Genomic DNA, 113936 nt, shown 5'->3' with positions numbered 1-113936 from the left:
CCGAACGCGACGAACAGCCGCCCGCCGAACGGGAGGCGGCGCTCTCGCGGCTGCTCGACTTCTATCTGTCGACCGCCACGAACGTGCACGCCCTGGAACGCCCCGGCGAACGCCTCGTCGAGCACCTGGAGCCGACCGACCACCCGGGCGTCTCCTTCGACGGCCAGAGTGATGCCGTCGACTGGCTGTTCGCCGAATCGGTCTGCTTCCTGGCCTGCGCACGGCAGCTGTCCGGCCCCGCCACCCTGCGGCGCGCCGTCGACCTGCTGATGGCCACCAGCGACCTCGCCGAGGCCGGCGTGAACATCCGGCAGTACGAGCAGGCGGCGCAGGCTCTGCAACGCGCCGCCCACAGTTACGAGGACACGCACGCGGAGGCCCGCGCCCGCTCCGTGCTCACCGGACTCCACCTCACCACGGGCAACTTCGACGAGGCCGACGAGCAGGCCAGGATGGCGGGAGTCCTCGGCACCGCGGCGGGCGACCCGATCTCCTCCTCGTACTCGCTCAACGACCGCGGCATCGTGGCCAATTACCAGAACCGGAACCAGGAGGGGCAGGACTATCTGACCCGCGCCCTGGAGACCTTCCGCTCCTACGACAACAAGCCCTCGGAGGCCAGCGCCCTCTGCAACCTCTCCCGGCTCTACCTCAACGTGGGCCGCAAGGACGAGGCCGTCTCCCTCGCCGAGCAGGCGCTGACGATCTACCGGCACCTCGACGTCTCGATGCGCCTGGCCAACGGGCTGTACGCGTACGGCGTCGCGCTGACCGCCGTGCACCGGCGGGGCGAGGCACTGGACCGGTTCAACGAGGCGCTGGAGATCTTCCGGCAGAGCCGCCAGCACCTCTGGGAGGGCATGACCCACTTCCGGCTCGCCGAGGTGCACCTGGCCGCCGACGCGCCGGCCTATGCCGCGTCCGAAGCGGAACGCGCCCTCACCAAACTCCGCGGCATCGGCGGATCCTGGCGGCACGCCAATGCGTTGACCGTCCTCGGCAGGGCACTCGACGCGGTGGGCCAGCCCCGCCGCGCCCACGCCTGCTGGCACGAAGCCCTCGGCGCATACGAGGAGTTGCGCTCCGAGAAGGAGGCGGAAGAGGTCCGCGGCCTGCTGAAACAGCCCGCCGCCTCCTGACCGGGACGCCCGCGGACCGGGCGTTCGGGACGCCCGCGCGAGGCCCGCTGTCGGCCGCCTCGGTGCCGACAAGCGGACGTTCATCAATCGTTTATCGCCGCCCGGCAAGCTCTATTCCATCGATCCGGCGCTTCGGGGGGCAGGCGGATCGACGGGGGAAGACCGCACGTACCACCTGAGGTCTGCGGTTCTGGAGCGCCCGTCCGGCGGCCCACGGGGGAGCCGCTGGGCGGGCCCTGCCAGTCAACGGGGGCCCATCGGTGCGCTCTGCCGACCAATCCACACTCCGAGGAGTTGGCCACCATGAGTACACACGAGAAGAAGACCGAGTCCGGTGAAGACCTGACGACGCAGGACCGGCACACGACCGACGAGCCCGTCGAGACCGCGCCGGAACCGCAGCCCGAGGAGCCCGAGGGCGGCACGAGCACCGGCACCGAGGACCGGCACACCACGGACGAGCCGGCCAAGTAGGCCCGCCCACCGGTCCGCTGTCACGGGGGACAGCAACGGGGGACAGCACGGGGGAACAGCAACGGGGGAAGGTACGGGGGAACAGCACGGGGGACAGTACGGGGGCCGCTGCCGACGGCGGGAGGGGGAGCTGTCGGCAGCGGCCCCCGTCGTCGCGCGCCCGGAACGTACCGCCGTTCAGCCGCCCGCGGGACTCAGGCGCACAGCGCTCAACTGCCCGTCGTCATCGTGGTGGTGACCGTCGTCGTCAGCACCGCCGCGATCAGCGCCGTCTGCACCGATTCGATGACCTTGCCGACCGCGGCACCCGCCCAGTGCCCCTCCGCGATGTCCTTCATCCGCTGCTGCCCCTGCTTCAGCTCCGCACCGGACGCGTCGGGGAAGGCGAGCCCGGCGAGCTTCGCGCCGTGCAGGACGCCGATGAGCGCCCCGAGCCGGTCGTCCGGCTCCCCGCCGCCGAGCACCACCGACGACAGAGATGCACGCAACTCCCGCTCCGCGGCGCCGTCGGCCTCCGGATAGCGCGTACCGGCGGGGATGACGCCGAGGAACTTCTTCCGCTCCTCGCGCACAAAGCCCTTGTCCACCAGGCTCGTCCGGGTCGCCTCGACGCACTTGCCCGCCGTCAGGAAGATCCAGTCCTTCGGCTTCTGCGGCTTGGAACCCTTGCCGTCCCGCTCCGCGACGCGCTCCAGTACGAGGTCGGCCGCGGCGTCCCCGACGGGCTCGGCGTCCCGCAGCAGGACCCGTCCTTCCCGGTCGCCCTCCTCGCCGACGGCGATCCGCCCGGCGAGCGCGAGCTCGGTGAGCACCGCGCCCGCGACGGCGTAGTGCACCGAGGACTGTTCCCTGGCCACCCCGCTCTCGTCGTCCAGCGACAGCAGCATGATCTGTTCACCCAGGGTGGCGGTCGTCTCCATGGAGCCGACCCTACGTGCGGGACCCGCCGCGGTCAGCCGGGCGGCACCGTTCCCGGCTCAGCCGGACAGCACCGTTCCCGCCTCGTGCGCCCGGCGCCGCGCGCGCAGTTCGGTCTTGAGCACCTTGCCGCTCGCGTTGCGCGGCAGCTCGGGGACGAACTCCACCTCGCGCGGCACCTTGTAGTTGGCCATCTCCCGCCGCGACCAGGCGATCACGTCGTCCGCCGTGAGGGCCGCCGCGTCCGGCCGCCGTACCGCGAAGGCCTTGCCGACCTCCCCGAGCCGCGGGTCCGGTACGCCGACGACCGCGACGTCGGCGATGTCCGGGTGCCGGCCCAGCAGTTGCTCTATCTCGGCCGGATAGGCGTTGAAGCCGCCCACGATGAACATGTCCTTGATCCGGTCCGTGATCCGCAGATTGCCGTCCGCGTCCAGCACGCCCACGTCGCCCGTACGCAGCCAGCCGTCCGGTGTGACGGCCCGCGCGGTCTCCTCCGGCTCCTCGAAGTAGCCGGACATCACGTGGTATCCGCGCACCAGCACCTCGCCCGGCTCCCCCGGCGGCAGGGCCCTCCCGTCCGTGTCCGCGACCCGGACCTCCGTGCCCGGGATCGCCCGCCCCGACGTACCGGCGATCACCTCAGGCGGGTCCCCGCGCCGGCACATCGTGACCGTTCCTGCGGCCTCCGTCAGCCCGTACGCGGTGAGCACCGTCCCCACCCGCAGCTCGGCGCGCAGCCGCGACACGAGCTCCAGCGGCACCACGGCTGCCCCCGTCACCACGAGCCGCAGCGCGGAGAGGTCGTGCCGGTCGCGGTGCGGGTGGTCCAGGACCGCCTGGTGCAGCGTGGGCGGGCCCGGCAGCACACTGACGCGTTCCTCTGCGATGTTGGCCAGCGCCGTGTCCACGTTGAACACCGGCTGCGGGATCATCGTCGCGCCGCGCGTGAGGCAGGCGATGATGCCGGCCTTGTAACCGAAGGTGTGGAAGAAGGGGTTGACGATCAGATAGCGGTCCCCCTCCTCCAGGCCCGCCAGTTCGGCCCACGTGTCGTACACCCGGAGCGTCTGCGCATGCGTGATCACCGCACCCTTGGGGTGGCCCGTCGTACCGGAGGTGAAGGTGATGTCCGAGGGGTCGCCCGGGCCGACGGAGGCGGCCCGTTCCCGTACCCGTTCGGGAGCCACCCCGTCCGCGCCGGCGAGGAACTCCCGCCAGGTGCGGAACCCTTCGGGCGCGTCGTCGGAGAGCACCACCGCCTCGCGCAGGTGCGGCAGCCCCGGCAGCGGCCCGTCCCCGTCGCCCTCCGCCGTGGCCCGGCGCAGCGACGCCACGTACGAGGTGCCGAGGAACGTGCCCGTCACGAACAGCAGCCGGGCCCGCGTACGGTCCAGCACGTAGGCCGCCTCGGCGCCCTTGAAGCGGGTGTTGACCGGCACCAGCACCCCGCCCGCCGTGACGGCGCCCAGCGCCGCGGTGATCCAGTCGGCGGTGTTGGGCGCCCAGACGGCGACCCGGTCGCCCGGTTCCAGACCGGCGGCGAGGCACGCGGCGGCGGCCCGCTCGACGCGGCGGCCGAGCTCCGCGTAGCTGATCCGGGTACGGCCCTCGACGACGGCCTCGCGGTCCGCGTACTGCTCGGCCGCCGTCCGTACGAGGTCCGGAATGCTGGTCACGGAGCCGTCCATCGTTGCCCTCCTGCCGAACGCCGCACGCTAGCTGACTATCCGTCAGATTAGCTGTAGCCTCCCGCACTGTCAGCAGTCCGGATACGCACGGAGGTGGCGATGGGGGCAACGGGACTCACCACAGGGCTCAAGGACGCGACAGCGATAGCCGGCATCGGACAGACGGCATTCGGCAAGAAACTCCCCGAACCGGAGAAGACCCTCGCCTGCCGGGCGATACTCGCCGCGCTCGACGACGCCGGCATCGCGCCCGCCGAGGTCGACGCCTTCGCCTCGTACACCATGGAGGAGACCGACGAGGTCGAGGTCGCCAAGTCCATCGGCGCCGGCGACGTCACCTTCTTCTCCAAGACCGGCTACGGCGGCGGCGGTTCGTGCGCCACCATCGCCCATCTCGCGGCCGCCGTCGCCACGGGCCAGGCCACCGTGGGCGTGGCCTGGCGCTCGCGCAAACGCGGCTCGGGCGCCCGGCCGTGGAAGAACACCGCCGTCCAACTGCCCACCCCCGCACAGTGGACCCGCCCCTACGGACTCCTGCGCCCCGCCGACGAGATCGGCATGCTGGCGCGCCGCTACATGCACGAGTACGGGGCGACGCGCGACCACTTCTTCAACGTGGCCCTCGCGTGCCGCAACCGCGCCAACCAGAACCCCGACGCGATGATGTACGAACGCCCGCTGACCCGCGAGATGTACATGAACGCGCGCATGATCAGCGAGCCGCTCTGCCTCTTCGACAACTGCCTGGAGACGGACGGCGCGCTGGCCTGCGTCATCGTCTCCGCGGAACGCGCCCGCGACTGCCGCCAACGGCCCGTCTACGTGCACGCCGCGGCCCAGGGCCTGCCGGCGCAGCACCACGGGATGGTCAACTACTGGAACGACGATCCGCTGACCGGCCCCGCCTGGACCGCCGCCCAACACCTCTGGAAATCCGCCGACTTCGGTCCACAGGATGTGGATGTCGCGCAGATCTACGACGCGTTCACCCCTCTCATCCCGCTCTCCCTGGAGGGCTACGGCTTCTGCGGCCGCGGCGAGGGCGCGGCCTTCACCGAGGGCGGGGCACTGGAACTCGGCGGACGGCTGCCGCTGAACACCTCGGGCGGCGGCCTCAGCGAGGCCTACGTACACGGCTTCAACCTGATCAACGAAGGCGTGAAACAACTGCGCGGCAACGCGACGGCCCAGGTCCCCGACGCCGGAACATGCCTGGTCACAGCAGGCGAAGGCGTCCCCACCTCAGCCCTCCTACTGCGCACCCCATAAGGGGCGCGGGGAACTGCGCAAACCCCAGCGGAACCGCAGCCGCACCGCGCAAACAGGGCCGCGAGCAACGGCGCAGATCAGGGGCGCGGGGAACGGCGCGAATAAGGGGCGCGGGGAACGGCGCACACCAGCCCGACCACGCGACAAACCGCAGCCCGCACAACGAAAGGCAACCACATGACGGAACCCGTCACCGAAATACTGTCCCCCGTCCAGGACGAAGACGGCGCCCCGTTCTGGCACTACACCGCCGAAGGCGAACTCCGCATACAGGCCTGCGCGGCACCAACGTGCCGAGCGCTCCGCTTCCCGCCCCGCCCCTGCTGCCCGCACTGCCAGTCCTTCGACAGCGAGTGGCGCCGGATGAGCGGCCGCGGCCGCATCTGGTCGTACGTGTTCCCGCACCCGCCCCTGCTCCCCTGGTACGCGGAGCAGGCCCCGTACAACGCCGTTCTCGTCGAACTGGCCGAGGCCCCGCACGTCCGGCTCGTCGGCAATCTCGTCGCGGCGCCGGACGCCCCGCTGAACTCCGTCTCCCCCGAGAAGCTGCGCATCGGCGCCCCGGTGAAGGTCACCTTCAGCCGCCTCCCGGACGGCACGCACCTCCCCCGCTGGCTGCTGGAGCGCCCGTGACCGCGGCGTCCGCCCAGGAGGGGGCGCGGGACGACGCGACGCCCGGCGTCCGTACGGAGATCGCGGACGGCGTCGCCACCGTCACCCTCGACCGCCCCGCGAAGCACAACGCCATCGACCTCGCCACGGCACGCGAACTCGCCTCCGTGTGGCGGAAGTTCCGCACCGATCCGGACGTCCGCGCCGCTGTGCTCACCGGCGCCGGCGGCAAGGCGTTCAGCACCGGCATCGACCGCGCGGCGGCCGAGGAAGCGGGCAAGGGGCAGCCGCACTCCCCCTACTCCCTCGACGACCCCCTGCTCACCATCGGCCCCAAGGCCAACGATCTGTGGATCCCCGTGATCGCCGCGGTCGAGGGCATGGCCTGCGGCGGCGCGTTCTATCTGCTGTCCGAGGCCGAGTTCGTCATCGCGTCGGAGAACTCCTCCTTCTTCGACCCGCACACCACATACGGCATGGTCAGCGCGTACGAGTCGATCAGCATGGCCCTGCGGATGCCGGCAGGGGAGGCGGCCCGGATGGCGCTGATGGGCACGGCGGAGCGGATCTCGGCCCGCCGCGCGTACGAGACGGGCCTGGTCTCCGAAGTGACGCCGGAGGGCGGCGCGTTGGCCGCGGCCCTGGACTGCGCCACCGTCCTGGCCTCCTACCCCCCGCAGGCCGTGCAGGGCACGGTGCGGGCCCTCTGGTCGGCACAGGAGGCCGCCCGTACGCAGGCGATGGCCCAGGCCCCCCATCTGATCGCCCTGGGCAACCTGCCCCCCTCGGATCAGTCCTCCCTGTTCACCGCGCGCGTCCCGCACGGCCACCGCCTCCGCTGAGCACCGGCCGGCCCGCGGCCGCACGGGGGCGGACCCGGCGCGGGGTCCCGCGTCCGGACCGCCCGCCACCGGCCAGCGGTGGCGGGCCCCAGGCCCCCGGCTTAGCGTCTGACGCAGGACGACGGCAGGAAACACCCCAGAAATGGGAGGTAACGGACATGATCCGGAACATCCTCGGGTCCCTGCTCGCCCTCATAGGAGCGGCGGCCGCCGTATTCAGCCCCTTCCGTCCTTGGTACGACGGCCGCCTCGGGCGCGACTACCGGCTGGAGCAGCTGTTCACGACTGACGGCTTCACCTCCGCCCAACCGCCGCTGTTCTACGGCCTGTTCCTCCCCATGGCCTTCGCGGCCCTGGTCACGCTGGTCGCCGTGGTGCTGCGCTCCCGCTGGCTCACCGTCCTCGCCGCCCTGATCGTGCTGGCCACGACCGTGCTGTGGTTCATCCAGCAGGAGCGGACCTCCAACGGCCTCTACATCGCACGCGGCGAGGGCGTCGGGGACGGCGCGGCGAGCGCGGCCGCCGGCGGTCTGGTGCTGCTCGTCGCCGCGGTCGTGATGCGCGGACGCCGCAAGGGCCGCCGCAGGGACCGCCGCCCGGAGGAGGGCGCCCCCGTGGACCGTCGCGAGGCACGGCACGACGACCCGTACGCCGGCACCGACGTGCCGCCGACGCAGCCCACCCTGGTACGCGCCCCGCACGCGGACGCGCCGCCGCCGGAGGAGCGCCTCTGGTACGGCACGGGCGCCATGCCCCAGGCCGGCGGCCCCGACCGGCCGGGTCAGCCCGCGCAGCCGCCGCAGCAGCCCGAGTTGTCGGAGACGGAACGTACGCAGTACATCCCGCCCATCGGCGGCGAACCGTGGCCACCCGACCCGCAGGACCGCGCGGGCGCCGCCCCGGCGGGCAACGGCGAGGCCCAGCCGTCCGAGCCGGAATCCGAGGACCGCACCCAGGTGATCCCCCGCATCGGCTCCTCCCCGGAAGACAACGACAAGGGCAACCACCGCAACGCAGCGTAAGACCCCGAGAAAAGGGGCGCGGGGAACTGCGCGATCTTTTAGGGGCGCGGGGAACGGCGCAGATCAGGGGCGCGGGGAACTGCGCAAACCCGGCCCGCCCGCGGCACCGCTACGCGCTACGGCTCTGTCCCGTCCCCTTCGCCGCATCCAGCGCGTACACACAGCGGTCCTTGCTGCACGCGTACACGACACCGTCGGCGACCACGGGCGAACCGGTGATCTCACCGCCCGTGGCCAGCTTCCACCGCATCTGACCACCCACCGCGTCCAGCGTGTACAGACAGTGGTCGGCGGAGCCGAAGTGCACGCGCCCGTCGGCGACCACGGGGGCGCCGACCACGTCGCCGCCCGCCGCGTAGCGCCAGCGGGGAGTGCCGCTGACCGCGTCGAGCGTGTACAGCGCGCCGCCGCTGCCGAGGTGGATGAGACCGTCGGCGACGATCACCGGCTCGGTGGAGTGCCGCGCCTCGGTGGCGATGCGCCAGCGGTCGTGGCCGTTGGCGGCGTCGATGGCGTAGACCGTGCCGAGGTAGTCGGCGAGGTAGATGCCGCCGCCGGTCACCGCGGGGCCGGGCGCGAACGCCGGGGCGCACAGGAACGCGGCGGGAGCGTCGAACCGCCACCGCTCCGCTCCGGTGGCGCCGTCCAGCGCGAACACCCTTGATCCGGCGCACACATAGACCACGCCGTCCGGCGCCGCCGTGACCCGCACGGGAACGCCGCCGGTCACGGAGACGTCCCCGACCGGATACGACCAGCGTTCCGTGCCGGTACGGACCTCGATGGCGTACAGCCGGCCGTCGCCCCAGGCGTAGACCGTGCCGTCCTGCAGGACGGGCGCCGCCTCCGGGGTCTCGAAGTCGGCCTGCGCGCCGGTGAGTTCCCACAGCTTGCCGCCGCTCGCGGCCTCCCACGCCTGGACGCCGCCGCCGCGGGTCGCGGTGACGACGGCGCCGTCCCCGGTCTTCAGCGCGTACACCCAGCCGTCGGTGGCCAGCCGCCAGTGCTCGGCGCCGTCCTTGGCGTCGAGCGCGTACAGGCTGGGACCGTCCGAGGCGTGCACCTTGCCGCCGTCGACAGCCATCGACCAGGCGACCTCGCGGGTCTTGAACTGCCGCCGCCCGCTGGCCACATCGAGCGCGTGCACCTCGAACGAGGTGACGTACAGCAGCTCGTCGGCGACGACGGGCGTGCCCCACACGTCGTTTGACATCCGGAACCGCCACGGCCGCCAGCGCTGCCGCTGCTCCGGTACGGCCTCCGCACCCTGCGCCGGACCCGGCGCCGGCGGGCTCGAAGGAGGCGGCCCGGCGGGCGGGTTGTGCGGCGCGGAGTGCGGATTGCTGTGCGGGGCCTGCCCGTTGGGCGGCCGCACCCAGCCGGTGCCGGGCCCGGCACCGGTGGCGCGCTGGTCGTCGGTACGGCGCGGGCCCGGGCCGATCGGCACGTGCGAGCCGGGCAGCCGTACGGGCCCGCCGTCGCCCGGCTCGGGCGGCGAGGCGGGCGGGGCCGTGGGCGGTGCGGCGACGGAGCCGGCGGGCGCGCCCGTGCCGGTCTGCGAGATCGCGGCGGGGCCGCCGGGCCCCCCGGGAATGCCGTGGCCCTGCTGCCCGTGCGCCGGGCCCTGGCCGTGGCCGTGCGGAGGCGCGTGCCCCTGCGCGGGCCCGTGGGTCTGCCCCTGGTGCTGGTGCTGCGCGGGCGACTGCTGCGGCGCCTCGGACGGCGGCGAGGGCGGCCGGGGCGGAGGCGCGGGCATCGCCGCCAGGTCGGGCCCGGCGGACGGTGCGGCGGCGGACGGTGCGGCGGCGGACGGTGCGGCGGCGGGGGCGGCCGCCGCGGCGGGCGCGGGGCGCTGCGCGGAGGGGCGTACGCCGCGTTTCCGCTCGATGAGCGCCACGGCGCCGCCCGGCAGCCAGGCGGAGGCCGTACCGCTGTCGTCGCCGCCGGACGAGAAGAGGTGCGGCGCGAGCTGCGTCTGCAGGTCCTCGGGGCTGGGCCGCTCCTCGGCCGCCATACGCATACAGGACTCGATGAGCGGACGCAGATCCTCCGGCATGCCCTCCAGATCGGGGCCCTCGCGCAGCAGCATGAAGACGGTCTCGACCGGATTCGCGCCGTGGAAGGGCGCGTGGGCCGTCGCCGCGAACACGAGGGTGGAGGCCAGCGAGAAGATGTCGCTGGCACCCGTCACGCTGCGCGAGTCCCTGGCCTGCTCGGGAGACATGTAGGCGGGCGTGCCGACGGCGACGTTCGTCATCGTCAGCCGGGTGTTGGAGACCCCCGACGCGATGCCGAAGTCGATGACGCGCGGCCCGTCCTCGACGACCAGCACGTTGGACGGCTTCAGATCGCGGTGGACGAGGCCCGCACCGTGGATGGACTGCAGCGCCTCGGCGACGCCGGCCGCGAGCCAGCGCACAGCCTGTGTGGGCAGCGGTCCGCACACATTGACTATCTCCTCGAGGGAGGGCGCGGGAACGTACGCGGTCGCCAGCCAGGGCACGGCAGCGCGCGGATCGGCGTCCACGACGGCCGCCGTGTAGAAGCCGCTGACGGCCCGCGCGGCCTCGACCTCGCGCGTGAACCGCACGCGGAACAGCTGGTCCTCGGCGAGTTCGGTACGCACCGTCTTGATCGCCACTCGCCGCCCGGACGCCGAGCGCGCGAGGTAGACCAGCCCCATGCCGCCGGCACCGAGTCGGCCGAGCACCTCGAACGGGCCGATCCGCCGCGGATCGTGCTGCGTCAGCTGCTCCACCACTTGCCTGCCACCTCCCCGTAGGGGCTCATCGACTTCCGCCCCGTGCAGCTTCTCACTGCCGTGCTGGATCCCGTGGTCCGAGGCCGATTCTTCCTGGCGAACCCGGCGGTTGCGAACCCGGGGGCGCCCCGGACGTGTCTTCGCCTCAGGGAACTGCACACCATCTCGGGATGAGTCCGGCATTCCCCCGTACGGCGCGGAATGCGCGGCGGTTCAGTGTCCCCGGAACGGGTTCTGACGGGCCGTCCGCCAGTGCCCCGCCTTCGCACCCCATTTGCATGCGTCGGATCGCGCCAGGATCACCCCTCGGTAAGCTGACGGCATGACAGGACAAGTTCGAACCGTCGACGGCAGAGTAGCCGGGCGCCGCGGGCAGGCGACGCGGCAGAAGCTGCTCGAGTGCCTCAGCGAAATGCTCAGCTCGTCGCCGTACCGCGACGTCAAGGTGATTGATGTCGCGCGGAAGGCGGGCACGTCACCGGCGACGTTCTATCAGTACTTCCCCGACGTCGAGGGTGCGGTGCTGGAACTCGCCGAGAACATGGCACAGGAGGGGGCGGGCCTCACCGAACTGGTCGAGGGGCGCTCCTGGTCGGGCAAGGCCGGCTGGCAGACGGCCGAAGAGCTGGTGGAGGGTTTCCTCTCCTTCTGGCGCAAGAACGACGCGATCCTGCGCGTGGTCGACCTGGGCGCGGCCGAGGGCGACAAGCGCTTCTACAAGATCCGCATGAAGGTCCTGAACTCGGTCAACAACTCGCTGACCGAGTCCATCAAGGACCTTCAGGCCAAGGGCAAGGTCGACAAGGACACGAACCCCGCGGCGATGGCGGGTTCTCTGGTGGCCATGCTCGCCTCGGTGGCGGGGCACCAGAAGGGCTTCCAGACCTGGGGAGTCAAGCAGTCGGAGCTGAAGCCGAGCCTCGCGCTGCTGGTGCACCTGGGCGTCACGGGCAAGAAACCCACCAAGTAGTACGCACGATCCCGGTAGCGCGTCAGCGCCGTTCCAGCCGGAAGAGCCGGATCCGGCGCTCGATGCGGGCCTGGTAGTTCGCCCACGGAGGCCAGAACGCCAGCGCCGCGCGCCACGCCTCCTCCCGTTCCGCGCCCTCCAACTCCCGTGCCCGCACGGGGATTCGGGCTCCACGCCAGCTGATCTCCGCCTCGGGGTGGTGGCGCAGGTTCGCGGTCCAGGCGGGGTGGTCGGGCTTGCCGAAGTTGCTGCCGACCAACAGCCAGGACTCCTCGTCCCGTTCGGGCACACACGCCAGCGGGGTACGGCGGGTCCTGCCGCTCTTGGCACCGGTCATGGTCAGGATGAGGCTCGGCAGCATCTGGTCGCTGAGCATCTTCCTGCCGCGTGTGACGCGGTGCACCGCGCGGTCCAGCGCGGGCACGACGTACGGGGCGACCCGTGCGAACCCCTTCGACGACGACACTTTCTGCACCATCCGCATGGTGTTCATCACGCCTCCTGCCGGGATTCCTGAAGGGGGCCGAACAGTCCTGCGCGGACTGCCGCACGGTCGCGCAGCCGGTGGGGCGGACCGAACAACAGGTCGTCGGCGGCGGCTCGTTTGAAGTAGAGATGCGCGTCGTGTTCCCAGGTGAAGCCGGTGCCGCCGTGCAGTTGCACGGCTTCGCCCGCGGCGAGCCGCTGTGCCTCCAGCGCCTGCGCGAGGGCCAGCGCGCCGCCGCCCTCCGGGTCCCACGCCGCGTAGTAGGCGGCGGAACGGGCGGACTGGAGCTGGACGTACACGTCGGCGAGACGGTGCTGGAGCGCCTGGAAGGTGCCGAGGGGTCGGCCGAACTGTTCGCGGTTGCGGACGTGTTCGAGGGTGCGCTCCAGGGCGCCCTCGGCCGCGCCGGCGGCTTCGGCGGCGAGCAGGGCCGCGGCACGCGCGCCGGTACGGGCGAGCGCGGTGCGTACGGGGTCCGGGGCGGTGGCGCCTTCCGCGTGCGGGGATTCCACGTCCGGGGATTCCGCGTCGGATTCCGCGTCGGGGCCGAGGAGTTCGGCGGGGGTGTCGCGGAGTTCGACGCGGGCGGCGGGGCGGGTCTCGTCGAGCGTGGTGTGGCGGGTGCGGGTGAGACCCGCGGCCTCTGCTGTACGGACGAGGAAGAGGCGGGCGCGGGGGCGGGTGTAGCCGCCGGTGTGCGCGGCGACGAGCAGCAGGTCCGCGCCGTGGCCGCCGAGGATCTGGTCGGCCTCGCCGAACAGGCGCCAGTGGCCGTCGGTTTGGCGGGCCTGGATGCCGCCGGCGCGGCCGCCGCCCGCCCAGTCGCCGCCGCCCACTGCCGTGTCCGCGTCGTCGGCGGTGAGGCCGAGCGCCGCGGTGAGAGCGGGGCCGGGGAGGGTGAGTGCGGCGGTCGTGGCGCCGGAGGCGAGCGGGGGCAGCAGCGCCGCCCGCTGCGCGGGGGTGCCGAGGGCGAGGAGGAGCGGGGCGCACAGGACGGCGGTACCCAGCAGGGGCGAGGGCAGCAGGGCGCGGCCCGCTTCCTCGCAGGCGAGGGCGAGTTCGACGGTGCCGCAGCCGGCACCCCCGTACTCCTCGGGCAGGGCGAGGCCCGGCAGGCCGAGCTGTTCGGCGAGGGCGAGCCACAGGGCCTCGTCGTAGCCGGACGGCGTGGCGGCGGCGGACTTGACGTCGTCGGGGCCGCACCGTTTGGCGAGCATGTCGCGCACGGTGCGCCGGATGTCGTCCTGTTCGTCGGTGAACGCGGTGTCCATCGGCACCTCCCCTTCATCTGACGGGCCGTCATGTTAGGGACAGGGAGGCGAGATGCACAGGGTCGCGGTCGCCGTGACGCAGTTTCCGGTCACAAGTATCTGATGTACCGTCAGATTTATGGCCGATACCGCTGTTCGCTCACGTGGGTCACGCAAGGTCGCCGTCGCCGGGGTCGCACTCTCCGACACGGGACGGGTGGACGAGGCGACGCCGTACGCGCTGCACGCACAGGCCGCACGGCGCGCGCTCGCCGACTCGGGGCTGGGCCGGGAGGTGATCGACGGCTTCGCGTCCGCGGGACTCGGCACGCTGGCACCCGTGGAGGTCGCCGAATACCTGGGGCTGCGGCCCACTTGGGTGGACTCCACCTCCGTGGGCGGGTCCACGTGGGAGGTCATGGCGGCGCACGCGGCCGACGCGATCGCCGCGGGGCACGCCAACGCGGTGCTGCTGGTCTACGGTTCGACGGCCCGCGCGGACCTGAAGGCCGGACGGCGCACCGGGGAGCTGTCCTTCGGGGGGCGCGGGCCGCTGCAGTTCGAAGTCCCTTACGGGCACACCCTGGTGTCCAAGTACGCGATGGCCGCACGGCGCCATATGCACCAGTACGGGACCACCCCGGAACAGCTCGCCCAGGTCGCGGTGCAGGCACGGGCGAACGCCGGGCCGAACCCGGACGCCATGTACCGGGAGCCGATCACGGTCGACGACGTACTGTCCGGACCGGTGATCGCCGACCCGTTCACCAAACTGCACTGCTGCATCCGTAGCGACGGGGGCTGTGCTGTGCTGCTCGTCGCGGAGGACCTCCTCGCCGACACGGCCAAGGAGCCGGTGTGGGTGCTCGGTTCGGGCACGGCGGTGTCGCATGCGGCCATGTCGGAGTGGGAGGACTTCACGGTCTCCCCCGCCGCCGAGTCGGGCCGGCAGGCCTTCGGGAGAGCCGGCGTCCGGCCCGACGAGATCGATGTCGCGGAGATCTACGACGCGTTCACCTATATGACGCTGGTGACGCTGGAGGACCTGGGCTTCTGCGGCAAGGGCGAGGGCGGCGAGTTCGTGGGCAAGGACCGGCTGACGGTGGGCGGCGCGCTGCCCGTGAACACCGACGGGGGTGGGCTCTCGGCTTGCCATCCCGGGATGCGGGGGCTGTTCCTGCTCGTGGAGGCGGTGCGGCAGGTGCGGGGGGAGGCGGGTGAGGGGCGTCAGGTGTCCGTACGGGGCGGCGGGGCGCCGCGGCTTGCGGTTGCCTCTGGGACGGGTGGGTGGTTCTGCTCGTCCGGGACGGTTGTCTTGGGTCGCGACTAGCGCTCCGTTGGGAGCGCCGCGCCGCTTCGTGTGGGTTGCGGGTGGGTTTTGCGGGTGCGGTTCCGCTGTGGGTTTGCGCCGTTCCCCGCGCCCCTTGTTCGCGCCGTTCCCCGCGCCCCTTGTTGCGCAGTTCCCCGCGCCCCCTACTGGGCCGATTCGTGTGCCCCTCGGGAGTGTCGAGCGGGTGCGGTTCCGCTGTGGGTTTGCGCAGTTCCCCGCGCCCCTTGTTCGCGCCCCTTGTCTGCGGCGTTTCCTGCTCCTCTTCGGTGTGGGCGGGGACACAGCAGTGAAATCGCTTCTTGTATCTGTGCTTGTATCTATGGCTGTTACGGTCGTTGTCATGTCTGGGGATAGTGGTGCCGGGGACGGTGGGGGTGCGATACCGGCGGCGGACCGGGTGTACGCGTTCGCCAAGGAACTGATCATCAGCGGGGAGCTGGCCGGCGGGAGCCTGATCAGCGAGGGCGAGATCGCCGAGCGGACCGGGCTGAGCCGGACCCCCGTACGGGAGGCGTTCCTGCGCCTGCAGAGCGAGGAACTGCTGCGGCTCTTCCCCAAACGGGGCGCCGTCGTCGTCCCGATGCCGCCGGACGAGGCCGAGAACGTCCTCGAACTGCGGGAGGCGCTGGAGTGCGCCGCCGCGCAGCGGATCCTGCGCACTGACGACGAGACGCTCGCGCAGCGCGTGGAGGCACTGCGCGCGGGGCTGCGGGAACAGTCGGAGCCGGCGCGGCAGGCGGACATCGCCGCGTTCGCGCGGGCCGACGAGATGTTCCACCGCTCGATCGTCACCGCGGCGGGCAACACGCTCGCCGAACGGTTCTACGCCTCACTCGGCGACCGGCAGCGCCGCATGGCGGCTCGTGCGCTGCCGCCCCGCGCACAGCAGTTGGACGTGCTGGTACGGGAGCACACGGCGCTGGTCGACGCCCTCGCGGCGCGGGACGCGGACGGGTTCGCGGAGACCCTGCGGGCCCATCTGACCGCCACCCACCGGGCGTTCGGCATGGCCGCACCGCCCTCCTGACAGGCGCGGCGGTCAGCACACAGGACAACAGGCATCAGCCGGCGGACCACCGCGCGGCGCCGCGAGGAGGCGGCCCGCCGCGGGGCGCGGCTGCGCGCACAAGCACGAGTACGAGCACAAGCACGAGCACGAGCACGGACAGGGAACTCATGAGTATCGGAGGGCGGGCCGTCGCGGGCCCGGCGCGGGGCTGGCCGCTCGCGGTGGCGGCGATGTTCTGCTGCGGCTGGGGCGGCAACCAGTTCACGCCGCTGCTGCTGATGTACCGGCAGCTGGGCGGCTATTCGGAGGTGACGGTCGACGCGTTCCTCGCGGCCTACGTCATCGGCCTGGTGCCGGGGCTGCTGGCCGGCGGGCCGCTGTCCGACCGGTACGGGCGGAAGCCGCTGATGATCGCGGGCACCGTGCTGTCCATCGTGGCGAGCGCCGTACTGTCCTGCACTCCGGCCGGCCAAGTCGCGCTGTACGCGGGCCGGTTCCTCACCGGGATCGCGGTCGGCATCGCCATGGCCGTGGGCACGAGCTGGGTGAAGGAGCTGTCCCAGCCGCCGTACGACGCGAAGGCCGACGCCGGTTCCGGCGCACGGCGCGCCTCGCTCGCGCTGACCGGCGGCTTCGGTCTCGGCGCCGGCGTGGCCGGTGCGCTGGCGCAGTGGGGGCCGTGGCCGATGGTGCTGCCGTACGCGGTGCACGTCCTCGTCACACTGCCCGCGCTCGTCGTGCTGCGGCGGGCGCCCGAGACCCGTACCCCCGCTCCCGTGCGCGGCGGCCTCCTCGGCGATCTGAGGGTGCCCGCCGCGGGCCACCGCCGTTTCCTGCGCGTGGTGCTGCCGATGGCGCCGTGGGTGTTCGGCGCCGCGGGCATCGCGTACGCCGTGATGCCGCAGCTCGTCGCCGACCGGGTCGGCCACTGGGGGCTGGCGTACGCGACGCTGCTCACCGTGCTCACGCTCGGCACCGGCGCCCTCGTGCAGCCGCTCGCGAAGCGGCTGGGGGCGCGGTCGACGGCGCACGCGATCCTCGTGGCGATGGGTCTGGTGGCCGTCGGCATGGCGGTGTGCGCCGCCAACGGCGCCGTCCTGTCCCCGTGGCTGGGCCTGGCGGGTGCGCTGATCCTCGGCGCGGGCTACGGAATCGCCGTGGTGTCCGGGCTGTTGGAGATCCAGCGCATCGCGACCCCCGACGACCTGGCCGGGCTCACCGGCGTCTACTACGCGGTGACCTACACCGGCTTCCTGGTGCCCGCGGTGCTGGCGGCGCTCTCCTCGTACGTGCCGTACTCCGTGATGCTCGGTGCCCTGTCGGTGCTGGCTCTGGGGTGCCTGTTGCTGATCGCCTTGTCTGTGCGGACGGTGCCCGTGCCGCCGCCTGCGGCGGGTGGGGTTGTCGCACGGTCTGCGGGTTCCTCGGAGGCCGACGGGGAGCGGGTCGGGCCGCGCGGGTAGCGCGTGGCTCGCGGGGCGCGTGTGCCTCTTCGGGTGCCCCCTGGGGTGGGGTCGGCGGGTGCGGCTCGCGCTGTGGTTTGCGCAGTTCCCCGCGCCCCTTGTTCGCGCCGTTCCCCGTGCCCCTTGTGTGCGCCGTTCCCCGCGCCCCTTACCGGGGCTTGAACACCGGTACGGAGAAGCCGTTTTCCGTGCGGAACGTGACGTGCAGCGGCATGCCGATGCGGAGGGCGTCCTCGGGGCACTCGACGACCTCCGTCATCATCCGGGGGCCCTCCGCGAGGTCGGCCACCGCGGCCACGTACGGCACCCGGTCGCCGAACGGCGGGAGGTCGTTGCGGTGCACGACGGACCATGTGTAGAGGACCGCGCGCCCGCTCGCCTCCTCCCACACCACGTCCTCGCTCCAGCAGCGCGGGCAGAACTCCCGCGGATAGTGGTGCGCGACGCCGCACCGCGGGGCACGGCAGCGGCGGATCAGGAGCCGGCCCTCCGCGGCCGCGTCCCAGTACGTACGGGTGAAGGCGTCGGCGACCGGCGTGGCCGGTGACTGCGGCGCCATCAGAAGAGCCCCAACGCGCCGTCGAGCGACCAGGTCTGCCAGCTCATGCCGAAGAGGGCGACGAGGGAGATGAGCGCCATCATGGCGTTCTGCCCCTGCTCGGCCCAGTCGTGGATCATCAGCACGAGGTAGAGGAGATTGAGCAGCAGCCCGCCGACGAGGGCGACGGGCGTGAGGAATCCGGCGATCAGGCCGAGACCGAGGGCCAGTTCGGCGTAGACCACCACGTACGCCATGGTGCGCGGGCGCGGCTTGACGACCGTGTCGAAGCCGCTGCGCACCGCTGTCCAGCGGTGTTCGGCCGCGACGCTCGCCGCCCAGGCGATGCCCGAACCCCGTTCGAACCAGGCCGACTTGTCCTTGTGCCGCCAGCTCTCCAGCCACCACAGGCCGAGGCCGACGCGCAGCACCGCGAGCCATTCGGCACCGCTGAGCCAGAGCGTCTGCACGGTCGCACCCGCCTTCCGCATCGATCTCCGTACCGACGAAACCTGACGGTACGTCAGTTCTACGGAAAGGGAAGGGGGTTTGCAAAGGGCGCTCGCGAACTAAGCTCCTTTCATGCCGATCTCTGACGAGGGAACACCGGTCCATGTCATAGGCGCGGGGCCGGGCGGCCTGGCGGTCGCCGCGGCGCTCCGGCGGCGCGGGGTGGAGGCGATCGTGCTGGAGAGGTCGGACGCGGTCGGCGCGTCCTGGCGTTCGCACTACGACCGGCTGCGCCTGCACACCACGCGCCGCTGGTCGGCGCTGCCCGGCATGCCGATCCCGCGCCGGTACGGGCGCTGGGTCGGCCGCGACGATCTCGTGCGCTACCTGGAGGCGTACGCCGAGCACCATCGCATCGAGGTGGCCGCCGGGGTGGAGGTGCACCGCATCGAGCGGACGGGCGACTCGTGGACGCTGCACGCCAACGGCGGGCGGCGGATGACCGCTCCGGCGGTCGTGGTCGCGACGGGCCACAACCACACCCCGTACATCCCGGACTGGCCGGGCCGGGACGACTACGGCGGCGAGCTGCTGCACGCCGCGCACTACCGGAACGCCGAACCGTTCGCGGGGCAGGACGTTCTGGTCGTCGGCGCGGGCAACACGGGTGCGGAGATAGCCGTCGACCTGGCGGAGGGCGGCGCGGAGCGCGTACGGCTCGCGGTGCGGACGCCCCCGCACATCGTGCGCCGGTCGACGCTGGGCTGGCCGGCGCAGGCCAGCGGGGTGCTGTGCAGACGGCTGCCCCGGCGGGTGGTGGACGTCGGGGCGCGGAGGGTGGCGAGGCTGGCGGTGCCGGACCTGACGCGGTACGGGCTGCCGCGGCCGGACAGCGGGCTGTACACGCGGGTACAGGAGGGCGCGATCCCGGTGCAGGACGTGGGGCTGATCCGGGCCGTGCAGCAGGGTGCGGTCGAACCGGTCGCGGGGGTCGAGTCGTTCGAGGGCGGCGGCAAGGTGCGGCTGCTGGACGGGACGGTGATCGGGCCGGACTGCGTGGTGGCCGCGACCGGGTACCGGCGCGGACTCGAGGACATGGTGGGGCACTTGGAGGTACTGGACGGGCAGGGCCGGCCGCGGGCGCACGGGGCGCGCACGCTTCCGGGGGCGCCGGGGCTGCACTTCACCGGGTTCACCAACCCGATCAGCGGGATGCTGCGGGAGCTGGCGCGGGACGCGGACAAGGTCGCGCGTGCGATCGCCCGGGCCTCGGGCTGAGCCGCCCGGGCCCGCGGACCGAGGGGGCGGGGACCGAGGGGGCGGTGACCGAGGGGGCGGTGACCGAGGGGCAGGGACCGAGGGGCAGGGACCGAGGAAGCGGGAGCCTCCTTCGCGCCGGAGGGGCCGGGGCTTCACCTCGGAGGGGACGGGGACTTCACGTCGGAGGGGCCGAGGGCTTCACGCCGGAGGGGCCGGGGGCTTCACGCCGGAGGGGCCGGGGGCCGGGGCCGGGCCCAGGATTTGAGGGGGCCGGGGCGGTTTCCCCGGTGCCGCACTCTTCCTGACGGTCCGTCAGCTCGCTAATCTGACAGAGCGTCAGCAATTGTTGCCGGCACTCAGGAGTGGGCGAGCACGATGCTTGGATCGACACACGGCACCCTCACCACCACCCCCCGCTCGGCCCGCGTCGTGGCATGCGGGGAGCACACCGCGCAGGCCGTGCACAGCACAACGGGCACGACGGGCACGACGAGCGCCGACGGCACGTCCGGCGCGTACGGCGATCCCGATGTCAGCGGGCGGCCGCTGCACGCGGACGTCCCCGACCTGGACCGCTTCTTCCGGCCCGAATCGGTGGCCGTCGTCGGCGCCTCCGACACCGAGGGCCGCCCCAACACCGGCATCACCCGGCAGCTGATCGGCTGGGCGGAACGCGTCGGGGCGCGGCTGCATCCGGTGCATCCCACACGCGAGACCGTGTTCGGGCGGCCCTGCGCCCCGTCCGTCGCCGACCTTCCGGAACCGGTCGACCTGGCCGTCCTGCTGGTCGCCGACCCGATCCCCGTCATCGAGCAGCTGGACGGCACCAAGACGCGGTTCGCCGTGGCCTTCGCCTCCGGCTTCGCCGAGACCGGCGAGGACGGGGCCACCGCGCAGGCCGAACTCGCCGCGGCCGCCGAGCAGTCCGGCGTACGGCTGCTGGGGCCGAACACCAACCTCAACGCCTTCGAGACCTTCCGCGATGACCTCGACGGGCCGGCCATCGCGCTCATCACCCAGTCCGGCCACCAGGGCAGGCCGGTGTTCACGATGCAGGAGCTCGGCGTACGGCTGTCGCACTGGGCACCCACCGGGAACGAGGCGGACCTGGAGACCTCCGACTTCCTGTCCTACTTCGCGTCCCGCCCCGAAGTCGGCGCCATCGCCGCGTATGTGGAGGGCCTCAAGGACGGGCGCAGCTTCCTGCTCGCCGCCGACCGGGCAGCGCGCAACGGCGTACCCGTCGTCGCGGTGAAGGTCGGGCGCACCGAGACCGGGGCCCGTACGGCCGCCAGCCACACCGGGAAACTCACCGGCAGCGACGCCACCGTGGACGCGGCCATGAAACAGTTCGGCGTGCTGCGGGTCGACGGGCTCGACGAACTCCAGGACACCGCGGCCCTGTTGGCGCGGGCGCGGCCCCCGCAGGCCGAAGGTGTCGCCGTGTACTCGATTTCCGGCGGGACCGGCGCGCACTTCGCCGACCTCGCCTCGGCGGCAGGACTGCCACTGGCCGAACTGTCCGCCGCCAAACAGGACGAGCTGCACCAGTGGATACCCGGCTATCTGAACGTCGCCAACCCGATCGACAACGGCGGTCATCCTGTGGGCGACTGGCGCGGCCGCAGAATCATCGACGCGATCCTCGACGACCCTGACGTGGGCATCCTCATCTGCCCCATCACCGGCCCCTTCCCGCCCATGAGCGACAAGCTCGCACAGGACCTCGTCGACGCCGCCGAACAGACCGACAAACTCGTGTGCGTGGTGTGGGGTTCGCCGGTGGGCGACGAGGACGCGTACCGCAAGACGCTGCTCGGCTCGTCGCGGGTCGCGACTTTCCGCACGTTCGCCAACTGCATCACGGCCGTACGGTCCTACCTGGAACACCACCGCTTCACCCGCGACTACCGCTCCCCCTTCCCCGACGCGCCCCGCACCCCCTCGCCCTCCGCGCGCAAGGCGCAGGCACTGCTGCGCGAGGGCCGGCAGCTGAGCGAGCACGCCGCGAAACAGCTGCTGCGCGCGTACGGGATCCGGGTGCCGCGCGAACAGCTCGTCACCAGCGCGGCCGGCGCCGTACGGGCTGCCGCGCAGGTCGGCTACCCGGTGGTGATGAAGGCGTCTGCGCCGCAGCTGGCCCACAAGTCCGAACTCGGCCTCGTCAAGATCCGGTTGACCTCGGCGAGCCAGGTGCGGGACGCGTACCGCGAGCTGACCGAGATCGCGCACCTCGAAGGCGTCGAACTGGACGGCGTGCTCGTGTGCCAAATGGTCGAGCAGGGCGTCGAAATGGTCGTCGGCATCAGCCACGACGAACTGTTCGGCCCCACGGTGACGGTCGGCCTCGGCGGCGTCCTCGTCGAAGTACTGGGGGATGTCGCGGTGGGCATCCCGCCCTTCGGCGAGGACCAGGTACGGGCCATGCTCTCGCGACTGCGCGGCCGCGCGCTCCTCGACGGCGTACGGGGCATGCCGGCGGCGGACACGGACGCGCTCGTCGAGGTCGTCCTCCGGGTCCAGCGGATGGCCCTCGAACTCGGGCCGGGAGTCGCGGAGTTGGACATCAATCCGCTGGTTGTGCTGCCGCGGGGGCAGGGGGCGGTGGCGCTTGATGCGTTGGTCGTGTGTGGGTGAGGGGCGGGGCCCCGCGGGGGTTCGGGGCGCAGCCCCGTGTTGTTCATCCCGCCCCCTGCGGGGGCGGGGCCCAGCCCCGGTTCTTCCGCGTGCAGCGCGGTGGGGTGCAGGGGCGCAGCCCCGCCGGGGTACGGGGCGGAGCCCCGAGCCCGCGCGCAGCGCGGCTGGGGTCCGGGGCGGGAGCCCCGGAAGAAACGGGTAGGGGCGGGTCCGGGGCCAACCCCTAACCGGCGCGTGCGTTGGGTGCGGGGCCCTGCGGAGCGGGCCCGTGGCGGGGTGCGCATGCGTTGGGTGCGAGCGGGACAGGCCTCGCGGCTGGCGGTCCGGTGTGCCCACCCGTTCCGCCCCCTGGGCGGACCAGCTGCCCACACCGGGGCGGGACGCCTGCCCACACCGAGGTGTGTCCGCCCCGCGCGGCGGAGGCGCACATCTAACGCAGCCGCTCCGCGGGCTGGGCGTCGGGGCGGCTCTCGGCGCGAGCTCGATCGTCTACTGGTTGGAGGTTGTGGTGGGTTCATGTGCTGGTGAGGTCGAGGACGTCGTGCGGTGGCGGGTTGGTGGGGGTGTTGCGTGGGTGACGCTCGTGCGGCCGGAGGTCATGAACGCTCTGGCCTGGGAGCACCGGGAGCGGCTCATCGGGTTGCTGGAGGACGCTTCGGGCGACCCCGGCGTACGGGCTGTCGTGCTGACCGGTACGGGCCGCGCGTTCTGCGCGGGCGCGGACCTACGGGGCGGGGGCGGGGGCGGGGGCGGCACGCAAGAGCGCGTATCCGGTGACGTCGCGCGGACCATCCGGCGCGGCGCGCAGCGGCTCGTCGCCGCCGTGCTGGACTGCGAGAAGCCCGTACTCGCCGCCGTGAACGGCGCCGCCGCCGGCATCGGCGCGCATCTCGCGCTCGCGTGCGACCTGGTCGTCGCCGCCGAAGAGGCCAAGTTCACCGAGGTGTTCGCGCGGCGCGGGCTGGTGCCGGACGGGGGCGGCAGCTATCTGCTGCCCCGGCTCGTCGGGCCGCAGAAGGCCAAGGAGCTGCTGTTCTTCGGCGACTCGCTGCCCGCGGCGGACGCGGAACGGCTCGGGCTGGTCAACAAGGTCGTGCCCGGCGAGGAGTTGGAGAAGACGGCGCGGGAGTGGGCCGAGCGGCTGGCGGACGGGCCGACGCGCGCGCTGGCGCTGACGAAGCGGCTGGTGAACGACTCGCTGGACGGCGGCAGGGCGGCCGCCTTCGAGGCCGAGGCTCAGGCGCAGGAGGTCAACATGACGACGGAGGACGCGCAGGAGGGCGTCGCCGCGTTCGTCGAACGGCGCGATGCCCGCTTCCGCGGGCGATGAGGCCGCCGCCGTCTCTGTCGTCGCACGGGTTCCTATCTGACGGCCCATCAGATTCAATGGGTTCATGATGGGACACGCCGGGATGGCAGCGGCAGCGGTGCGGTATCTCCGGACTTCCGGCGCGGCGACGGGGGCCGGCGGGGACGGGGTGTCCGCGCCGTACGCGGTGGCCGGGCGGCCGCCGCTGCGTGCCGTACGGGACGACGAGCGCGCGCCGCTCGATCCGGCGGAATTCCGCCGCGTTCTGGGGTCGTTCGCCTCCGGCGTCACCGTGATCACGGCCCCGGCGGCACCGGCGGCCCCGGCGGCGGCAGAAACGGCCGACACGCACAGCGCGGCCGGGGCGGAGCCGCGGCCCGCCGGGTTCGCGTGTCAGTCGTTCGCCTCGCTGTCGCTGGATCCGCCGCTGGTGGCGTTCATGGTCGCGAGGACGTCGACCAGTTGGCCGCACATCGCGCGCGCCGGAGTGTTCTGCGTGAACGTCCTGGGCACCGGTCAGGGCGAACTGTGCCGCGCTTTCGCGGTGAGCGGCGCCGACAAGTTCGCCGGAGTGGCGCACAGTCCGGCTCCGGTCACGGGTTCGCCGCGGCTGGACGGTGTGCCGGCGTGGATCGACTGCACGATCCACGCCGTGCACACGGGCGGGGACCATCTGATCGTGGTCGGACGGGTGCTGGCTCTGGACGCCGCACAGAGCGCCGGGGCGGAGGACGGGCCGCTGCTTTTCCACCGCGGACAGTTCGGACGGTTCGCCGGGGCGTGAGAGGCGGCCAACCGGCCGTGCGGGACAGTCACTCGGTCACGAGAGCGGACAGACAGGCCGCACAGGACGGCCGTTCGGTCGCGCGAAACGGTCATCGGGTCGCGTGGGCCAGGCCGTTCGGGCCTGCCAGGCGGTCATCCGGTGCGGTGTACGCCCAGTCCCGTGCGCCCGGGCGCGAGTTCGTCGCGGAGGACGAGCCCTTCGTCGTAGTCACCGCCGTCCTCCCTGCGGTACGGGACGGGCGTTTCGGTGGGCAGGTCCCGCAGCCGGTCCCGCAGGTCCTGCGCGTACTCCTTGTAGCCCGCTTCGGTCATCCTGTCCGCGCCGTACACGACGAACGGCCGCAGGGCGGCCATACCGGTGTAGAAGAACGTGCCATGCTGTACGGGGAACAGCACCTCGTCCACGTGTCCGTGGACGCCGCGCGGTCCGAAGGAGCTCTGCCGGGCGCCGACGGACGTGACGATCAGGCCGCGTTTGCCGTGCAGTCCGCCGTCCCCGTAGCGCAGGGTGCGTCCCTGTTCGTCCTCCAGGCCGAACGCGAAGCCCTGGACGAGCACGCGGTCGAACCAGCCCTTCAGGATGGCCGGCGGCCCGAACCACCAGAGCGGGAAGTGCAGGACGATCGCGTCCGCCCAGCTGATCTTCCGCTGTTCGGCGCTGATGTCGGGGCTCATGCCGTCCCGCGCGTAGGCCTGTTCCTGTGCGTCGCCGACGTACAGCCTGTCGTCCTGCGTGCGTCCGTCCTGCGTGTGTCCGTCCTGCGATGCGGCGAAGTCGGCTCTGTCGACGACGGGGTTCCAGCCCATGCCGTACAGGTCGGAGACCTGGACCTCGTGGCCCAGTTCGGTCAGGGCGCGCAGTCCGTCGTCGAGCAGTGAGCCGTTCAGCGAGCGGCGTTCGGGATGGGCGAATACCCAGAGAATCCTCATGTCTCCGATGCTCCGGCGCGGGGACGCGCGCGACGAGTGGCCGGATGGACGAGAGGTGAAAGAATCTGGCCATGGCCGTCTTCTCCCCGCGCTCCCCCGCCGACCGCCCGCCCGCCGCCGGAGCCGCCGACGCCGCTCCCCCACACGCCCCGCACCGGGTGGCCGTGCTGGTGCGGCACGGCGTGCTGCCGATGGAACTGGGCCTGGTGCACCAGCTGTTCGGCTCGGCGGTCTCCGCCGACGAGCGGCAGCAGCGGCTGTACGAGGTGGTGACCTGCGCGCCCGTACCGGGCCTCGTCCGTACGGACGCCGACTTCCCCGTCCACGTGGCGCACGGCCCGGAGGCCCTCGCGGAGGCCGACACCGTCGTCGTACCGGGCTCCCACGAGGAGGGCGCGCCGGAGACGGAGGGCCGGCTCACGCCGGAGCTCGAGGCGGCGCTCGCGTACGTCCGCAGGCCGGGGACGCGGATCGCGTCCATCTGCACGGGCTCGTTCGTGCTGGCGGCAGCCGGGCTGCTGGACGGCATGCGGGCCACGACGCACTGGAAGTCGGCCTCGGCCTTCCGGACCCTCTTCCCCGCCGTCACGGTCGATCCGGACGTGCTCTACACCGACGGGGGCGACGTGCTGACCTCCGCCGGGGAGGCCGCCGGCATCGACCTGTGTCTGCACATCATCCGCGGCGACCACGGCGCGGCCGTCGCCAACGACGTGGCCCGTTCCACGGTCGTACCGCCGCACCGGGACGGCGGGCAGGCCCAGTTCATCCCGCGGCCCGTGCCGGATCCGGGGGTGCGGTCCGGTACGGGTGCGGCGCGGGCGTGGGCGCTGCGGCATCTGGAGCGGCCGTTGTCGCTGCGCGAGCTGGCGGAGTGCGAGGCGATGAGCGTACGGACGTTCAGCCGCCGCTTCCGTGAGGAGACGGGCTCCACGCCGGGCCAGTGGCTGGCGCAGCAACGCCTGGCGCGGGCCCGGCAGTTGCTGGAGGAGACGGATCTGACGGTCGACCGGGTGGCGGCGGAGGCGGGCTTCGGTACGGGCGCGTCGCTGCGGCAGCACATGCAGGCGGCGCTCGGGGTGTCCCCGAGCGCCTACCGCGGCACGTTCCGCGTCACAGCCTGACCCCGTCCTGCGTCACAGTCTGACCAGGCTCCGCAGCACAGTCCCGCGCTGCCGCAGCACAGTCCGACCAAGCTCCGCAGCACCGTCCAGCCCAGTCGCGTCACAGCTTGACGCTCTCCGGTGCCTTCTCGCTGTCCCCGCGCGCGGGTCGTTTGCGGATGACGAGTGCCATGAGCGCCGCTGTCGCGCAGAGCGCGCCGGAGGCGGTCCAGGCCACGTCGTACGTGCCGAAGGTGTCACGGGCGAGGCCGGCGAGGAACGACACGATGGCGGCGCCCAGTTGGTGGGAGGCGAGCACCCAGCCGAACACGATGGCGCCGTCCGCGCCGAAGTGTTCGCGGCACAGTGCGATGGTGGGCGGCACGGTGGCGACCCAGTCGAGGCCGTAGAAGATGATGAAGAACAGCATGGACGGCTGCACGCTGTTGTCGAACAGCAGCGGCAGGAACAGCAGCGAGACGCCGCGCAGCGCGTAATACACGGCGAGCAGCCTGCGGGCGTCGACCCTGTCGGTGAGCCAGCCGGACGCGACCGTGCCGATGAGGTCGAAGATGCCGATGACCGCGAGCAGCGAGGCGGCCGCCGTCATGGGCATCCCGTGGTCGTGCGCGGCCGGTACGAAGTGCACGCCGACCAGCCCGTTGGTGGTCGCGCCGCACACGGCGAACGTGCCGGCGAGCAGCCAGAAGGTCCGCGTACGGGCCGCGTACGCAAGGGTCTTGAGGGTGCGCACCGCGGCGCCGGGGCCGGGGCGCGGCGGGGTGACGTAGTCGGGTCCCGCGCCGTACGGCAGCAGTCCGGCGTCCTCCGGGCGGTCGCGCATCACGAAGAGGACGAGCGGGACGACGGCCAGCGCGCAGAACGCGACCGTCAGGGAGGCGGCACGCCAGCCGGGGCCCTCCACGAGCAGGGCGACCAGCGGCAGGAACACCAGCTGGCCCGCGGCGCCGCCCGCGGTGAGGATGCCGGAGACGAGGCCGCGGCGCTGGATGAACCAGCGGTTGGTGACGGTCGCGGCGAAGGCGAGGGCCATGGACCCGGTGCCGAGTCCGACGAGGAAGCCCCAGCACAGGATGAGCTGCCAGGTGGCGTCCATGAACACCGTGAGGCCGCTGCCCGCGGCGATCAGTATCAGGGCGCCCGACACGATGCGGCGGATGCCGTACCGGTCCATGAGGGCGGCGGCGAAGGGTGAAGTGAGCCCGTACAGCAGCACGTTCACGGAGACGGCGCCGGAGATGGTGCTGTGCGACCAGCCGAACTCCTTGTGCAGCGGGTCGATGAAGACGCTCGGGGTGGCGCGGAATCCGGCCGCGCCGACGAGCGCGATGAACGAGACCGCGGCCACCCACCAGGCACGGTGGACGCGCGGCGCCCTGGCGGGCGGCGGAGGAGAGGTGGCCGGGGGTCTGGTGGTCTCGGTCATGGCGTTCAGCCTGCTGCCCGCGGTCCCGCGGAACGAGTGGCCCGGAGGCCATCATGTGCGAGGATCGGGCCATGGCTGCGTACCGTCATCCAGGACGTCACCGTGTCGCCGTGCTCGTCCGGCACGGCATGCTGCCGATGGAACTGGGCATCGCGCACCGCCTGCTGGGCCGTGCGAAACAGGAGGACGGCACCCTGCTGTACGAGGTGCTGACCTGTACGCCGGAGGGCCCTGGAGCGGTCCGTACGGATGCCGATTTCACGGTCAACGTGTCGCACGGCCCGGAGGCGCTGGACGAGGCGGACACCGTCATCGTCCCGGCGTCGCACGAGGCCGACGACGTGTGGGAGAGCGGCACGCTGGACGGTCCGCTGGCGGACGCCCTCGCCCGCGTCCGGCCGGACGCGCGGATCGCCTCCATCTGCACGGGCGCGTACGTGCTGGCGGCGGCCGGACTGCTGGACGGCAAACGGGCCACGACGCACTGGGCGTCCTGTGAACGGTTCCAGAAGATGTTCCCCGCCGTGCAGTTCGAGCCGGACGTGCTCTACACCGAGGAGGGCCGCATCCTCACGTCGGCGGGTGTCGCCTCCGGGATCGACCTGTGTCTGCACATGGTGCGCTCCGACTTCGGCTCCGCCGTGGCCAATTCGGTCGCCCGGCGCACCGTCGTGCCGCCCCACCGGGAGGGCGGGCAGGCGCAGTTCGTGGAGCGGCCCGTGCCGGAGCCCGGCATCGCCTCCACGGGCGCGGCCCGCGCCTGGGCCCTGGAGCATCTGCACCGGCCGTTGACGCTGCGCGATCTGGCGGACCGGGAGTCGATGAGCGTACGGACGTTCACGCGGCGGTTCCGCGAGGAGTCCGGCGTGAGCCCGCAGCAGTGGCTGACACGTCAACGTGTCGAACGGGTACGGCACTTGCTGGAATGCAGCGACCTGTCGGTCGACAGGATCGCCGCCGAGACGGGCTTCGGCTCGGCGGCGTCGCTGCGGGTGCACTTCCAGTCGGCGCTGGGGGTGTCGCCGAGCGCGTACCGGCGCACCTTCCGTACGGGAGAGGGCTCCCGTACGGACACCGTCGCCGCGTGAAGTCCGCGGGTCAGAAGGTGAGCACTCCGCGTGCCAGCCGGCCGTGTTCCGCGTCGGCCGCCGCCTTCTCGAAGTCCTCGACCGGATAGACCTCGGTGACCAGTTCGTCGAGCAGCAGCCGGCCGCTCCGGTACAGCTCCGCGTACAGGGCGATGTCGCGCTGCGGGCGGGACGAACCGTAGCGGCAGCCCAGGATCGACTTGTCCAGGTACATGGACGACACGAGGAACGACGCCTCCGCGTCGGCGGGCGGTACGCCCAGCAGCACGGCCTGGCCGTGCCGGTCGAGCAGGTCGACCGCCTGCCGGACGAGCCGCGTACTGCCCACGCACTCGAAGGTGTGCGCCGCGCCGTCCGGCAGGATCTCCCGTACGGCGGCCTCGGTCTCCGCGACGCCGCCCGCGGCCGACGCGTCGACGAAGTGGGTGGCACCGAAGCGGCGGGCCTGTGCCTCCTTGGCCGGGTTGGAGTCGACGGCGACGATCACCGAGGCGCCGGCGATGCGTGCGCCCTGCAGCACGTTGAGGCCGATGCCGCCCGTCCCGATGACGACGACGGTGTCGCCCTGTTCCACCTTCGCCCTGTTGAGCACGGCCCCGACGCCCGTGAGGACGCCGCAGCCGATGAGCGCGGCGGAGGTGAAGGGGATGCTGTCCGGGATGGGCACCGCCTGCACGGCCTTGACGACGGTGCGTTCGGCGAAGGCCGAATTGGACGCGAAGTTGTAGAGCGGTTCCCCGCCGCGGCTGAAGGGACGTCCGGGCCGGCCGATCGCCATCCGGCACATGGTGGGACGGCCGCGGTCGCACTCCGCGCAGGTACCGCAGTTGGCGAGCGTGGACAGTGCGACATGGTCGCCGGGTGCCACATGGGCGACGCCCTCGCCGACGGCCTCCACCACGCCGGCGCCCTCGTGGCCGAGCACCACGGGGACGGGGAAGGGGATCGTCCCGTCGATGACCGACAGGTCGCTGTGGCACAGTCCCGCGGCCCGGATGCCGACCAGCACTTCGCCAGGTTCCGGGTCGCGCACCTCGATGCCGTCGGCCGGCCGGGCGTGCTTCCCGTCGAAGATGACACCGCGCATGAGACCGACTCCTTCTGTCCGGGCTGTGGTGGTGCGGTACGGGGCGAACGGGTGCGGGTCGCCGGGGTGTTGCGCGTCGTTCGGCGCGAGGGTTCAGGACGGCCAGACGAGCGACTGGAGTTCGCTGTACGCCTCCAGCCCGAACGACCCGCCGTCGCGGCCCACTCCGGACTCCTTGAAGCCGCCGAACGGTGTCTCGGGGTTCCGCTGCACCGTGTTGATGCCGATGTTGCCGCTGCGCAGCCGGCCCGCGAACGCCCAGGCGCGGCCCGCGTCCGGGCTGAACACGTAGTCGGACAGGCCGTACGGGGTGCCGTTGGCGATGCGTACGGCCTCGTCCTCGTCGTCGAAGGGGAGCACCACGACCACGGGGCCGAAGATCTCCTCCTGCGCGACGGTCATCTCCGGGGTGACACCGGTCAGCAGGGTGGGCGCGGCGTAGAACCCCGGCTTGAGGTCCGGGCGTTCGCCCCCGGCGGCGACGCGCGCGCCCTGGGCGCGGGCGCCCGCGACGTACGCCTCCACACGGTCCCGCTGCGCCGCGGAGATCAACGGGCCCACCACGGTGGCCGGATCGTCGGGATCCCCCACTGTCAGTGCCGCCGCGTACTGTGCGAGTGCGGTGACGACGTCGTCGTGCAGCGTGCGGTGCACCAGGACCCGGGTGGGCGCCGTGCAGATCTGGCCGCTGTGGAAGGCCCAGGTCGAAGCGACGGCCGCCACCGCGGACTTGACCGTGCGCTCGTCCGCGCCGTCCAGGATGACCGCCGCGCCCTTGCCGCCGAGCTCCATGAGGGTGCGCTTCATCCCGCGGCCCGCGGACGCGGCGATCTGTTTGCCCACGGAGGTGGAGCCGGTGAAGCTGATCATGTCGACGGCCGGGTGTGCGACGAGGGCCTCCCCCGCCGCCGCGCCGGATCCGGCGACCACGTTGTAGAGCCCGTCGGGCAGCCCCGCCTCGCGCAGCAGCGGGCCCAGCTCCAGGCAGCTCAGCGGGTCCTGCGGCGCGGGCTTGCAGACCACGGCGTTGCCCATGGCGAGCGCGGGCGCGGCCTTCCCCGCCAGATTCACGACGGGGAAGTTGTACGAGGTGATGCAGCCGACCACGCCCACCGGGCGGCGTACGGCGGCGGCGCCGATCAGACCGCCGGGCGCCAGCGCGCTCGCCCCCACGGGCTGCGGCGGCAGCGGTACGGTCGACGGCTCCAGCGCGCCCCGCGCGTACCGGCGGAACCGGTCGGCGGCCGTGGGCAGTTGCATGCCGGATGCGACCTTGCGGGTGGAGCCCGTCTCGGCCTGGAGCAGGGGTACGAGTTCCGGGCCGCGTTCGGTGAGGACGTCGGCGATCCGGTCGAGCACGGCGGCCCGTTCGCGTGGTTCCGCGGCGGCCCATTCGCGCTGTGCGTTCTCCGCGGCGCGGACGGCCGCGTCCACGTCCGCCGTCGCCGACTCGGGGGCGTGCCCGACCGTCTCCTCGGTTGCCGGGTTGACGACCGGATAGTGCCCGGCGGCAGGTTCGCGCCAGGCGCCGTCTATCCAGTTCCGGTACGTGCGGGGGCTGTTGGCCGGCGTGCCTGCGCCGGGGGTGGATCCGCTGGTCATGCCCGTGGCTCCTTGGGGAGGCCCAGCACGCGCTGGGCGATGATGGTGCGCTGGATCTCGTCCGAGCCGCCGTAGATCGTGTCGGCCCGCGAGAAGAGGAACCGGCGCTGTGCGGCGTCCAGTTCGTACGGGCACTCCGGCGTCCAGTCGTACGGGCCGAGGGCCGCTGTGGCGCCCCGTACGCGCATCGCAAGCTCTCCGAGCCGCTGATGCCAGCCCGCCCACAGCAGTTTGGCGACGCTCGGCGCGCCCGGGTCGCCCTGTCCGCGGCCTTCCGCGCCCTCCCGGCCGTCCGTCGAACCGCCCAGCGTGCGCAGGGCGTTCCAGCGCATGGTGCGCAGTTCGGCCCAGGCGCGCACGAGCTGCTCGCGGAGCACCGGGTCACGGTCGGCCGCGCCTGTGCGCAGGGCGGTGCGGACCGCCTCGTCCAGTTCGGCCGCGAAGCCGATCTGCTGCACGAGTGTGGACACTCCGCGTTCCAGGGCGAGCAGGCTCATGGCCACCTTCCAGCCCTCCCCCTCCGCGCCCACGCGGTGCTCGGCGCGTGCCTCCGCGCCGTCGAAGAACACCTCGTTGAACTCGGCCCGCCCGTCCATCTGCCGGATCGGCCGTACGTCGATCCGGCCCGGCTGGTCCATGGGCACCAGCAGAAAGGACAGGCCGCGGTGGCGGGCCGAGCCCTCTTCCGTACGGACGAGGGCGAAGCACCAGTCGGCGTCCCGCGCGAGGGACGTCCAGATCTTCTGGCCGGTGATCCGGTAGACGCCGCCGTCCCGGGAGCCCGAACGGGCCGCGGCCGTACGGAGGTTCGCCAGGTCCGAGCCGGCGCCGGGTTCGCTGTAGCCCTGGCACCAGAACTCCTCGCCGCGTGCGACGGGCGGCAGGAACCGGGCCCGCTGCTCCTCCGTGCCGTGTGCGAGGAGGGTCGGCGCGAACAGGTTCTCGCCGATGTGGCCCGCGCGGGGCGGGGCGCCGGAGCGGGCGTACTCCTCGGCCCAGACGACCTGTTGGGTGAGGGTGGCGGTGCGGTTGCCGTAGGTGCCGTGAGTGCGGGGCCAGCCCATGCCGATCCATCCCGCGGCGCCGAGTACGCGCTCCCACGCGTGGGGGTCGTGCGTATCCGGGGGGTGCGCCTGCGTCTGCGTCTGCGCCTGCGTCTGCAGCCAGGTGCGGGCCTCGCGCCGGAAGGCGTCGTCCTCCGGGCCGAAGTGGAAGTCCACGTCTCCTCCTCGTCAGGTGATCATCGGCGTGTGGAGGTGTGGGCGGCGGTCGCCCAGAGGGCGGGACGGGCGGGCACACCGGACCGCACCCGCGAGGCTTGTCCCCCACGCACGCAACGACCGCGCCGCGGTGAGGGGTTGAGCCCCGGACCCGCCCCTTCCCATTTCTTCCAGGGCTCCGCCCCGGACCCCAGCCGCGCTCCGCGCGGAAAGAAACGGGGCTCCGACCCGGGCCCCACCACGCTCCGCGCGGAAAGAAACGGGGCTCCGACCCGGGCCCCACCACGCTCCGCGCGGAAAGAAACGGGGCTCCGACCCGGGCCCCACCACGCTCCGCGCGGAAAGAAACGGGGCTCCGACCCGGGCCCCACCACGCTCCGCGCGGAAGAAGCGGGGCTCCGACCCGGGCCCCACCACGCTCCGCGCGGAAGAAGCGGGGCTCCGACCCGGGCCCCACCGCGCGGAGCGCGGAAAGAACGGGGCTCCGACCCGGGCCCCACCGCGCGGAGCGCGGGAGGAGCGGGGCTCCGCCCCGGGCGCCGCGCGGAGGGCGCGGGCGGGGGCGTGGGCGGGGCGTGGTCTCGCGGCTTGCGGTCCGGTGTGCCCACCCTCCCCCAGCTACCGCTGGGAGGTGCCCCCTCCGCCCCAAGGGCGGACCAGCTGCCCACACCGCGGCGCGGCTTCACGCGTTGGGGCGGGTTTTGGCGGTCGCTGCTGCGGCCATTTCGCGGAGGCTGTCGAGCAGCGGCATCGGGTCCTTGCCGACCGTTCCGGGGAGGAAGTCCGCGAGGCGTTCCGGGGTCCAGGGGGTCTCCCCGTACGCCGCGCGGAGCTCCCTCGGCTGGGCCCACACGGCGATCTTGGGGCCGGCCACCGTGTAGACCTGCCCGGTGATGTCCTCCTCGCGGGCGCGGTCGCTGAGCAGGTAGACGACCAGGGGGGCGACGTCCTCCGGTTCGCCGATCTCCTTGAGTTCCATGGGGACGTTGGCCGACATCCGCGTACGGGCCACGGGCGCCACGCAGTTGGCGGTCACGCCGTACTTGTTGAGGCCCAGTGCCGCGCTGCGGACGAGGGAGATGATGCCGCCCTTCGCCGACGCGTAGTTGGCCTGTGCGACGGAGCCCTGGTGGTTTCCGCTGGTGAAGCCGATCAGCGTGCCGGACTGCTGTTTCCGCATGACCGCGCCGGCGGCCCGGAAGACGGTGAAGGTGCCCTTCAGGTGGGTGGCGACGACGGGGTCCCACTCCTCTTCGGACATGTTGAACAGCATGCGTTCGCGCAGGATTCCGGCGACGCACACGACGCCGTCGATCCGTCCGAACTCCGACAGCGCGGTGTCCACGATCCGCTGGCCGCCCTCCATCGTGGACACGTCGTCCGCGACGGCGACCGCCTGGCCGCCCGCTTCCGCGATCTCCTTGACCACGGTCTCGGCGACCTCGCTCTCCGGTTCGCCGCCCTCCATGGCGACGCCGTAGTCGTTGACGACGACCTTCGCGCCCTCCGCCGCGCAGGCCAGCGCCACGGCGCGGCCGATCCCGCGCCCCGCGCCGGTGACGGCGACCACCTTGCCGGCCAAGAAGTTCCCCACGTCGCACCCCTTCCCGCGGTTTCTGACGGACCGTTAGATTTTTGAGCACCGGGTGGGGGAACACAAGACCCCTACATGGACCAGGACGCCATGGAGGCCCTGATGCCGCTGCCGCCCGAGTTCCACGACATCGCGAAACGCGTCAACAACTGGGGGCGCTGGGGCGAGGACGACGAGCTGGGCACGCTGAATCTGGTCACCGACGCGGTCGTTCGGTCCGCCGTCGCGACCGTACGTACGGGCCGGCGCGTCCCGCTGGCGCTGCCTCTGCGGCAGGACGGTGTGCAGACCGGTGCGATTCCGGGGCGGATCAATCCGCTGCACACGATGACGTCCGTCAACCTGGAGATGTTCGGCCCGGACACCGTCGCGACGAGCGACGACATGGTGACAATGAGCCTGCAGACCGCCACCCACTGGGACGGCCTCGGCCACGTGTCACACGGCGGGCGGATCTACAACGGCCGCCGTGCCGACACGATCACGCCGCACCGCGGCGCCGCGTTCGGCGGCGTCGAGAAGGCGGGCCCCCTGCTGTCGCGGGGCGTCCTGCTGGACGTGGCGCGGGCGCACGGCACGGAACGGCTGCCGGGCGACCACGCGGTGACACCCGAAGACCTGGCGGCGGCAGAGGAGTTGGCGGGCGTACGGGTGGGCACGGGCGACATCGTGCTCGTACGGACCGGGCAGCTGTCGCTGTGGCTGGCCGGCGAGAAGGACGCGTACGCCTATCCGTCGCCGGGCCTCTCGCTGCGTACGCCCGAGTGGTTCCACGGCCGCGACGTGGCGGCCGTCGCCACCGACACACTCACCTTCGAGATCTTCCCGCCGGAGGTGGAGAACCTCTGGCTGGGCGTCCACGCGCTGCACCTCGTCGAGATGGGCATGCTGCAGGGGCAGAACTGGAACCTGGAGGAGCTGTCACAGGCGTGTGCGGAGGAGGGGCGCTACGGCTTTCTGCTGAGCGCGGCGCCGGAGCCGTTCACGGGCGGCACGGGGAGTCCTGTGGCGCCTGTCGCGGTCCTCTGACGCCCGTGCCCGTGCGGCGCATGCGCCGCTTCACGTCCGCCCCCGGGAGAGGCAGGCGGCTGCCCGTCGCGCTGTGGGTTTGCGCAGTTCCCCGCGCCCCTGATCGCCGTTGCCCCGGGCCCGGGTTGAGCGGCTCGGCTCCCGCTGTGGGTTTGCGCAGTTCCCCGCGCCCCTTGTTCGCGCCGTTCCCCGCGCCCCTTTTCTGCGCAGTCCCCGCTCGGGGCGTGGAGGGCATCGGGTGGCGGTGCGCTGATGCGCACCCCGAGCACGGCACAGCGGACCGCCACCCGCTCCGACGCTCGGGCCCTGCCTCCTGAAGGAGGCCGGCGCCGGAACGCGACCCGCACTCGCCGGGGATCACGCGGCACACCCCCAGTGCGCCACACAGTCCTCGACGTCCCCTCACGACGAATCGCTCAACCCAAGGGTGATCACACAGACACGACTCGTCAACACCTGGTCTGGACTATGGGAGTTATGCCCGAATTGTCACGGCGCATGACGGTGCATATGCGCCCGCCTGCTGCGTTTCCGGGGTGCTTTCGGCACCCTCCCGCACCTCGGCCCGGTCCAGTTCGCACCAGATGAGCTTGCCGCTTCCCTCGCGCTGCCAGCCCCAGCGGTCGGCGAGCACGGAGACGAGTTCGAGACCTCGCCCGTTGGTGTCGTCGCCCTCGGCCCTGCGCCGGCTCGGGGGGCGGCTGCTGGCGTCGGCGACCTCGACCCGCACGGACCCGGGAGCTTGCGGGACGGGGAGCAGCATCCGCAGCACCGCCGGACAGCCGGTGTGCACCACGGCGTTGGTGACCAGCTCGGAGATCAGCAGGACGAGCGTCTCGCCCAGCTGCCCCTCGGCGCCCACCCCCGCACCGGCCAGCCGCGAACGCGCCCATCGGCGCGCCCGCCCCACCTCCAGCGGATCGGTTCCGATCTCCAACTGCACCTGAAGCTCCTGCACCGCTCACACCACCCGAATCGGCGGATACACCCGAGTCATCAGTGACACGGACTCGCGTACCGCCGAAGTCACGTTGCGTGACTCCGACACGAGACAGCATGGGTGACGCATAGTCAGTGCAACAAGCGCTTCAGGCATATTCCGGCGCAACGGAGTAGTCGTACTGCATACTGTGCGACGCCTTCCAGGTGCGCTCGAACAGCGGCGCATCAGGCGCCTGCGCCGCGACTGTCGTGTCCTGGAACCACTCGCACCCGAGGGAGCGTACCGGAGCGAAATGGCCGTCCCCGGCCGCAGCCGGTCTCATCCAGGACACAACCCGATATCGACGCAGGGTGATTGCGCGTCCCGGGCAAGATTCGCCTTCCGGACATACATCGCCTTTCAGGCGCAGGTCTCAGAGGGCCGCGGCGAGCTCCTCCTCCGCGTCCGCCGCGCGCTGCCACTGGGAAGCGCGCACCCAGGCGCGTTCGAGGTGCAGATGGACATCGGCCTCCCATGTGAAGCCCATGCCGCCGTGCACCTGGAGACAGTCGCGCGCGTTGTCCACGGCCGCCTCGTCGGCCAGCAGTTTGGCCGCCGCACCGGCCGCACCGTCGTTCAGGGGCTCCGCTGTGTCCGAGGGCTCCGGGCCGGCCGCGGAGTCCGCGTGCGGGAACGCCGTGACGGCCGCCGCGTACACCGCGCTGCGGGCGGTCTCCGTACGGACCAGCATCTCCGCGCAGAGGTGCTTGACCGCCTGGAAGGCACCGACGGGCCGGCCGAACTGTTCACGTTCCCGGGCGTGCGCCACGGCCATGTCCAGCGTCCGTCCTGCGCTGCCGAGTTGGAGTGCGGCGGTGAGCAGCGCGGCCCTGCCGGTGTGCAGCGGGTGTTGTGCCGTGTGCGGGCCCGGTACGCGGTGCAGGGGTGTCAGCGGGTCGACGGAGCGCAGCGGCGCGGCGCCCGTGGGATCGCCGAAGACGTGATCGGCCTCGGCCAGCCATTCCACCGTCCCGGCGTCGACGGCGGTGACGACTGTTTCACCGTCGGCCGCACCGGCGACCGTTCCGGCGGCGAGGTGCGTGGCGACCAGGGGGCCGGGCAGCAGCGCGCGGCCCGCCTCTTCGAAGAGGAGCACCGCCTCGGGCAGGCCGAGGCCCGCCCCGCCGCCCTCTTCGGGGAGCCGCAGCGCGAACAGTCCGGCCGCGCCGAGTTCGCGCCACAGTGCGCGGTCGAGGACTGTTCCGCCGCCCTCCGACCTGTCGACGGCGGCGCGCAGCGCGTCGCGTCCGAAGCGCCCCTCCAGCAGTGCGCGCATGCCGCGGCACAGGTCCTTCTGGTCGTCGGTGATCCGGAAGTCCATGTCCCTCACCGCCCTTTCGGGAGGCCGAGGAGGCGCTCCGCGACGATGTTGCGCTGGATCTGCGAGGTGCCCGCGGCGATGGTGTACGAGAGGGAGGAGAGCCGTGCGGCTGTCCATTCCGCGTCCCTGTCGAGCGCGCCGGCGGACCCCAGTACGTCGGCTGCCGTGTCGTACAGCTGCTGGCGTGCGTGCGAGTAGCGCAGTTTGAACACCGAGCCGCCCACGCCCGGTATCCCGTCGCCGCCGTGGCGCAGCGAGTGCTCGGCCTCGCTGACGTTCCACTGGGTGAGCCGCCACAGTGCGGTGAACTCGGCGTGCAGCCGCCCGAGTCGGCGGCGCAGTACGGGGTCGTCCCACGTGCCGTTGCGCCGGGCCTCCTGTGCGAGCTGCCGCAGGACGCGGCGGCAGGCGACGACTTCGCCGACGAAGGCGGTGCCCCGTTCGAAGGAGAGGGTCACCATGGTGACCCGCCAGCCGTCGTTCTCCTCCCCCACCCTGTTGGCCACGGGGACGCGCACGTCGTCCAGGAACACCTCGGCGAACTCCGTGGTGCCGGCCAGTGTGCGCAGCGGCCGGACTGTGACGCCGGGCGCGTCCATGGGGAGCGCCAGCCAGGTGATGCCCTTGTGCTTGGGCGCGTCGGGGTCCGTACGGACGAGGAGTTCGCACCAGTCGGCCACTTCGGCGTGCGAGGTCCAGATCTTCGACCCGTTGACGACGTAGTCGTCGCCGTCCCGTACGGCGCGGGTGCGCAGTGCCGCCAGGTCGGAGCCGGCGTCAGGTTCGCTGAAGCCCTGGCACCAGACCTCCTCGCCGCGCAGGACGGGCGGCAGCCAGCGTGCGCGCTGCCGCGCTGTGCCCTCGGCCGCGACGGTCGGTCCCGCGTGCAGCAGTCCGACGAAGCCGGCGCCGACGTAGGGCGCACCGGCCCGTTCGGTCTCCTCCAGGAAGATCAAGTGCTGGGTGGGGGTGGCCCCTTGACCGCCCGCGTCGGCGGGCCAGTGCAGTCCGGCGTACCCGGCGTCGTACAGCATCCGCTGCCAGCCCATGTCGTACGCCCTGCGGGCCGGCCAGTCCCGCGGGTCCGGCTGCGGCGGCAGCCCCGGCAGCACCTTCTCCAGCCATGCGCGCAACTCCCCTCTGAACTGCTCCTCCTGTGCCGTCCACCCCAGGTCCACCGGACCCCCTCAGACCAGGTCCAGGCCGAGCATGCGGATGGCGTTGCCGCGCATCAGCTTGTACACGGTCTCGTCGTCGAGCCCCTTCATGTGGTCCAGGGCGACCTCCCTGGTGTGCGGGAAGGTCGAGTCGACGTGCGGATAGTCGGTCTCGAAGGTGGCGTTGTCGCGGCCGACGGTGTCGAGGGAGGCGACGCCGTGCTTGTCGCGGAAGAAGCAGCAGAACATCTGCCGGTAGTAGTACGTGGACGGCGGTTCGGGGATCAGGTCGCGCACTCCGCCCCAGGCGCGGTGCTCCTCCCACACGTCGTCGGCGCGCTCCAGCGCGTACGGCACCCAGCCCATCTGGCCCTCGCTGTAGGCCAGTTTGAGGCGCGGGAACTTCACGAGGACGCCGCTGAAGAGGAAGTCCATCATCGACGCCATGGCGTTGTTGAAGGACAGCGAGGCCTGTACGGCGGGCGGTGCGTCCGGGGAGGCGGCGGGCATCTGCGAAGACGAACCGATGTGCATGTTGACCACGGTCCCGGTCTCCTCGCACACGGCGAAGAACGGATCCCAGTACCCGGTGTGGATGCTGGGCAGCCCGAGGTGGGTGGGGATCTCGCTGAACGTCACGGCGCGCACGCCCCGTTGGGCGTTGCGCCGGATCTCGGCGACGGCGAGTTCGACGTCCCACAGGGGGATGATGCACAGCGGGATGAGCCGTCCTCCGCTGTCGCCGCACCATTCGTCGACCATCCAGTCGTTGTAGGCCCGTACGCAGGCGAGGGCGACCTCCTTGTCGTGTGCCTCGGCGAAGGTCTGCCCGCAGAACCGCGGGAAGGTCGGGAAGCACAGCGAGGCCTCCACGTGGTTGAGATCCATGTCCTTCAGACGCTCGGCGGGGTCCCAGCAGCCGCGCCGCATCTCCTCGCGGGTGATGCCCTCCAGCGTCATGTCGTCCCGGTCGAAGCCGACGGCGGCGATGTTCCGCTTGTACGGGAACTTGAGGTCCTCATAGACCCACCAGTCCGCGAGCGGCCCTTCCGGATCCATGCTGATCCGGTACTTGCCGCCCGTGTACTCCAGCTCACCGATACCGGTGGTGAGCGGCTGCGGGCCGCGCTCCCGGTACTTGGCCGGGAGCCAGGTGGAGAAGAGGTGCGCGGGCTCGATCACATGGTCGTCGACGCTGATGATGCGCGGCAGTTCCGTCACAGCGGTCCCCTCACCGATATCTGATGACCCGTCAGAAAAACAGGCTAGCCCCGCCTCCTCTGGACCGACAAGGCATGGCCGCCTACGCTTCCCGGAAACCTGACGGAGCGTCAGTTGACCGCGGGAGGACGGCATGACCGGTACCGCACACACCCTCGGCGCCTCGGGCACTCTGTGGGAGCTGCTCACCCGCCGCGCCGGACTGACCCCGGACGCACCCGTACTCGTCCAGGCGGACGAGGGGGCCGAAGGGCACGACCGCCGCATCACCTTCGGACAGCTGCACTCCCGGACGGCGCGCACGGCGGCAGGACTGTACGCACTCGGCGTGCGTCCCGGTGACACCGTCGCCTGGCAACTGCCCACCCGCATCGAGACGGTCGTACTGTCACTCGCCCTGTCCCGGCTGGGCGCCGTGCAGACCCCCGTCATCCCCTTCTACCGGGACCGCGAAGTGGCCCTCGCCCTGCGCTCCACGGGCGCGCAGTGGTACGTCCACCCCGGCACATGGCGGGGGTTCGACTACGCCGCCATGGGACACCGGGCCGCACAGCAACTCCCGCAGCCCGTACGGCAGCTGACCGCGTACGACACGCTGCCGGACGGCGACCCCGCGACGCTTCCCGGCGAACCGTCCGACGGCACGATCGTTCGCTGGGTCTACTGGACCTCCGGCACCACGTCCGACCCGCGCGGCGTGCTGCACACCGACCGCAGCCTCATCGCGGGCGGCTCCTGTCTGGCACACGCGCTGCGCCTCCGTACGGACGACATCGGTTCGGTCGCCTTCCCGTACGCGCACATCGGCGGCCCCGACTATCTGGTGATGCTGCTGCTGTACGGCTTCCCTGCGGTGCTCTTCGAGAAGTTCGCACTGCCTCGGGCACTGGACGCGTACCGGCGCAACGGCGTAACGACCGCGGGCGGTTCCACCGCGTTCTACTCCATGTTCCTGACGGAACAGCGCAAACTGCCGTCCGGACAGCGGCTCATACCCACCCTGCGACTGCTGGCCGGCGGCGGCGCGCCCAAACCGCCCGAGCTGTACCACGAGGTCGTCGCCGAACTGGGCTGCCAACTCACGCACGGATACGGCATGACCGAGGCCCCGATGATCACGATGGGCGATCCCGGGGACTCCCCTCACCTGCTGGCGACGACGGAGGGCCGCCCACCCGCCACCATGGAGATCCGCATCACGGACGACGAGGGCAAACCGCTGCCGGCCGGGGCCGACGGCGACGTACGGCTGCGCGGCGAGGCCGTCTGCCAGGGCTATCTGAACCCGCGGCAGACCGCCGAGGCCTTCGACGACGAGGGCTTCCTGCGCACCGGTGACCTGGGACACCTCACCGCGGAAGGCCATCTGGTGCTCACCGCGCGCACGAAGGACATCATCATCCGCAAGGGCGAGAACATTTCGGCCAAGGAGATAGAGCAGCTGCTGTACGAGCACCCCGCGGTGGGCGACGCGGCGGTGGTCGGACTGCCCGACAAGGAGCGCGGGGAACTGGTCTGCGCGGTGGTGGAACAGCCGGAAGGGGCGGCGCCGCTCACCCTGGACGGGGTCACGGCGTATCTGCGCGGCGAAGGGCTGTCCGTGCACAAACTGCCGGAGCGGCTGGAGGTGGTGGACGCGCTGCCGCGCAACGAGGCCCTGCGGAAGGTGCTCAAGTACCGGCTGCGGGAACGCTTCAGCGAACGCGGATGAGCAGGGACCACGGGGAAGCACGCACAGCGGACTGAAGCGAACGCTCGGAGGCGGGCAACCGGAGGCGTGCGGCTCTCAGGCGGAGAGCGGGCCCGCCGCGGCGTCCCGGCCGCCGGTGGCCGCCGTGAGGTCCGGGTAACAGTCGAAGAGCCTGCGCACACCGAGGGCCGCCAGCACACGGTTCACATGCGAACCGTCAACGGCGCCCTGAGCGGGCAGGATCAGCCGCAGGCTGCCCGCGCAAGAGCGCATCAGCCGGCGCGACGCGATCAGGACACCCACTCCGCTCGAGTCGCAGAAGAGCACCTCGGAGAGGTCCAGCACCAGACTGCGGCGCCCCTCGGCCACCGCGTCGTGGACGTGCTGCCGTACGGCCGGCGACGTGACCAGGTCGAGTTCCCCGGAAACGCGCAGGACGGCCCACTCACCCCGCTCCTCCTCCAACACCTTCAACGACACTGTCTCGATTCCCCTTCGGTTGCGGGCGCCCCGTGTCCTCGGCTGTTCGCTTCCCGACTCGGCTGCCCGGCCGGTCGCGGTCAAAACTGGCCCCGCTGCACAAGACCCTATGCGGTGGGTCGCTGGTTGCCTCAGGATGCTCCCCCGGAGGCTGCCGGGCCGGTGACAGCATTCCTGGCCGGAATGCGCGCCTGCGGGACGTGACGTGATCGGTACCATAAGCGATCACTCCGGGGCGCACATTGCCGCAAAGGGGCGTGCGTTGTCAGCCTCCCGCACTACATTCGTGGTGTTGGGCGTATGTGACGAGGGCGGTACGTTCGGGCTGGGGAGCCGTTATGGCGAATGACACACCACCGCGCTGGGACCGGAAGATGCAGCAGAGGCTCGCGCGGGGCGAGGCCGCGGCGCTCGGCGAGCTGTACGACCGGTTCGCCTCCCTCGTGCACAGCCTGGCCCACCGGGTGCTCGACGACGAGTCCGCCGCCGACCAGACCACCCGTGACGTCTTCACGTACATATGGGAGAACCCGGAGACGTACGACCCCAAGGAGGGCCCGCTGCGCTCCTGGATCGCAGGCATCACCCAGCGGCAGGCGGCGGGAAGGCTGCGGCAGCAGCACCGTGACGAAGGGCCGCAGTCCGCCGAACGGTTCGAGCAGATCGAGGAGAAGGTGCGCGCCGCGTCGACGGCCGCCCGTGCCGACTACATCGTGACGTCCATGCCCGCCTCGCTGCGCGCCGCGCTGGAGCTCGCCTACTTTGAACGCCACGACTACCGCCAGACCGCCCGGCAGTTGGGGGTCACGGAGGACGAGGCGCGGCGCAGGCTGCGCCTCGGCCTGCAGTTGCTGTCGTCCGCGATGACACGGCCGATGCCGGCGCAGCCGCGCGGACTCGGGCGGAAGCCGTGAACGGGCCGCAGGGGCCGCACGACCAGGAACCGCAGGAGCCCGAGGGCACCGGCGGACACGGCGGCGGGCAGGGCAACGGCGCGGCGCAGCCGCCGCGTATACCGCCGCCGCGCACCGCCGCCGACGACGCCGCGGACGGTGACCTGACACACGGCGGTACGCCGGGACTCCCCGCCCCCGAGCCCGGTACGGGGCCCGGATCATCTAGGCCCGGCACCGGCCCGGAGCCCGAAGTGCCCGGGCAGCGCGGCAGGACCGGGAGCGGCCCGCGCGAGCCGGGCGGGCAGAGCGGGCAGGGCGGGCAGGGCGGGCAGGGCGCGGACCAGGGTCCCGGCTCCGCTCCCGGCGGAAGCGGCGGAGGAGGGCGTACGGCGGGCGAGTTGGACCACAACGTGCTCAAGTCGCTGCTCGGCGCCTGGGCGTTGGCGGCGTGTTCCCCGGAGGAGACCTCCGCCGTCGAGGTCCATCTGACCGACTGCGCGGCGTGCGCCGAGGAGGCGTTGCGGCTGCGCGACGCCGTGGGGCTGCTGCATCCCGAGGACAGCCTGGACCTCGATCCCCTGCTGCGGTCGCGGGTGCTGGAGGGCTGTCTGGTCCGCCGTCCCGCGCGGATACCCATGCCGGAGTGGGTGGCGCCGTACGACGCGGAGACCGCCCGACTCGACGCGCTGCTGCGGGACATGGCGGACGACGAGTGGCGCGCGCCGGTGCGGCTGCGCTGGTTCGACGGCGCGGAGGAGGCGGCGCGGGACACCACCGTGGCCGGCGTCATAGGTCATCTGATGGCGGTGGACGGGCTGGTGGCCACGTCGCTGGGCCTGCCCGACCCGCTCGGCACGGCACCCGCGCAGCCGGCCGCCGCTGCGGCCGCGCCCACGCCGCGTACGGAGGCCTACTGGCACTCCCCGCTCGCGGACCGGCGCCCCGCCGCGCTGCGCGAGTCCTGGCGTGACCAGGGGCACACCATGGTGCGCACGGTGTCGTTCGCCGGCAGCCAGTCCGCAGGACTCGACGTGTCGTACGGCGACTTCACGCTGCCGCTGCGGGACGCGTTCCTGGACCGGGCTTTCGAGTGCTGGGTGCACGCCGGGGACATCGCGGACGCCGTCGACTATCCGTACGAACTGCCCACGGGCGAGCACCTGAACCGCATGGTGGACCTGGCGGCCCGGCTGTTGCCGGGGACCATAGCCGGGCGCCGGCGTGCGGGGCTCGCGCCCCCGGCGCGCCGGCTCGGCGCCGCGGGCGCCCCCGGACGCACGCTGCACCTGGAGGTCGAGGGCAGCGGCGGCGGCCACTGGTACATCCCGCTGGACTCGCCGGCCGCCGCGCCCTCACCGCAGGAGCCGGTGGCCCATGTGGCGCTGGACGGGCTGGAGTTCTGCCAGCTGGCCGCGGGACACGTCGCCCCGGAGGAAGCGGCGGCGGGACAGGACGGCGACCGGGAGGCGATCCGGGACGTGCTGTTCGCGGCGGCGTCGCTGTCGCGCCTCTAGGGAGCCCTGGCCCGCGGTGCGTTACGCGAAGACGACCGTGCGGTGGCCGTTCAGCAGGACGCGGTGTTCGCTGTGCCACTTCACGGCGCGGGCCAGCGCCTGGCACTCCACGTCGCGTCCCACGGCCACCAGCTGTTCGGGGGTGACCTCGTGGCCGACGCGCTCCACTTCCTGCTCGATGATCGGGCCCTCGTCCAGGTCGGCCGTCACGTAGTGCGCCGTGGCGCCGATCAGCTTCACACCGCGGGCGTGCGCCTGGTGGTACGGCCTGGCGCCCTTGAAGCTCGGCAGGAAGGAGTGGTGGATGTTGATGATGCGGCCGGACAGCTGCTTGCACAGATTGTCCGAGAGGACCTGCATGTAGCGGGCCAGCACGACCAGTTCGACGTCGAGTTCGCGGACGAGCCGCAGCAGCTCGGCCTCCGCGTCCGCCTTCGTGTCCTTCGTCACCGGAATGTGGTGGAAGGGGATGTCGTACGAGGCGGTGAGCTCGGCGAAGTCCGTGTGGTTCGAGACCACCGCGGCGATCTCCACGGGCAGCGCGCCGATACGGGAGCGGAAGAGCAGGTCGTTCAGGCAGTGCCCGAACTTGCTCACCATCAGCACGATCCGCATCCGCTCCCCGCCCCGGTGGATCGCCCAGTCCATCCGGAACGAGTCGCCGACGGCGGCGAAGCTCGCGCGCAGCTTCTCCAGCGAGACGGGCTCGCCGGCGGAGAAGTGGACGCGCATGAAGAAGAGCCCGGTGTCGTGGTCCCCGAACTGCTGGCTGTCCTCGATGTTGCAGCCGGTCATGAAGAGGTAGCTCGACACGGCATGCACGATGCCCTGCTTGTCCGGACAGGAGAGAGTAAGGACGTACTGATCAGAAATGTCCGGGTTTACACCGTGCTGCTGCTGGCTCATGGCAACAAGGTTGGCACATCCCCTCAGAAGGTACGCAGCAGCAGGTGTGCAACCGGTCAGACGGTGCGCAGCGTGATCGCCAGGACGTCCAGCGACTGCGGCCGTTCCTCCGGGTCGTCGCCGTCGTTCGCGGCCAGCCGGAGATGTGCGTCACGTGCCGCGCGCACCGCCTCGGGCCAGCCGTGGTGCTCCATGTACGAGCCGACCGGCGCGTCCGCTCCCACCTGGTGCATGATCCGCAGGACGCGCAGCACGGCGGTGTCGACCAGCGCGGCCTCCTGGGAGTCCCGGAAGATCGTGCCGACGTACTTCTCCGCGGACCAGTTGTCCAGCCAGGTGTCCTCTACCAGCCGGTAGACCGCGTCGGTCACGTCACCGTAGCCTTGCCGGCCCGCGGCCCAGCAGTCCTGCTGGAAAGCGGTGTCGGAGAGCATGTGCAGCGCGGAGCGTACGTTGCAGCGCCAGCGCCACCAGGGCATGTCGTTGACAGGCATGCCGCCCATGGTGCTGGAACGGCGGCCACGGCGGGAAGAGTTCGCTGAAGCTTGCTGGACAGATCCTTGCTGCATGGTCATCGACCATACGTTCCCGGCACGGTCCCCTCACACGGCCCCCGGAGTTCACCCTGTCGTCACCGCTCGTTGGTGCGGCCGCACGCCCGAGTTACGCAGGGGGCGGAAGGGTGAGGCGACATGACCGCTCGGCGCCCGTCCTCCCGCCTCCGCACCATTCGCCCCGGCCGCCGCGGCACCAGCTTCATCGCCGCGACGGCCGCCTGCGCCTCCCTGCTGAGCGGCTGCGGCCTGCTTCCCGGGACAGCAGAGGCCAGCGACGATCCCGTCACCGTGATGACCTGGGCCCCCGAGGGCACCAACGCGACCAATATGCCGGGTATGCCCGCCATGGGGCAGGCGTACGCGCGCTGGATCAACTCCAAGGGCGGCATCAACGGCCACCCGCTGCGGGTCATCACGTGCAACGACCACAACGACACCGTGCACGCCGCACGCTGCGCGGGCCGCGCTGCCAAGGCCGGCGCGGTCGCCGTGGTCGGCTCCTACAGCCAGCACGGCCGCTCCTTCATGTCCTCCCTGGAAGCGCACGGCATTCCGTACATCGGTGGATACGGCGTCGCCGAAGAGGAGTTCACCAGCCCGCTGTCCTACCCCGTCAACGGGGGCGTTCCCGCGCTCATGGCCGGCAACGGCCACCAACTCGCCGCGGGCGGCTGCGCGAAGACGGCCCTCGTACGCCCGGACACCATCGCGGGCGACCAGATGCCCCCGCTGCTCAACGCCGGTCTCGCGGCCGGCGGCGCGCCGGGCGCCACCGATGTACGGGCGCCGGAGGCCGCGTCCGAGTACACCGAGCAGGCACAGCGCGCGCTGGACGCGTCGGGCGCCGACACGTCGCGGTACGGCTTCGCCAAGTACGGCGGGAAGGCGACGGGTTCCTGCGTGACGGCGCCGCTCGGCGGCCGTACGGACACGTTCTTCGACTCGTTCCGGCGGCTCCAGGAGGACAGCCCCCAGGTGCGCACCGCGTCCGTGCTGGGCAGTGTGCGGCAGTCGCTGGTGAACCGCTCGGGCGGCGCGGACAGTCCGCTGGAGGGCGCCTACGCGACGGGCTGGTATCCGGTCGCGGGCGACCACCGGTGGAACCCGATGAAGAACGTCGTGCGGGAACACGCCTTCGGCGACAACCGCATCGACACCACCGACCCCGGCGTGCAGACCACGTGGATCGCGTACACCGTGCTGCGGCAGGTGCTGCAGTCGCTGGACGACAAGCCCGTCACCGCGAAGGCGGTGCGGCAGGCCCTGGACACGGGCAAGCCGATCGCCACGGGCGGGCTGACACCGCGGCTCAGCTGGAGTTACCAGGACATGCTCGCCGCCCACGACTTCCCCCGCATCGTCAACACGAAGGTGACCTATCAGCGGGTGCGGAACGGCCAGTTGGCCGGCGTACGGGACGGCTTCGTCGACGTACAGGAGACGCTGGAGGGCGGGCAGCAGGACTGACCCGCACCCGCGCGGTCCCGGGGGTCGCGCTGGTGCAGCTGACCGGCTGTGCTGCTACAGCTGACCGAACTGGCGGGGCTTGAGGCCGTACTTCTGGGCGGTCGGGTTCCAGGCGGCCGCCGCTTCCTTCTTGGCGGCCGTCGCGCGCCCGCTGGCGGTGTTGCCCGCCGCCGCGTTCTTGCTCGGCTTGGCCTTGCCCTTGTGGCAGCCCTTCTTGCCCTTCTTCGCCACATCGTCCGCCCACGCCGCGTAGTGCGCGTCGGCGGAGGCGGAGGACTTCCAGGCGCGGGTGAGCGAGGGCTTCAGCGCGCCGATGGCCGGTATCTCCGCGGTCTCCAGCTTGTTCAGCCGGGTGACGAGGCTGTTGCGCTGGGCCGCCGCGGCACGCAGGTCCTTGGCGGAGGGGCCGAGCCGCTTGCACGACTTGATGCTGTCCACGGAACGGATCACGGCCGTACGGCTGTTGTTGCTGTCGTTCAGCAGCGCGTCCAGCGCCCTGGACTGTTTCTCCGCCGGGTCGGGTTTGGCGGAGCCGCCGTCGGCGGCCGGAGCCGTGGACCCCTTGGCCGAGGGCTCCTCGTCGCCCGAACTGCCGCCGGCGAACAGGGAACCGGCCACCACGCCGAGCACGGCGACCGCCGCGATCCCCGAACCGATCAGGATGGGCGTCCTGCGGCTGCGCCCGCCGCCCTGCCCGGCACCCGGGCCGGAGGGGGCGCCGTAGCCCGCGCCGCCGTAGCCGCCCGGAGCGCCGTACTGGCCGTTCTGCGGGGCGCCGTTGTGGGGTGCGCCGTTGTGGGGTGCGCCGTTGTGGGGTGCGGGGCCGCCGGCGTGCCCGGCGTTGCGGCGCGCTGCGCGGCCCTGCTGCTGTCCCGCGGCCTGGTCGAAGAGCGGCAGGCTCTGCGTGGAACCCGCGTCGTTGGCCGGGTCCGGCGCGGCCGGCGCCTCGCTGCGGAAGAGGTTCTCGAAGCCGGCGGGCGGCTGCGCGCCGTCCTGCCCCTGCAGCGGAGGCTGTTGGGGCTGCTGTTGGGGCTGAGCCTGCGGCTGGGGCTGCGGTTGCGGCTGGGCCTGCGGCTGCTCGGGGGCCGGCTGCTGCGGCCGGTCCCCGGGAGTGCCGGGCCGGATCCCGTACGGGGCGGCGGCCGGCGGTGGCGGGGTCTGCCCGGCCTGCGCCTGCGCGGCGTTCTGCGCCCCCGCGGCGTGCGCACCGCGGCCACGGCCGCGCGCACGGCCTCCGCCGCCCGCGCCGCCCGACTCCGGCGGCAGCGGCGTACGGAGCGTCGCGTCGGACTCCTGCCCCTGGCCGTCCTGTTGACCCTGCGAGGGCTGCGGCAGCCGCAGCGCCTGGGTGGCGTCCGAGGAGGGCTCCGGCATCGGCTGCCCGCCGACGGGCGGCATGTACTGCGTCGACTCGGCGTCCGCGCCGTCCGGTTGGGGCATCGGCTGCCCGCCGACCGGCGGCATGTACTGCGTGGCCTCGGAGTTGGCGCCGTTCTGCTCGGGCATCGGCTGCCCGTACGAACCCTGACCACCCTGCGGCTGCTGCCGCGGCGCCAACTGCCCCGACGGCGACGCCTGCTGAGCCTGCGGCTGCGCACCGGGCTGCGGCTGCTGACCGGACTGGGGCGGCATCGGGGCCGCTGTGCCGCCCTGGCCGCCCTGGGAGGGGCTGCCCGGCAGGGGGCCGCCGTACTGCTGCGCGGGGACCTCCGGGGCCTGCTGGGGCGGCGGCGGGGCGTTCTGCGGCATCGGCGGGGCTGTCTGGGGCGGGGTCTGCCACCCGGGCGCACTGGACGGCGCGCCCTGCTGCTCGGGCCAGGCGGCGGGCGCGCCCGTACCGGCCGGAGTCTCGGGGCTGCCCCAACTGCCGGGCGCGGCGGGCCCGGAGGACCACGCCTGGCCCGCCCAGGGCTGATCGCCCCCGGCCTGCCCCGACCACGCCTGCCCGGACGCGGCGGGACCGGGGGCGCCGTAGCCGGACGCGGCGTAACCGGAAGCGTCGTACCCGGCAGTGCCATAGCCGGAACTGCCGTACGCGGACGCGTCATAGCCGGAAGCGTCGTGACCGGACGTGCCGTAACCGGAAGCGTCGTGACCGGCGGCCTCGTAACCGGAGCCGCCGTACCCGCCCGTGGCGGGGCCCGCACCGGACGGACCGGACCACCCCTGCGGCGGGGCGTCCGCGGGCGGGGCCGCGGGCGGCTGCGCCGAGGCGTCGGGCCCCCAGGGCTGGCCCCACGGCTGGCCGGACGGGGGCTGGGTGTGGGTCTGCGCGGGCTGGGCGGCGGCCTGGTGCTGCTGCTCGAGGGTCCACGGCTCGCCGTTCGCCGGCAGCACGACTCCCTCGTAGAGGGGCTCGTCGCCCTGTCCACGTCCGCTCTGCGCTGTCACCGGCGCTCCTCGATCAACCTTGCTTCCGGAATCGTCGGGTCACGCTACCGGGTCGCTCGGATGCTCGACCACGCCCCCGATCGGGGGACACCAACCCTTCATCTCTTATAGGGGTCCGAAGTGGGTGAATCCCTCCCATCACGCCACTGCGGCGAGATCCAGCCGGGCCGAGAACTCCCGTACGGCCTGTTCCTGGCCGAACGGCTGCAGGCGCTGCCGGAAGTCGTCCAGGTACTCCAGTCCACGGTTCGACCGCAGCCCTGACAGCAGTTGGGCCGCCTTCGTCGCCGTGTGGCACGCGTGATCGATGTCACGCTGCTGCAACTGCGCGCTGGCGAGCAGGAACAGGCCGATCGCACGCCGCCTCGCACGCCCCTCCGGCAGTCCCGCCAGGGCCTGTTCGGCCTGTGCCGTGGCGCCCTGCGGTTCGTTCAGGTCCCGGTGGCAGTGGGCGAGTTCGTCGGCGAGGTAGGCCCGGTCGAAGTGGGCGATCCACGCCGGGTCGTCGCCCGAACGGGCCGACCCCTCGGCACGTCCCAGCGCCTCCTCGGCCCGCGCGGACAGATGCCGGCACGCCCGCGCGTCGCCCATCAGCGCGTGCCCCCGCGCCTCCGCCGCGCAGAACATCGCCTCGGCGCGCGGTGTCACCTGCCCGCGCGCCCCTTCCTGGGCGGCGCGCGCCAACTGGGAGATCTCCCGGGGGTTTCCCAGGGACGCGGCAAGGTGGCTCATGCTCGCGGCGAGCACGTACCCGCCGTACGCCCGGTCGCCCGCCGCCTGCGCCATCCGCAGCGCCTGGATGTAGTAGCGCTGGGCCAGGCCGTGCTGTCCGGTGTCGACGGCCATATAGCCGGCGAGTTCCGTGAGCCTGGCCACAGAGCCGAACAGCGCCCGCCCGACGGACTCCTTGTACGAGCCCGAAAGCAGCCCGGACACCACGCTGTTGAGGTAGTGGGCGACCACGGGACGGATGTGCCCGCTGCCGAATTGGTGGTCGAGGGCGGACAGCGCCTGCGTCGTCTCCTGTACGGCCGCCACGTCGGCCATCCCCACCCGTGCGCCCGCGCTGCGCGCGACCTGCCCGTCCGGCGCGGTGATCAGCCAGTCGCGGCTGGGTTCCACCAGCGCGGAGACGGCCACCGAGGAGCCGGTGAGGAAGTCCCGCCGGCCCACGTCGCTGCGCCACAGCTCACACACCTGCTCGACGGCCCCGAGGACCGTGGGGGCGAACTGCAGCCCCACACCGGACGCGAGGTTCTTGCCGTTCGCCATGCCGATCTCGTCGATGGTGACCGTGCGCCCCAGCTTGCGGCCGAGCGCCTCGGCGATGATGCCGGGCGCACGCCCGCGCGGCTGCTGCCCGCGCAGCCAGCGGGCGACGGACGTCTTGTCGTAGCGCAGGTCGAGACCGTGCTCCGCGCCGCACATGTTGACCCGCCGGGCCAGACCCGCATTCGAACAGTTGGCTTCCTGAATGAGCGCCTGCAGCCGTTCATTTGGCTGCCGCGCGACGAGCGGCCTGGCGGCCATGGTGATCCCCCTCCGATGAAGGCTTTGGATGATCACTGCCCACCGCAAATGCCGAAGATTCGGAAATACCGTGCGGTTCACAGGGCAATGCACCAGAGGGGTGAACTACCCACCCACACCGGCGGTCTGCGCACGCGCCCCTGGACGTGCTTCCGTGCGCCGTACCGGACACCCCGTGCGACCGGGGGTTTCCGCTCCCCTCCGGACGCCCCCGGCTCGTGTCCGCGCGGGCCGTAACCCTTGCTGACAAGGAAAGTTGTGAAGTGCGTGGAAGAGACCATCGGAGACACCCCCGGCGCCACCGCGACACCGCCCTTCCCCGGCCTGCGGGGCCTCGACCAGCAGGACGGCGAGCAGCGCGGCACCCCGCTCGACCATGCCCGGCGCTACGCGAAGGAACGGCACTGGGACGTGTTCGCCGGCACCTGGCTGGAGTCCGTCGACGGAGTGCCGCGCTGCAGCTGCGGCGACACGGCGTGCGCCGCGCCCGGCGCCCACCCCGCGGACCGGCACTGGGCGTCCGAGGCGACCGGAAGCGCGACCGCTGTCCACAGGCTGTGGGTAAAGCAGCCGCACGCGTCGGTGCTGCTGCCGACGGGGCGCACGTTCGACGCGGTCGACGTGCCGGAGACGGCGGGCTGTCTGGCGCTGGCCCGGATGGCGCGGATGGACCTCACCCTCGGCCCGGTCACCAGCACCCCGGACGGGCGGATGCTCTTCTTCGTGCTGCCGGGCGGCGCGGCCAAGGTGCCGGACCTGGTGCGGAAGCTGGGCTGGGCCCCCGGCGCGCTGGATCTGACGGCGCACGGCGAGGGCGGCTGGCTGGCCGCGCCGCCGAGCCGGGTGGGCGGCCGGGGCTCGGTGCAGTGGGCGTGCCGGCCGACCGCGGCCAACCGCTGGCTGCCGGACGCGGACGAACTGCTGCCGCCGCTGGCCTACGCCTGCGGCCGCGAGGCCGCCGCGGCCCGCGACTGACCGCCCCACGAAAGCCCGCACAGGGGCGCGGGGAACTGCGCAAACCCCAGCGCGAACCGCAGCCGCGTCACCCACGCAACAGGGCACACGACGCGGGGCAGTTCACGCCTCAGCGGCGCGGCAGCGCCTTACGTGCCGTTGTTGACCAGGGCCGCCTGGAGGAACGGCTCGACGACACGGCGCCAGTCGGCGGGCTGGTCGTAGTGGATGAGGTGACCGGCGTCGGGCACCTCGGCGTAGATACCGCGCGGCAGCACCCGCACCATCTCCTGCGCCTCGGCGCGCCCCAGTTCGCCGTCGATTCCCCGGACGACCAGCGTGGGGCAGCGCACTTGGGCCAGCTCGTCCCAGTGCGCGTCGTGCACCCAGGCCTCGCGCACGGCGAGCATCTGCCGCCGGGAGAACACCGGCCGCCAGCCATCGGCCCGTTCGGCCATGACCTCGGCGTAGAAGTCGCCCCGGGTGGGACTGGAGCGCTCCAGCACGGGGTCGTCCTCACCGAACCACTTGCGCACGTCAGCGAGCGTCGCGAAGGGCACGGGCCAGGACTTGAACCACTCCTCCCACTCCTGCTGCGACTGCTGCCCCAGCGCGGAGGCCCGCATGTCGCAGATGACCACGGCCTGTACGAGGTCGGGCCGCTTGGCGGCGAGCTGCCAGGCGGTGAGCGCGCCCATCGAGTGCCCGACGAGCGCGACGGGGGCGAGGCCGAGCTGTTCGATCGCGGCCTCGGCGTCGGCGACGAACGCCTCCCTGTCGTACGGCCCTTCGGCCGGTTTGTCGCTGCGGCCGTGGCCGCGCTGGTCGAGGCCGATGGCGCGATAGCGCCCGGAAAGCCAGCGGGCCGTGGCCGCCCAGTGCGCCGCGCGGCCCATCAGGCCGTGCAGCAGCAGCACTCCGGGCGGCTGCCGCAGCTGAGTCCGGTCCACCTCGGCGGCGGCCGTCCCACCCGGGACGGCCGCGAACTCGTGACTCCCCTTCGGCGGGTCTGCGAACTCCCAGGCAGCGAGCCGGACTCCGTCCGCACCGGTCACATTGATCCGTCGCACCATACGTCTTGGCACCCCCACTCCATCCGACCGCAGCGTCACGCTATCGAACTTCTATTCGAACGTACCCGTGTCTCGGGGAACACCCCTCGTTCGAGTGACCTGACTCAAGGGTTCGCCGGCTCGGCTCGGGGGAGACAGGATCCGGGAGGGAGACCGACCCTGAGAGCTCGGGGCTCCGGGTCGTCAAGGGTGGGGAAGCGGGGCCCCGGCTGCCGATGGCGCCGGGGCTTCCGCGCTCTTCCCGCCGCACCCATGCGCGTTCGCATGGCCGGTCCGCCTGCCCGGCCCGGTCAGGAACGTGCCGGATCATGGACGGCTCCCCTCCCCGCGCGAAAGTGCGTAGCCACAGCGTTGCACGACGCGCACGCGGGCGCTCGGTTTCCACCAACTCCGGTACGAGAGGGGCTGTTCCGGGCGTTTTCGCGCGGCCCGCCGGCCTCCCGAAGGGCCAGCTCAGCTGTGCCGTCTTCCCACGAACGGGCCATTCGGCGGAGGGGAATTGACGCGGCACCCCGGCAGGGCGCACACGGCGCGGATCAGCGCTTGGCGACGAAGACGTGCGCCGCGATGTCCGCCTCCAGCTCGGCGGCCTCGCCGCTGCTGCCGATCTGGACCCCGCCCGCCGCACCGGAGTTGACGCTCACCACGGCGCCCGGCTGCACACCGGCCCGCCGCAGCGTGTACATCAGCTGCGCGTCCATCTGGATCGGCTCGCCGATGCGCCGCACGACGACGGTCTTGCCGTCGACGCCCGGGTCCAGGTCGGTGAGGCTCACCATGCCCTCGTCGAGGAACGGGTCGGCCTCGGACTTCTCCCCCAGCTCCTCCAGCCCCGGGATGGGGTTGCCGTACGGCGACTCGCTCGGGTGCCGCAGCAGCTCCAGGACGCGGCGCTCCACGGCCTCGCTCATCACGTGCTCCCAGCGGCAGGCCTCGGCGTGCACCTGCTCCCACTCCAGGCCGATCACATCGACGAGCAGGCACTCGGCCAGCCTGTGCTTGCGCATGACGCGCGTCGCGAGCCTGCGCCCCTCGTCGGTCAGGTCCAGATGCCGGTCCCCCGCGATCGTGAGCAGCCCGTCCCGCTCCATGCGGGCCACGGTCTGGCTGACCGTCGGCCCACTCTGGTCGAGCCGCTCCGCGATCCGGGCACGCATCGGGACCACGCCTTCTTCTTCCAGCTCCAGAACGGTGCGGAGATACATCTCCGTGGTGTCGATCAGTCCGGACATGCGTGCCCCTAGTCAGTTCGTGCGGTGGCCCTGGCATCAATTCTGACGCATCGCACCGACAACCGTGCCGTGCCGGGGCTACAGAACCGGCCCCGTACCGCTCGGGACCGGGCCGACGGAGGACACAGCCGCGGACACGGAGGGGACGCAGCGGACCGTACGGCAGTATTGACAGCCCCTTGGTCCAGACCTCAACGTGAGCGCGGCAGAGGCCGGCATCACTCGGGTTCACCGCGTGATGTCCGGGCCCACCACCCCGCTGGGCCTTCCGGCCGGGGGTACGGGGGTCGTCCCCGGGAGAACGCGGTACCGAGTCCAAGGGGGATGCGGCATGAGTGGGAACACCCTGGCGGGAGACTTCTTCGACGCCGCGATCGGCCTGCTCGCGAAGGTCCGCGACGCGGAGGAGGCGCATCTGACGTCGGCGGGCGAGCTCCTCGCGGACACCGTCGCGGAAGGCGGCCGGATCTTCGCCTTCGGCGCCGGGCACTCGTCGCTGCCCGCCCAGGACGTCGTCTACCGCGCCGGCGGCCTCGCCGTCATGAACCTGCTGTCCGTACCGGGCGTCGTCGGCGTCGACGTACGGCCCGCGACGCTCGGCAGCGCGCTGGAGCGGGTCCCCGGACTGGCCGGCACAGTGCTCGACTCCAGCCCGGCACGGGCAGGCGACGTACTGATCGTGATCTCGCTGTCCGGGCGCAACGCGCTGCCCGTGGAGATGGCGATGAACGCGCGGGCGCTGGGCCTGAAGGTCGTCGGCCTGACGTCCGTGGCGTACGCGGAGTCCACCAAGTCCCGTCATACGACGGGCACGTTCCTCCGCGACCACTGCGACGTGGTGCTGGACAACCATGTCGCGGTGGGCGACGCGGAGCTGTCGGCGGACGGCGTGGAGGCCCCGTTCGGACCCGCTTCGACGGTGGTGACCAGCGCGATGATGCAGGCCGTCGTCGCCACGGCGGCCGGATCGCTGGCCGCGCGCGGCATCACGCCGCCCCTGCTGCGCTCCGGCAACGTGGACGGCGGCCACGACTGGAACGCGCAGGTCATGGACGAGTACGCGGACCGCATCTTCTACCGCTGACCGTGCGGGACCGCCCCCACGCCGCCCCGGACCCGCGCCGGCCGCACGCCCGGCTCCCGCGCGGTCAGCCCGTGGCGTGGGCGAGGTCGACGGCGGCGGCGACACGGACCGCGATGTCCTCCGCGTACGCCGCGTCCGAACGGTCGAAGGGCCGTCTGCTCGAACCGCGCAGGAAAGTCGCCACCCCCAGCGTCCGGCCCCTGCTGCGCAGCACCGTGCACAGGCCGTGCACCGTGCCCTCGGGCCACTTGCGGGCCTCCGCCCAGCCCGGCGCGGGCACGCTGCCCGCGCTCGCGCGGACCGAACCGCAGCGCTCGTACGCCTGCAGGGCCGGGTGGCCCGCCACGTAGCCGACGGGGATGCCGCTCGCGAAGCGGGGCTCGACCGGCGGCACGGGGCCGGGCGCCGAGACCGGGGTCGCGGCGGCCCGCACCAGGGACGGGGCCGACTCCTCCGCGGTGTCCCCGCCGCCGTCGCCGGACGACGCTCCTCCGAGATCGCCCTCCCCGAGCAGGTCGAGCAGGGCGTGGTCGGCGAACCCGGCCAGGGCGAAGTCCAGATGGACGGCGGCGGCCTCCATGGAGTCCTCGCACTCGGCCGCCGCGCGCGCCGCACGGTGCAGCTGGTTGTCCCTGAAGCGCAGCCGCGCCGCCTCCTGTTCGAACCGCTTGGTCTCCGTGACGTCGGTGAACACCCAGGCCACGCCCAGCGGTACGGGCTCCTCGGCGAGCGGCGAGGCGAGCCGCAGGAATCCGCTGCGCCAGCAGCGGCGGAGGGCCGCCTCCGTGTCGGCCCCGCCCTCCGCTCCGGCCCGCTCCGGGCGCAGCGTCAGCCAGATCTCGGCCGGCGCGGGCGGGGCTCCCTCGGCCAGGACGTGCTGCAGGGCGCCCTCCAGTTCGTCGACGCCCTGGTCGACGAACTCGCCCAGCGGGCGCCCGAGCAGGCCCTGCCGGGTGGTGTGGAACGCCTGCGCCGCGTGCACGTTGGCGACGGCCAGCCGCAGATCGGCGTCGACGAGGACGACGCCCCAGGAGGCGTCCTCGAACAGGGCCTCGCTCAGGGCGATCGAGCGCTCCAGGTCGATCTGCGCGTGCACCTCGCTGAAGGCGCAGTAGACACCGGAGGGCCTGCCGCCCGCGTCGGCCACCCCGGACGACTGGGTGCGCACCAGCACGCGCCCGCCGTCCTTCGTCACCAGCGCGAACTCGTGCACCTGCCGGCCCGGCGCGTGCATGGCGCCGAGCAGCCGCGACTCGATCTCCTCGGCGTCCGCCGCGCGCACCGCCCAGCCGGCGAGCCCCTGGCGTCCGACGGCGTCCTCGTGGGTCCAGCCGAGGATGCGCTCGGCCTCCCTGTTCCAGTGGGTGACGATGCCGTCCGCGTCGAAGGCGCACAGGGCGGCGTCCATGCCGTCCAGCAGCGCGGCGAGCAGAAGCTCGTCGTCGGCGCCTCCGTCTCCGTCGGATGAGGAAGCGGAATGGGTCTGGGACTGTGCGGCCATCTGAACACCCCCGGCTGTACGCGCTGTTGGCACTGTGCGCGATGAAGCAGTACACGATGGACTCGACGTCGCAGAACTCTCGTTGCCGCCGCCTGCGTGCACTCTTCATTCAACGCGAACGTGACTCAGCACACACCTCAATCGGGGAAATCGTTGCCGCCTCGAAATTCGCTTGCGGCCCGTCGGTACCGGTACCTACCGTGCAAGGCACACGAGAAAGGAGGTGATCCGGCAGATGAACTCTTACCGGACGCGTGAGGTGGTTGCGGCCTAGCGCCGACGCCACACTGTGTGTCGCCGGTTCGCCGGCCAATCTCAAGCAGTCACCCGGCCCGTGGGCTCGTCGGACTCGTCCGACCGGCGCCTTCCGCCTCGCGCGGGAGGAGCAGCCCACGGGCCGTCTGCGTGTTCACAGCCCCGGGGACCGTCAGGGGCAGAGGCGTTCGACGTCCCAGTCCGCTGTGCCGTCGCCGGCCGCCCGGCCGCCGTCGTCGTCCTTGCGGACGTAGCGCAGCCTGTCGTGCAGCCGGTTCTCCCTGCCCTGCCAGAACTCCACGACGTCGGGACGCACCCGGAAGCCGCCCCACTGCGGCGGTGCCGGCACGTCCTCGCCCTCCGGGTAGCGGGCCGACAGTTCCTCGAACATCCGGTCCAGGTCCTCGCGGGAGTCGACGGTGGACGACTGGTCGCTGGCCCAGGCGCCCAGCTGCGAACCGTGCGGCCGGGTACGGAAGTACGCCGCGGTCTCGTCGCGCCCGGTGCGCTCCGCGGTACCGGAGACGATCACCTGGCGGGCGATGCCGTGCCAGGGGAAGAGCAGCGAGACGTACGGATTGGCGTCCAGCTCGCGGCCCTTGCGGGAGCCGTAGTTGGTGAAGAAGACGAAGCCCCGTTCGTCGTACTGCTTCAGCAGCACCGTGCGGGAGCTGGGGCGGCCCTCCGCATCGGCGGTGGAGACGATCATCGCGTTGGGCTCGTGCAGCCCGCTGTCCGACACATCGGTGAACCAGCGGGTGAACTGGATGAACGGATCGGGGGCGAGCTCCCCCTCCGAGAGGCCTTTCGCGCGGTAGGCGGCGCGCATGGTCGCCGGGTCGAGTGTCGTCCTGCGGGCGGCGTCATCGTCAGCGTGTGGCACGCGCATATCTTGCAGCATGGCCCGCGGGCCCCCCGAAGCACCCGTGGGCAGGCGGTCGTGCGCCCCCTCGTGCGCCCCCTCGTGCGCCCCTGTGCGCGGGCTGCCATTCTGCCCATTGCCGCAATGCCGTACTCCTGACGGGCGTTCCGTGCCGCTGTGCCGCTTCTCACCCTTCCCCCGGCACACGCGACCCGCGAGAATCGCGGTCCCCACCAGGGGTGTCACGGGCCGCGGCTGTCGCGTACGGCCGGCCGGGCCGGGTGAACTCCCGCCGCACGGGGCATCAGCGAGGCATGCGGAACGGTCCGCCAGCCGCCACGGGGCGCGGCGGTGGAACCGGACCGGCCCCGCCCGCCACCAGACTTGACCCACGGTCACCTGCCGTCCGGCCGCACCCGGCCGTCCGTCCGGTCGCCGTCCGTCACACCACAGACCGACCGTCACAGAGACAGACCGTCACCACGGACAGTCCGTCACCACAGACCAGTCCGGCAGTACCACTGCCGGCACACACGAGGGAGCCGCCTGATGTCCGACTTCGTACCCGGGCTCGAGGGAGTCGTCGCGTTCGAGACGGAGATCGCCGAACCCGACAAGGAGGGCGGCGCGCTCCGCTACCGAGGCGTGGACATCGAGGACCTGGTCGGCCAGGTCACGTTCGGGAACGTGTGGGGACTGCTCGTCGACGACAGTTTCAACCCGGGGCTGCCGCCCGCCGAACCGTTCCCGATTCCCGTGCACTCGGGCGACATCCGGGTCGACGTGCAGTCGGCGCTGGCGATGCTCGCGCCGGTGTGGGGCCTGAAACCGCTGCTCGACATCGACGAGCAGCAGGCCCGCGACGATCTGGCGCGGGCCGCGGTGATGGCGCTGTCGTACGTGGCGCAGTCGGCGCGCGGGCCGGGGCTGCCGATGGTGCCGCAGCGGGAGATCGACAAGGCGGACACGGTCGTGGAGCGGTTCATGCGCCGCTGGCGCGGCGAGCCCGACCCGAAGCACGTCGCCGCCGTCGACGCGTACTGGACGTCGGCGGCCGAACACGGGCTGAACGCCTCGACGTTCACCGCGCGCGTCATCGCGTCCACCGGCGCCGACGTGGCCGCTTCGCTGTCGGGCGCGGTCGGCGCGATGTCGGGGCCGCTGCACGGCGGGGCGCCGTCCCGGGTGCTGGGGATGATCGAGGAGATCGAACGTACGGGTGACGCCGAGGCGTTCGTGAAGCGGCAGCTCGACAAGGGCGAGCGGCTGATGGGCTTCGGGCACCGTGTGTACCGCGCCGAGGACCCGCGCGCGCGGGTGCTGCGGCGTACGGCGAGGGAGCTGGACGCGCCGCGCTACGAGGTCGCGGCGGCACTGGAGCGGGCGGCGCTGGACGAGCTGCGCAGCCGGCGGCCCGACCGGGTGCTGCAGACCAATGTGGAGTTCTGGGCGGCGATCGTCCTGGACTTCGCGGAAGTGCCGGCGCACATGTTCACCTCGATGTTCACGTGTGCCCGTACGGCCGGCTGGTCGGCGCACATCCTGGAGCAGAAGCGCACGGGACGGCTGGTACGTCCCTCGGCCCGCTACGTGGGGCCGGCTTCGCGGTCCGCGGGCTCCATCGACGGGCACCGCACGCCCTGACAGGGGCGCGGGGAACTGCGCGAACCCACAGCGGTGCCGCACCCGCCGGACAGGCCCTCGGGGCACCCGGACCGGCGCGTGCGGCACCGCGCGGAACGCTCAGCGCGCGACCACCGACGTCTCCTCGCCGGAGGCGGGATCGTCTTCGGGGTCGGCGAGGAACTTCCGTTCCAGCGCCGCCCGTTCCTCGTCACTGGGGTCGTCGTTCAGCGAGTCGACGAGCGCGGCCCCCTGCGGGGTGCCCTCCGGCTTGATCAGGCCGACGAGCAGGTACAGCACGAGCGAGGTGAGCACCGGGAAGCCGACCTTCTGCGTCTCGGACGCGCCCTCCATGCCCCAGTAGAGGTACGCCCAGACGGCGAGACCGCCCGCCCAGGACACCAGGGCGGCCATCGGCCCGTTCCGCTTGAACCAGGGCAGCAGCCCCAGCATCAGCGGGATGGAGATCGGTCCCATCGTCGCGGCCACGATGCTGACGACGACCGTCATGATGAACCCGTCGGGATCGCTGAACAGCGCGAAGCTCATGCTGACGGTCACGAAGGCGATGGTCGTGATGCGGGCGAACAGCAGCTGGTTCTTCTGCGTCAGCCGGCGCACCTTCGGCACCAGGACGGGCGCCAGGTCGCGGGTGATGACGGCCGTGATGACGTTGGAGTCGGACGCGACCATCGCCATGGTGTGCGAGAAGAAGCCGGCCAGCAGCAGTCCGATCAGCCCGGTCGGCAGCAGCTCCTGCGCGAGCTTGATGTACGACTCCTCGCCGTTGTCGAGGCCCGGCACGATCAGCGGCGCCGCGATCATCGGTATGAACAGGATGAGCGGCCACACGATCCACAGGATGCTGGACAGCAGCGCCGACTTCTTCGCCCTGCTGCCGGACGGTGCCGCCATGTAGCGCTGCGACAGGTTCCACATGCCGCCGTTGTACTCGAAGGTCTTCACCAGCAGGAACGCCATGATGAGCCCGGTGGTGACCGTCCCGTTGACCGGGTCGGAGTGTCCCTCGGGCAGGTCGCCCCACATCGTCCACAGCGTGGAGACGCCGCCCAGGTGCGCCATGACGGCGACCAGCATGGCGATGCCGGCGACGAACTGGATGATGAACTGTCCGAAGTCCGTGAGGACATCGGCCCACAGTCCGCCGAAGGTCACGTAGAACATCGTGCACAGGCCGGTGACGATGATGCCCACGACCAGCGGGATGTTCGCGAAGCCCTGCAACAGGACGGCGATGGCGACCCACTTGGCCGCGATGTCGACCACCTTCAGCGCGGCGCCGCTGTACGCGAGCACCTGCTGGGTGGGCAGGTTGTAGCGGATGGCCAGGTACGCGAGCGGTGAGTTGACGCCGTGCTTGGCGCGCAGCCTGTTCCAGCGGGGTGCGAACAGGAAGGCGCCGATACCGATGCCGATGCCGATGGTGAGCGGCCACCAGAAGTAGACCGTGACCCCGGAGTCGTACGCGACGGCAGCGAAGGTGACGAACATGATGGCGCTGTAGCCGGACATGTGGTGCGAGATGCCGGACAGCCACCAGGGGATGCGGCCTCGTGCGGTGAAGAAGTCGGCCACGGTGGAGACGCGGCGCTTCGAGTAGAGACCGATGCCGACCATGACGAAGAAGTAGGCACCGAGTACGACCCAGTCCGGTGTGGACATCACGGCTCCTCTGTTCACTGATATGAACTGCTGCCAAGTCCCTGAATGAGCCGTCACACTAGAAGTGGCCTGATGGAGCGTCAATACGCGTACACACACGAATCCCCCGTGGCCCTCATCCAGGTCAATGAATGAGGAACACAGGGGAGTTGGCCCGCGGGGTGTCAGCGCAGCGCGTCCGCCACGATCGCCGACCACTGGTCGACGACCCGTTCACGGCGCGCGCTGTCGTCGGTCAGCAGGTTGGCAAGCCCCAGGCCACGGGCCATGTCGAGCAGGCCCTGCACCGTCTCCCGGACACCCGGCGCGCTCTCGTCGGCGTCCAGCAGTCCGACCGCCATCCGGTGCGTCTCGCGGCCGATACGGGCCTCCAGATCCGTGACACGCGGGCCCAGTTGGGGCTCGTTCGACGCCGCCACCCACAGGTGCAGCGCCGCACGGAACAGCGGACCCGTGTACAGGCCGACCAGTGTGCTCACCGCTTCCCGCGTGTCCGCGGGCGCGGGGAGGGCGCGCAGGGCCTTCGACCGCTCCTCCGACACGTACTCGACGGCAGCCGTGAACAGGTCCTCGCGGGTGGGGAAATGGTGCTGCGCCGCACCGCGCGACACCCCGGCGTGCTCGGCGACGACCGTGACCGTGCTGCCCGACCAGCCGTGTTCGGCCAGGCACGTCACGGCGGACGCCAGCAGCCGCTGCCGGGTGGCACGGCTGCGGTCCTGCTTGGGTTCGGCACCACGGACGTTCACCGCGGGGCCTCCCGGAAATCTGCGGTCACCACACCCACTCGGGATCCCGTCGTTCGAGGAAAGCGGTCATGCCCTCGCGCGCCTCGTCGGAGGCGAACAGCCGCTCGGACAGTGCGGCGAGGGTATCGGTGTCCCGGTCGAAGGCCCGCAGGACCTCCGCCGTCACCAGCCGCTTCGACTCCGCGAGCCCCTGCGGGGAGCCCCGCCGCAGCCCGTCCAGCACCGGAGCGAGCGCCGCGTCCACGCCCGCGCCGCCGTCTCCGTCCGCACCGCCGCCCGCGGCGTCGGCGGCCAGGGTGATCAGCCCGATCCGCGCCGCCTCGGCCGCGCCGAAGCGTTCCCCTGTGAGGTAGTAGCGGCTCGCGGCGCGGGAGTCGAGGCGGGGCAGCAGCGGCATCGAGATCACCGCGGGGGCCACCCCGATCCGCGCCTCGGTGAACGCGAAGCTCGCCCCGGGCCCGGCCACCGAGATGTCGCAGGCCCCCAACAGGCCGGTCCCGCCCGCCCGTACGTGTCCCGTCACCCGGGCGACCACCGGCTTCGGCAGCTCCACGATGCTCCGCAGCAGCCGGACCAGATCGTGCGGAGTGCCGCTGCCCTCCTTCAGATCGGCGCCCGCGCAGAACGTGCCGCCCGTGTGCGTGAGCAGCACGGCACGGGTGTCCGGGTCCTTCGCCGCGGCTTCCAGCCCCTCGTGCAGCTGTGTGAGCAGGCGCGCGGAGAGGGCGTTGCGGTTGTGCGGCGAGTCGAGGGTGAGGGTGGTGATGCCGCGCTCGTACGTGCGCGGCACCAGCCGGGTTCCATCGGTCTCCACGGGGCCTCCGTTCGGCACGGTCGGTACGGGACTGCGGTGTCCACGGAGCTCAATAGGACTTCCGCGGGGCTCAGTACGACTTGGGCAGGCCGAGGCTCTGGTGCGACACGTAGTTGAGGATCATTTCGCGGCTCACCGGGGCGATGCGGGCCACCCGCGCTGCCGTGATCATCTGGGCCAGTCCGTACTCGCGGGTGAGCCCGTTGCCGCCCAGCGTGTGCACCGCCTGGTCGACGGCCTTCACGCTGGCCTCCCCCGCGGCGTACTTCGCCATGTTGGCCGCCTCGCCGGCCGCGGTGTCGTCGCCCGCGTCGTTCAGCAGTGCCGCCTTGCGCATCATCAACTTGGCGAGTTCCAGGTCGATATGGGCCTGTGCGAGGGGGTGCGCGATGGACTGGTGCGCGCCGATCGGCTCCTTCCACACCTGCCGCGTACGGGCGTACTCCAGGGCCCGCTCCATCGCGTACCGGCCCATCCCGATCGCGAACGCCGCGGTCATGATGCGCTCCGGGTTGAGGCCCGCGAACAGCTGCAGCAGCCCCGCGTCCTCGTCGCCCACGAGCGCGCCGGCCGGCAGCCGTACCTCGTCCAGCACCAGCTCGAACTGCTTCTCCGGCGCCGACACTTCCATGTCGATCATGCTGCGCGAGAAGCCGGGCGCTTCGCGCGGCACGATGAACAGGCACGGCTTCAGCTTTCCGGTCCGCGAATCCTCCGTACGCCCGACGATGAGCGTCGCGTCGGCTATGTCGACACCGGAGATGAACACCTTCCGGCCGTTGAGGACCCACTCGTCGCCCTCGCGGCGCGCGGTGGTGGTGATGCGGTGCGAGTTGGAGCCCGCGTCCGGTTCGGTGATGCCGAACGCCATCTTCAGCCGCCCGTCGGACAGTCCGGGCAGCCAGGCCCGCTTCTGCTCCTCCGTGCCGAAGCGGGCGATGACGGTGCCGCAGATCGCGGGTGACACGACGAGCATCAGCAGCGGGCAGCCGGCCGCGCCCAGTTCCTCCAGCACGATGGCCAGTTCGGCCATGCCGCCGCCTCCGCCGCCGTACTCCTCGGGCAGGTTGACGCCGAGATAGCCGAGCTTGCCGGCCTCGGCCCACAGTTCGTCCGTGTGCTTGCCGTCCCGGACGACAGCGGCGAAATAGTCGCGGCCGTAGCGCTGTCCCAGCGCGGCGACGGCGTCGCGCAGTGCGCGCTGTTCCTCGGTCTCCAGCAGGGCGGGCGGGGCCTCGGTCATGCTGACTCCTTCTGCGTTGCCGGCTTCGCGCCGGGTGCCTTCTCTTCGGCTGCCGCTTCGTCGTCGGAGACGACGGCGAGCAGCGCACCGACCTCGACCTGCCGGCCGGGTTCGGCGTTCAGCGCGGTGAGCGTGCCGGAGGCGGGAGCGACGACCTTGTGCTCCATCTTCATCGCCTCCAGCCACAGCAGCGGCTGTCCCGCCTCCACGGCGGAGCCGACCGCCAGCCCTTCGGCGACCCGTACGACAGTGCCCGGCATCTGCGCGAGCAGGGAGCCCGGTTCCGTACGGTCGGCCGGGTCGGCGAAACGGGGCAGCGCGGTGAAGGCGTGCCCGCCGAACGCCGAATCGACGTACACGGCGGCACTGCCCGCGTACACCGACACCTCGAAGTCCCGTGTCACACCGTCCGCTTCGAGCGTCACCCGGTCCGGCGCCGAGCGGACCAGTGCGACGCCGGGGAAGCCCTCGGCGGCGAGCCCGTCGCGGGTGAGGCGGTAGCGGATCTCGTGCTCGGTGCCGTCGGGTTCGGCGCGGTAGCTCTTGCTCTGCCGCGCGGCGGGCACGTTGCGCCAGCCGCCGAGCCTGCCGGTCACCGTCGTACCGGCAGCACGCGTACGGGCCGCGTCCGCGAGCGCGGCGGCCAGCGCAGCCAGCCGTTCGGCCTGCGGGTCGGCGGGCCGGGTCAGCGCGTCCAAGTGACGGTCGTAGAAGCCGGTGTCGAGCCGGGCCGCGGCGAAATCGGGGTGCCGCAGTGACCGTACGAGCAGCTCCCGGTTGGTCACCGGACCGTGCACACGCGCGCGTTGGAGAGCGTGCGCCAGCTTGCGTACGGCCTCCGTACGGGACGGCGCCCAGGCGACGGCCTTGGCGAGCATCGGGTCGTAGTGCACACCGATCGTGTCGCCGTCCGTCACCCCGCTGTCCAGCCGGACACCGTCGGGAACGTCCAGCCTGTGCAGCGTTCCGGTCTGCGGCTGCCACTGCTGTGCCGGATCCTCCGCGTACAGCCGGGCCTCGACAGCGTGACCGTGCGGAACCGGCGGACCGTTCCGCGGCAGTGCGCTGCCCTCGGCGACGCGTATCTGTGCGGAGACCAGGTCCAGTTGGTGCACCTGCTCGGTGACGGGGTGCTCGACCTGCAGCCGGGTGTTCATCTCCAGGAAGTACGCCCTGCCGTCCGCCCCGTCGCCCTCTTCCGCGGACCCGGGCCCGGAACCGGACACCAGGAACTCCACCGTTCCCGCGCCCCGATAGCCCACGGCCTGCGCCGCCTTGACCGCCGCGCTGTGCAGCGTGTTCCGCAGAGTGTCGGACAGTCCGGGCGCCGGGGCCTCCTCGACGACCTTCTGGTGCCGGCGCTGGAGAGAACAGTCGCGGGTGCCGAGCGCCCACACCGTTCCGTGCTCGTCGGCGAGAACCTGCACCTCGACATGCCGGCCGCGCTCCACGTACGGCTCCGTGAACACCTCGCCGTCGCCGAACGCGGAGGCCGCCTCGGCGCCCGCCGCCTCGATCTCGCCCCGCAGCGCGGCGAGTTCACGTACGACACGCATCCCGCGGCCGCCGCCGCCCGCCGACGCCTTCACCAGCAGCGGCAGATCGGCCTCCGTGACGTCCTCCGGCCGTACGGGAGCCAGCTGCGGCACTCCCGCGTCGCCCATCAGCCGCTTGGCGCGGGTCTTGGACGCCATCGCCTCGATGGCCTCGGGCGGCGGCCCGATCCACACGAGTCCCGCGTCCTGTACGGCGCGGGCGAAGCCGGCGTTCTCCGACAGAAAGCCGTAGCCGGGGTGCACGGCGTCCGCCCCGGCGGACAGCGCGGCCTTCACGATCAGATCGCCGCGCAGATACGTGTCGGCGGGTGCGCTGCCCGGCAGCCGTACAGCGACATCGGCCTCCCGCGCGTGGGGAGCCGACGCGTCCGCGTCGGAGTACACGGCGACCGTGGCGATACCGAGGTCGGCACACGTGCGGAAGACGCGCCGGGCGATCTCACCGCGGTTGGCGACCAGTACGGACTGGATCATGTGGTGGCTGCCCCTCACATTCTGAAGATGCCGAAGCCGCCCCGCGCGCCTTCGACGGGTGCGGTGTGGATGGCGGACAGGCACAGGCCCAGGACGGTGCGGGTGTCGCGCGGGTCGATGACGCCGTCGTCGTACAGCCGCCCCGACAGGAACATCGGCAGCGACTCCGCCTCGATCTGCTCCTCGACCATGGCGCGCAGCCCCGCGTCGGCCTCCTCGTCGAACGGCTTGCCCTTCGCCGCCGCCGACTCGCGCATCACGATCGACAGCACGCCCGCGAGCTGCTGGGGGCCCATGACCGCCGACTTGGCGCTCGGCCAGGCGAACAGGAAGCGCGGGTCGTACGCCCGCCCGCACATGCCGTAGTGGCCCGCGCCGTAACTGGCGCCCATGAGGACCGACAGATGCGGCACCTTGGAGTTCGACACCGCGTTGATCATCATCGAGCCGTGCTTGACGATGCCGCCCTGCTCGTACTCCTTGCCCACCATGTAGCCGGTGGTGTTGTGCAGGAACAGCAGCGGAATGTCCCGCTGGTTGGCCAACTGGATGAACTGGGTGGCCTTCTGCGACTCCTCGCTGAACAGCACGCCCTGCGCGTTGGCCAGAATGCCCACCGGATAGCCGTGCAGCCGCGCCCAGCCGGTCACCAGACTCGGCCCGTACAGCGGCTTGAACTCGTCGAAGTCCGAGCCGTCCGTGATCCGCGCGATCACCTCGCGCGGGTCGAACGGCACCTTCAGCTCGCCCGGCACGATGCCGAGCAGCTCCTCCTCGTCGTACTTCGGCGGTTCCGGGACGCCCGCCGTGGCGGCCGGATCGGCGTGCGCCTTGCGCCAGTTGAGACGGCCGACGACGCGGCGGGCCTGGCGCAGCGCGTCCGGCTCGTCCAGCGCGAAGTAGTCGGCGAGGCCGGACTCGCGGGCGTGCATCTCCGCACCGCCCAGCTCCTCGTCGTCGGCCTCCTCGCCTGTCGCCATCTTGACCAGCGGCGGGCCGCCGAGGAACACCTTGGCCTGCTCCTTGACCATGATCACGTGGTCGGACATGCCGGGGATGTACGCGCCGCCCGCCGTGGAATTGCCGAACACCACGGCCAGCGTGGGGATTCCGGCCTCGGAGAGCCGGGTGATGTCGCGGAACAGCCCGCCGCCGGGGATGAAGATCTCCTTCTGGCTGGGCAGATCGGCACCCCCCGACTCCACGAGGCTGATGCAGGGCAGCCGGTTCCGGTACGCGATCTCGTTGGCCCGCAGCGCCTTCTTCAGCGTCCACGGATTGCTCGCCCCGCCGCGTACGGTCGGGTCGTTGGCGGTGATCAGGCACTCGACGCCCTCGACGACGCCGATGCCCGCGACGAGCGAGGCGCCGACGGTGTAGTCGCTGCCCCAGCCCGCCAGCGGCGACAGTTCGAGGAACGGGGTGTCGGGGTCGAGCAGCAGCTCGATCCGCTCGCGGGCGAGCAGCTTGCCCCGGTCGTGATGGCGGGCCGTGTACTTCTCGCCGCCGCCGGCCCGGGACTTGTCGTGCTCGGCCTCCAGCTCGGCGAGCTTGCCGAGCATGGTGTCGCGGTTGGCGGCGAACTCCGGGCTTCCGGCGTCGAGCGCCGACTGCAGCACGGTCACGGGAGAAACCTTTCGGGTATGTCCATGTGCCGGGAGCGGAGCCACTCCCCCAGGGCCTTGGCCTGCGGATCGAAGCGCGCCTGGGAGGCGACGCCCTCGCCGAGCAGGGCCTCGATGACGAAGTTGACGGCGTGGAGGTTGGGGAGGAGGTGGCGGGTGACCTTCAAGTGGCGGATTTCGGGGAGCAGATGACGGAGGTGGTCCTCCGTCATCTCATGCGTCAGCCAGGCCCAGGTGTCCTCTGCCGTCTGCCGCCCGTCGCCCGTCAGCGGCTGCGGCTGCGGTTGTGGTTGTGGCTGCGGTTGTGACTGCGGCTGTCGCTGCGGCTGCGGTTGTGGCTGCGGCTCCCGCAGCCATACGCCGAGGTTCGCGTCGCCGCCCTTGTCCCCGCTCCGCGCTCCGAGGAGCGCGCCCAGCGGTGCGCGCCGCGTGGGCCCGTACGAGGCGGGCTCCAGCGGCAGTTCCGGTTCCGGCACCGGGGCGGGCGCCCGGGCCGCGCGGGGCGCCGGCACCTCCACCCGCTCCCCGCCGGGCAGCACAGCGCGGTGCGGCACCCCGTCCGCCGGCACGTACGCCGCCTCGAACACCCCGTAAGGGGAGCCCTTGCCCGGCGGCGCCGTCACATGGAAACCGGGGTAGCTCGCGAGGGCCAGTTCGACCGCGGCGCCGCTCACCGACCGCCCCACGGCGTCCTGTTCGGGGTCGCGCACGACCATCCGCAGCAGGGCCGAAGCCTCTTCCTGTACGTCCGCGTCGTCGTGGTCGGTGCGCGCGAGGGTCCAGCGGACCTCCGCCGGCCGCCGCCCGCCGCGCGTGAACGCGTCCTCCATCTGCTCCCGTACGAGCGCCGCCTTGGCGTCGATGCCGAGCCCGGTGAGGACGAACACGACCTCGTTCCGCCAGCCGCCGAGCCGGGACAGCCCCACCTTGACGTCGGGCGGCGGCGCCTCGCCCCGCACCCCGTCGACGCGCACCCGGTCGGGGCCCTCCTGCCGCAGCCGTACGGTGTCGAGCCGCGCGGTGACGTCCGGGCCCGGGTAGCGGGCGCCGGCCGTCTCGTACAACAGCTGGGCCGTGACGGTGCCTTCGGTGACGGCGCCGCCCGTACCGGGATGCTTGGTGATCACCGAGGTGCCGTCCGCGGCGATCTCCGCGACGGGGAAGCCGGGGCGGCGCACGTCGATGCCGTCCTCGGCGAAGAAGGCGTAGTTGCCGCCCGTGGCCTGGGCGCCGCACTCCAGGACGTGTCCGGCGACGACGGCGCCCGCCAGCGCGTCGTAATCGTCCTCGCGCCAGCCGAAGTGAGCCGCGGCGGCACCGCTGACCAGCGCCGCGTCGGTGACGCGTCCGGTGACGACGAGGTCCGCGCCGGCGTCCAGGCAGGCGGTGATTCCGGCGCCGCCGAGGTACGCGTTGGCCGTCAGCACGCCGTCGCGGCCCCAGTCGCGGCCCGTGAGGTCGTCACCCTCGACGTGCCCGACCCGTACGGGAACCCCGACTCGTTCGCTCAACTCCCCTACGGCATCGGCCAGCCCGGCCGGGTTCAGCCCGCCCGCGTTGGTGACGATCCGTACGCCGCGGTCCTGTGCGAGGCCCAGGCACTGTTCCAGCTGCCGCAGGAAGGTCTTCGCGTAGCCCCGCGCGGGGTCCTTCATCCGGTCCCTGCCGAGGATCAGCATCGTCAGCTCGGCGAGATAGTCCCCGGTCAGCACGTCCAGGTCGCCGCCGCGGAGCATCTCCTCCATGGCCTCGAACCGGTCACCGTAGAACCCGGAGCAGTTCCCGACCCGCAACGTGTCCTCGCCGCGCGTCACTTGGGGGATCCCTTCGGGGCTGATCCCTTGAGGTCGCGTGATCCCTTCGGCTCGTCCGCCGTCCGCGGGTCGCGTGTCCCCTTCGGGTCGTGCGATCCCTTCGGCTCGTCCGCCGTCCGTGGGTCGCGTGAGTCCTTGGGGCCGCGTGATCCCTTGGGCTCGTCCGCCGCCTGCGGGGCGCGTGAGTCCTTGGGGTCGCGTGAGTCCTGCGGGTCGCGTGATCCCTTGGGTTCGTCCGCTGCCTGCGGATCGCGTGATCCCTTGAGGTCGTGCGATCCCTTCGGGTCGCGTGGCCCCTTCGGCTCGTCCGCCGTCCGCGGGTCGCGTGTTCCCTGCGGGTCGCGTGATCCCTTCGGCTCGCGGCCGTCTCCCGGTGGGCCCGCGAAGGCCTGGGCGAGGTCCAGCCAGCGGTCCGCGTCGGGGCCCTCGGCCGTCAGGCCGGTGTCGTCGCGGTGCACCCGCTGAGTCACCAGCAGACAGAACTCCAGCGCGTCGCCGGTGACTCGCTGGACGGCGTCCTCCGGCCCGTACGTCCACAGGGTTCCGTCCGGGGCCGTGAGCTCGACCCGGAAGGGTTCCCCTGGGGGTTCCACCCCGTGCACCGCGTACGCGAAGTCCCGCGTGCGCGCCCCGAGTCGGGCGATGTGCCGCAGCCGCGCGGTGGGCTCGCGGGTCACCCCCAGGGCCTCGGCGACGTCGGCCCCGTGCGCCCAGGTCTCCATGAGCCGCGCGGTGGCCATGCCGGCCGCGCTCATGGGCGGCCCGTACCACGGCAGACGCTGCCCCTGCGGGTGCGCGGCCAGCGCCTCCGCCAGCGCGCCCCGGCCCTCACGCCAGCGTGCGAGCAGGACCCCGGGCTCGTCACGGGCCCCGCACCGCGCCGCGTCGTCGACGAACGTGTCCGCCGCTTCGAGGGCCTCCTGCGCCTCCGCGCGGAACGCGGCCTCGTCCCGTACGGCCAGCAGGGACCGCTCGTCCGTCCACGCCAGATGGGCGATCTGATGGGCGACCGTCCACCCCGCGGCGGGCGTGGGCGCCGCCCACCGCTCCGGGGGCAGCGCCGCCACGAGACGCTCCAGCTCCTCGCCCTCGGCGCGCAGATCGTCCAGCACAGCCTGTACGGCGCCGGCCTCGGCCATGGGTGCGCTCCCCTCAACTCGCCCTCCGCACAAGGAGCGTGGCACCCTGCCGGGAAACAATCAAGCGTGCTTGCATGGAAATCTCGGAGGGGTTTCCATGCCCGAATAGCCGACCAGTCACTTGTGTACACTTCTGTCATGAGCGAGAACACGATGCCGATCACGGAGGCCCGTTCCCGGTTCGGGCAGCTCGTCCGCCGTGCCGCCAGCTCACGCGAACGCACCTGCATCACCGACCACGGCCAGGCCGCTGCCGTCATCATCAGCGCCCAGGAGCTGGCCGACATAGAGGACGCCCTGGCCCTTGCCGAGTACCGCGCACGCCAGCAGCGGGGGGAGACAGGCACACCCGTCCCCCACGAAGAGGTGCGCGCCATGCTGGGCCTGGAGAAGCGTTGACCTACAGCATCGTCTGGGACCCGTCGGCGACCAACAAGGCCGTACGGTTCCTCAAGGACGACCCCGACGGGCTCCGCTTCTTCCTCGACACGGTCGACCTGCTGGCCGAGGACCCGCGCCCCGCCGGCAGCGTCCCCTACGGAGCCGACACTCTCCGCCGCATCCACGCGGGCCGCTACCGCGCCCTGTACGAGATCCATGACGACACGATCACCGTGCTCGTGATCCAGGTGGGCCGCATGGCCTGAGTGCCTGAACCCCCTCAGGGGCGGGGGTCGTCCAGGGCCTCCGCTAGGACTTCGGCGAGGTGGCGGCTGTGGGCGTTGCCCAGCTGGTCCAGCTGGGTGCGGCACGAGTAGCCGTCGGCGAGGAGTTCCGCGTTGTCGGGGGCGGCCCGTACGGCGGGGAGGAGCTGGTCCTCGGCGCAGGCGGCGGACACCTCGTAGTGGCCCGCCTCGAAGCCGAAGTTGCCGGCCAGACCGCAGCAGCCCTTGCTCAACTCGCCGGTGAGCCCGGCCCGTTCACGCAGACGGCGGTCCGCGTCCTCGCCCAGGACGGCGTGCTGGTGGCAGTGCAGCTGGCCCGCGACGGGGCGGTCGACGCGGGGTGGCTCCCAGTCGGGTGCGTACTCCTCCAGGGTCTCGGCGAAGGTGCGTACGGCGCCGGCGAGGCGTGCGGCCCGCGGGTCGTCGCCGAGGAGTTCGGGCAGGTCCGTCTTGAGGGCCGCCGCGCACGGGGGTTCGAGCACGGTGACGGGCAGGCCCGTGTCGAGGGCCGGCTCGACGCGGTCCAGGGTGCGGCGCAGTACGGTGCGGGCCCGGTCGAGCTGGCCCGTCGACACGTAGGTGAGCCCGCAGCACACCTGCCGGGGCGGCACGGCGAGCCGCAGCCCGGCGTCCCGCAGCACCCGTACGGCAGCCGAACCGGCTTCCGGGGACAGGTAGTTGGTGAAGGTGTCCGGCCACAGGACGATGCGCTGCCCGGTGTCGCCCTGTGCGCCGCGCCACTCCTGCTTCCGCCACCAGCGGGTGAACGGTTCACGGGGCAGCGCGGGGATGTCCCGTTCCGGGGTCAGCCCGGCGAGGCGTTTGCCCAGCCGGGCCAACGGTCCTGCCTGCGCACCGGCGTTGAGCAGCGGGACCGTCCTGGACGCGGCGGCCAGCCGCAGCCATTCGGGGAGCCGGCCCATCGAATAGTGCGCCATGGGCCGGCGGCGGCCCTCGTAATGGTGGTGCAGGAACTCCGCCTTGTAGGTGGCCATATCGACCCCTACGGGGCAGTCGCTGCGGCAGCCCTTGCAGGAGAGGCACAGATCGAGCGCTTCCCGTACCTCCTCGGACCGCCAGCCGTCGCGCACCACGGCGTCCTCGCCGTGCGCCCCGCCGCCGTTCTCGGCGTCCCCGGCGAGCATCTCGTGCAGCAGCCGGGCGCGGCCCCGCGTGGAGTGCTGCTCCTCACCCGTCGCACGGAACGAGGGACACATCACCCCTGCTCCCGCCGTGGTGTTGCGGCACTTGGCGACACCGACGCACCTGCGTACCGCGGCAGAGAAGTCGCCCCCGTCGTGCGGATAGCCGAACGCCACGTCGACGGGTTTCCGGGGCAGCGGCGCGAAGCGCAGGTTGTCGTCGATGCGGGCCGGCCGCACCAGAATGCCGGGGTTCAGACCCCCGTCGGGGTCCCACACATCCTTGAACCGGCCGAACAGCGCGGTCATTTCGTCGCCGTACATCTTCGGCAGCAGTTCGGCGCGCGCCTGCCCGTCGCCGTGCTCACCGGAGAGCGAACCGCCGTGCGCGACGACCACGTCGGCGAGATCGTGGCTGAACTCCCGGAATTTCCGGATGCCTTCGGCGCCCAGCAGGTCGAAGTCGATCCGGACGTGGATGCAGCCGTCGCCGAAGTGCCCGTAGGGGAGACCCCGCAGACCGTACGAGCGCAGAAGCGCCCGGAAGTCCTTCAGATACGCGCCGAGCCGCGCCGGCGGCACCGCGCAGTCCTCCCAGCCGGGCCACGCCTCGCTGCCGTCCGGCATGCGTGTCGCCGTGCCCGACGCGTCCTCCCGCACCCGCCACAGGGAACGCTGCGCCCCCGGATCGGCGACCAGCAGATGATCGGCGGCGCCGTCGACGGCCGCCGCACGGCACAACTCCTCGGCGCGCGCCCGCGCTTCGCCCGCGTCGCCGCCCCCCATCTCCACGAACAGCCACGCGCCGCCCTTCGGCAGCGCCGCCTTCGCGGTGTCCCCCACCAGGTCGTTGGCCATGCCCTCGACGGTGAGGGGCCGGTGCGGCAGCAGCGCCGCGGCCGCTTCGGCCGCGGCGCTCTCGTCGGGGTAGCCGAGCACGGCGAGGACACGTGCTCCGGGAACGGGTACGAGCCGCACCGTCGCCTGGGTGAGCACCCCGAGCGTCCCCTCACTTCCCGTGAAGGCCCGCGCCCAGTTCTCGTCCCGCTCGGGGAGCAGCTCGTCGAGGGCGTACCCCGAGATGCGGCGCGGGAGTTCGGGGAAACCCGTACGGAGCCGGGCCAGTTCGTCCCGTACGAGCTCCCGCCCCGCCTCCCGGATCCGGGCCGGCACCCCTCCGCCGCCGGCCCCGAGAAGAGCCCGCTCTCCCCCGTAGGTGAGGGCCTCGATCTCCCGTACGTTGTCGGCCGTCGTCCCCCAGGCCACGGAGTGCGACCCGCACGAATTGTTGCCGATCATCCCGCCGAGGGTGCAGCGGCTGTGCGTGGAGGGGTCGGGGCCGAAGGTCAGGCCGTACTCCGCGACCCGGTCCCGCAGCCGGTCGAGAATCACTCCGGGCTGCACCAGGGCCGTCCCCGAACCGGGGTCGACCGCCTCGATGCGGTTCATGTGCCGGGTGAAGTCCAGTACGACGCCGACTCCCGTGGCCTGCCCGGCAATCGAGGTGCCGGCGCCGCGCGCGACGACGGGCACGCCGTATTCGCGGCACGTGGCGAGCACGGCCGCGACATCGTCCGCGTCGCGCGGCGCGACGATCCCTTCGGGGACGCGCCGGTAGTTGGAGGCGTCCATCGTGACCAGCGCACGGCTGCCCGCGTCGAACTCGACCTCGCCCCGCACCGCTTTCCGCAGCGCGCCCTCGACCTCTGCCCTCACCTCAGCCATCCCCCCACCCTGCACCGTTTCGGTCCCCCGACGTGGCCCTTGTACGCGGGCGGCGCGTCTCGGGGTTTGCGTTGGGTGGGGGCGCTTGCGCTGTGCGGGGTGCGTGGGGTGGGGGTGCGGGGTTCATGTGCGGGGGTGGGGGTGGTGGCTCCGGGGGACCCCGGGACGCATGATTTACGGGCCGCGCCCCCCGACATGTTCGGGCCGGCCGCTCATTGGCTGTGCACGGCCCGAAAATCACGCTTTATTGTCCCGGGGCGCCCCCTGCGCCCCCACCCCCACCCGCGACCATGCCCCGCGGGGAGTGGGGAGTGAGGGGTTCGGGTGGGAGGAGTGGGTGAGGGGTCACGGGGTCCCGGGCCACCCCTTGCGCCCTCGGCCCTGCCCGGTCATGACCCGGGTGAGGGGGTGGGGTGCGCCCTGCACCCCCAGCCCCACCTCCGGTCAAGACCCGGGTGAGCGTGCGGGGTTCCGGGTCACGCCTTGCGCCCTCGGCCCCGTCCAGTCCTGACCCGGGTGAGGGTGGGGGGGGAGGGGGCTCCGGGGCGTTCCGTGCGCCCCAACTCCACCCGCGCTCATGACCCGCAGCTGGGGACGGGGGCCGGGGGTAGGCCATGCGCCTCCAGCCCCACTCGCCGTCATGAACCGTGTGGAGGGGGTTCGGGTGCGTCCTGCGTCCTCGGCCCCTGTCCCGTCATGAACGGGAGTCTCGGGGTACGAGCCGCACCCGCGCTCATGAACCGCGTGAGGGTGGGGAGTTCGGGTGGGGTGATGAGGGTTCCGGGGTACGCCCCGGGTCCTCCGTCCCGTCCGGTCATGTGTCCGGGTGGAAGGGGCGGGGCGTCCCGTGCGCCTCCAGCCCCACCCGAACTCATTAACCGCGTGGGGTGAGGGGTGAGGGATGAGGGGTGGCTGGGGTTTTGGGGCACCGCTGCGTTCTTGGCCCCGCCTGCGGTCATGGCCCGGGTGGGGTGAGGTGGGGCCGGCGTTGTTCGGTTGGGCTTCGGGGGGTCTGGGGTCTAGGGGTCGGTTGCTTTCTTTGCGGGGTCGGGCTGTGGGGCGGGCGCGGGGCCGGAGCCCGTTCGGGGTTTGGTGTGCGGGCCGGTCTTTGGTTGCGGCCGGGGTTCGGGCTCCGACTCCGGGTCCTGGGTGGGGTGTTCGGAGCGGTAGGCCTGGGCGCGGATCAGGGCGTTGATGAGGGCCAGGGGGTCGGCAGTCATGCTGCCTCCATGAGGGCGGGGCCGATGGGGGATCCGTAGCCGTGCCGGCGCGCCCCGCCCCGTAGGGGTCAGCGGCGCACCGCACCCCCACGTATTCGCCGCTCCCCTGACCAATCCATTCCGCTGCCTCCTGACGGGTCACCTCACCCCACCGTCACCGGAGACGATGACGTCCCGGTGAGCCAGACATGAAAAACCCTTCATGCCGGAGACCGACCAGACCGAAGAACCCCCACCCCTCCACCCCGCACACCCGCAGGCCCCGGCCCCCTGTCGCTCCCGCGTCCCACAGCCTCGCTCTTACGCCCTCGCCCCCCGCCCCCCTGTGATCTCACCCCCTCCTCACCCCCAACCCTTCATTCCCACCCGGGTCATGACGGTGAGTGGGGCTGTGGGCGCAGGGTGCACCCCAAAACCCGGTCACTTCCTCCCACCCGGAACCCCTCACGCTCCCCCGGGTCACGACCGGAGGCGGGGCTGGGAGTGCAGGGCCCCCACCCGATTCATGGCCGAAGGCGGGCTGGGGCACAGGGAATGACCCGGGCCACCGTCACCCTCATCCACCCCCTCCCACCCGAACCCCTCACTCCCCACTCCCCACTCCCCACGGGGCATGGCCGCGGGTGGGGGTGGGGGCGCAGGGGGCGCCCCGGGACAATACAGCGTGATTTTCGGGCCGTGCACAGCCAATGACGGGCCCAGCCCGAACATGACCGGGGGCGCGGCCCGTAAATCATGCGTCCCGGGGTCCCCCGGAGCCACCACCCCCACCCCCGCACATGAACCCCGCACCCCCACCCCACACACCCCGCACAGCGCCAGCGCCCCCACACAGCGCAAACCCGCACAGCGCAAGCGCCCCCACCCAACGCAGCCCCCCACCCAGCACCCCCCGGGAAGGAACGTCACACCTCAGGGGCCAGAAAGCGAATGCTGGGCCGCCCATCGGCCCCCTCCGGGGAAACCCGCGCACGAACCCCGTACACGTCGGCGATCAGCGCCTCCGTCAGGACCTTCTCCGGGTGGCCGGAGGCCACCACGCAACCGCCCCGCAGCACGACCAGTTCGTCGCAGAACATCGCCGCGTGGTTCAGGTCGTGGAGCGCGACGACGCTGGTCACGGGGAGCCGGACCACGAGCGACAGCAGGTCCAACTGGTGCTGGATGTCGAGGTGGTTGGTCGGTTCGTCGAGGAGGAGGTGGTCGGGCTGCTGGGCCAGGGCGCGGGCGATCTGCACGCGTTGGCGTTCCCCGCCGGAGAGGGTGTGCCAGGACTGATCGAGCTTGTCGGCGAGGCGGGTCTGTTCCACGGCCGTACGGACGGCCGCGTCGTCGTCCGGCGAGGGGCCGGACCACGCGTCGCGGTGCGGGATGCGCCCGAGCCGTACGACGTCGCGGACCCGCATGTCGACGCCGGTGTCCGCGTGCTGCTCGACGACGGCGACCCGGCGCGCGACGGCTTTGCGTTTCATGCGGGCGAGCGGCGTCCCGTCGAGGGTGACGGTGCCCGTGGAGGGCGTACGGATGCCGGCGAGGAGCCGCAACAGGGTCGATTTCCCCGACCCGTTGGGGCCGATGAGGCCCACCGTCGTACCGGGTTCGGGGCAGAGGTCGACGCCGTCGAGGATGCGCCGTCCGCCGGCGTTCCAGGTCACGTCCACGGCTTGCAGGGTCACTTGTCGGCTCTCCTTTCCGCGGTCGCCGGCCGCACACTCGCGGTCATCGCACGCTCGCGGTCATCGCACACTCGCGGTCATCGCACGCTCCGGCTGCGGTGGAGGATGAACGCGAAGCAGGGGACGCCGATCAGCGAGGTCACGACGCCCACCGGTACGTCCTGCGGGTCGAGCACGGTACGGGCCACGGTGTCGACCCACACGAGGAAGACCGCACCGGCGAGTGCCGTCGTGGGCAACAGCCCCCGATGCCCCGGCCCGACGACAGCCCGGGCCGCGTGCGGCAGCACGAGCCCGACGAACCCGATCGCCCCGGCGGCGCTCACGAGCGTCGCCGTCAGCAGCGCGGTGACGACGAGCAGGACGAGCCGTACGCGGCGGACCGAGACGCCCAGCGCGGCGGCCGCTTCCTGCCCGAAGGTGAAGGCGTCCAGGTGGTGCGCGTACGCGAGGCACACGAGCAGCGCGAGCGCCAAAGCGCCGGCGCAGAAGGCGACATCGGTCCAGCCGGCATTGGCGAGGGAGCCGAGGAGCCAGAACAGTACGCCGCGGGTCTGCTCGGCGTCGGCGGACGACATCACGATGAACGAGGTGAGCGCGGAGAAGAGTTGCATGCCGGCGACACCGGCGAGCAGGACGCGTTCGTTGGTGGCGCCGGACGCGTAGGCGAGGGCGAGGACCAGGACGAACGAGAGCAGCGCTCCGGCGAAGGCGCCCATGGGGAGGGTGACGGCGCTGCCGCCGACGCCGAGGACGACGACGAGGACCGCGCCGGTGGAAGCTCCGGAGGAGACGCCGAGTACGTACGGGTCGGCGAGCGGGTTGCGCAGCAGGGACTGCATGATGGCGCCGCACACGCCGAGTCCGGCGCCGCACACGGCGGCGAGGACCGTACGGGGCAGCCGCAGGTCCCACACGATGCCCTCGCGGATGGGGGTGAGGCCGGTGGAGCCGCCCCAGCCGAGGTGTTCGGCGACGACGCCCCACACGTCGGTGACGCGGATGTCGGAGGGGCCGATGGTGATGGTGACGGCGACGGACAGCAGGAGCAGCGCGAGTCCGCCCATCCACAGCACGCCGAGCCGCAGCCGCGGCTTCCCGGAGGGCACGGCGGACGCGGAGCCGGACCGGCCGACGGAAGCGGAAGTCCCGGACACGGAGGGCCCGTCCGCAGCCGAACCGGACACGGAAGCCCCGTCCGCAGCCGAACCGGACACGGAAGCCCCGGCCGCAGAAAGCCCGGACGCGGGCGAACCGGACGGGTCCGCCCCGGCCCCCTCACCGGACGAACCGGACACCTCCCCGGCCCCCTCCCCGGAGGGCGCCCGCTTCACAGGAAGTCCCCTCGGAAGTCCCCTCACTTGTCGAGCCCGAACTTCCGCAGTCCCGCGGCCACTTTCTCCACGCCTTCGCCCGGCAGCCGTACGGACGGGTTCATCGCGGCCCCGCTCAGCAGCACGTACCGCTTCTTCTTCACGGCCTCCATGTGCCGTGTCACGGGGTTCGACTCCAGGAACTCGATCTTCTGCTTCGCGGATTCGGCGGTCTCCCGCTTCCGTGTCAGATCCCCGAGAACGATCATGTCGGGGTTGCGGTCGGCGACGTCCTCCCAGTTGACCTGCGGCCATTCCTGGCGGGTGTCGTCGAAGACGTTCTTCGCGCCGACGGCGCGGTTGATCGCGCCGGGTGCGCCGCAGCAGCCCGCCATATAGGGCGATTCGGAGTTGGCGAACCAGTACATCAGCCGGGCGTCCGAGGCGTTCACGTCCTCGGTGGCCTTCGCCTCCCGCGCCTTGAGCCGGCCGATCAGCTTCTCGCCGCGCTTCTCCACGCCGAACACCTCGGCGAGGTCGCGGATTTCGCCGTACACGGTCTCCACCGTGAGCGGCTTCGTACGGGAGCCGTCGCCGCCGCCCGCGGTGGTCTTGCCCTCGCAGTCGGCCGGGGAGACGTACGTGGGGACGCCGAGCTTCTCGAAGTCGCCGCGGCGGGCGACGCCGCCCTTGCCGAGGGTGGACTCGAAGGTGGCGGAGACGAAGTCCGGCTCCTTGTCCAGCACCCGCTCGAAGGACGGGTTGTTGTCGGCGAGCCGCGGGATCTTCGCGTTGGCCTTCTTCAGTTCGGGCAGTACGGGGTCGGTCCAGGTCGCGGTGCCCGCGATCCGGTCGCCGAGGCCGAGGGAGAGCAGGAGCTCGGTGGAGTCCTGGTTCAGGGACACGGCGCGCGTCGGCGGCCGCTCAACTTTCACTTTCTGCCCGCAGTTGTCCAGTTTCTTGGGGTATCCGGCGGGGGCGGCCTTGTCCGCGCCCTTCCCCTCCGGATCCGTTCCGCCCTGGGCGCCGCAGGACGCGACCAGGCCGAGAACGACAGGTATCAGCACGGATATGGACAGCGCGCGGCGGCGGCTGCGGTGGCGGAATAGCGCCATGGTCCCTTTTCCGTCGGGGGCTCATGCGCGGAGCCCGGCGGCCTCTTGCGGCCAGCAGGTCTTCGGGCTCGGGATCGTGTACGGACGAGCGCCTTCCCGGAGCTTCCGTGCTCCAGTGGCCTGTACTCGCCCAGCTCCCATACCGCTGCGCGTCAGCTCCGGACTCCCACCGGATTCCCTTGTACGAACCGCCTGGTGACAGGGGTCGACTGGCGTTCGCAAGCTACCACACACCCGGCATCGCACCGCTGGGCCGCACCTCGGCGCGAACCGCAGCGGGCCCGAACACACCCCGCGTACGCAGGGCGTTCGTACGGCAACCGTGTGCCGGTCCGCGTCTCGACGTACGGACCGTGTACCGCGGAGCAGGGGGGACGCACTAGGCTGCCCGCGTGGCTGATCTCCAGATTCCCGCTGACATCAAGCCCGCCGACGGTCGATTCGGCTCGGGCCCGTCCAAGGTGCGTACGGAGGCGCTCAGCGCCCTGGCTGCCACCGGTACCTCTCTGCTCGGCACGTCACACCGCCAGGCCCCGGTCAAGGACCTGGTCGGCAAGGTGCGTGACGGAGTGAAGGAGCTGTTCCAGCTCCCCGAGGGGTATGAAGTGGTGCTCGGAAACGGTGGTTCCACCGCTTTCTGGGACATCGCGACACACGGTCTGATCCAGACCAAGTCGCAGCACCTGTCCTTCGGCGAGTTCTCGTCGAAGTTCGCCAAGGCCGCCGAGCTGGCGCCGTGGCTGGACGCCCCGTCCGTGATCAAGTCCGAGCCGGGTACGCACCCGGCAGCGCGGGCCGAACAGGGCGTGGATGTGTACGCCCTCACCCACAACGAGACCTCGACCGGCGTCGCGATGCCGATCGAGCGCGTGTCCGGCGCGGACGACGACGCCCTGGTGCTCGTCGACGCGACGTCCGGCGCGGGCGGCCTGCCGGTCGACATCTCCCAGACGGATGTCTACTACTTCGCCCCGCAGAAGTCCTTCGCCTCCGACGGCGGCCTGTGGATCGGCGTCTTCTCGCCGGCCGCGATCGAGCGCGCCGAGCGGATCGCCGCGTCCGACCGGCACATCCCGGCGTTCTTCGACCTGAAGACGGCGATCGACAACTCCCGCAAGAACCAGACGTACAACACCCCGGCGCTCTCCACGCTGTTCCTGCTGAACGACCAGCTGGAGTGGCTGAACGGCCAGGGCGGTCTGGACTGGGCGGTGCGCCGCACCGCGACGTCGTCGCGCGCGCTGTACGGCTGGGCCGAGGAGTCCAAGCAGGCGACGCCGTTCGTCACCGACCCGGCGCAGCGGTCGCAGGTCGTCGGCACGGTCGACTTCGACGACGCGATCGACGCGGCGCAGGTCGCCAAGGTCCTGCGGGCCAACGGCATCGTCGACACCGACCCGTACCGCAAGCTGGGCCGCAACCAGCTGCGCGTCGCCATGTTCCCGGCGGTCGAGCCGTCCGACGTGGAGGCCCTGACGGCCTGCATCGACTACGTGATCGAGAAGCTGTAACGCGATAACGCGGTAACGCTACGCGCTGTGCGGTGCCCGCGGGCTGGGCGGGCCGCGACGCACGTGAAGGGGCCCGGACACCAAGTGCCCGGGCCCCTTCCCCGTCCCGCCCCAGACCCCCGCCCAGCGGTCTACGCGCACCCCGCACTCACACCACCGACCCGCCCCGTGCGGAGCACGTCCCGCTGCGGCGGAGAGGCTGACCAGCACGGGCCGGGCAGACCCGCCGACTCGACCCCCTGGGCGCCCACCCCGCCCGACCCGCAACTCCCCTCCCGCCGCAGCGGGAAGAGGCCCCCGCGGGCCCGGTCGGCGGTCTGTGCGCGGCTCGCGTTCATACCGCCGGGCCGCCCCCCGTGCGGAGCACGTACCGCTGTGGCGAGGAGAGGGGGCGGCCTCCGCCCCGCGAAAAGGCGGGCCGTCACGTGGGCCTGGGCGGTCCCTGCGCGGTAGCGCTTCACGTGTTGAGGGACTGGAATTTGCGGACCGCCAGGAGGAGGAAGACGGCGGTGACGATCAGCGGCCAGACCACCGCCATCAGCGCGGAGTTCTGCTCGATCCAGCTGCCGCCCGTCGGCAGCGGGTTGCCGTACAGGTCGCGGACCGCGTTCGCCGTCGCGGACACCGGGTTCCACATGGCGATCGCGCCCAGCCAGTCCGGCATCGCGGACGGCGGCGTGAACACGCTGGAGATCATGCCGAACGGGAAGGCGACGGCGAAGAGGTTGCCCGCGGCCTCCTGGTTGGGGGTGATGAGGCCGATCCACACGCCGACCCAGATGAGCGAGAACCGCAGCAGGAGCAGCAGCGCGAACGCGTACAGCGTCGCGAGCGGCCCGCCGTCCGAACGCCAGCCCACCACAAGGGCGATGGCCGCCAGGACCGCCAGGTCGAGCGCGGCGTGCAGGACGTCGGAGACGCCGCGCCCGGTGACCACCGCGGAGGGCGCCATCGGCAGGGAGCGGAAGCGGTCGGTGACGCCGCGCTCCTTGTCGATGACGACGGCCATCGCGGTGTTCATGAACCCGAAGGCCATGGTCATCGCGAACATGCCGGGCATCGCGAAGTCCTTGTAGTCCACGCCCTCACCGACGTCCATCGCGCTGCCGAAGACGAACACGAAGAGCAGCACCGAGACGATGGGGAAGCCCAGCTGCCAGGCGATCAGCGAGGGTTGTTTGGTGAGGTGGGTGAGGTCGCGGCGGACGATGGTCCAGCAGTCCGCGACGGCCCAGTACATCCGCCGCCCGTCCGGGGGTGCCACGTCCCCGGCGACCCCGGCCCCGGAGCCAGAGCCGGACCCGGGCCCCGTGCCCACGCCGCCCGCGCCCGTCCCCGTACCGGCCCCCGAGCCGATGTCCGTGCCGGTGTCCGTACTCATGCGCTGACCCCCTGCTTCTCGTCCGTCTTGCCGGCCGCCGCGCTGTCGGCGGCGCCGTGCCCCGTCAGGGTCAGGAAGACCTCGTCGAGCGTGGGCCGGCGCAGCCCGATGTCCTCGCAGGAGATGCCCGACTCCTGCAGTACGCGGGCGACTTCGGTCAGCGCGGGCACGCCGCCGCCGACCGGTACGGGGGCGTGGACGCGCAGCTCCCCCGTGTCCGTCTCGGGCTCGGCGCCGTCCGCGGCGACCCGGGCGACGGCCCTCGCCGCTTCCGTCAGCGCGCCCGCCTCGCTGACGACGACCTCGATGCGGTCGCCGCCGATGGCCCGCTTGAGGCCGGCCGGGGTGTCGTCGGTGACGGTACGGCCGCGGTCGATGACGGAGATCCGGTCGGACAGCTTGTCGGCCTCGTCCAGATAGTGCGTGGTCAGCAGCACGGTCGTGCCGTTCGCCGCCAACTCCCGTACGGCTTCCCACACTTCGCTGCGCCCTCGCGGGTCGAGGCCGGTGGTGGGCTCGTCGAGGAACAGCACCTCGGGTGCGAGGAGCATGCTGGCGGCGAGGTCGAGCCGGCGCCGCATGCCGCCGCTGAAGTCCTTGGGCTGCCGGCCGGCCGCTTCCGCGAGGCCGAACTGCGCCAGCAGTTCCGTCGCGCGTTTCTTCGCCCGCGCGCCGCCGAGGTGGAAGAGCCGGCCGAACATCTCCAGGTTCTGCCGGGCCGTGATGATCTCGTCGACCGCCGCATGCTGCCCGGTCAGGCCGATGCGCCGGCGCACCTGCCGCGGCTCCTTCGACACGTCCCGCCCGGCGACGAGCGCGCGGCCCCCGTCGGACCGGCTGAGGGTGGCGAGGATGCGCACCGCCGTGGTCTTGCCCGCGCCGTTCGGGCCGAGCAGGCCGTGCACGGTGCCGCGGGGTACGGCGAGGTCGAGGCCGTCGAGCGCGTGCTTGTCGCCGTACGTCTTGCGCAGTCCCTCGGCGACGACCGAGTACGCCCCCGGCGTGCCGCCCGCGGCCGCCGGATGAGTCGAAGTCACGGTTCTCCCCTGTCTGTTGTGGCCGCTGTTCCCGCGGCCGGAAGCTGCCGATCCCGGAGCCCAAAAACTGGGTACGCTGTACTCACTTTTAAAAGCGTACACCCTACGCAGTTCCGTGCAAGGGGATTTAGGATGGCGGTCACCATGAGTACGGAACACGCCGCGGGCGGCCATCTGACCAGCAGCCTCGACCTTCTGTGGGGCACCGGGGAGCCGCCGGGGCGGGGGCCGAAGCCCGGGCTCACGCCGGCCCGGATCGTCACCGCCGCGATCGGCATCGCCAACCGGGAGGGACTGCCGGCGCTGTCGATGCGCAGGGTCGCCACCGAGCTCGGCGTCGGCACGATGTCCCTCTACCGGTACGTGCCCAACAAGGGCGTCCTGCTGGACCTGATGGTCGACCACGTCAACAGCCCGGCCGAGGACGCGGAGACGTTCCGCTCGCTCGGCTGGCGTGCGGCGCTGGAGCTGATCGCGGAGGGCTCGTGGGCGCTCTACACGGGCAACCCCTGGCTGCTCCAGGTCAATCAGGCCCGCCCGCTGCTGGGCCCGGGCGCCATGAACGGGCTCGAACTGGCCCTCATCCCGCTGGAGGGCCTCGGCCTGAGCGGCCGGGAGAAGATCGGCATCCTGGTCGCCATCGACAACTACGTGCAGGGCTCGGCCCGTTCGCATGTACTGGCCAGCGAGGCGGCGCAGCAGTCGGGGGTCACCGACGAGGAGTTCTGGTCGGCCCAACTGCCGTACATGGAGCGGGCCATGGCGGAGGGCCGCTTCCCCCGGCTGTCAGTGATGGACGAGGACTCCTACTCGATGAGCGGCGAGGAGGCGATGCACTTCGGCCTCCGCCCCCTGCTGGACGGCTTCGCCACCCTCATCGAGGGAAAGCGCGACACCGGCGGGAAGGGCGGCACCGAGGCAGAGCCCGGCCGGAGCGCCCCTTAGCCCGCCGCGCGCGTCAGTCCGAACGACGCCTGGTGAAGGTCTTCTTGAGGACAATCCACAGTCCGAGGGCCACGGCGAACGTGACGCCCGCCTTCACGAAGGCGTTGTCCCCGGCGCCGCCCTTGCCGTCGTTCTGCGCGTCGTCGTTCTGTCCGCCCTGAGCGCCGTCCTGTGAACCGTCGTCCTGTTTCTCGTGCGCGGCGCTCTTCGGCAGCAACTTGCCGTCCAGTTCCACGGGTTCGACAGTGCTGCGTTCGCCCTCCGACCCGTACATGAGCGTCCGGCCGTCCGGTGCGAAGGTGACCGACTCGCCCTGCCCCTGCATGGGGACGGTGACCCTGCCCAGCGGCGAGGGGGCGCCGGCGCTCCAGTCGTACATCTTGCCGTTGAAGTAGCTGCGCAGGACGAGGCGTGTGCCGTCCGGCGAGAACGCCCCGTCGGACGCCCACACATCGGTACGGGCGATACGGCGGAACGTGTTCACTCCGGACTCCGACATCTCCGCGGGGCCCTCGTAGATCGCGCCCTTGCCCTCGCTGCTCTTGCTGGCGATGTAGACCCGTCCCGTACGGGGGTGCACCATCATCGACTCGGCGTCACGCGGCCCGTCGGCGTACCGCACCGTGTAGCTCGTCGTGTCGACTGTCTGGTCGTGCAGTTCCTCCGGTTCGTGGAAGCGGTGGATCCACACCTCGGGCCATTCGCCGCCCAGGTTGTCGCCGATGTCGCCGACGTACACATCGCCGTCCGGGCCGACCGAAATGGCCTCCACATCACGGGGGTCGACGCCCTGCAGGGTGACCCGGGCGACAGTCTTGCCGGTACGGCTGTCGACGGCGTACACGTACGGGCCGTCGTCGGAGTCGTTGTGCGTCCAGTAGACGCCCTTGTGCGCACGGCTGGCGGCGATGCCGCTGGACTCGGTGATCCGCGGGTCGTCGAGGGTGAAGGAGGACGGGCTGTCGTCCGCCGCGGCGGCGACGGCCGGAGCCGCCTGGACAGGAACGGTCAGGGCCGCCCCCGCGACGGCGAGGACCACGGCACCACGGCGCACACGCACAAGCTGACGCACTAGCTGAGACATGTGCACAGTCTCCACCAGCCGCGGCCGTCAGGTCCGCCGCACCGCCTCCGCGAGCATGTGTGCCACCCGCAGGTTCGCCGTGTGGCCGCACCGGTAGGCCTCCACGTCCAGCGCGTGCACCGGCAGTCCGGACAGATAGAGATCGCCGATGAGGTCGAGCAGCTTGTGCCGCGCCGGCTCGTCGGGGAAGCGGACCGGGCCCGCGTACCCCTGCTCGCCGATCACCACGACCGACCCCTCGTCGAGCCCGCGGCCCAACTGCTGCTGCCGGGCGGCCTCCATCTCCTCGGCGAGCACGATCGTCCGCGCGGGCGCCACCAGTTCCGCGTACTCCTCCGGCAGCCACGCGGCGACCGTCTGCGCGCCCGGCCAGCGGGCGCCCAGGTCGTACGTGCACTGCCAGCGGCCCGTCCCGGGGCTCACCCGGATCCGGGTGCCGTCCTGTTCGTACTCGACCGTGTGCCGCAGCCGGGGCGCCGTACGGGGTGCGAGACGCCGCATCCCGCAGCCGATGAGCGCGTCGGCGAAGACGAGGGCGCTGCCGTCGCAGCCGGGGATCTCCGGTGCGGAGACGGTGATTTCGGCGTCGGTCACGCCCACCCCGGCCAGCGCGCTCAGCAGATGTTCGACCGTGGAGACCTGGCCCAGCCTGGTGCACCGCGCCGTGCCGGTGACCTCGGCGGGGACGGCGGGAACGCGGTGCGGCCCGTACGTCACGGCGATGCCGTCGTCACCGGGCGCGACCGTCATCTCGACCGGCTTGCCGGAGTGCAGGCCGACGCCTTCGAGGTCCAGCGGCCGTGCGACTGTGCGGCGGAAGCTCATCGCCCCTCCTCGGGCTGCTCCTGTGCGGGGTCGCGCTGCGCGGGCAGGGCCTGCTCCAATTCGCGTACGCGGTCGAAGAGTTCCTGGAGCCGCGGCAGCAGCGCCTCCACCCGGTACTGCTGCCGCAGCGGCCGCGCCGGCTGCCCCACGTACGTGCCCGGCTCGCGGATGTCCCGGGTGGCGAGGGCGCGCGCGCCGAGCTGCGCGCCCTCGGCGACGGTGACGTGGTCGCCCACGGCGGCGCCGCCGCCCAGCACGGCCCGGTCGCCGAGTACGGAGCTCCCCGCGATCCCCGACATCGGCACCATCAGGGCCTGTTCGCCGATGCGGACGTTGTGGCCGACGTGCGCGAGGTTGCCGATCTTGGCGCCCCGGCAGATGCGCGTCGTGCCGCTGTTCGCCCGCTCGACGGAGGCCAGCGCGCGGATCTCCACCTCGTCCTCGACCTGTACGTCCCCGACCTGCGGCACCTTCCGCCAGCCGTCCCCGTCGCGGGCGAAGCCGAAGCCCTCGGTGCCCACCACGGCGCCCGGATGCACGGCGCACCCCTCGCCGAGCCGTACGTCCTGGTACAGCACCACGTGCGGATAGAGCACGCTGCCGGCGCCGACGACGCAGTTCTCGCCCACGTATGTGAAGGGGTAGACGCGGACACCGGCGTTGACGACGGCGCCCCGCTCGACGACGGCGTACGCGCCGACGGACGCGGACGGGTCGACGTACGCCTCCGGGTCGACGACGGCCGTCGGATGGACGCCCTCGGCCAGCGGCAGGGGCCGCTCCAGATCCTTCAGCATGCGGGCGAACACCTCCCGCGGATCGGCGACTTGCACATACGGTTTTTCAGCGGTCGACAGATGCTCGGGAAGCAGCACGGCGCCGACTCCGGTGGCCCGGCTCAGATAGCGGCTGTTCTCACAGAAGGCGATGCCGCCGGGATCCTCCACATCGGCGGGCACCGGACGCACTTCGAAATCCGCGGGGCCGACGAGTTTCCCGTCGAATTCCTCGGCCAACTCGCCCAGGGTCCAGCTCATTACGCATCCGCCTTTCGCGCCAGCCGCTCGCGCCTGCCGAAATCGGCGATACCGCGCTGGGAGGGCGCGGCGCGGAAGTCCAGCAGGGCGCGCACGGGGCTGCCGTCGTCGCTCTCGTCGCATTCGATGTCCGGCTCGCCGCGCTGCAGTGCCAGGAAAGCCCGGCGCATCGCGGCCTGTTCGGCCGCCGCCAGGTCCCTGCGGCGCATCCCGATGAGGTTCACCCGCCAGTGCCGCGCGGGCGAACCGTCGACGAGCGTGTACGGCAGGACGTCCTGGGTGACCTTCGACGCGGCGCCCACCATGGCCAGCCGGCCGATCCGTACGTGCTGGTGCACCGCCACCGCGCCGCCGAGCACCGCCTGGTCCTCCACGACGACGTGGCCGCCGAGCGCCGTGCCCTGGCTGATGACGGCGCCGTCGCCGATCAGGCAGTCGTGCGCGGTGTGGGTGTTGCCCATCAGCAGGCAGCCGGCGCCGACCCGGGTGGGCACGTCCTCCCGGGTGGACCGGTGGAGGGTCGCGCCCTCCCTGAGCACCGTGCGGGCCCCCACCTCGGCGCGGGTGGGCACCTTGGGGTCGAAGGAGAGGTCCTGCGGGTCGCCGCCCACCACGGCGTGCACCCCCACCCGGACCCCCGGGCCGAGGTCGGCGGCACCGTGCACCACGGCGTGCGCCTCGATGACGGCCCCCGCTCCCACCCGGGCGCCCGGCTCGACGACAGCGAACGGACCGACTTGCACCGACTCCGCCAGCTCGGCCTCGGGCGAGACCGAAGCGGCCGGATGAATGAGCACCATGACCACCGTTCCATGAATCGGATCCCGGCCGCGGCGCACTTCTCTACGGGCCGGGTTCGTAGCGGGGTAGGCAAGTTATCTCTTTCAACGACGCCGTGTTGCCGCGATCGGCTGACGTTCCTGTTTTCGAAGGACATGCAGGCCGCTCCCGGGGAGACCGGTTCGGTGATCAAATGTGAATTCGATTGTGCGGAACGGCTATTCACGCTTTCGGGTAACGGGCGGTGCCACACGTTTCGTTCGCGCAGAATGGAGCGGATGGACAGCGCACAGGAGACGGGCACCCGCGGCGCGGGCGTGTCCCGGGAGCAGCGCCGGCAGGCCCGGTTGATCTGGGAGTACCACCTGCTGGGCCACGAGCCGCGCCGCTGCGACGTGGCCGTCGGACTGGGGACGTACGACCTGGACGTCGCCACCCGCTGTGCCGGGCTCTACCACGCGGGCCTGGCCCCGCTGTTGCTGTTCACCGGGGGCAACACCCCGCTCACGGCGGCCCGTTTCCCCCGCGGCGAGGCCGAGCACTACCGCGAGCACGCGGTCTCCCTCGGCGTTCCCGCCGAGGCCGTCCTGGTGGAGCCGCACGCCACCAACACCGGGGAGAACATCGCGTTCTCCCGCCGCCTGCTGGAGGAGGCGGGGCTCGCGCCCCGCTCGGTGCTGCTGGTGTCAAAGCTGGAGCGCCGGCCGTACGCGACGGCACGCAGGCAGTGGCCGGACACCGAGCTGGTGTGCGCCTCTCCCCCGGGCGACCTGGACGACCATCTCGTGGCCGCGGGCAGCCACGCGAAGCTGATCGTGGACGTCCTCGTCGGCGAGCTCCAACGCATCATCGAATACCCGGCCTTGGGCCACACCGTCCCGCAGCCCGTCCCCCCACGGGTACGGGAGGCCTACGACTCCCTGCGCACAGCAGGCTTCAACAACTACTGAGGGGCGCGGGGAACTGCGCAAGATAAGGGGCGCGGGGAACTGCGCAAACGCCCGCGAAGCAGGGCCGCAGCCGCCAAGCACCCTCGCGGGACACACGACACGGCGCCCTCCCCCGAAGGGCCCTTGCTTAGAGCCCACTCGAACGACTTGGCTGAACAGCCATGAAGTACACACAGCTGGGCCGCACCGGCCTGAAGGTGAGCCGCATCGTCCTCGGCACGATGAACTTCGGTCCGCAGACCGACGAGGCCGACAGTCACGCGATCATGGATGCCGCGCTCGGCGCCGGCATCAACTTCTTCGACACCGCCAACGTCTACGGCTTCGGCGAGAACAAGGGCCGCACCGAGGAGATCCTCGGCAGCTGGTTCGCGAAGGGCGGCGACCGCCGCGACAAGACCGTCCTCGCCACCAAGCTGTACGCCAACATGGCGCCCCACGAGAACCCCTGGCCCAACCACGACCTGCTGTCCGCGGTGAACATCCGCCGCTCCGTCGAGGGCAGCCTGAAGCGGCTCGGTACCGACCACATCGACCTGCTGCAGTTCCACCACGTCGACCGCCGTACGCCGTGGGAGGAGATCTGGCAGGCGATCGACGTCCTCGTCCAGCAGGGCAAGGTGCTCTACACGGGCTCCAGCAACCACGCCGGCTGGAACATCGCGCAGGCCAACGAGACCGCCGCCCGCCGCGGTTCGTACGGCCTCGTCAGCGAGCAGTGCCTCTACAACCTCGCGGAGCGGCGGGCCGAGATGGAGGTCGTCCCTGCGGCACGCGAGTACGGCCTGGGCGTCATCCCCTGGTCGCCGCTGCACGGCGGGCTGCTCGGCGGCGCGCTGCGCAAGGAGAAGCAGGGCGGCGCGGGCCGTACGGGAACGGGCAGGTCCGCCGGCGCGCTGGCGAACACGCAGGTGCGCGAGCAGGTCCGGGCGTACGAGGACCTGCTGGACAAGCACGGTCTGGAGCCCGGCGAGACCGCGCTGGCATGGCTGCTGACGCGGCCGGGCGTGACGGGCCCGATCGTCGGTCCGCGCACGGCGGAACAGCTGTCGTCGGCGCTGCGCGCGGTGGAGCTGAAGCTCGACGACGAGCTGCTGGCCTCGCTCGACGGAATCTTCCCGGGCCCCGGCCCCACCCCGGAGGCCTTCGCCTGGTGATGCCGTGGCGCGGGTGACCTCGAAGCGCTGGTGACGCCGTGGCGGCGGCGGTCGGGCCTACTGTCCGAACGCCGCCGCGACGGCCACGACGACGAACATCAACAAGAGCGCACCGGTCACGATCCGCGTCCTGGTCTTGGTATTCACAGCCCCCACCGTAACCGGACCGGTCATCCTTCCAGCGCCCAGCCCGCCACCCGCTCGTAGCGCGGCTGCTCCCCGGGCACGCCGCTGCCGGGGAGCCGGCTGCGTACGAGCGTGAGTTCCGTCACCGTCCACGGTGTGCCGTGGAAGCGGTCCAGCTCCTCCAGGTACGGGCCGAGGGTCACGGGCGGCCCCTTCCGGGGCGCCCGGGCCACGGTGAGATGCGGGCGGAACCTGCCGGGCGGGTCCATGTCCAGCCCGGCCCGCCGCCCCGCGGCGGTGGCCCGCGCCGCGAGCCGGTCCAGCCCGTCCCGGTCGCCCGCCACCCCGGCCCACAGGGCGCGGCTGCCGAAGTGCCCGCCGCCGTCGAGTGCCAGCCGCGGCGCGGGGGTGCGGGCAGCGGCCCGGGCCAGCCGCTCCCGCAGCTCGTCCTGCGTGTCCTCCGGCACCTCCCCGTAGAAGGCGAGGGTGAGGTGCCAGTTGCGGCGCTCGCTCCAGCGCAGCGCCTCGGTGGCGGGCAACGCCCGCACGGCGGCTTCGAGTTCACCGAGGACACCGTGCGGGGGCAGCACCGCTGCGAACAGCCTCATGGTCACTTTCTACCGGCTCGGCTACCGGCTCGCCGCCGCCTCGCGCTCACGTTCCGGAGCCTTGGCCGCCACCGGAACGAAGCGGACGTACGGCGCCGAGGGCCGCACCCGTACCCGCAGCCCGCTGGCCCGGGCGAGGACCAGCCCCACGGCGCCGGCGATCACGGCGGAGATGATCCCGCCGAGCAGGAAGCCGGCCCGCGCCCCGTACGCGTCGGTGACCCAGCCCATGACGGGACCGCCGATCGGCGTGCCGCCGACGAAGACCATCATGTAGAGGCTCATGACCCGGCCCCGCATGACGGGGTCGGAGGCCATCTGCACACTCGCGTTCGCCGTCGTGTTGAACGTCAGCCCCATGATCCCGATGGGGGCCATCAGCGCGGCGAAGAGCCAGTACGACGGCGAGAGCGCGGCCGCCATCTCCAGCACGCCGAACAGCAGCGCGGCGCCCGCCATCAGCCGCATCCGCGTCGTGCCCCGCCGGGCCGCGAGCAGCGCGCCGACCACGGAGCCGACCGCCATCAGCGTGTTGAGCAGCGCGTACGTACCGGCGCCCTCGTTGAAGACGCCGTCCGTGAAGGCCGTCAGCCAGATCGGGAAGTTGAAGCCGAAGGTGCCGACGAAGCCCACCAGCACGATGGGCCACAGCAGTTCGGGATGGCTGCGCACATAGCTGAGCCCCTCCCGCAGCTGGCCCTTGCCGCGCCGCAGCGGCTCGCTGACGTGCAGTTCGCCGGTGCGCATCAGCAGCAGCCCGGTGAGCGGGGCGAGGAACGACAGCCCGTTGAAGAGGAAGGCCCAGCCGCTGCCGACCGCGGAGATCAGCACACCGGCCACGGCGGGCCCGACGATGCGGGCGCTCTGGAAGTTCGCGGAGTTGAGCGAGACGGCGTTGCGTATCTGGTCCGGGCCGACCATCTCGGAGACGAAGGTCTGCCGGGCCGGATTGTCGACGACCGTGGCGAGTCCGAGCACGAAGGCCAGCACGTACACGTGCGCCACCTGCACCTGGCCGCTGAGGGTCAGCACGGCGAGCCCGATACCGGTCAGGCCCATCACGGACTGGGTGACGAAGAGCAGCTTCCGCTTGTCGCAGCGGTCGGCGATGACCCCGCCGTACAGCCCGAAGAGGAGCATCGGCAGGAACTGCAGCGCCGTCGTGATGCCCACGGCCGTGGACGAGCCGGTGAGGCTGTGCACCAGCCAGTCCTGGGCGATGCGCTGCATCCAGGTGCCGGTGTTGGAGACGGCCTGCCCCATGGCGAAGAGCCGGTAGTTCCGGACCCTCAACGAGCTGAACATCGAGGGCTTCTGCCTCCGGCCGTCCGGCCGCTGATCCGCCGTCGTCTTCTTGTCGTCGTCTCGGGGTGCGGGTGCGGAGTCTGCTCCGTGGCCCGTACTCACTACGGCTTCGCCTCCTCGGCTGCGGTGTGCTGCTCCTTACAAATGCGCGAGCTTTTCCAGGACGGGCGCGGCCGCGCGCAGCCGTGCCCACTCGTCCTCGTCGAGCTGGCCGGTGAGCTCGGAGAGCCAGGCGTTCCGCTTCTCGCGGCTGGCGGCCAGCATCGACTCGGCCTGTTCGGTCTGGGTGACCACCTTCTGGCGGCGGTCCTCGGGATGCGGCTCGAGCCGGACCAGGCCCTTGGACTCCAGCATCGCCACGATGCGGGTCATGGACGGCGGCTGGACGTGCTCCTTGCGGGCCAGCTCACTGGGAGTGGCCGTGCCGCAGCGGGCGAGGGTGCCGAGCACCGACATCTCGGTGGGGCTCAGCGACTCGTCGACCCGCTGGTGCTTCAGCCGCCGCGACAGCCGCATCACGGCGGAACGCAGGGCGTTCACCGCGGCTGTGTCGTCCATGTCGTCGGCGTTTTCGGGGTGTTCCGGGTCCGGCATGGTTATTAGAGTAACTCATTACCTGGTCTAAGGAACACCCGGATACGGCACTCCGGACCTCGGCTCACACGTACGAGTGAGCCCGTACAGAAAACCGACACATGGTCCCGGCTCCACCGGACACCGTGGATCGTATGACCGATACGACGTCGAAGGTGCTCAGCCTGCGTATGGAGCAGGACCTGTTCGAGCGACTGCACGAGCACGCCGCCAAACGCGGAATGAGCGTCCAGGACTATGTCGTCCGGACGCTCATTCGCGATGACTTCGACGAGCGCTTCAAGGCGTCCGTCGACGAGACGGAACGATTCTACGGACCGCCCGTCCCCTGACTGTCCCTCAGGTCACTTCGCCCCGATGAGCTGCTCGATCGGGTTGAGCAGGAAGTAGACGAGGAAGCACAGGCCGACGACGTGCAGGAGCCACGGCACCTGACGGAACCGGCCGGTCGCGGCGCGCAGCACGATGAAGGCGAGCACGCCGATCCCGATGCCGTTGGTGATGCTGTACGTGAACGGCATCGACACCATCGTCAGGAACGCCGGGATGCCGACCGACGGGTCGCCCCAGTCGATGTCCCGCACGTTCGAGGACAGGATCAGGAAGCCCACCACGAGCAGCGCCGGGGTGGCCGCCTGGGACGGGACGACGGTCGCGAGCGGCGTGAAGATCAGCGCCAGCAGGAAGAGCGCACCGCTCACCACGTTCGCCAGACCGGTGCGCGCGCCCTCGCCGACGCCGGCGGTGGACTCGACGAAGCAGGTGTTCGCCGAGCAGGAGCCGAAGCCGCCGCCCGCGACGCCGACGCCGTCGAGGAAGAGGATCCGGCCCATGCGCGGCAGCTGGCCGTTCTCGTCGGCCAGGCCGGACTCCTCGCCGACGCCGATGATCGTGCCCATCGCGTCGAAGAAGCCGGACAGCAGCACGGTGAAGACGAAGAGGCAGCCGGTCAGCAGGCCGACTTCCTTGAACCCGCCGAAGAGGCTGATGTTCCCGACGAGCCCGAAGTCCGGGGTGCTGACGACGGAGTCGGGGATGTGCGGGACGGCCAGGCCCCACTTGGCGTCCGGGATGCTCGCGACCGAGTTGATGACGATGGCGACGACCGTCATCACGGCGATGCCGATGAGGATCGCGCCCTTGGTCTTCCGTACGAGCAGGAAGTACATCAGCGCCAGGCCGAGCACGAAGACCAGCACCGGCCAGCCCTGGAGCTGACCGCCCTCGCCGAGCCCGAGCGGCACGGTGGTCTTCGCGGAGTCCGGGTTACGGCTGACGAAGCCGGAGTCGACCAGACCGATGAGCGAGATGAACAGGCCGATGCCGATGGCGATCGCGCGGCGCAGCCCGTTCGGGATCGCGTCCATCACCCGCTGCCGCAGACCGGAGGCCACGAGCAGCATCAGCACGATGCCCGCGAGCACGACCATGCCCATCGCGTCGGGCCAGGACATCTGCGGGGCGAGCTGGAGCGAGACCACGGCGTTGATGCCCAGGCCCGCGGCCAGCGCGATGGGGACGTTGCCGATGACGCCCATCAGCACCGTGGTGAGTCCGGCGATCAGCGCGGTGGCGGTGACGAGCTGGGTGTTGTCGAGCTGATGCCCGTACTTGTCCGTGCCGGCCCCGAGGATGATCGGGTTCAGCACGATGATGTACGCCATCGCAAAGAAGGTGGCGAGGCCTCCGCGGATCTCCTGGGGCACGGTGGAGCCGCGCTCGGTGATCTTGAAGAAGCGGTCCAGAGGATTCTGGGGCTGGGGGGCGGGAGCCGACGGCTTCCCGTCCTCGACCGAGGCGGCCGAAGGAGACATGCGGACCTCGAAGCGTGTGAAAGATGGCGTCAGTACAGATCAGATTGGAGCATCCCACGATGCATTCCAGTCAGATACAACGCAGATCAGTATGAACAAACAACCATTGTGATCGCTATCTTCGCGCGTAGACCCCGCTGTCCCCTGGGTACGCTGGGGCGGGACGATCCAGCCGCACGGGCTGGCCTGGAGGGAGCCGTGGCCATGGGCCTCATGGACAAGTGGACGAGCGGTGAGCGCGAGGCACCGGAGCCGCTGGAGGGTCCGGTCGTCGCGACCACCACCGTCGGCACGCTGCTGTGGCTCGCGCTGTTCCTCGGCCAGCTCCCCTTCTACGGCTGGTTCGCCGACCACGGGCACACCTGGTGGGTGTGGACCTGCGCGGCCGGCGCGGGCCTCGGGGTCATCGGCATCTGGTACGTACGCCGCCGCGACGCCGCGATCCGCAAGGCCGGGACGGACCCCGCCGCCACGGGCACCCCGGACGCCACCGGTACCGCGGGCGGGGCGCACCCGGAGAGCGGCGCCGGCCAGGACACGCCCGGCCACAACTGACGCGCCCGGTACGGCCGTCGGCGCACCGCGCGCCCCTTGCTTCCCGCCCGCTGACACGCGGTACGGCCCGCCCGTTCCGCTTCCCGCCGATCGGCCGCGAGCTCCGGGCGGTACGTCCCGTTCCTCCGTACCGTCGACTGCATGACGGAGACCGCCGATACGGCAGACCTGGCCCGGCGGGGCCTCAGCGCGGCTCAGGTCGCGGACCGGGTCGCGCGCGGCGAGGTCAATGACGTTCCCGTCCGCAGCAGCCGCTCCGTGGCGGACATCGTGCGGGCCAACGTCTTCACCCGGTTCAACGCCATCATCGGCGTGCTCTTCCTGATCATCCTGGCCGTCGGGCCGCTGCAGGACGGCCTGTTCGGCTTCGTCATCGTCGCCAACACGCTCATCGGCATCCTCCAGGAGCTGCGGGCCAAGCGGACCCTGGACAGCCTCGCCGTGCTCGGCGAGACCCGGCCCGTCGTGCGCCGCGACGGCGTCAGCGGCCCCGTGCACACCCACGAGATCGTGCTCGGCGACCTCATCGAGCTCGGCCCCGGCGACAAGTGCCCCGTCGACGGCGAGGTGACCGAGGCCGAGGGGCTGGAGATCGACGAGTCGCTGCTGACCGGCGAGGCCGACGCCGTCGCCAAACAGGCCGGCGACCAGGTGCTGTCGGGCAGCTTCGTGGTCGCGGGCGGCGGCGCCTTCACCGCGACGAAGGTCGGCCGGGAGGCGTACGCGGCGCAGCTCGCCGAGGAGGCGTCCCGCTTCACCCTCGTCCACTCCGAACTGCGCAACGGGATCAGCACGATCCTCAAATACATCACCTGGATGATGGTCCCGGCCGCGCTCGGCCTGGTGGTCTCGCAGCTCGTCATCGAGCACAACGACTGGCGCGAGGCGGTCCGCCGCATGGTCGCCGGCATCGTGCCGATGGTCCCCGAGGGTCTGGTGCTGCTCACCTCCGTCGCCTTCGCGATCGGGGTGATCCGGCTGGGGCGGAAGCAGTGCCTGGTGCAGGAGTTGCCCGCGATCGAGGGGCTGGCCCGCGTCGACGTCGTCTGCCTCGACAAGACGGGCACCCTCACCGAGGGCGGCATGGACGTCACCGAGGTGCGGCCCCTCGACGGAGCCGAACTGGCCCACGTGGAGCGGGTGCTGGGCGCCCTCGGCGACTCCGACCCGCATCCGAACGCCAGCCTCCTCGCCCTCGTCGAGGCGTATCCGGCGCCGGACGGCTGGCGGTTCAGGGAGGCGCTGCCGTTCTCCTCGGCCCGCAAATACAGCGGCGCGGTCCTCGACGAGCCGGACGGCACCAGCGGTACGTGGCTGCTGGGCGCCCCCGACGTGCTGCTCGCGCCGGACCATCCCGTACTCGACGGCATCGGCCAACTGAACGCGCAGGGGCTGCGGGTGCTGCTGCTGGCCCGTACGGAAGGCGACCCGTCCGCGGCGGCCGCGGTACGTGCCGCACGGCCCGTGGCGCTGGCCGTACTGGAGCAGCGGCTGCGGCCCGACGCGGGCGACACCCTCGACTACTTCGCCGAGCAGCAGGTCGACACCAAGGTCATCTCCGGCGACAACGCGGTGTCGGTCGGTGCCGTCGCCGGGAAACTGGGCCTGCCCGGAGCGCAGCACCCCGTGGACGCGCGCGAACTCCCCGGCGGGGAGGACGAGATGGGCCGGGAGCTGGAGTCCGGCTCGGTGTTCGGACGGGTCACGCCCCGGCAGAAGCGGGACATGGTCGGCTCGTTGCAGTCCCGCGGCCACCACGTCGCCATGACCGGCGACGGCGTCAACGACGTACTCGCCCTCAAGGACGCCGACATCGGCGTCTCCATGGGGTCGGGATCCGAGGCGACCCGGGCCGTCGCGCAGATCGTGCTGCTCGACAACAGCTTCGCCACGCTGCCCTCGGTCGTCGCCGAGGGCCGCCGCGTCATCGGCAACATCGAACGCGTCGCCAACCTCTTCCTCACCAAGACCGTCTACTCCGTGCTGCTCGCGGTCCTCGTGATCTGCTGGCAGGTGCCCTACCCGTTCCTCCCCCGGCACCTCACGCTGCTCTCCTCCCTCACCATCGGCGTGCCCGCCTTCTTTCTCGCCCTCGCCCCCAACAGGGAGCGCGCGAAGCCGCACTTCGTCCGGCGTGTGATGCGGTACGCCGTACCGGCCGGGGTGATCGCGGGCGCCGCCACGTTCGGTACGTACCTGCTGGCCCGGCACCACTACACGGGCCCGGACGCGCTGGACGCCGAGACCAGCGTGGCGACGCTGACCCTGTTCCTCATCGCCATGTGGGTGCTCGCCATCGTGGCGCGGCCCTACACGTGGTGGCGGGTGGGGCTGGTCGCCGTGATGGGGCTCGGCTTCCTGGTGGTGCTGGTGACGCCGTGGCTCCAGGACTTCTTCGCGCTCAAGCTGATCGGCTCGGTCATGCCGTGGACGGCTGTCGCCGTCGCCGCGGCCGCCGCTGTGCTGCTGGAGCTGGCGTGGCGGGTGGTGGCCCGGCGCTTCCCCGCCTGAAGGAACAGCCCGGCGGGAAGGGGCCGCTCTAGAAGGGGTACCAGCGCACGCTCTGGTCGCCTTCGCGGAGCGAGGTCACGCGGCGGGCGAACTCCCTTGCCGCGGCCGGGTTTCCGGGGGCGTGCTGGGAGACCCACGCGCAGCTCGCCGTCTCCCGGGCGCCGCGCAGCAGGGCGCAGCCCTCCCAGTCCCGCACGTCCCACCCGTACGTCTCGGTGAACGCGGCGAACTCCGCGTCCGGGACGCCGTACCGGTCGTGGCTGAGGGCCGGCACCACGAGGTCGTGCTCCCGCAGATCGGAGGAGAAGGTCTCCAGGTCGACCAGGACCGGACCGTCCGAGGTGACCTGTACGTTGCGCGGCAGCGCGTCCCCGTGGATGGGGCCCGGCGGCAGGGCGGGCTTCAGCTCCCGTACGGCGGCGCCGAAGTCGTCCCGGCGGGCCCGGAGATACGCCGCGTCCCGCGGCGGGATCGCGTCGCCCGCGATCCGCAGCCAGCGCTCGACCCCGGACAGCAGGTCGCGCGGCGGCAGCCGGAACGGGGGCTCGGGCAGCGCGTGCACCTGCCGGAGCAGACCGGCGAGGTCCACGGGCCGGGCGGCCCTCTCAGGGGCGGGCAGCCGCTCCCAGTAGGTGACGGGGTGCCCTTCGACCAGGGTCACCCCGGTGCGGACGGCACGTACGGCGGGGACGCCGCGGGCCTGGAGCCAGGCGGCGACGCGGAGTTCACGCTCTGCCCGTACGACCAGCTCCGGGTCGGCCCGGCCCACGCGGACGACGGGCCCGCCGTCAGGGGTGCCGAACACCGCGTTCTCGCCCAGCGCGAGCAGCTCGGAACCGGCCGCGTCCTCACCGGCCGCGGCCAGCAGCGTACGGGCGCGCGCCTCGGTGAACGCCTCCTGTGCGGCCACGGGGTCGCTCCTTGCGGTCGGCTGTATCGGTCCACGGCGAGCGTATCCGTCCACCGGAACGCCTTGACCCCGGCGTCACTTCCGCACCATGCTTCCACTAATCAACTAGTGAAAGCATGGAAGGGCGACGTGATCGAGTACCGGATCGACCGGCGCAGTGGCGTCGCCGCGTACAAGCAGATCATCCAGCAGACCGAACAGGCCCTGCGGATGGGCACGTTGCAGGCCGGCGACAAGCTGCCCACGGCCAAGGAAGTCGTCGCCGCCACGGCCGTCAACCCGAACACCGTGCTGAAGGCGTACCGCGAGCTGGAACACTCCGGTCTCGTCGCGGCCCGGCGCGGCCTCGGCACCTTCGTACGCCGCTCCCTCGCGCGCCCCGAGTCGGACGCCGACTCCGCCCTCCGTGCCGAACTGGCCGACTGGATGGTGCGGGCGGCCCGGGCCGGGCTGGACCTCGACGACATCCGCGCGCTCTTCGCCGACGCGCTCGCCCGGCGGGGCGGCGACGCGCCGGCCGACCGACCGAACGACCGGACCCACACCGGACAGGGGGACGCATGACATCCGATCCCGAGCTCCACGAGCGGCCGCCCGCGGCGCTGGAGGCCACCGGACTCGGCTTCCGCGGCTCGCGCGGCGGCGACTGGGCCCTGCGCGACTGCGAGTTCGCCCTCCCGGCCGGCCGCGTCACCGCCCTGGTCGGGCCGAACGGGGCGGGCAAGAGCACCCTCCTCCAGCTGGCGGCCGACCTGCGGCGGCCGACGGAGGGCGAGATCCGGATCTTCGGCGCGCCGGCCGGTACGCGGGAGGCCCGCCGCCGTACGGGGTTCCTCGCGCAGGACAAGCCGCTGTACGCCAACTTCACCGTCGCCGACACCCTGCGCCTGGGCCGCGAACTGAACGCCACATGGGACCAGTCGGCAGCCGAGCGCGTCGTCCGCGCCGCCGGCATTCCCCTCACGGACCGCGTCGGCTCCCTCGTCGGCGGTGAACGCACCCGTGTCGCGCTCGCCCTCGTTCTCGGCAAGCAGCCCGAACTCCTGCTGCTGGACGAGCCGTTGACGGACCTCGACCCCCTCGTACGCGAGGAGGTCATGGGAACGCTCATGGCGGAGGCGGCCGAACGCGAGGTCACCGTCGTGCTGTCCTCCCACACGCTGGCCGACGTCGAGCACTCCTGCGAGCACGTGCTGCTCCTCGACGAGGGCCAGGTCGTCCTCGCCGACGACACGGACGCCCTGCGCGCCGAGCACACCCTCGTTACCGGCAGGACGGACACGGGGGAACCGTCCGGCGTCGTCCATTCCCGCACGGCGGGGCGGCAGTTCACGGCGCTGGTGTGGACGGGGGACACGGACCCCGGCGACGCGGAGCCCCCGGAGGGCGAGGAGCCCCGCGCGGACACCGGTGAGGACTGGGTGGTCGAGCAGCCCAGCCTGGAGGAGATCCTGCTCGGCTACCTCCGCGCCCCCGCCACGGCCGAGGAGGCCGCCGTATGACCCTGGACTCGCTCCGAACGTCCCTCCGCCCGAAGGGGATCCGCGTGGACCCGCGCCTGAAGGGCCTCCTCTGGCTCGGCTGGCGCGGCCAGCGCGGCGTGATCCTCACCGGGGCCGGGCTGGTGCTGCTGTGCGCGGTGGGCGCGTCGTGGTGGTACACACAGCTGACGCTCGGCCTGCGCGACGGGCTGCTCCAGAGCTGCGTGAACCCGGGCCACGAGTGCCCGTACAACGCGTTCGACTACCTCTTCATGGCCCCGTCGTTCCCGCTCGCCATGCTGAACATGGTGCTGCCCGTGCTGATCGGCATGTTCTGGGGCGCCCCGCTGCTCGGCCGGGAGGCCGAACTCGGCACGCACCGCCTCGTGCTGGCCCAGGACACGGGCCGGGCGCAGTGGTTCGCCTCCCGCTACGGGCTGGCGGCCCTGAGCACCCTCCTCCTGACCGGTGCCCTCGTGGTGCTCTACACCTGGTGGCAGAGCCCGCTGACAGGCTTCACGGCGAGCAACCTCGAATTCGCCCGCTGGCAGACGAGTCTCGTCATCGACGGCGCGGGCCCGCGGGCCATGACCGCCGCGCTCTTCGGCCTCACCGTGGGCACGACCGCGGGACTGCTGCTGCGTCGCGTCCTGCCGGCCATGGCCGTGACCCTGGTCGCGGTGAGCGGAGTGGGGTTCGTCCTGAGCTTCTTCCGCCGGGCCACCGCACCCCAGGAGCTGTACGTGTTCGGGGACACCCTGCGCCAGGACAACGTCATGGCCACGTACTCCGAGGCCGACCCGCTGGGCGACTACTGGACCATGCAGTGGACGGACACGACCGTCTACGTACTCCTGACCGCGGCCCTCCTGACCCTCACGGCCCATCTCCTGCGCAACCGCCGTATGTGAGCCCGCGGCCCCGAAGGCCGGTCAGTCGAACCAGCGGGCGCGGGCGAGTTCGTCGGCCCGGGTGGGGTCCTCCAGGAGGGCTGCCGCCTCGAAGCGGCGGGACCACGCGCCGGCCGCCCAGGCGAGGCCCGCGGCGACGCCCTCCAGGGTGGCGGCGTGCAGGACGCCGTCGGGGGTGAGCCGCCAGTCCAGTTCGACGCCGTCGACGAGGAGTTCGTCGTGCTCCCTGTACGTCGCCGGGGCGCCCGGCAGCAGGTCGTGGACCGCGCCGGGGACGGGCCGCTCCGTGCCCTCGCCGGAGACCGCGCCCGGGAGCACGTCGCCGAGCCGCCGTACGTCGAGCACCGCCGCCAGGTCCGCGGCCCGGTCCGGGCGCACCGGCAGCAGGGGCCGCTCGCCCGCGAGGGCCGTCAGGTCGGGGGCGTCCGCGACGAGGGCCTCGCCCGCGTCGGCGACCAGGACCTCGCCCGAGGGGGCGAGGACGGCGCGGAGTTCGTCGGGCAGCGTGACGCCCGCGGGGTCGAGGTCCGCGAGCAGCCCGTACAGGCCGAGGAGTTGAGCCGCGGTGACGTCCAGCGCGGGGTCGGCGAGCCGGGTCAGCAGTTCGGCCGCGCCGCCCGGCTCCTCCAGCAGTGCGGCGGCGGTCGTGCGGATGCCGAGGGCCCGCAGCACCTGCGGGTCGCCGACGCTGGACGCGTCGGCCTCCTCGTACAGCCCCGCCAGCAGCGAGTCGGTGCCGGCGGCGCGCAGCCCTGCCGGGTGCCGGCCGTCCAGTACGGGGTGGCCGCGCAGCCACCAGGCGGTGTACGGGCGGACGGACTCCGTGACGCCGTCGGGCAGCAGTACCCGTAGGGGGGCGGTCAGCGCGTCCCTCAGGGGCGGCCGGGACAGCATCGCGAGCGCCTCGGGCCAGCAGTCGTCGTCGACGAGGTCGAGGTCGCGTACGGCGACGAGTTCGGCGGCGACCGGCGGCACGCTGGTGTCCGGCAGCTGGTCGAGGACGTCCTCGCACCACACGTCGACGGCGTCCAGCACTCCCGCGTCGTCCGGCTCGGTGTACGCCGAGTCCGTGTCGCGCGGCTCCAGTTCGTCCGGGTCGAGGACGACGTCCGTGGCGCGGACGAGGGAGAACCCGGCCAGCACCCCGACGGCGGTCAGGGGCTGTTCGCCCCACGTGGCGGCGAGGTCCGCGTCGCACGCGGCGAGTTCGCCCTCACGGATGACGCGCTCGAAGGGGCTGCCGGGGAGGACCAGTTCACTCGCGGGGGCGAGTTCGCCGTCCTCGTCGGGGAGGGCGAGGGCGCCCAGCCAGGGCTCGTCGCCGGGGGCGAGCTGCGCGTCCCGGACGAGGCCGAGCACGGTCGCGGCGAGCTCGTCGGGGTCGAGGGACTGCTCGCCGTCCATGTCCCAGGTGTCGCCCTCGTCGAGCGAAGCGGCGACGGCGGCCCGCACCTGAGGGGTCGTCAGGACGGCGCGGGGTGTCGCGGAAGAGGCGCCGAGCTTCTCCAGCAGCGGGTGCACGGCGTCGGCGTGCGCGACCTTCAGGCCGAGGCGGGCGAGCTGTTCGGCGTCGGTGGCCGCGTCGGGCAGCGGGAGCAGCACCTGGCGGGGGCCGATGGTGGTCCGCCCGTCGGCCAGCGGCACGGGCAGCCCGGTGAGCCGGTCCGGGTCGACCCCGGCCAGCGAGTCGTAGAGCCGCTCCCACCACTCGGGGTTCCGTTCGACGCCGGCGAGCCGGTCGACGACCTCGCCGAGCGGCACCCGGGCGACGTCCAACGCGCGCAGTTCCGTGCGGCGTTCGAGGCCGGCGGGCAGCAGGCTGGGGAACAGCTCCGCGAGGACGGCCACGGTCTCCGCGCCCGCCCCCTCGGCGATCTCCGCGTCGCGCGGCCGGAGCACGGCGGGGCCGCCGTCCTCGCCGTTCTCCCCGGCCTCGCCGGGGGCCGCGCCCGCCAGGAACGGGACGTCCGGCAGCCGTTCCAGCAGCAGTCCGCGCAGCTGCCCGTCCAGTTCGCCCTTGCCGAGCGGGCCGGGAACGAGCGCGACGGTGCCGGTGGTGCGCGGCCGCCAGTCGCGGAGCAGCGCGGCGTACGTCTCGGCCGCGCGGTGCAGCAGGAAGTCGGCCAGCGGTCCCGGCGCGACGTGCCGCCGCGTCGGCTCCAGCGGCAGCGAGGCGATCAACAGCGCGGGGATGCCGAGCGGTTCGTCGGTGGGCGTCGGCGCGTGCACGACGGGCGTCGTACGGGGCGGCACCGGGGCGCCGTCCTCGTCCACCGGCACGGCCCAGGTCACGGACCATTCGGGGCGGCGGCGTTCCTCGACGGGCCGGTCCGCGAGGAGCGCGTCGTCGACGACGCCGCCGTCGGTGGCGGTCCGCCACCGGGTCGGGGCCTCGGCCGCGGTGTCCGACACCCTCACGTAGGGGCCGTCCTGAGCCCTCGTCAGGGTCCGTACCCCGTCAGGGGTTTCGACGACGACCTCGGTGAGGCCCGGAAGGGTGAGCAGCAGCGCGTCGTCGACGGCGGCGAGCAGCCGCTCCGACAGCTCCCGCGCCGCGGGGTCCCGCAGCGGGAGGACGACCGCCGTGTCGTAGCCCTCGGGCGCCATGCCCTCGGCGGGCAGCGGCAGCCGCAGCAGCGGTACGTGTCCGTCGCGGCGGCGCAGCTCGTCGGCGAGGTCCGGCGCGGACCCCTCGCGGGCGCGTTCCAGGGCGAGTTCGGCCGCGTCGGTCAGGGACCAGCGGATGCCGCCCGTACGGCCGACGACGGCCGGTTCGTCGCTGACGGCGAGCACCGCGGCGAAGCCGACGCCGAACCGGCCGACGGTGCCGGTACGGGAGTCCCCGTCGGCGCCGTTCCCCTGGCCGGGAACGGTGTCGCGCTTCGCGGACGCGCGGAGGGTGGACAGCGATTCGGCGCCTGCCGCGTCCAGCGGTTCGCCGGTGTTGGCGGCGACCAGCGTGTCCTCGCCGAGGGTCAGCCGGAGCCGGCCCGGGACGCCGGCACGCGCGGCGGCGTCGGCGGCGTTCTGGGCGAGCTCGACGACGAGCCGGTCGCGGTATCCGCCGAGGACCAGCTCCTGTTCGGCGTTGGCGTCCTCCCGGAACCGGGCGGGGGAGGCGGCCCAGGCGTCCAGCGCGCGGTGCCGCAGGGGTGCCGTACCGAGGGGGTCCTCGGGGGCCGAGTCCCTGCTCACCATTGCCACTGTCCCGCCGCCGCCACTCACGTCTGCAGTTCCTCTCCGCGCTTTCCGGGTCACCATGGCACCCGGTTACCCACAGGGTGTGGAGGCAGTCTGCCTTGTCCGCGGCGCAGTGGACCCCCGGCCCCGGCGGACCGGGACCGGATCCACGGGAGCCCGCCGGACAGACAGGAGCTCAGCGGACCGGCAGGAGCTCGGCGGACCGGCGGGAGCTCGGCGCGGGAAGGTCAGCTCAGCGGGAGGCTGTCGGACCTGGTCTCGTCCAGGACCGGCGGCGGGGGCTTCGGCGGCTGCGGCATGACGGCCGCCTCCGAGTGCCCGCCGCACCCGTACGAAAGGGACACCACGTGTCCGTCCGCCGGGCTGAACTCGTTGGCGCACACGCCGAAGGCCTGCCGCAGCGATCCGGCCAGCGGCACGAGGAACCCGCACGACACACAGTTCGCCGGCGCCGACTGGGCCATGGGCGCCGTCGCGCCGTACGACTCCTCCCAGCGGTCCGCCGCCTCGTGCAGGCCGTACCGGGACAGCACCCGCGTACGCCCCATGCCGAGCTCTTCGGCGATGGCCGCTATGCCGCCGCGCGCCGGGAGTTCCTCCTCGGCGGCAGCGGCGGCCGAGGCCTCCGGCACCGCGGCGGCGGCCGGTTCGCCGTCCGCCACCAGGGAGTTCGGCGGGGGCTCCTCCTCGCCGGAGAAGCCCGGCTCCAGACGGAGGTCGCCCTCCTCTGTCGGCAGCAGGTCGCCGGGGCCGAGGTCGCCGGGGCGCAGCCGCTCGTTCCACGGCACCCACTCGGGAGCGAGCAGCGCGTCGGGTCCCGGCAGCAGGACCGTCTCGTCGAGGGTGACGACCTTCGCGCGGGACGCGCGGGCCACCGTGGACGCCCAGCGCCAGCCGCGGTAGGCGGGCAGCAGACACGCGAAGTAGTGCGTGACGACCCGGTCCCCGTCGGCGACGACCTCCAGATGCTCGCCGACCGTGCCCGGGTCGGCGGCCTCCTCGGCGGCCTCCCGGGCCAGTTCGACGGCCTCGGCACACAGCCGGTCGGGGGCTCGGCGGGCACGGCGCGTCGTCGCGCTCGCTTGCGCGGTCGCAGTCGCGGCACTCATGCAGCACTCACAAGAATCGTCTCTCCTACGCCGTAGCGCCGTTGTCGGCGTGCGCTGTCCGTACGGCGGCCGGCGAGAGAACGGGCGGGATGTGGACGGAGCGGGACCACGAAGGCCGCTGCGACGTCCGCTTCCCGGCTCGGGCCGTGCGGAACGCACCGTTGAACCACGCTACCCCACGGGCGCGAGCGACGAGGTACCGGGGAACTTCGCGATACCCGGCGACCCGGCCGGGGCACACTGAAAGGCGTGGCTGCCAAGGCCCGTTCGGGATTGCGTCCACACCCGCATCCGCTGCGCCGTGCCGCGCGCGCCCTGTCGCGTCCGCCCTCTGCGGTGGGCCGCCGGGTGCGCCGCGTCACGCACGCGCACGGCGCGGGCGAGTCCGGGCTGGGCAAGCTGATCGAGCTGCACGCGGTGAACTCCTCGGCCGACATGATGGTGACGGTCGCCCTCGCGTCGACCGTCTTCTTCTCCGTACCGACGGGCGAGGCGCGCGGCCGGGTCGCCCTGTATCTCCTCGTCACCATGGCCCCGTTCACGCTGCTGGCGCCGGTGATCGGCCCGCTGCTGGACCGGATCCCGCACGGGCGGCGGGCGGCGATGGCCGGGGCGATGGTGGCGCGATCACTGCTGGCGCTGGCCATGTCGGGCGCCGTGGCGACGGGCGGTCTGGAGCTGTATCCGGCGGCGCTCGGGGTCCTGGTGTCGTCGAAGGCGTACGGGGTGGTGCGGTCGGCCGTGGTACCGAGACTGCTGCCGCGGTCGTTCTCCCTGGTGAAGGCGAACTCGCGGGTGACGCTCGCCGGGCTCTCCGCGACGGCCCTCGCGGCGCCGGTGGCCGCGGGGCTGCACCGATTAGGGGAGCGGTGGCCGCTGTACGGCGCGTTCGTGATCTTCCTCGTGGGTGCCTTCCTGGCCTTCACGCTGCCGCACAAGGTCGACTCGGCGCGGGGCGAGCGGAAGGCGCGGCTGGGCGATGTGCGGCACCCCCGCCATCCCCGGCCCGGCCTGCGGAACGTCGGCCTGTCCGTACGCAACGCGCTGATCGCCAACGCGACGCTGCGCTGCCTCTCCGGCTTCCTCCTCTTCTTCCTCGCGTTCCTGCTGCGGGAGCAGCCGCTGGACGGCTGGTCGGCGGCGGTGTCGCTGAGCCTCGTCGTGGCGTGCGCCGGTACGGGCAACGCGCTCGGCAACGCGCTCGGCGCGCTGATGCGGACCCGCGGCCCCGAACTCATCATCACGACCATGCTGCTGTGCGCGCTGACGGCGACCGTCACGGCGGCCGCGCTGTACGGGACGGTCGCGGTGGCGGCGGTCGCCGCGACGGCCGGGATCGCGCAGGCGCTCGGGAAGCTGTCGCTGGACGCGCTGATCCAGCGCGATGTGCCGGAGGAGGTGCGGACGTCGGCGTTCGCCCGCTCCGAGACGGTGCTCCAGCTGGCGTGGGTGGTGGGCGGCGCGGTGGGCATCCTGCTGCCGCTGATCGGCGTGCTCGGCATGTGCGTCGCCGCGTCCGGCGTGGCCGCAGGCACGGCCACCACGGTCCGCGGCCTCCTCACAGCAGCCCGCCGCGGCACGCCACACCCACGGGTGGTGTGACGGGGCGCCAAACCCCACCCCCTTCCACCTCAACGGCTGCGTGACCGCGGGTGGGGTGGGGGCGCAGGGTGCGCCCCGGGGCACTGAAGCGTGATTTTCGGGCCGTGCACAGCCAATGACCGGCCGGCCCGAACGGGAGAGGGGGCGCGGCCCGTAAATCATGCCGCCCCGGGGTCTCCCGGAGCCCACAGCCCCACCCCCCGTACACGGCACGCCACCCCCGCACCCGCGCGACGCGTCACGCACCACGCCCGGTAATCTGCCCGGCATGAGCTACGCGATCTCCCGGCGGGGTGTCCGCACCGTCACTGCCATCGGCGCCGTGTCCCTCGGACTGCTGGCCCTTTCGGCCTGCGAGAAGCCGACCCCGCGGGCGACCGCGACCGTCAACAGCACGAGCGTCTCGACGGAGGCGTCCTGCTACGACGACGGCAACCCGATCCCCGCGGGCGAGGTCAAGAGCTGCCTGGGCAAGAAGGCCGAGCAGACCGTGAAGGTCGGCGCGGGCGACAAGGTCCGGGTCGGCGTGGACCCGGAGATGGCGGAGAAGGGCTGGCTGCTCTTCGTCAACGGCCGCCCCGCACTGCCGGATCCGGTCAAGAAGACGTACTACAGCTTCCCCGGCGAGGCGTTCTTCCAGCAGCAGAGCCAGATGGGACAGCAGGCCGCGCCGAAGAAGAACGCGCAGGTCAGCATCGTCGCCAATGACGGCGGCAGCATCACGGGCGTCTGGCACCTGAAGCTCAAGAACGACAGCTGACGGCCCGCCGGCAGGCGCTGACATGACCCGGGTACTGGTGGTGACCGCCGTCGCCGCGGAACGCGACGCGGTCGCGCCCCGCGGCGCGGACATCCGTACGCTGCCCGGGAGTTACGCCCTGCACCGCACCCCCGACGGGGTCGACGTACTGGCCGGCGGGGTCGGCCCGGCCGCCGTCGCCGCCGGCACGGCCACCGCGCTCGCGCACGCCGCGCTCGCCGGAGAGCCGTACGGGCTGGTCGTCTCCGCCGGGATCGGCGGCGGCTTCCCGCCCGTGCCGCTCGGCGCGACCGTCGTCGCCGACGCGCTCGTCGCCGCCGACCTGGGCGCGCAGACCGCGGACGGCGGCTTCGCCGAACTCGGCTTCGGCACCACCGTGCACCGGCCCCCGCAGGAGCTCGTACGGGCCGCGGCCGAGGCAACGGGAGCCGTCACCGGCGCCGTGCTCAGCGTCTCCACCGTCACCGGAACGGCCGCCCGCGCACGGGAGTTGACGGAACGTCACCCGGACGCGGCGGCCGAGGGCATGGAGGGCTTCGGCGTCGCCGAGGCCGCCGCGGCGTACGGACTGCCCGTCCTGGAGGTGCGCACCGTCTCCAACGCCGTGGGACCGCGCGACCGCGGCGCCTGGGAGATCCCGGCCGCGCTCACCGCCCTGGAGGGGGCCTTCGAGGCACTTTCGCCCGTGCTGCGAACATGGCAGGCATGAGTCCGTTGCAGATGCCTCCGTTGCGTATGGCGTTCTCGCCGTGCCCGAACGACACCTTCACCTTCGACGCGTGGGTGCACGGCCGTGTGCCGGGCGCGCCTGAACTCGACGTCCGGTTCGCGGACATCGACATCACCAACGGGATCGCGGAACGCCGCGAGGACAGCCTCGACGTGCTCAAGGTGTCGTACGCGGTGCTGCCGTGGGTGCTCGACGACTATGCGCTGCTGCCCTGCGGCGGCGCGCTCGGCCGCGGCTGCGGACCGCTCGTCCTCACCGCGGACGGCGAGGGCGGCCCGGCATCGCTCACCGGCAAGACCATCGCCGTACCGAGCGAGAAGTCCACCGCCTATCTGCTGTTCCGCATCTGGGCGGCGGCCGAAGTCCCGGGCGGCGTCGGCAAGGTGACCGTCATGCCGTTCGACGAGATCATGCCCGCCGTACGGGACGGCAAGGTCGACGCGGGCCTCGTCATCCACGAGGCGCGCTTCACGTACCAGAACTACGGGCTGCACTGCCTCGCCGACATGGGCGAGCACTGGGAGAACACCACCGGACTGCCCATCCCGCTCGGCGCGATCATCGCGAAGCGCTCGCTGGGCGAGGAGACGCTGCGGGCCCTCGCGGACGCGGCACGGACCTCCGTACGCATGGCGTGGGACGACCCTCAGGCCGCGCGGCCGTACGTGATGGAGCACGCGCAGGAGATGGATCCGGCCGTGGCCGACCAGCACATCGGGCTGTACGTCAACGAGTTCACGGCGGAGCTGGGAGAGGACGGGTACGCGGCGGTGCGTGGGCTGCTCGGGCGTGCGGCGGAGCAGGGGCTTGTGCCGGAGCTCCCGGCGGGGGCGCTCGACTTTCCGTGACGGGGCCGGTTTCGCGTGCGGGCCGCGCCGTGTGCGGTCCGCGCCGTGTGCGGGGCGGGCCGCCGTACGTAACCCCCTGCGGGGGCGCGGGTGTTGCGTACGGCGGGACAGGCCTCGCGGGTGCGGTCCGGTGTGCCCACCCGTTCCGCCCCTGCGGAACGACTGCCCACACCTTGGTGTCAGACGTCCAGTTGGTCTGCTACTGCTCGGAGCATGCCGGCGATTTTGCGGCCGTGGGTCTTGTCCGGGTAGCGGCCGCGCTCCAGGCCCTGCGCGACGCCGTCGAGCAGCGTGGTCAGGTCCTGCACGATGGACGCGAGCTCGTCCGGCTTGCGGCGCTGTGCGGCGGCGACCGACGGGGCCGGGTCCAGCAGCGCGACGGAGAGGGCCTGGTCACCGCGCTGACCGGCGACGACGCCGAACTCAACGCGCTGGCCGGGCTTGAGCGCGTCCACGCCGTCGGGCAGCACTGAGGAGTGCACGAAAACGTCGCCGCCGTCGTCGCGGGAGAGGAAGCCGAAGCCCTTCTCGCTGTTGAACCACTTGACCTTGCCGGTAGGCACGTCTTGTCCTCGTCCTCGTACTTGTCCGGGCAGCCGGGCGGCCGCAGCGTGCTGAAATTGCTCTGAAGAGCAGTGGAGCGGGCCAGTTGACCCGCCGACCACCAGGCTAATCGTCCGGGGCCCGGTGGCAAGATGCCGCCGAGGGGTTCCTCCGTGCAGTTGCTCACCGAACTACCCTGGCCCTGTGAACGCTGAAACGTCCCGCGCCGGTGATCTTCTCGTACGGATCGGCGGCGTCGTATTCCTCGTCGGAGCCCTGGCCACGGTGGTCACCGTGGCCCCGCTCTTCCTCGGTACGCGCCCCTTCCCCGCGCCCGCCTACTTCGTCTGCATGCTGATGGGGCTGGGCTTCGTGCTTGCCGCCTCCGGCGTGGTGCGGTCGGCGCTTGCGCAGCGGCGCGCGGCTCGCGCCGCGAGTTAGCGTTCAGCGGGGGCCGCGCCGCCTCGTGTGCCCCGGGCCGGGCTTGGGCGGCTCGGCCCGCGCTGGGGTTTGCGCAGTTCCCCGCGCCCCTGATCCGCGCAGTTCCCCGCGCCCCTTTTATTGGGCTCGGCTCGCGTAGTCCGCGAGCCAGTTGGGGAAGTCCGCCAGGCCGCCCTCCAGTACCACGTCGGCGCCGGCCGTGCGGAGTTCGTCCGCGCCGATGGGGCCCGTCGGGACGCCGACGGACAGGGCGCCGGCCGCCTTCGCGCCGCGTACGTCGCCGATGTGGTCGCCGACGTAGACGCTCGCGCCGTGTTCGCGCAGGGCTTCCGCCTTGGCCTCCGCCCACAGCCAGCCGATGACCGCGTCCGGCTCGATGCCGAGGTGGCTCAGGTGCAGCTTCGCGTTGGGCTCGTGCTTCGCCGTGACGACGATGGCGCGGCCGCCCGCTGCCCGTACGGCGGCGACGGCCTCGCGGGCGCCGGCCAGCGCGAGGGTCGGCTCGATGGCGTGCTCCGGGTACAGCGCGCGGTAGCGGTCGGCGATCTCGGGGATCCGCTCCGCGGGGACCCAGTGCGCCAACTCCTCGTCCAGCGGCGGCCCGAGGCGGGTGATGGCCAGCTCCGCGTCGATGAATATCCCGGTTTCCGCGGACAACTGCTCGTATGCGGCCTTGATCCCGGGACGGGAGTCGATCAGCGTCATATCGAGATCGAAACCGACAGTGGGCGCGGTACGGGACGGCGTGGTGGGCGGGGCTGCTGCGCCCTGCGGTGCGTTCTCGAGCATGGGGCCCATTCTGCCTTGCCGGGCCTTACACTTAGGGCCGCCTTACCTGACCCGTCCGTCCGACCGGTACCGGGAGCACCAGCCCCGGGAGCACCAGTACGCGCACTCCGTACCGCGCACGAGAACCGAGGACGCTCCGCATGCCTGCCGCTCCGCCCGCGCAGCCCCAGGCCCCGACAGCCCTCCCCCGCAGCCCCGGACCTCGCCGGCAGCTCGCGGTCCGGCGTTCGGCACTCACGCTGGCCGGTGTCGCGGCACTGGCGGCGGCGGCCCTGCTGAGCCTGGCGGTCGGCGCCCGCACCATCCCGCCTGGTCTGGTGTGGGAGGTGCTGCTGCACGGCGGTCACAGTGACGCGGCCGAGGTGGTGCGGGGGATGCGGCTGCCGCGCACCCTCGTCGGGCTGATGACCGGCGCCGCGCTCGGGCTCGCGGGCGCCGTGATGCAGGGCCTGACCCGTAATCCGATCGCCGAGCCCGGTGTGCTCGGGGTGAGCCAGGGAGCCGCGGCGGGTGTGCTGGCCGCCATCGCGTTCGCGGGGGTGCACACCCTCGCGGGCTATGTGTGGTTCGCCTTCGCGGGGGCGGGAGTTGCCGGGGTCGCGGTGTACGCGGTGGCCGCGCGCGGACGCGGCGGGGCGACTCCCGTGAAGCTGGCGCTCGCCGGCGCGGCGGTCAACGCGCTGCTGGTGTCGGTGATTTCGGCGGTGCTCACCACGCGGGGCGCGGCGCTGGACGAGTTCCGCTTCTGGCAGGTGGGTTCGCTGACGGGGCGCAGCATGGACGTGGCGGTCCAGGTGTGGCCGTTCCTGCTGGCGGGCCTGGTGCTGGTGCTGGCGGTCGCGCGGGGCCTGGACGCTCTCGCCCTGGGTGAGGACGTGGCGAAGGGGCTCGGCCGGAGCGTGGGCTCGGTGCGGGTCGTCGGAGGTCTCGGTGCGACGGTGCTGACCGGTGCGGGGGTGGCGGCGGCGGGCCCGATCGCCTTTGTGGGGCTGGCTGTTCCGCACATCGCCCGTGCCCTGGTGGGCACCGACCACCGCTGGCTGCTGCCGATGGCGGGAATGCTCGGCCCCGTGATGCTGCTGGCCGCCGATGTCGTGGGACGGGTGATCTTCCCGCCGGGCGAGGTCCCTGCGGGGGTGCTGACGGCGCTGCTGGGCGTGCCCTTCCTGGTGGCCCTGGTCCGCAGGAAGCGGGTGGCGGCGTGACGAACGTGAGCAGCACGGCCCCCGCGGGGTACGCGGTCGTACGGCGGCGGGGCGTGTCCCTGCTCGTGCACCGGCGCGGCACGGCCGTCGCCGTGGTGCTCGCCGCGGCGCTGTTCGCGGCCGTGGTGGCGAATCTGACGGTCGGTGAGACCCGGGTGCCGCCCGCCGAGGTGGTGAAGGTCCTCCTCGGGCTGCCGTCCCCCGACCAACTCGTGGTCGGGACCCTGCGGATGCCGCGGCTCGTCGTCGGCCTGCTGGTCGGTGCGGCCCTCGGGGTCGCCGGGGCGCTGATCCAGACGGTGGCGCGCAATCCGCTGGCGAGCCCCGAGATCATCGGGGTGTCGCACGGAGCGGCGGCCCTGACGGTCGGCGCCATGACGTTCGGCGTGACCTCGCCTGCGGTGCTGCCTCTGCTCTCCGTCGCGGGCGGAATGCTGGCGGCGGCCCTGGTGTATGTCTTCGCCTGGCGGGGCGGGCTGCACGCGGGGCGGTTCGTCCTGATCGGGATCGGCTTCTCCGTCGCGCTGAGTTCGGTGACCCAGCTCTTCCTCACCAAGGGCGACTTCATCGTGGCGCAGCAGGCCAAGGTGTGGCTCACCGGCTCGCTCAACGGGCGGGGCTGGGACCAGGCCGGCCCGCTCGCCCTCGTACTGGCGGTCCTGTTGCCGCTGGTGCTGTGGGCCGCGCGCGCCCAGCGCGATGTGACCTTCGACGACGGTACGGCGACCGCGCTCGGTGTCCGGCTGGGCCGCACCCGGCTGGGGCTGGTGCTCACCGGCGTGGTGCTCGCCTCGGTCGCCACCGGCGCCGCCGGCCCGGTGGACTTCGTGGCGCTGCTCTCACCGCAGATCGCCCGCCGGCTCACCCGTACCGCGCAGATTCCGCTGCTGTGCTCGGCCCTGCTGGGTGCCTTCATCGTCACCGTCGCCGACGTGCTGGCCCGCACCCTGTTCGCGCCCACCGAGCTGCCGGTGGGCGTGCTGACGGCGGCGGTGGGCGCCCCGTATCTGATCCGCCTGATCGCGGTGAACACCCGTACTGGAGCTGTCACATGAGCGCCCCGCACACTCCCCGCACGCGCCTCGCGGCCCGCGGGCTGACCCTCGCGTACGAGGACCGTACGGTCGTCGAGGGGCTGGATCTGGACGTGCCGGACGGCGGGGTCACCGTCGTCGTCGGGCCCAACGCCTGTGGAAAGTCGACCACGTTGCGGGCCCTGG

At 72.3% G+C, this 113936-nt stretch carries 97 protein-coding genes, 1 pseudogene and 1 riboswitch (2 of these 99 cut by a window edge); of the genes and pseudogenes, 44 read left to right on the top strand and 54 right to left on the bottom strand.

The genetic code is table 11. The features are described 5' to 3' along the window. On the top strand, nucleotides 1–1139 hold the end of the coding sequence (gene afsR / locus AC3AGO_RS19965; protein WP_487821583.1) for an SARP-family global regulator AfsR. It extends 1813 nt beyond the left edge of the window; the window shows 1139 of its 2952 coding nt (coding positions 1814–2952); its start codon lies beyond the left edge, outside the window; its stop codon occupies nucleotides 1137–1139. Between the two features lie 303 nt (nucleotides 1140–1442). Next, on the top strand, nucleotides 1443–1613 hold the full coding sequence (locus AC3AGO_RS19960) for a hypothetical protein (protein WP_487821582.1): 171 nt from the start codon (nucleotides 1443–1445) through the stop codon (nucleotides 1611–1613). 209 nt (nucleotides 1614–1822) lie between these two features. Here the strand turns inward: AC3AGO_RS19960 and AC3AGO_RS19955 are convergent, their stop codons facing one another. Further along, nucleotides 1823–2533 carry a GOLPH3/VPS74 family protein gene (locus AC3AGO_RS19955; protein WP_487821581.1) on the bottom strand — a complete coding sequence of 237 codons (711 nt, stop codon included), beginning with the start codon at nucleotides 2531–2533 and terminating at the stop codon, nucleotides 1823–1825. Between the two features lie 57 nt (nucleotides 2534–2590). Continuing rightward, entirely contained in the window at nucleotides 2591–4222 is a 1632-nt protein-coding gene (locus AC3AGO_RS19950) for a FadD3 family acyl-CoA ligase (RefSeq protein WP_487821580.1), read from the bottom strand. Nucleotides 4223–4321: 99 nt separating this feature from the next. On the opposite strand from AC3AGO_RS19950, the gene AC3AGO_RS19945 reads away from it, so the two are divergent. From AC3AGO_RS19945 to AC3AGO_RS19930, 4 genes are all read left to right on the top strand, one after another. After that, a complete protein-coding gene (locus tag AC3AGO_RS19945) occupies nucleotides 4322–5491 on the top strand; it encodes a lipid-transfer protein (RefSeq protein WP_487821579.1) in 1170 nt (389 codons plus the stop codon). 177 nt (nucleotides 5492–5668) lie between these two features. Next, the gene (locus AC3AGO_RS19940) at nucleotides 5669–6124 is read left to right on the top strand and encodes a Zn-ribbon domain-containing OB-fold protein (protein ID WP_487821578.1); all 456 of its coding nucleotides are present in this window, start codon (nucleotides 5669–5671) and stop codon (nucleotides 6122–6124) included. Then, nucleotides 6121–6945, top strand: a complete 825-nt coding sequence (locus AC3AGO_RS19935; protein WP_487821577.1) for an enoyl-CoA hydratase/isomerase family protein — start codon at nucleotides 6121–6123, stop codon at nucleotides 6943–6945. The genes AC3AGO_RS19940 and AC3AGO_RS19935 overlap by 4 nt, the downstream gene beginning before the upstream one ends. Before the next feature lie 158 nt (nucleotides 6946–7103). Beyond that, nucleotides 7104–7967 (top strand): hypothetical protein, encoded by an 864-nt coding sequence (locus tag AC3AGO_RS19930; protein ID WP_487821576.1) that lies wholly within the window; start codon nucleotides 7104–7106, stop codon nucleotides 7965–7967. A gap of 109 nt (nucleotides 7968–8076) precedes the next feature. Here the strand turns inward: AC3AGO_RS19930 and afsK are convergent, their stop codons facing one another. After that, nucleotides 8077–10728 (bottom strand): protein serine/threonine kinase AfsK, encoded by a 2652-nt coding sequence (gene afsK / locus AC3AGO_RS19925; protein ID WP_487821575.1) that lies wholly within the window; start codon nucleotides 10726–10728, stop codon nucleotides 8077–8079. A 322-nt stretch (nucleotides 10729–11050) separates the two neighbouring features. Between afsK and AC3AGO_RS19920 the strand changes: the two genes are divergently transcribed. After that, entirely contained in the window at nucleotides 11051–11698 is a 648-nt protein-coding gene (locus tag AC3AGO_RS19920; RefSeq protein WP_487821574.1) for a TetR family transcriptional regulator, read from the top strand. Nucleotides 11699–11720: 22 nt separating this feature from the next. Here the strand turns inward: AC3AGO_RS19920 and AC3AGO_RS19915 are convergent, their stop codons facing one another. Then, a complete protein-coding gene (locus AC3AGO_RS19915; protein ID WP_487821573.1) occupies nucleotides 11721–12191 on the bottom strand; it encodes a nitroreductase family deazaflavin-dependent oxidoreductase in 471 nt (156 codons plus the stop codon). Next, on the bottom strand, nucleotides 12191–13456 hold the full coding sequence (locus AC3AGO_RS19910; RefSeq protein ID WP_487821572.1) for an acyl-CoA dehydrogenase family protein: 1266 nt from the start codon (nucleotides 13454–13456) through the stop codon (nucleotides 12191–12193). The genes AC3AGO_RS19915 and AC3AGO_RS19910 overlap by 1 nt, the downstream gene beginning before the upstream one ends. A 118-nt stretch (nucleotides 13457–13574) precedes the next feature. On the opposite strand from AC3AGO_RS19910, the gene AC3AGO_RS19905 reads away from it, so the two are divergent. The 3 genes from AC3AGO_RS19905 (at nucleotide 13575) to AC3AGO_RS19895 (ending at nucleotide 17237) form a co-directional block, all read left to right on the top strand. After that, nucleotides 13575–14765, top strand: coding sequence for a thiolase C-terminal domain-containing protein (locus AC3AGO_RS19905; RefSeq protein ID WP_487821571.1), 1191 nt, complete (start codon nucleotides 13575–13577; stop codon nucleotides 14763–14765). A gap of 340 nt (nucleotides 14766–15105) precedes the next feature. Further along, complete coding sequence (locus AC3AGO_RS19900) at nucleotides 15106–15792, top strand: GntR family transcriptional regulator (protein WP_487821570.1); 687 nt, start codon at nucleotides 15106–15108, stop codon at nucleotides 15790–15792. A gap of 149 nt (nucleotides 15793–15941) precedes the next feature. Then, a complete protein-coding gene (locus tag AC3AGO_RS19895) occupies nucleotides 15942–17237 on the top strand; it encodes an MFS transporter (RefSeq protein ID WP_487821569.1) in 1296 nt (431 codons plus the stop codon). Nucleotides 17238–17385: 148 nt separating this feature from the next. Here AC3AGO_RS19895 and AC3AGO_RS19890 read toward each other — a convergent pair whose 3' ends face one another. Both AC3AGO_RS19890 and AC3AGO_RS19885 read right to left on the bottom strand, forming a co-directional pair. After that, on the bottom strand, nucleotides 17386–17796 hold the full coding sequence (locus AC3AGO_RS19890) for a Zn-ribbon domain-containing OB-fold protein (protein ID WP_487821568.1): 411 nt from the start codon (nucleotides 17794–17796) through the stop codon (nucleotides 17386–17388). Continuing rightward, nucleotides 17796–18245, bottom strand: coding sequence for a DoxX family protein (locus tag AC3AGO_RS19885; protein ID WP_487821567.1), 450 nt, complete (start codon nucleotides 18243–18245; stop codon nucleotides 17796–17798). Before AC3AGO_RS19885 ends, AC3AGO_RS19890 begins: the two co-directional genes overlap by 1 nt. Before the next feature lie 112 nt (nucleotides 18246–18357). Between AC3AGO_RS19885 and AC3AGO_RS19880 the strand changes: the two genes are divergently transcribed. The 4 genes from AC3AGO_RS19880 to AC3AGO_RS19865 all read left to right on the top strand — a co-directional run bounded on the left by AC3AGO_RS19880 (nucleotide 18358) and on the right by AC3AGO_RS19865 (nucleotide 24215). Further along, the gene (locus tag AC3AGO_RS19880; RefSeq protein WP_487821566.1) at nucleotides 18358–19503 is read left to right on the top strand and encodes a flavin-containing monooxygenase; all 1146 of its coding nucleotides are present in this window, start codon (nucleotides 18358–18360) and stop codon (nucleotides 19501–19503) included. A 357-nt stretch (nucleotides 19504–19860) separates the two neighbouring features. After that, the gene (locus tag AC3AGO_RS19875) at nucleotides 19861–22122 is read left to right on the top strand and encodes an acetate--CoA ligase family protein (protein WP_487821565.1); all 2262 of its coding nucleotides are present in this window, start codon (nucleotides 19861–19863) and stop codon (nucleotides 22120–22122) included. A gap of 508 nt (nucleotides 22123–22630) precedes the next feature. Continuing rightward, nucleotides 22631–23452, top strand: a complete 822-nt coding sequence (locus tag AC3AGO_RS19870) for an enoyl-CoA hydratase/isomerase family protein (RefSeq protein ID WP_487821564.1) — start codon at nucleotides 22631–22633, stop codon at nucleotides 23450–23452. Between the two features lie 64 nt (nucleotides 23453–23516). Then, nucleotides 23517–24215, top strand: a complete 699-nt coding sequence (locus tag AC3AGO_RS19865) for a flavin reductase family protein (RefSeq protein ID WP_487821563.1) — start codon at nucleotides 23517–23519, stop codon at nucleotides 24213–24215. Between the two features lie 134 nt (nucleotides 24216–24349). On the opposite strand, the gene AC3AGO_RS19860 is transcribed toward AC3AGO_RS19865, so the two are convergent. Further along, entirely contained in the window at nucleotides 24350–25147 is a 798-nt protein-coding gene (locus AC3AGO_RS19860) for an NAD(P)H-dependent oxidoreductase (RefSeq protein ID WP_487821562.1), read from the bottom strand. 71 nt (nucleotides 25148–25218) lie between these two features. On the opposite strand from AC3AGO_RS19860, the gene AC3AGO_RS19855 reads away from it, so the two are divergent. Beyond that, a complete protein-coding gene (locus AC3AGO_RS19855) occupies nucleotides 25219–26271 on the top strand; it encodes a GlxA family transcriptional regulator (RefSeq protein WP_487821561.1) in 1053 nt (350 codons plus the stop codon). A 100-nt stretch (nucleotides 26272–26371) separates the two neighbouring features. On the opposite strand, the gene AC3AGO_RS19850 is transcribed toward AC3AGO_RS19855, so the two are convergent. Continuing rightward, nucleotides 26372–27697, bottom strand: a complete 1326-nt coding sequence (locus AC3AGO_RS19850; protein WP_487821560.1) for an MFS transporter — start codon at nucleotides 27695–27697, stop codon at nucleotides 26372–26374. Nucleotides 27698–27768: 71 nt separating this feature from the next. On the opposite strand from AC3AGO_RS19850, the gene AC3AGO_RS19845 reads away from it, so the two are divergent. Further along, nucleotides 27769–28785, top strand: coding sequence for a GlxA family transcriptional regulator (locus AC3AGO_RS19845; protein ID WP_487821559.1), 1017 nt, complete (start codon nucleotides 27769–27771; stop codon nucleotides 28783–28785). A 10-nt stretch (nucleotides 28786–28795) separates the two neighbouring features. Here AC3AGO_RS19845 and AC3AGO_RS19840 read toward each other — a convergent pair whose 3' ends face one another. From AC3AGO_RS19840 to AC3AGO_RS19825, 4 genes are all read right to left on the bottom strand, one after another. Continuing rightward, the gene (locus tag AC3AGO_RS19840; RefSeq protein ID WP_487821558.1) at nucleotides 28796–29872 is read right to left on the bottom strand and encodes a Zn-dependent alcohol dehydrogenase; all 1077 of its coding nucleotides are present in this window, start codon (nucleotides 29870–29872) and stop codon (nucleotides 28796–28798) included. A 93-nt stretch (nucleotides 29873–29965) separates the two neighbouring features. After that, nucleotides 29966–31474, bottom strand: coding sequence for an aldehyde dehydrogenase family protein (locus AC3AGO_RS19835; RefSeq protein ID WP_487821557.1), 1509 nt, complete (start codon nucleotides 31472–31474; stop codon nucleotides 29966–29968). Beyond that, nucleotides 31471–32694, bottom strand: a complete 1224-nt coding sequence (locus AC3AGO_RS19830) for an acyl-CoA dehydrogenase family protein (protein ID WP_487821556.1) — start codon at nucleotides 32692–32694, stop codon at nucleotides 31471–31473. The genes AC3AGO_RS19835 and AC3AGO_RS19830 overlap by 4 nt, the downstream gene beginning before the upstream one ends. A 682-nt stretch (nucleotides 32695–33376) precedes the next feature. Continuing rightward, on the bottom strand, nucleotides 33377–34288 hold the full coding sequence (locus AC3AGO_RS19825) for an SDR family oxidoreductase (protein WP_487821555.1): 912 nt from the start codon (nucleotides 34286–34288) through the stop codon (nucleotides 33377–33379). Nucleotides 34289–34390: 102 nt separating this feature from the next. On the opposite strand from AC3AGO_RS19825, the gene AC3AGO_RS19820 reads away from it, so the two are divergent. Continuing rightward, nucleotides 34391–35317, top strand: a complete 927-nt coding sequence (locus tag AC3AGO_RS19820) for a cyclase family protein (RefSeq protein WP_487824722.1) — start codon at nucleotides 34391–34393, stop codon at nucleotides 35315–35317. A gap of 475 nt (nucleotides 35318–35792) precedes the next feature. On the opposite strand, the gene AC3AGO_RS19815 is transcribed toward AC3AGO_RS19820, so the two are convergent. The 4 genes from AC3AGO_RS19815 to AC3AGO_RS19800 all read right to left on the bottom strand — a co-directional run bounded on the left by AC3AGO_RS19815 (nucleotide 35793) and on the right by AC3AGO_RS19800 (nucleotide 39998). Beyond that, nucleotides 35793–36275, bottom strand: coding sequence for an ATP-binding protein (locus AC3AGO_RS19815; RefSeq protein WP_487821554.1), 483 nt, complete (start codon nucleotides 36273–36275; stop codon nucleotides 35793–35795). A gap of 397 nt (nucleotides 36276–36672) precedes the next feature. After that, the gene (locus tag AC3AGO_RS19810) at nucleotides 36673–37620 is read right to left on the bottom strand and encodes an acyl-CoA dehydrogenase family protein (RefSeq protein WP_487821553.1); all 948 of its coding nucleotides are present in this window, start codon (nucleotides 37618–37620) and stop codon (nucleotides 36673–36675) included. 5 nt (nucleotides 37621–37625) lie between these two features. Next, entirely contained in the window at nucleotides 37626–38798 is a 1173-nt protein-coding gene (locus AC3AGO_RS19805) for an acyl-CoA dehydrogenase (protein ID WP_487821552.1), read from the bottom strand. Nucleotides 38799–38807: 9 nt separating this feature from the next. Beyond that, nucleotides 38808–39998, bottom strand: a complete 1191-nt coding sequence (locus tag AC3AGO_RS19800; RefSeq protein ID WP_487821551.1) for an amidohydrolase family protein — start codon at nucleotides 39996–39998, stop codon at nucleotides 38808–38810. Nucleotides 39999–40131: 133 nt separating this feature from the next. Between AC3AGO_RS19800 and AC3AGO_RS19795 the strand changes: the two genes are divergently transcribed. After that, complete coding sequence (locus tag AC3AGO_RS19795) at nucleotides 40132–41709, top strand: class I adenylate-forming enzyme family protein (protein WP_487821550.1); 1578 nt, start codon at nucleotides 40132–40134, stop codon at nucleotides 41707–41709. Between the two features lie 75 nt (nucleotides 41710–41784). Here AC3AGO_RS19795 and AC3AGO_RS19790 read toward each other — a convergent pair whose 3' ends face one another. Then, a complete protein-coding gene (locus AC3AGO_RS19790; RefSeq protein ID WP_487821549.1) occupies nucleotides 41785–42168 on the bottom strand; it encodes an STAS domain-containing protein in 384 nt (127 codons plus the stop codon). A 338-nt stretch (nucleotides 42169–42506) separates the two neighbouring features. Here AC3AGO_RS19790 and AC3AGO_RS19785 point away from each other — a divergent pair, with 338 nt between their 5' ends. Both AC3AGO_RS19785 and AC3AGO_RS19780 read left to right on the top strand, forming a co-directional pair. Continuing rightward, the gene (locus AC3AGO_RS19785) at nucleotides 42507–43082 is read left to right on the top strand and encodes a sigma-70 family RNA polymerase sigma factor (protein WP_487821548.1); all 576 of its coding nucleotides are present in this window, start codon (nucleotides 42507–42509) and stop codon (nucleotides 43080–43082) included. Next, complete coding sequence (locus AC3AGO_RS19780) at nucleotides 43079–44578, top strand: maleylpyruvate isomerase N-terminal domain-containing protein (RefSeq protein WP_487821547.1); 1500 nt, start codon at nucleotides 43079–43081, stop codon at nucleotides 44576–44578. The genes AC3AGO_RS19785 and AC3AGO_RS19780 overlap by 4 nt, the downstream gene beginning before the upstream one ends. A gap of 21 nt (nucleotides 44579–44599) precedes the next feature. Here AC3AGO_RS19780 and purU read toward each other — a convergent pair whose 3' ends face one another. Beyond that, nucleotides 44600–45484: a formyltetrahydrofolate deformylase gene (gene purU / locus AC3AGO_RS19775; protein ID WP_487821546.1), complete on the bottom strand. Its 885-nt coding sequence runs from the start codon at nucleotides 45482–45484 to the stop codon at nucleotides 44600–44602. Nucleotides 45485–45540: 56 nt separating this feature from the next. Next, nucleotides 45541–46053, bottom strand: a complete 513-nt coding sequence (locus tag AC3AGO_RS19770; protein WP_487821545.1) for an SCO4402 family protein — start codon at nucleotides 46051–46053, stop codon at nucleotides 45541–45543. 123 nt (nucleotides 46054–46176) lie between these two features. On the opposite strand from AC3AGO_RS19770, the gene AC3AGO_RS19765 reads away from it, so the two are divergent. Continuing rightward, nucleotides 46177–47508, top strand: a complete 1332-nt coding sequence (locus AC3AGO_RS19765) for an ABC transporter substrate-binding protein (protein ID WP_487821544.1) — start codon at nucleotides 46177–46179, stop codon at nucleotides 47506–47508. A gap of 54 nt (nucleotides 47509–47562) precedes the next feature. Here AC3AGO_RS19765 and AC3AGO_RS19760 read toward each other — a convergent pair whose 3' ends face one another. Further along, complete coding sequence (locus AC3AGO_RS19760; RefSeq protein ID WP_487821543.1) at nucleotides 47563–49899, bottom strand: hypothetical protein; 2337 nt, start codon at nucleotides 49897–49899, stop codon at nucleotides 47563–47565. 138 nt (nucleotides 49900–50037) lie between these two features. Then, nucleotides 50038–51429 (bottom strand): NsdA family TPR-like regulatory protein, encoded by a 1392-nt coding sequence (locus AC3AGO_RS19755; protein WP_487821542.1) that lies wholly within the window; start codon nucleotides 51427–51429, stop codon nucleotides 50038–50040. Between the two features lie 267 nt (nucleotides 51430–51696). Here AC3AGO_RS19755 and AC3AGO_RS19750 point away from each other — a divergent pair, with 267 nt between their 5' ends. Next, nucleotides 51697–52404 (top strand): bifunctional DNA primase/polymerase, encoded by a 708-nt coding sequence (locus tag AC3AGO_RS19750; RefSeq protein WP_487821541.1) that lies wholly within the window; start codon nucleotides 51697–51699, stop codon nucleotides 52402–52404. A gap of 128 nt (nucleotides 52405–52532) precedes the next feature. On the opposite strand, the gene AC3AGO_RS19745 is transcribed toward AC3AGO_RS19750, so the two are convergent. Continuing rightward, nucleotides 52533–53456, bottom strand: a complete 924-nt coding sequence (locus AC3AGO_RS19745) for an alpha/beta fold hydrolase (protein ID WP_487821540.1) — start codon at nucleotides 53454–53456, stop codon at nucleotides 52533–52535. Nucleotides 53457–53992: 536 nt separating this feature from the next. Further along, complete coding sequence (locus AC3AGO_RS19740) at nucleotides 53993–54688, bottom strand: iron-dependent transcriptional repressor DtxR (protein ID WP_487821539.1); 696 nt, start codon at nucleotides 54686–54688, stop codon at nucleotides 53993–53995. 331 nt (nucleotides 54689–55019) lie between these two features. Between AC3AGO_RS19740 and AC3AGO_RS19735 the strand changes: the two genes are divergently transcribed. After that, entirely contained in the window at nucleotides 55020–55772 is a 753-nt protein-coding gene (locus tag AC3AGO_RS19735) for an SIS domain-containing protein (protein WP_487821538.1), read from the top strand. A 64-nt stretch (nucleotides 55773–55836) separates the two neighbouring features. On the opposite strand, the gene AC3AGO_RS19730 is transcribed toward AC3AGO_RS19735, so the two are convergent. Both AC3AGO_RS19730 and pdxH read right to left on the bottom strand, forming a co-directional pair. After that, complete coding sequence (locus AC3AGO_RS19730; protein WP_487821537.1) at nucleotides 55837–57273, bottom strand: PAS domain-containing protein; 1437 nt, start codon at nucleotides 57271–57273, stop codon at nucleotides 55837–55839. A gap of 427 nt (nucleotides 57274–57700) precedes the next feature. Further along, the gene (gene pdxH / locus AC3AGO_RS19725) at nucleotides 57701–58417 is read right to left on the bottom strand and encodes a pyridoxamine 5'-phosphate oxidase (RefSeq protein ID WP_487821536.1); all 717 of its coding nucleotides are present in this window, start codon (nucleotides 58415–58417) and stop codon (nucleotides 57701–57703) included. Between the two features lie 522 nt (nucleotides 58418–58939). Here pdxH and AC3AGO_RS19720 point away from each other — a divergent pair. Then, a complete protein-coding gene (locus AC3AGO_RS19720) occupies nucleotides 58940–60034 on the top strand; it encodes a citrate synthase 2 (protein ID WP_487821535.1) in 1095 nt (364 codons plus the stop codon). A gap of 99 nt (nucleotides 60035–60133) precedes the next feature. Here the strand turns inward: AC3AGO_RS19720 and AC3AGO_RS19715 are convergent, their stop codons facing one another. From AC3AGO_RS19715 to AC3AGO_RS19680, 8 genes and pseudogenes are all read right to left on the bottom strand, one after another. Next, nucleotides 60134–61696 carry a sodium:solute symporter family protein gene (locus AC3AGO_RS19715; RefSeq protein ID WP_487821534.1) on the bottom strand — a complete coding sequence of 521 codons (1563 nt, stop codon included), beginning with the start codon at nucleotides 61694–61696 and terminating at the stop codon, nucleotides 60134–60136. A 164-nt stretch (nucleotides 61697–61860) separates the two neighbouring features. Further along, complete coding sequence (locus AC3AGO_RS19710) at nucleotides 61861–62445, bottom strand: TetR/AcrR family transcriptional regulator (RefSeq protein WP_487821533.1); 585 nt, start codon at nucleotides 62443–62445, stop codon at nucleotides 61861–61863. 25 nt (nucleotides 62446–62470) lie between these two features. Continuing rightward, on the bottom strand, nucleotides 62471–63259 hold the full coding sequence (locus tag AC3AGO_RS19705) for an enoyl-CoA hydratase family protein (protein WP_487821532.1): 789 nt from the start codon (nucleotides 63257–63259) through the stop codon (nucleotides 62471–62473). Between the two features lie 70 nt (nucleotides 63260–63329). Beyond that, a complete protein-coding gene (locus AC3AGO_RS19700) occupies nucleotides 63330–64502 on the bottom strand; it encodes an acyl-CoA dehydrogenase family protein (protein WP_487821531.1) in 1173 nt (390 codons plus the stop codon). Beyond that, complete coding sequence (locus AC3AGO_RS19695; protein WP_487821530.1) at nucleotides 64499–66532, bottom strand: acetyl/propionyl/methylcrotonyl-CoA carboxylase subunit alpha; 2034 nt, start codon at nucleotides 66530–66532, stop codon at nucleotides 64499–64501. Before AC3AGO_RS19695 ends, AC3AGO_RS19700 begins: the two co-directional genes overlap by 4 nt. A gap of 14 nt (nucleotides 66533–66546) precedes the next feature. After that, a complete protein-coding gene (locus AC3AGO_RS19690) occupies nucleotides 66547–68157 on the bottom strand; it encodes an acyl-CoA carboxylase subunit beta (protein WP_487821529.1) in 1611 nt (536 codons plus the stop codon). Next, a complete protein-coding gene (locus tag AC3AGO_RS19685) occupies nucleotides 68154–69971 on the bottom strand; it encodes an acyclic terpene utilization AtuA family protein (RefSeq protein WP_487821528.1) in 1818 nt (605 codons plus the stop codon). The genes AC3AGO_RS19690 and AC3AGO_RS19685 overlap by 4 nt, the downstream gene beginning before the upstream one ends. A 344-nt stretch (nucleotides 69972–70315) precedes the next feature. Further along, nucleotides 70316–71110, bottom strand: a pseudogene (locus AC3AGO_RS19680) (TIGR03084 family metal-binding protein); the annotation flags it as partial. 138 nt (nucleotides 71111–71248) lie between these two features. Between AC3AGO_RS19680 and AC3AGO_RS19675 the strand changes: the two are divergent. Both AC3AGO_RS19675 and AC3AGO_RS19670 read left to right on the top strand, forming a co-directional pair. Beyond that, the gene (locus AC3AGO_RS19675) at nucleotides 71249–71509 is read left to right on the top strand and encodes a type II toxin-antitoxin system Phd/YefM family antitoxin (RefSeq protein WP_487821527.1); all 261 of its coding nucleotides are present in this window, start codon (nucleotides 71249–71251) and stop codon (nucleotides 71507–71509) included. Next, entirely contained in the window at nucleotides 71506–71757 is a 252-nt protein-coding gene (locus AC3AGO_RS19670; protein WP_487821526.1) for a type II toxin-antitoxin system RelE family toxin, read from the top strand. The genes AC3AGO_RS19675 and AC3AGO_RS19670 overlap by 4 nt, the downstream gene beginning before the upstream one ends. Before the next feature lie 14 nt (nucleotides 71758–71771). Here the strand turns inward: AC3AGO_RS19670 and AC3AGO_RS19665 are convergent, their stop codons facing one another. The 5 genes from AC3AGO_RS19665 to AC3AGO_RS19645 all read right to left on the bottom strand — a co-directional run bounded on the left by AC3AGO_RS19665 (nucleotide 71772) and on the right by AC3AGO_RS19645 (nucleotide 79966). Continuing rightward, nucleotides 71772–74642 (bottom strand): FAD-binding and (Fe-S)-binding domain-containing protein, encoded by a 2871-nt coding sequence (locus AC3AGO_RS19665; protein ID WP_487821525.1) that lies wholly within the window; start codon nucleotides 74640–74642, stop codon nucleotides 71772–71774. Between the two features lie 1019 nt (nucleotides 74643–75661). Continuing rightward, nucleotides 75662–75862 (bottom strand): hypothetical protein, encoded by a 201-nt coding sequence (locus AC3AGO_RS19660; protein ID WP_487821524.1) that lies wholly within the window; start codon nucleotides 75860–75862, stop codon nucleotides 75662–75664. A gap of 905 nt (nucleotides 75863–76767) precedes the next feature. After that, on the bottom strand, nucleotides 76768–77538 hold the full coding sequence (locus AC3AGO_RS19655; RefSeq protein WP_487821523.1) for an ABC transporter ATP-binding protein: 771 nt from the start codon (nucleotides 77536–77538) through the stop codon (nucleotides 76768–76770). A 77-nt stretch (nucleotides 77539–77615) separates the two neighbouring features. Further along, a complete protein-coding gene (locus AC3AGO_RS19650; RefSeq protein ID WP_487824721.1) occupies nucleotides 77616–78605 on the bottom strand; it encodes a FecCD family ABC transporter permease in 990 nt (329 codons plus the stop codon). Between the two features lie 290 nt (nucleotides 78606–78895). Beyond that, nucleotides 78896–79966: an ABC transporter substrate-binding protein gene (locus AC3AGO_RS19645; RefSeq protein ID WP_487821522.1), complete on the bottom strand. Its 1071-nt coding sequence runs from the start codon at nucleotides 79964–79966 to the stop codon at nucleotides 78896–78898. 36 nt (nucleotides 79967–80002) lie between these two features. Next, nucleotides 80003–80195: riboswitch (cobalamin riboswitch) on the bottom strand. A gap of 163 nt (nucleotides 80196–80358) precedes the next feature. Between AC3AGO_RS19645 and serC the strand changes: the two genes are divergently transcribed. Next, on the top strand, nucleotides 80359–81477 hold the full coding sequence (gene serC / locus AC3AGO_RS19640) for a phosphoserine transaminase (protein WP_487821521.1): 1119 nt from the start codon (nucleotides 80359–80361) through the stop codon (nucleotides 81475–81477). 457 nt (nucleotides 81478–81934) lie between these two features. Here serC and AC3AGO_RS19635 read toward each other — a convergent pair whose 3' ends face one another. Next, complete coding sequence (locus AC3AGO_RS19635) at nucleotides 81935–82717, bottom strand: ABC transporter permease (protein ID WP_487824720.1); 783 nt, start codon at nucleotides 82715–82717, stop codon at nucleotides 81935–81937. Nucleotides 82718–82854: 137 nt separating this feature from the next. After that, nucleotides 82855–83895 (bottom strand): ATP-binding cassette domain-containing protein, encoded by a 1041-nt coding sequence (locus AC3AGO_RS19630; protein WP_487821520.1) that lies wholly within the window; start codon nucleotides 83893–83895, stop codon nucleotides 82855–82857. 144 nt (nucleotides 83896–84039) lie between these two features. Between AC3AGO_RS19630 and AC3AGO_RS19625 the strand changes: the two genes are divergently transcribed. Continuing rightward, a complete protein-coding gene (locus AC3AGO_RS19625; protein WP_487821519.1) occupies nucleotides 84040–84840 on the top strand; it encodes a TetR/AcrR family transcriptional regulator in 801 nt (266 codons plus the stop codon). 13 nt (nucleotides 84841–84853) lie between these two features. Here the strand turns inward: AC3AGO_RS19625 and AC3AGO_RS19620 are convergent, their stop codons facing one another. The 4 genes from AC3AGO_RS19620 to lpxA are packed head-to-tail and all read right to left on the bottom strand — an operon-like array spanning nucleotide 84854 to nucleotide 88586. Further along, nucleotides 84854–85924 (bottom strand): hypothetical protein, encoded by a 1071-nt coding sequence (locus AC3AGO_RS19620; RefSeq protein ID WP_487821518.1) that lies wholly within the window; start codon nucleotides 85922–85924, stop codon nucleotides 84854–84856. 27 nt (nucleotides 85925–85951) lie between these two features. Continuing rightward, nucleotides 85952–86749: a UDP-3-O-acyl-N-acetylglucosamine deacetylase gene (locus tag AC3AGO_RS19615; protein WP_487821517.1), complete on the bottom strand. Its 798-nt coding sequence runs from the start codon at nucleotides 86747–86749 to the stop codon at nucleotides 85952–85954. After that, a complete protein-coding gene (gene lpxD, locus AC3AGO_RS19610; RefSeq protein WP_487821516.1) occupies nucleotides 86746–87786 on the bottom strand; it encodes a UDP-3-O-(3-hydroxymyristoyl)glucosamine N-acyltransferase in 1041 nt (346 codons plus the stop codon). Before lpxD ends, AC3AGO_RS19615 begins: the two co-directional genes overlap by 4 nt. Next, nucleotides 87786–88586 carry an acyl-ACP--UDP-N-acetylglucosamine O-acyltransferase gene (gene lpxA / locus AC3AGO_RS19605; protein WP_487821515.1) on the bottom strand — a complete coding sequence of 267 codons (801 nt, stop codon included), beginning with the start codon at nucleotides 88584–88586 and terminating at the stop codon, nucleotides 87786–87788. Before lpxA ends, lpxD begins: the two co-directional genes overlap by 1 nt. Nucleotides 88587–88844: 258 nt before the next feature. Between lpxA and AC3AGO_RS19600 the strand changes: the two genes are divergently transcribed. Together AC3AGO_RS19600 and AC3AGO_RS19595 are read left to right on the top strand one after the other, a co-directional pair. Beyond that, nucleotides 88845–89516, top strand: a complete 672-nt coding sequence (locus AC3AGO_RS19600) for a YdcF family protein (protein ID WP_487821514.1) — start codon at nucleotides 88845–88847, stop codon at nucleotides 89514–89516. A gap of 161 nt (nucleotides 89517–89677) precedes the next feature. Further along, nucleotides 89678–90673, top strand: a complete 996-nt coding sequence (locus tag AC3AGO_RS19595; protein WP_487821513.1) for an aldo/keto reductase — start codon at nucleotides 89678–89680, stop codon at nucleotides 90671–90673. A gap of 170 nt (nucleotides 90674–90843) precedes the next feature. On the opposite strand, the gene thpR is transcribed toward AC3AGO_RS19595, so the two are convergent. The 3 genes from thpR to AC3AGO_RS19580 are packed head-to-tail and all read right to left on the bottom strand — an operon-like array spanning nucleotide 90844 to nucleotide 93306. Beyond that, entirely contained in the window at nucleotides 90844–91407 is a 564-nt protein-coding gene (gene thpR, locus AC3AGO_RS19590) for an RNA 2',3'-cyclic phosphodiesterase (RefSeq protein WP_487821512.1), read from the bottom strand. 21 nt (nucleotides 91408–91428) lie between these two features. Further along, a complete protein-coding gene (locus tag AC3AGO_RS19585) occupies nucleotides 91429–92814 on the bottom strand; it encodes an MFS transporter (RefSeq protein ID WP_487821511.1) in 1386 nt (461 codons plus the stop codon). Nucleotides 92815–92850: 36 nt separating this feature from the next. Continuing rightward, nucleotides 92851–93306: a MarR family winged helix-turn-helix transcriptional regulator gene (locus tag AC3AGO_RS19580; RefSeq protein ID WP_487821510.1), complete on the bottom strand. Its 456-nt coding sequence runs from the start codon at nucleotides 93304–93306 to the stop codon at nucleotides 92851–92853. A 134-nt stretch (nucleotides 93307–93440) separates the two neighbouring features. Between AC3AGO_RS19580 and AC3AGO_RS19575 the strand changes: the two genes are divergently transcribed. Then, a complete protein-coding gene (locus AC3AGO_RS19575; RefSeq protein ID WP_487821509.1) occupies nucleotides 93441–93638 on the top strand; it encodes a ribbon-helix-helix protein, CopG family in 198 nt (65 codons plus the stop codon). A gap of 12 nt (nucleotides 93639–93650) precedes the next feature. Here AC3AGO_RS19575 and AC3AGO_RS19570 read toward each other — a convergent pair whose 3' ends face one another. Next, nucleotides 93651–95120, bottom strand: coding sequence for an NCS2 family permease (locus AC3AGO_RS19570; protein ID WP_487821508.1), 1470 nt, complete (start codon nucleotides 95118–95120; stop codon nucleotides 93651–93653). Nucleotides 95121–95333: 213 nt separating this feature from the next. On the opposite strand from AC3AGO_RS19570, the gene AC3AGO_RS19565 reads away from it, so the two are divergent. Next, the gene (locus AC3AGO_RS19565) at nucleotides 95334–95675 is read left to right on the top strand and encodes a DUF2530 domain-containing protein (RefSeq protein ID WP_487824719.1); all 342 of its coding nucleotides are present in this window, start codon (nucleotides 95334–95336) and stop codon (nucleotides 95673–95675) included. A 141-nt stretch (nucleotides 95676–95816) separates the two neighbouring features. Next, nucleotides 95817–98186 carry an HAD-IC family P-type ATPase gene (locus tag AC3AGO_RS19560; protein WP_487821507.1) on the top strand — a complete coding sequence of 790 codons (2370 nt, stop codon included), beginning with the start codon at nucleotides 95817–95819 and terminating at the stop codon, nucleotides 98184–98186. Nucleotides 98187–98214: 28 nt separating this feature from the next. On the opposite strand, the gene AC3AGO_RS19555 is transcribed toward AC3AGO_RS19560, so the two are convergent. After that, nucleotides 98215–99096: a phosphotransferase enzyme family protein gene (locus AC3AGO_RS19555; protein WP_487821506.1), complete on the bottom strand. Its 882-nt coding sequence runs from the start codon at nucleotides 99094–99096 to the stop codon at nucleotides 98215–98217. Nucleotides 99097–99225: 129 nt separating this feature from the next. Between AC3AGO_RS19555 and AC3AGO_RS19550 the strand changes: the two genes are divergently transcribed. From AC3AGO_RS19550 to AC3AGO_RS19540, 3 genes are read left to right on the top strand one after another with little or no spacing between them, the layout of a single operon-like run. Continuing rightward, nucleotides 99226–99660, top strand: coding sequence for a GntR family transcriptional regulator (locus AC3AGO_RS19550; RefSeq protein WP_487821505.1), 435 nt, complete (start codon nucleotides 99226–99228; stop codon nucleotides 99658–99660). Then, nucleotides 99657–100598: an ATP-binding cassette domain-containing protein gene (locus AC3AGO_RS19545; protein WP_487821504.1), complete on the top strand. Its 942-nt coding sequence runs from the start codon at nucleotides 99657–99659 to the stop codon at nucleotides 100596–100598. Before AC3AGO_RS19550 ends, AC3AGO_RS19545 begins: the two co-directional genes overlap by 4 nt. A 44-nt stretch (nucleotides 100599–100642) precedes the next feature. Then, nucleotides 100643–101488: a transporter gene (locus AC3AGO_RS19540; protein ID WP_487821503.1), complete on the top strand. Its 846-nt coding sequence runs from the start codon at nucleotides 100643–100645 to the stop codon at nucleotides 101486–101488. A 21-nt stretch (nucleotides 101489–101509) separates the two neighbouring features. On the opposite strand, the gene AC3AGO_RS19535 is transcribed toward AC3AGO_RS19540, so the two are convergent. Together AC3AGO_RS19535 and AC3AGO_RS19530 are read right to left on the bottom strand one after the other, a co-directional pair. Continuing rightward, nucleotides 101510–104686 carry a sacsin N-terminal ATP-binding-like domain-containing protein gene (locus AC3AGO_RS19535; RefSeq protein ID WP_487821502.1) on the bottom strand — a complete coding sequence of 1059 codons (3177 nt, stop codon included), beginning with the start codon at nucleotides 104684–104686 and terminating at the stop codon, nucleotides 101510–101512. A 230-nt stretch (nucleotides 104687–104916) separates the two neighbouring features. Then, a complete protein-coding gene (locus tag AC3AGO_RS19530; protein WP_487821501.1) occupies nucleotides 104917–105798 on the bottom strand; it encodes a DUF3027 domain-containing protein in 882 nt (293 codons plus the stop codon). A gap of 249 nt (nucleotides 105799–106047) precedes the next feature. Between AC3AGO_RS19530 and AC3AGO_RS19525 the strand changes: the two genes are divergently transcribed. The 4 genes from AC3AGO_RS19525 (at nucleotide 106048) to AC3AGO_RS19510 (ending at nucleotide 109738) form a co-directional block, all read left to right on the top strand. Further along, nucleotides 106048–107400, top strand: a complete 1353-nt coding sequence (locus AC3AGO_RS19525) for an MFS transporter (protein WP_487821500.1) — start codon at nucleotides 106048–106050, stop codon at nucleotides 107398–107400. 268 nt (nucleotides 107401–107668) lie between these two features. Further along, nucleotides 107669–108160 (top strand): DUF2771 domain-containing protein, encoded by a 492-nt coding sequence (locus AC3AGO_RS19520; protein ID WP_487821499.1) that lies wholly within the window; start codon nucleotides 107669–107671, stop codon nucleotides 108158–108160. Between the two features lie 22 nt (nucleotides 108161–108182). Next, nucleotides 108183–108869: a futalosine hydrolase gene (locus AC3AGO_RS19515; protein ID WP_487821498.1), complete on the top strand. Its 687-nt coding sequence runs from the start codon at nucleotides 108183–108185 to the stop codon at nucleotides 108867–108869. After that, nucleotides 108866–109738, top strand: a complete 873-nt coding sequence (locus tag AC3AGO_RS19510) for a 1,4-dihydroxy-6-naphtoate synthase (RefSeq protein ID WP_487821497.1) — start codon at nucleotides 108866–108868, stop codon at nucleotides 109736–109738. Before AC3AGO_RS19515 ends, AC3AGO_RS19510 begins: the two co-directional genes overlap by 4 nt. A gap of 179 nt (nucleotides 109739–109917) precedes the next feature. On the opposite strand, the gene AC3AGO_RS19505 is transcribed toward AC3AGO_RS19510, so the two are convergent. Continuing rightward, nucleotides 109918–110301, bottom strand: a complete 384-nt coding sequence (locus AC3AGO_RS19505) for a cold-shock protein (RefSeq protein WP_487821496.1) — start codon at nucleotides 110299–110301, stop codon at nucleotides 109918–109920. Between the two features lie 184 nt (nucleotides 110302–110485). Between AC3AGO_RS19505 and AC3AGO_RS19500 the strand changes: the two genes are divergently transcribed. Beyond that, nucleotides 110486–110722, top strand: coding sequence for a hypothetical protein (locus AC3AGO_RS19500; protein WP_487821495.1), 237 nt, complete (start codon nucleotides 110486–110488; stop codon nucleotides 110720–110722). A gap of 117 nt (nucleotides 110723–110839) precedes the next feature. Here AC3AGO_RS19500 and AC3AGO_RS19495 read toward each other — a convergent pair whose 3' ends face one another. After that, nucleotides 110840–111511, bottom strand: coding sequence for an HAD family hydrolase (locus tag AC3AGO_RS19495; RefSeq protein ID WP_487821494.1), 672 nt, complete (start codon nucleotides 111509–111511; stop codon nucleotides 110840–110842). Nucleotides 111512–111651: 140 nt separating this feature from the next. Between AC3AGO_RS19495 and AC3AGO_RS19490 the strand changes: the two genes are divergently transcribed. The 3 genes in view from AC3AGO_RS19490 to AC3AGO_RS19480 are tightly spaced (each overlapping or abutting the next) and all read left to right on the top strand, a layout consistent with a single transcriptional unit that may run on beyond the window. Beyond that, a complete protein-coding gene (locus AC3AGO_RS19490; protein WP_487821493.1) occupies nucleotides 111652–112716 on the top strand; it encodes a FecCD family ABC transporter permease in 1065 nt (354 codons plus the stop codon). Continuing rightward, a complete protein-coding gene (locus tag AC3AGO_RS19485; RefSeq protein WP_487821492.1) occupies nucleotides 112713–113771 on the top strand; it encodes a FecCD family ABC transporter permease in 1059 nt (352 codons plus the stop codon). Before AC3AGO_RS19490 ends, AC3AGO_RS19485 begins: the two co-directional genes overlap by 4 nt. Continuing rightward, nucleotides 113768–113936: the 5' portion of an ABC transporter ATP-binding protein gene (locus AC3AGO_RS19480; protein WP_487821491.1), read on the top strand. The gene runs 713 nt beyond the window's last position; the window shows 169 of its 882 coding nt (coding positions 1–169); its start codon is at nucleotides 113768–113770; its stop codon lies beyond the right edge, outside the window. The genes AC3AGO_RS19485 and AC3AGO_RS19480 overlap by 4 nt, the downstream gene beginning before the upstream one ends.

The organism is Streptomyces sp. BL1, from assembly GCF_057628045.1.
This window is presented reverse-complemented; position numbering and strand designations above follow the sequence as displayed.

Bases quoted from the DNA above. Each gene is read 5' to 3' on its own strand.
- AC3AGO_RS19960 (WP_487821582.1), top strand. From the start codon at position 1,443: ATGAGTACACACGAGAAGAAGACCGAGTCCGGTGAAGACCTGACGACG.
- AC3AGO_RS19955 (WP_487821581.1), bottom strand. From the start codon at position 2,533: ATGGAGACGACCGCCACCCTGGGTGAACAGATCATGCTGCTGTCGCTG.
- AC3AGO_RS19950 (WP_487821580.1), bottom strand. From the start codon at position 4,222: ATGGACGGCTCCGTGACCAGCATTCCGGACCTCGTACGGACGGCGGCC.
- AC3AGO_RS19945 (WP_487821579.1), top strand. From the start codon at position 4,322: ATGGGGGCAACGGGACTCACCACAGGGCTCAAGGACGCGACAGCGATA.
- AC3AGO_RS19940 (WP_487821578.1), top strand. From the start codon at position 5,669: ATGACGGAACCCGTCACCGAAATACTGTCCCCCGTCCAGGACGAAGAC.
- AC3AGO_RS19930 (WP_487821576.1), top strand. From the start codon at position 7,104: ATGATCCGGAACATCCTCGGGTCCCTGCTCGCCCTCATAGGAGCGGCG.
- AC3AGO_RS19920 (WP_487821574.1), top strand. From the start codon at position 11,051: ATGACAGGACAAGTTCGAACCGTCGACGGCAGAGTAGCCGGGCGCCGC.
- AC3AGO_RS19915 (WP_487821573.1), bottom strand. From the start codon at position 12,191: ATGAACACCATGCGGATGGTGCAGAAAGTGTCGTCGTCGAAGGGGTTC.
- AC3AGO_RS19910 (WP_487821572.1), bottom strand. From the start codon at position 13,456: ATGGACACCGCGTTCACCGACGAACAGGACGACATCCGGCGCACCGTG.
- AC3AGO_RS19905 (WP_487821571.1), top strand. From the start codon at position 13,575: ATGGCCGATACCGCTGTTCGCTCACGTGGGTCACGCAAGGTCGCCGTC.
- AC3AGO_RS19900 (WP_487821570.1), top strand. From the start codon at position 15,106: ATGTCTGGGGATAGTGGTGCCGGGGACGGTGGGGGTGCGATACCGGCG.
- AC3AGO_RS19895 (WP_487821569.1), top strand. From the start codon at position 15,942: ATGAGTATCGGAGGGCGGGCCGTCGCGGGCCCGGCGCGGGGCTGGCCG.
- AC3AGO_RS19890 (WP_487821568.1), bottom strand. From the start codon at position 17,796: ATGGCGCCGCAGTCACCGGCCACGCCGGTCGCCGACGCCTTCACCCGT.
- AC3AGO_RS19880 (WP_487821566.1), top strand. From the start codon at position 18,358: ATGCCGATCTCTGACGAGGGAACACCGGTCCATGTCATAGGCGCGGGG.
- AC3AGO_RS19875 (WP_487821565.1), top strand. From the start codon at position 19,861: ATGCTTGGATCGACACACGGCACCCTCACCACCACCCCCCGCTCGGCC.
- AC3AGO_RS19865 (WP_487821563.1), top strand. From the start codon at position 23,517: ATGATGGGACACGCCGGGATGGCAGCGGCAGCGGTGCGGTATCTCCGG.
- AC3AGO_RS19860 (WP_487821562.1), bottom strand. From the start codon at position 25,147: ATGAGGATTCTCTGGGTATTCGCCCATCCCGAACGCCGCTCGCTGAAC.
- AC3AGO_RS19855 (WP_487821561.1), top strand. From the start codon at position 25,219: ATGGCCGTCTTCTCCCCGCGCTCCCCCGCCGACCGCCCGCCCGCCGCC.
- AC3AGO_RS19850 (WP_487821560.1), bottom strand. From the start codon at position 27,697: ATGACCGAGACCACCAGACCCCCGGCCACCTCTCCTCCGCCGCCCGCC.
- AC3AGO_RS19845 (WP_487821559.1), top strand. From the start codon at position 27,769: ATGGCTGCGTACCGTCATCCAGGACGTCACCGTGTCGCCGTGCTCGTC.
- AC3AGO_RS19840 (WP_487821558.1), bottom strand. From the start codon at position 29,872: ATGCGCGGTGTCATCTTCGACGGGAAGCACGCCCGGCCGGCCGACGGC.
- AC3AGO_RS19835 (WP_487821557.1), bottom strand. From the start codon at position 31,474: ATGACCAGCGGATCCACCCCCGGCGCAGGCACGCCGGCCAACAGCCCC.
- AC3AGO_RS19820 (WP_487824722.1), top strand. From the start codon at position 34,391: ATGCCGCTGCCGCCCGAGTTCCACGACATCGCGAAACGCGTCAACAAC.
- AC3AGO_RS19810 (WP_487821553.1), bottom strand. From the start codon at position 37,620: ATGGACTTCCGGATCACCGACGACCAGAAGGACCTGTGCCGCGGCATG.
- AC3AGO_RS19795 (WP_487821550.1), top strand. From the start codon at position 40,132: ATGACCGGTACCGCACACACCCTCGGCGCCTCGGGCACTCTGTGGGAG.
- AC3AGO_RS19785 (WP_487821548.1), top strand. From the start codon at position 42,507: ATGGCGAATGACACACCACCGCGCTGGGACCGGAAGATGCAGCAGAGG.
- purU (WP_487821546.1), bottom strand. From the start codon at position 45,484: ATGAGCCAGCAGCAGCACGGTGTAAACCCGGACATTTCTGATCAGTAC.
- AC3AGO_RS19770 (WP_487821545.1), bottom strand. From the start codon at position 46,053: ATGCAGCAAGGATCTGTCCAGCAAGCTTCAGCGAACTCTTCCCGCCGT.
- AC3AGO_RS19765 (WP_487821544.1), top strand. From the start codon at position 46,177: ATGACCGCTCGGCGCCCGTCCTCCCGCCTCCGCACCATTCGCCCCGGC.
- AC3AGO_RS19755 (WP_487821542.1), bottom strand. From the start codon at position 51,429: ATGGCCGCCAGGCCGCTCGTCGCGCGGCAGCCAAATGAACGGCTGCAG.
- AC3AGO_RS19745 (WP_487821540.1), bottom strand. From the start codon at position 53,456: ATGGTGCGACGGATCAATGTGACCGGTGCGGACGGAGTCCGGCTCGCT.
- AC3AGO_RS19740 (WP_487821539.1), bottom strand. From the start codon at position 54,688: ATGTCCGGACTGATCGACACCACGGAGATGTATCTCCGCACCGTTCTG.
- AC3AGO_RS19735 (WP_487821538.1), top strand. From the start codon at position 55,020: ATGAGTGGGAACACCCTGGCGGGAGACTTCTTCGACGCCGCGATCGGC.
- AC3AGO_RS19730 (WP_487821537.1), bottom strand. From the start codon at position 57,273: ATGGCCGCACAGTCCCAGACCCATTCCGCTTCCTCATCCGACGGAGAC.
- pdxH (WP_487821536.1), bottom strand. From the start codon at position 58,417: ATGCGCGTGCCACACGCTGACGATGACGCCGCCCGCAGGACGACACTC.
- AC3AGO_RS19720 (WP_487821535.1), top strand. From the start codon at position 58,940: ATGTCCGACTTCGTACCCGGGCTCGAGGGAGTCGTCGCGTTCGAGACG.
- AC3AGO_RS19715 (WP_487821534.1), bottom strand. From the start codon at position 61,696: ATGTCCACACCGGACTGGGTCGTACTCGGTGCCTACTTCTTCGTCATG.
- AC3AGO_RS19700 (WP_487821531.1), bottom strand. From the start codon at position 64,502: ATGACCGAGGCCCCGCCCGCCCTGCTGGAGACCGAGGAACAGCGCGCA.
- AC3AGO_RS19695 (WP_487821530.1), bottom strand. From the start codon at position 66,532: ATGATCCAGTCCGTACTGGTCGCCAACCGCGGTGAGATCGCCCGGCGC.
- AC3AGO_RS19675 (WP_487821527.1), top strand. From the start codon at position 71,249: ATGAGCGAGAACACGATGCCGATCACGGAGGCCCGTTCCCGGTTCGGG.
- AC3AGO_RS19665 (WP_487821525.1), bottom strand. From the start codon at position 74,642: ATGGCTGAGGTGAGGGCAGAGGTCGAGGGCGCGCTGCGGAAAGCGGTG.
- AC3AGO_RS19660 (WP_487821524.1), bottom strand. From the start codon at position 75,862: ATGACTGCCGACCCCCTGGCCCTCATCAACGCCCTGATCCGCGCCCAG.
- AC3AGO_RS19650 (WP_487824721.1), bottom strand. From the start codon at position 78,605: ATGGGCGGACTCGCGCTGCTCCTGCTGTCCGTCGCCGTCACCATCACC.
- AC3AGO_RS19645 (WP_487821522.1), bottom strand. From the start codon at position 79,966: ATGGCGCTATTCCGCCACCGCAGCCGCCGCCGCGCGCTGTCCATATCC.
- AC3AGO_RS19635 (WP_487824720.1), bottom strand. From the start codon at position 82,717: ATGTACTGGGCCGTCGCGGACTGCTGGACCATCGTCCGCCGCGACCTC.
- AC3AGO_RS19625 (WP_487821519.1), top strand. From the start codon at position 84,040: ATGAGTACGGAACACGCCGCGGGCGGCCATCTGACCAGCAGCCTCGAC.
- AC3AGO_RS19620 (WP_487821518.1), bottom strand. From the start codon at position 85,924: ATGTCTCAGCTAGTGCGTCAGCTTGTGCGTGTGCGCCGTGGTGCCGTG.
- AC3AGO_RS19615 (WP_487821517.1), bottom strand. From the start codon at position 86,749: ATGAGCTTCCGCCGCACAGTCGCACGGCCGCTGGACCTCGAAGGCGTC.
- lpxD (WP_487821516.1), bottom strand. From the start codon at position 87,786: ATGAGCTGGACCCTGGGCGAGTTGGCCGAGGAATTCGACGGGAAACTC.
- lpxA (WP_487821515.1), bottom strand. From the start codon at position 88,586: ATGGTGCTCATTCATCCGGCCGCTTCGGTCTCGCCCGAGGCCGAGCTG.
- AC3AGO_RS19600 (WP_487821514.1), top strand. From the start codon at position 88,845: ATGGACAGCGCACAGGAGACGGGCACCCGCGGCGCGGGCGTGTCCCGG.
- AC3AGO_RS19595 (WP_487821513.1), top strand. From the start codon at position 89,678: ATGAAGTACACACAGCTGGGCCGCACCGGCCTGAAGGTGAGCCGCATC.
- thpR (WP_487821512.1), bottom strand. From the start codon at position 91,407: ATGAGGCTGTTCGCAGCGGTGCTGCCCCCGCACGGTGTCCTCGGTGAA.
- AC3AGO_RS19580 (WP_487821510.1), bottom strand. From the start codon at position 93,306: ATGCCGGACCCGGAACACCCCGAAAACGCCGACGACATGGACGACACA.
- AC3AGO_RS19575 (WP_487821509.1), top strand. From the start codon at position 93,441: ATGACCGATACGACGTCGAAGGTGCTCAGCCTGCGTATGGAGCAGGAC.
- AC3AGO_RS19570 (WP_487821508.1), bottom strand. From the start codon at position 95,120: ATGTCTCCTTCGGCCGCCTCGGTCGAGGACGGGAAGCCGTCGGCTCCC.
- AC3AGO_RS19565 (WP_487824719.1), top strand. From the start codon at position 95,334: ATGGACAAGTGGACGAGCGGTGAGCGCGAGGCACCGGAGCCGCTGGAG.
- AC3AGO_RS19560 (WP_487821507.1), top strand. From the start codon at position 95,817: ATGACGGAGACCGCCGATACGGCAGACCTGGCCCGGCGGGGCCTCAGC.
- AC3AGO_RS19545 (WP_487821504.1), top strand. From the start codon at position 99,657: ATGACATCCGATCCCGAGCTCCACGAGCGGCCGCCCGCGGCGCTGGAG.
- AC3AGO_RS19535 (WP_487821502.1), bottom strand. From the start codon at position 104,686: ATGGTGAGCAGGGACTCGGCCCCCGAGGACCCCCTCGGTACGGCACCC.
- AC3AGO_RS19530 (WP_487821501.1), bottom strand. From the start codon at position 105,798: ATGAGTGCCGCGACTGCGACCGCGCAAGCGAGCGCGACGACGCGCCGT.
- AC3AGO_RS19520 (WP_487821499.1), top strand. From the start codon at position 107,669: ATGAGCTACGCGATCTCCCGGCGGGGTGTCCGCACCGTCACTGCCATC.
- AC3AGO_RS19515 (WP_487821498.1), top strand. From the start codon at position 108,183: ATGACCCGGGTACTGGTGGTGACCGCCGTCGCCGCGGAACGCGACGCG.
- AC3AGO_RS19510 (WP_487821497.1), top strand. From the start codon at position 108,866: ATGAGTCCGTTGCAGATGCCTCCGTTGCGTATGGCGTTCTCGCCGTGC.
- AC3AGO_RS19495 (WP_487821494.1), bottom strand. From the start codon at position 111,511: ATGCTCGAGAACGCACCGCAGGGCGCAGCAGCCCCGCCCACCACGCCG.
- AC3AGO_RS19490 (WP_487821493.1), top strand. From the start codon at position 111,652: ATGCCTGCCGCTCCGCCCGCGCAGCCCCAGGCCCCGACAGCCCTCCCC.